Consider the following 112842-nt stretch of genomic DNA (forward strand, 5'->3'; position numbering starts at 1 on the left):
GTCCGCACAGGAAACGATACCGGCAACCACTCGTGCCGCGGCCGTTGGATTGTCCTTTTCGATGAAAGCGCCAACCTGGTCGAGACGACGCACGGCGCGCTGGGTCCAGCGGGTCCGCTTCATCGTTCGGGCTTGACGTATTTCGCTATGACGCGGGCCAAGTCCTTCTCGCGTGCGAATTCTCCTCGATCGGCTTCGTCAAGGCCGGCCTCGATCTCGGCAAGCTGCCATTCTTCCCTGGCGACATAGTCTTCGATCGCTTGAGCGGCGACGTAGGAACGAGAGCGATTCACCTTTTCGGCCAGTTGGTCCAGCTTGGCCACAGTCTCATCCGGAAGCCGCACGGTGAAGGCGCTCATCATCCTGTCTCCATTCTGGTTCATTGTGAATGTGGTAGAACCAAAGTGGTTCGTCAACTCCGCATGCCGTGAGGCGGAGCGGCGACGCAGCGACCTGAAGAAACTCGGCATCGATCCGGCCGCTTTCGACCGAATCGGCCGCTTCTAGAGCGGCTGATTACGACACCTTGGTGCCGTCTATTTCCGGATGAAGGCCAGATAGGCCGGCCGCCGTCCTTCGCGGATGGCCTTGGCCTCGTAGCGGGTGCCTGGCCAGCCGTCATAGGGCTGGTGCCAGCCGGAAGCGTCCTCGGCCTGCCATGCGAAGGCGCCGTGTTCGCGACAGGCAAGCAGCGTCCAGTTCACATAGCTGTCGATGTCGGAAGCGAAGCGGAACCTGCCGCCGGCTTTCAGCACCCGGGCAAAGCGGTCGAGATTGGCGGCGCCGACAAAACGCCGCTTCCAGTGCTTCTTCTTCGGCCACGGATCGGGATAAAGCAAGTCGATGCCGTCGAGTGAGGCTTCCGGCAGCCAGTCGAGCAGGCGCGTGGCGTCGTCGTCATAAACCCTGAGATTGGCAAGCGGCGCCTTGGCAAGCGCCGTCATCATCTTGGCCATGCCGTTGACGAAGGGCTCGACGCCGATGAAACCGGTTGCCGGCGCCTCCGTCGCGCGATGCAGGAGATGCTCGCCGCCACCGAAGCCGATTTCCAGCTGCAGCGTCGAGACCGGTGCCTTGAACAAGGTCCTGAGATCGGCCGGCGCTTGCGCCGTCAGGTCGATCCGGTATCGGCGCAGGCCGCTTTCGAGGGCGATCGCCTGCTGCGGGCGTATAGTCTTGCCGTGCCGGCGACCGAAGAATCCTTCGGTCGCCCGGCTCGGCCTATCCTTTGCGTCCGCTGGCGTCAGGCGGCGACGGCGTCCTTGAGCGCCTTGGCAAGATCGGTCTTTTCCCAGGAGAAGGAGCCGTCGCGACCGGCCTTGCGACCGAAATGGCCGTAGGACGAGGTTTTTGCATAGATCGGCTTGTTGAGGTCGAGATGACGGCGAATGCCCGACGGCGACAGGTCCATTACCTTGCGCAGGGCATCCTCGAGCTTCGCTTCGTCCACCTTGCCGGTGCCGTGCAGGTCGACATAGACCGACAGCGGCTGGGCGACGCCGATGGCGTAGGAGAGTTGGATGGTGCAGCGGTCGGCAAGCTTGGCCGCCACCACGTTCTTGGCAAGATAGCGCGCCGCATAGGCGGCCGAACGGTCGACCTTGGTGGTGTCCTTGCCCGAGAAGGCGCCGCCGCCGTGGGGGGCTGCGCCACCATAGGTGTCGACGATGATCTTGCGGCCGGTGAGGCCGGCATCGCCGTCAGGCCCGCCGATGACGAATTTGCCGGTCGGGTTGATGTACCAGTTGCAGTCCTCGGCGATCTTCAGGTCGCCAAGCGCCTCGCGGATATAGGGCTCGACCACCTTGCGGACCTTCTTGGAGTCCCAGTTCGCATCGAGATGCTGGGTGGAGAGCACGATCTGCGTGACTTCCGCCGCCTTGCCGTCGGCATAGCGCACGGTGACCTGGCTCTTGGCGTCCGGGCCGAGCTTGCCGGCCTCGCCATTGCCTTCATGACGTGCCGCTGCCAGCAGTTCGAGAATCTTGTGGCTGTAATAGATCGGTGCCGGCATCAGGTCGGGCGTCTCGCGGCAGGCGTAGCCGAACATGATGCCCTGGTCGCCGGCCCCTTCCTCGCCCTGGCGGTCGGCGGCATTGTCGACGCCCTGGCCGATGTCGGGCGACTGGCCATGCAGCAGCACGTCGATCTTGGCGGTCTTCCAGTGGAAGCCGGACTGCTCGTAGCCGATCTCGCGGATCGCCTTGCGGGCAACCGACTTGAACTTGGCCGGGTTGACCACAGGGTGGCCGGACGCGTCCTTGAGGACGTTGCCCGCCTTGTCCTTCTTCAAAAGCGTGTCCGGGACGCGGACCTCGCCGGCGATGACGACGCGGTTGGTGGTGGCCAGCGTCTCGCAGGCAACGCGCACCTTCCACGGATCCATGCCCGTCTTCTTGGCTTCGCGATAGACCAGATCGACGATCTCGTCGGAGATACGGTCACAGACTTTGTCGGGATGACCCTCGGAGACGGATTCCGAGGTGAAGAGATAGTTCTGCCGCGTCACGGGTGTCCCCTCTTGAAAAGATCGGCAAGCTGCCGATTTTGGCGCGCCACGTGTTAGCGGTGCCGGGCGCCGCTCGTCAAGCGGCGCGACGGATCTGGCATGAATGTAGGCAAGGTCGGCTATGCCACCGGCGGCATGAAACCGCCGGCGGCATCAGGCAAATCAATCGGCGTCCTCGGCGGAAAGCGCCTTCACCAGATCGATGATCCTGCGGCGCACCTTGACGTCGCCGATCTTGACGAAGGCCCGGTTGAGCTGAAGCCCTTCGGGACTGCCGCAGAATTCAATGGCGAACGCCATCGAGGAGTCTTCGGCAAATCCCCTGGTGCCGCCGGCGGGCTCCTCGCCCGGAGCATCCTCGAAGAAGAAGGCGACAGGAACGCTCAGGATGGAAGCGATCGCCTGCAGGCGGCTGGCGCCAACCCTGTTTGTGCCCTTCTCGTACTTCTGGATCTGCTGAAAGGTGATGCCGAGATTTTCACCCAGCTTTTCCTGGCTCATTCCAAGCATATTGCGACGCAGCCGGATGCGGCTCCCGACATGGATGTCGATCGGATTCGGCTTCTTCTTGTTCTCTTCTGTCATTTTTTCCTCGCCGAATTTTTCCGGCTTTTTCTATTTGTTCCGCCCATATGAAGCCGGAGCCACCTGCCCCAACAGAACCCTCCAACCGACTTCGAGAAAATTTTAGGCGTTACAGTATGAGTTTCTAATGTGCCGACTGTCAATTCACCCGTAGCCGCTGCCTTACATTCAGTGTGAAGGCAATCAGCGCAAACAGCAACATGATCAGCAATCCGTTAATGCGTCGCTGTTCGGCGGGCAGGAGGGAGCGCCCAGAAACGGGCACATGCGCGTCGATAGCGCCGCGCGCGTCGACGGCAAGCGCATCGACAATGCGCCCGCGCGAATCGACGACGGCCGATATGCCATTGTTAGCCGCGCGCAACAGAGGCATTCCATTCTCCGCTGCGCGAATCTGCGCCTGCCTGAAGTGTTGATACGGGCCTGGCGTGTCGCCGAACCATGCGTCGTTGGTGACGTTTACAATCAAGTCGGCGGATGCAGCGTCAGCAGCAACGAGATCGGGAAAGATCACCTCGTAGCAGATGAACGGAGCGGCACGCAGGCCGCCCGGAATGCCGATCGGATGGCGTTCGTTGCCGGCGGCGAAATTCATCGGCCCGGCAACAAGCTGGCCTATGCCCAAGCGTTCGAACAGGTCAGCGAAGGGCAGATATTCGCCGAAGGGCACCAGATGCACCTTGTCGACGGCATCGACGATCTCGCCCTTGTCGTTGATCGCCACGACGGAATTGTAATAGCGGCTGCCGGCATTGGCCGATCCGCCCTCTTCGCGCACGACACCGGCTATCAGCATCTGGCCGTCGGCCAGCATGTCCCCCAGCGCCGTCAGCGCGTCCGGACGCTCGGTGAAGAGGAACGGCACCGATGTCTCCGGCCACAGGATAAGCTGCGGCTTGGCATGGCCCTGTTCCGGCGCTTTCCCCGATATCCCCAGCAAAGTCGCAAAGATGCGGTCGCGCACCGAGGCATCCCATTTCTCGCTGAGATCGACAGCGGGCTGAACGATGCGAACGTCGATCGCGCGGCTCGATTCGACCGGTGCCGCAAGCCTGACATAGCCGAAGCCGACATGGGCGGCGACGAGGAGGACAAACAAGGCGAGGCCGAGCTTGAGATGGCGGCGCGCGGCGATGAGCGCCGGAAGCGAAAAGACAAAGACCGCGAGCGCATTCATGCCGATCATGCCGGTCACCGATACGCTCTGCATCAGGAGCGGCACCGGCATTGCGGCATAGCCGACGGCATTCCACGGGAAGCCGGTGAAGAGGAAATCGCGCAGCCATTCCGCGAGCCCGAAGCCGAAGGCTAACGCCGCGATACGACCGATATCGCTGCTCCAGAACAGCCGCGCCACAACCGTGGCGAAACCATAGAAAAAGGCCAGCGCGAACGGGATGCCGACAACGGCGAAGGGCAAGGCCCAAGCGAACGTATCGGCCTCGACCAGCAATGCCTGGCCGATCCACCAAAGACCGGCCAGGAAATAGCCGAAGCCGAACCACCAGCCAGCGGCGAAGGCCGGCCTCAGGCGCCTCAACCAGCCATCTGACGCCTCGCCGGTGGCGCCGTCGAGCAGCCAGACAAGGACCGGAAACGAAACGAAGCAGACGGCGAAGAAATCGTAAGGCGCCTGGGCAAGCACCGCCAGCGCTCCGGCGGCAAACGCCACCAGCGCCCGCCGCCACCCCCACAGCAGAATTATCCGGCCGGCAAAGCGCTGCATCAAGCTTCCCAAGTCGCGCGAATCAGGGAGCTAGAGGTTTAACAGGCTGCGCCGCCCGATCCAAACCCAGATAAGCGCAGCCTGATGCGCCGTCGCGCTATATCGGTATCCCGCCACAGCTCTTTGCCTTAGCCGCATTTCTGCAACGCCAAGCGATTCCGGTTGGGTGCAAAATGCTCAGTTGTGCCAGCCCTCGATCCGCAGGCCGCTCAGCCGCTCGGCCTCGTCCTTCGGGACAACGCGCACGGTCTGGCTGAATGTCCAGACATGACCCTCGGGATCGCGGGCGCGGTATTGGCGCTCGCCGTAGAAATGATCCGTCGGTCCCTGAAGAATTTCCGCGCCGGCCGCACGTGCCTTTTCGCAATGAGCGTCGAGATCTTGCCGCAGCCGGATATAGACGGCCTGGGTGTTCTTGCCGCCGACCGAGGCCGGTCTGGCGACATGCTCGGCCCATTCGCAATCGACGATGATGTAGCCGTCGCCGAAACGCATTTCGGCGTGGACAAGCCGGCCGTCGGCGTCGCTCACCACCATGCTCGGTTCGAAGCCGAAGGCCGCCTGCAGCCAGGTCAATGCGGCGCGCGGATCTTTATAGAAGACGCCTGAGCCGAGAACGGCATGCTTGAAAGGATCGTCGACGGGCATGTCGCGACGGTGTCAGGCCTGCTCGGTGCGCGCGGCACGGCGGCGACGCTCGCCTTTCTGGCTCTGCACGATGCGCACGCGCTTGACGCGGCGCGGGTCGGCGTCGAGCACGTGGAACTCGAAACCTGGGATGGCCTGCACCACTTCGCCGCGAGCGGGGACGCGGCCGAGCGTGTTGAAGATCATGCCGCCGATGGTGTCGACATATTCGCCATGCTCGCCGGCGGCGAAATCCTCGCCGATCATCTTGGCGACCTCGTCGATCTCGGCTTTGCCGTCGACGACGAAGACGCCGTCGCCGGTCTGCGTGATCATCGGCTCGTCGTCGTCATGCTCGTCCTCGATGTCGCCGACCACCATCTCGACGATATCCTCCAGCGAGGCGAGGCCGTCGGTGCCGCCATACTCGTCGATGACCAGCGCCATCTGCGTGCGGGTCGTCTGCATGCGCCCCATCAGGTCGGAGGCAAGCATCGAGGGCGGCACGAACAGAACCGGACGGATCAGGCTGAGATCGCCGATGGTGCGCGCGAGATCGACCTGCGCGAGGTCGAGCGCCGTCGTCACCGGCGCCTTCGCTCTGCTGCGGCCCTTCTTGACGCGGGCGAGCTTGGTGATGTGGGCGAGCACGTCGCGAATGTGAACCATGCCGCGCGGATCGTCCAATGTCTCGGAATAGACCGGCATGCGCGAATGGCCGGACTGCTCGAACAGCCCAAGCAGATCGCCAAGTGTCGTGTTGATCTCGACCGCCTCGATGTCGGCGCGCGGCACCATGACGTCCTCCACCCGGACTTCGCGCAGGCGCAGGATGTTGTTGAGCATGGCGCGTTCGCCGGGCGAGAAGGCGCCGGCATCGGTCGCCGTTTCGGCAAGCGCGCCGGCGATTTCCTCGCGCAGGCTGGTGCCGTTGCGGTGCCGGAACAGGCCAAGCACGCGGTCGACAAGGGAAGGACCGGCATGCGTCGGCTCAGCGGCCGCGCTGCCGGTCGGAATACTCGGACTTGAGCCCTCTTCCGTCTTTTCGGAAGACTTGGCAGCACTGCCGGCGTCCGGACGGGCGGCAGTTTCTGGTGTGTCGTTCATCGCCATCGGGTCAATTGAGCTTTTTTGTTACGCGTAGGGATCGGGAATGGCAAGTCTCGCAAGCGCCGCGCGCTCGATCGCTTCCATCTCCTCGGCCTCGGCGTCGGTCTCATGATCATGGCCCAAAAGATGCAGCAGGCCATGGATAACAAGATGGGTGATATGGTTCGCAACCGGCTTGTCTTCCAGTGCCGCCTCGCGAGACACCGTCTCGGAAGCCAGCACGATATCGCCCAGCATCGGCGGCAGCTTGCCGCCTTTCGAAAACGAAAACGCCGGGAAAGACAAGACGTTGGTGGGCTTGTCCTTGCCGCGCCATTCGGCATTGAGCGCCTGGATATGGGCATCGTCGGAAAAAACGACGCTGAGCTCGGAAGCGCCGCCCGCGCCGGTCTCGGCAAAAGCGGCCGCAACGGCGCGCTCGACCAGACGCGTCAACTCGGCTTCCGCGGGCCAAGCGCCGGCCTCGACGAAAATATCGATGTCGACCGGGGTTCCGGCAGAGGATTTGTTGTCTGCAGCCATGCGGCCTTTGATCAGCTTTCGGCGCCGAGGCCTCGCGCCAGCTTGCCGTCGCGGTCATAGGCCTTGACGATCTCGGCGACCAGCGGGTGGCGCACCACGTCGCCTTCGTTGAAGCGGACCGTGACGATGCCCGGGACGCCGTCGAGGATGCGCAGCGCCTCGACCAGTCCCGACTTGGTGTTGGGCGGCAGGTCGATCTGGGTCGGATCGCCGGTGACGATCATGCGCGAGTTCTCGCCGAGACGGGTCAGGAACATCTTCATCTGCATCGGCGTGGTGTTCTGCGCCTCGTCGAGGATCACCGCCGCATGCGCCAGCGTGCGGCCGCGCATGAAGGCCAAGGGCGCGATCTCGATGACCTCGGCGGCGATCGCCCGCTCGACCTTGTCGGCCGGCATCATGTCGTAGAGCGCGTCATAGAGGGGCCGCAGATAGGGGTCGACCTTCTCCTTCATGTCGCCGGGCAGGAAGCCCAGCCGCTCGCCGGCCTCGACGGCCGGGCGCGACAGCACGATGCGCTCAACCATGCCGCGTTCGAGCAGCATGGCCGCATGCGCGACCGCCAGATAGGTCTTGCCGGTGCCGGCCGGGCCGATGCCGAAGACCATTTCCGAGCGCTCCAGCGCCCGCATATAGGCGTCTTGCGTCAGCGACCGGGCATAGATCGTCTTCTTGCGCGTCGCGATCTGGGCGGCCGAAACCTTGCCCTTGCGCTCCAAGGTGGGCAGCGTCAGCTGGTCGTCGGCGGCAATCGCCATGCGCACGGCGCCGTCGACATCCGACTGGCCGATGTCGACGCCCTTCTGCAGGATGCCGTAGAGCGTATCCAGCGCCCGGCGCGCCTGCTCGGCGGCCGGAGCCGAGCCTTTGATCGCAAGCTGGTTGCCGCGCGAACGGATATCCACGCCGAGCTTCTGCTCGAGCCGGGCCAGATTCTCGTCGAACTGACCGTAAAGGGCGCTGGCAAGCTTGTTGTTGTCGAAGGTCAGTACGATGTGCGCCATGTCGGAAGCCCCGGACGCCTGGTTCGGGGGCGGATTCTTCAGTTCAGCAGCGCTCAACCGTCTCTCCTCATCTGCCGAGGCCCGTCAGGCCAGTTCGGCGAACAGGCTATTGTAGCCGGTCCTTGTGATTCGTACGTCGATAATGTCACCGATTCCGCCGGCCTTGTCGTCAACAATAACGGGCTGCAGCCAGGGCGAACGGCCAACTTTCTGCCCTGCCTGCCGGCCAGGCTTCTCGATCAGCGTGCCGATGGTCCTGCCGACCAGGCTCAAGCCGAAATCCTGCTGCTGCCTGAGAAGCAGAGCCTGCAGAGCCTGCAGACGCTCGTCCTTCACCGCTTCCGAGACATGGCCATCCATTTCGGCGCCCGGTGTGCCGGGGCGCGGCGAATATTTGAACGAGAAGGCCGAGGCATAGTTCACCTCGCGCACCAATTTCAGTGTCGCTTCGAAATCCTCATCCGTCTCGCCGGGGAAGCCGACGATGAAGTCGCCGGACATGGCAATATCGGCGCGGGCGGCGCGAATGCGCTCGATGAGCGCCAGATAGTGGCGCGCCGTATGGCGCCGGTTCATCGCCTTCAAAATCCGGTCGGAGCCCGACTGTACCGGCAGATGCAGATAGGGCATCAGCGCCGGCAGGTCCCGATGCGCGGCGATCAATTCGTCGTCCATGTCGCGCGGATGGCTGGTGGTGTAGCGCAGCCGCGCCAGGCCGGGGATTTCCGCCAGACGAAACAGCAGGCGGCCAAGGCCCCATTCCTCGCCATTTTCGCCGATGCCGTGCCAGGCATTGACGTTCTGGCCGAGCAGCGTCACCTCGCGCACGCCGGCCTCGGCGAGGCGCTCGGCCTCGGCGACGATCTGCGCCACCGGGCGCGAAACCTCGGAGCCGCGCGTGTAAGGCACCACGCAGAAGGTGCAGAACTTGTCGCAACCTTCCTGCACCGTCAGGAAAGCGGTGACGCCGCGCCTGGCTAGCTCGGCGCGCTTCGGCTGCGGCAGATGCTCGAACTTGTCCTCGACGGCGTATTCGGTCTCGACGATCTTTTCGCCGCCACGGACCCTCGCCAGGACGTCGGGCAGCCGGTGATAGGTCTGCGGGCCGACGACCAGATCGACCGCAGGCGCGCGGCGGATGATCTCGGCGCCCTCGGCTTGCGCCACGCAGCCGGCTACGCCGATCAGCAATTCGCGGCCGGTCTCGGCGCGTTCGGCCTTCATGTCGCGAATACGGCCAAGCTCGGAATAGACCTTTTCCGCCGCCTTTTCGCGGATATGGCAGGTGTTGAGCAGCACAAGATCCGCATCTTCGACGGCGTCGGTGGCGACATAGCCGTCGGCCGCCAGCGCATCGGTCATGCGCTGGGAATCGTAGACATTCATCTGGCAGCCATAGGTCTTGACGAAGACCTTTTTCGCCGTCCGGTCCGTGCCGGCCGAGTGCTCGGCGGCAGCGCCGATGCCGTGGCTTTCAATCGTGTTCAAATCCATCGGGCGGCTTCTAGCGCCTTTCCTTGACAAAAAACAGACGAATCTGCCTGAAGCAGGTCGTCCCGACAGGACGCGCTTCAGGTCTTTTTCTTTATGTATGTCGTTATCCCAAAACCGCTACGCACTTTGGGCGAAATGCATCGGCTACCGGCTCTTGGCCGGGTCGGCGAGGACGGCCTGCATCATCTCGCGCACCCTGGCTTCCATCAGCCGTGCCGTTTCCTTGCGGTTCGAGCCCTTGGAGAACGGCACAGGCTCGCCGAAATGCACCTCGGCATCGATCGCGCCTTCGGCAAGCAGGGTTCTCAGGTGCGGCATCAAATCCTGATCGCCGATCCAGGCGGACATCGGCCGATGGCGGCGGCCCATCGGCATGCCATGCAGGCGCGTATAGGCGATCGCCACGGGCTGGATGAAGACCTGGTCCGCCGCACCTTCCGAAATCGCCATCGAGGCGGCGCCGAAGAGCGTGCTCTTGAACGGCAGCACAAGGTTGCCGTCCCCGGTCGAACCTTCGGCGAACAGCACCATGGCGTCGCCTTTTGCCATCCTTTTGGCGATCTCGCTCGCCTGGTCGCCGGAGGTGCGCTTGCGCTCGCGCTCGATGTAGACGGTGCGCTGCAACTTGGACAGCATGCCGATCAGCGGCCAGCCTTCCATGTCGGCCCTGGCGATGAACTTCACATCGACAAAGGAGCCGAGCACCATGATGTCGGTCCAGGAGATATGGTTGGCCGCGATCAGCAGCGGACGTTCCCTGGCCAGCGCGCCCTTCACATGCACCCGCATGCCCAGCGCCCTCAGGATCATGCGGTGCCAGATTTTCAGGATGAAGATCTCGGGCCAGAGTCCCGTCTTCATCGACAGGATCTGCAGCGGCACCAGCACCAGTGAACAGACGACGACATAGAAGAGCGCCAGGAAAATCCGCAATTTCTTGATCATTCGCTCCGCCCTATCGCGCGGACTGGCTAGCGAAGATCGCGGCGCATGACAAGCGCGCCGGTCGGACCCTGCTCGGTCGAACGGTAATAGTTCGGGCGGTGACCGACCTGGATGAAGCCGAGCCTGCGATAAAGCGCGATCGCCGGCGCATTGGTCTCGTCGACCTCGAGGAAGAGCGCTTCGGCGCGCTGCGCATGAAGCTCGCGCAGCACCGCATCCATCAATTGCCAGCCAAGACCCTGCCGGCGATGCGTGCGGGCGACGGCCACGGTCAGGATCTCACCCTCGCCGGCCGCGAGCCGCGCCAGCACGAAACCGACCGGAGGTTTCGATCCCTGCCCTGTCTCGCGCGCGGCGTAGCCGAACACCGTGTCCTGCTCGAGCAGCGCTGCGAACTCGCCATCGGTCCAGGGCCGCACGAAATCCTCGCGATGCAGCTCCGAGACGGCGGCGCTGTCGGCAACCGTCAGCGGTTCCAAGGCATATTCCCTGCGGCGCGGCTGAAAGAACGGTATGCGCATCAGGCGTCGTTTCCTTTTGGACCACGACTTTTCCGCAAAACCGCCTCCCCCTTTTTGGGATCATGGTCTTCCTTTGGACTGTTGTCCTGTCTTGGAAGAATGAAGCCCGCCTGCGGCTTGGCGTCGGCGCCGCGCAGATAGAGCGGCTTGGGCTTTTCGCCCGGCCCTCTGGCCGACGCCAGCCTGGCATAGGTCGCGATGTCGGCGGTGGCGGCAACCGGGCCGGTGTCGAAGGCCCGTCCCGCCGCTGCGGCAATCTGTGGCGCAGCGCTGCCGACAAGGACGGCATCGGCGCCGTTGGCCATGATCGCCGCCACGGAAAGCGTGGCAGCCGAAGGCCCGTAAGTTTCCGCTAACGCTTTGTCAAAGAGCGCCGCGTGGATTTCGTCGCGGCCGGCATCGAGCGCGGCAAGCACCGCGCGCCCGGGAAAGATTTTCGCCCCCTCCGCCGCCAGGGCTTCCAGCGTCGTCACGCCGATCGCCGGGATTTTCAACGCCAGCGCCAGGCCGCGCGCGGTCGAGACGCCGACGCGCAGGCCGGTGAACGAGCCGGGTCCGATCGAGACGGCGACGGCGTTGAGATCAGGGTAGCCGACGCCGCCGGCTTTCAAGGCCGTCTCGATGACGGCCATCAGATGCTCGGCATGCCCCTTGCCTAGGTCGCGCACTTCGCGGCCAAGCTCCTTCCCCGCGCCCGCGTCATAGACGCAGGCGGCGCAGAGATTGGCGGCGCAGTCGATGGCAAGCAGCTTCATACGGGCAGTTTCATAGGCCGGTTAACGAACTGGATCGAAACACAATTCCCTCTGCCCGGCATAGGCCACCGCCGCAAGGGCCAGGGCGGAGAAATGTTAAGCGGCTTCGCTTCTACGCGCCGCGATCACGCCGTCGCGACAATGCGTAGCATGTGGTTGTCCCAGACATAGTCCGGCTCTGAACGGGTGGCGCCGGCGCCACTGACGATTTCGCCGGCGCCGGTCGTCGCCATGAAGCCGGCGCCGTCGGGCGCGACGCCGCAGACCTCGACCAGCGCTCTTGTCGTGACCACGCGTCCGCTGGCGGCATCGATGACGGCCAGCGAATTGCCCTCCGGCGAGGTGACGGCGACCGTGCCCGTTGCGCCATTGGCGGCGACCGAGCCGATATAATTGCGCAAGCCTGAGAGCACGTCCTGCGGCATTTCCAGGAGCTCGAGCTCCCTGCCGCGCGCGGCGCGGCCGACCAATGCCGGTCGGTCGGTCGCCGGCCCGCGATACTGGCAGCCGAACCAGACGGTGCCCGCCTGGTCGCGATCCATGTGGCGGATCGAAAGCTGATGCAGCGCCGGCGGCAATTCGTGCTTTTCGATAAGGTCGCCGGTGATCCGGTCGACCAGTGTGTAGGAGGGCTTCATCGTCGCGATGTTGAGCTCGGCGCGGCCATAGTCGGGATGGGTTTCGATGCCGCCATTTGCGACGGCTAAAGTGCGGCCATCGCCAAGCAGGAGCAGCTCATGCGGCCCCATGCCGTAGGTCGGGAACTCGCCGACGCGATTGAATTTCGCCCGCGCGTCATAGACGCCCACGACACCTGCCGCGTTGTCGAAGTCGTTCTCTGTCGCATAGAGCAAGGCGCCGTCGGGCGAGAACACGCCGTGGCCGAAGAAATGCCGGCCGGCGATGCTGGCGATGGTCAACGGCTTGTCGCGGCCGGCATGGTCGAAGACCACGGCAAAGGTGCCGGGCTGGCGGGCGAAGACCACCGAGCGCTTCGACACCGGATCGAAAGTGACGTCATGGCCGCGATCGGGCAGACCGATCGTGTGCAGGATTTTCCCCGCCTCGGAGAGCACGGCGGCGCCAAAACTGCCGTCGCGCTTGACGAAGGCCGTGGCGAACACCGCGTCCGCGGCAAGCGTGTCCGCCCATGCGCGCGGCGCCATGGCGGCGGCGAAGCCCACGCCCGCGGCCCGCAGGAAATCGCGGCGGTCGATGAGGGCGGTTCTCACGGCATCAATCCCCATCCAACGACGAGAAGCCGGCGGTCAGGCCGAACTCGGCGGTCATCCTGGTGCCGATCAAGGTCGACAGGCTGGAAGTGATCAGCGCGAAATGCTCGAGCTTGCCGCGCAGCGCGGGGTCGGCGAGCGCCTTGTCGATCGGACCGGCAACGGATTTCGCTGTCGTCACGCCGTTGCTGAGCTGGATGTGGATGGACTCTGCCATCCATTGCGCGTCGGCGGGCAGCGCGTCGCCGAGCCTGGAGGCCTGGAACAGCTGGTCGATGCCGGAGAGATTTCCGGCGAGCGAGGCCGTCGTGTTCTGCGAGCGCCAGTAGATCGCCTGCTTCGGCTTGTCGGCATCGGGTTTCGCGCCGAGAAATCCCTTGAGCCGCACGTCGCGGATCATTTCCAGCTCGTTGATGAAGACGCCGACCAGTTCCGTCACCGCTTCGTTGCCGTCGCGGTAGAGCGGGTTCTCCGGCCCCGGATTGCCCCAGACCGACGCAAAGCCGCCGGGCTTTTGCCAGGCGTCGCGCACCTCGCCCGCCATCGTTTCGATATTGCCGGCAACCGCCGCGCCATAGGCGCAGCGGTAAGGATCGTCTTTCCCGGCAAGGGATTCGGCGCCGTCGCCGTAGAGCACATATTCGAGCGCGCCCAGGCCCTGCATGGCGACGCTCTTTTGCGCCAGTTGCGCCGGATCGGTGGCTGATGGGTCCTTGGATGCGAGCGTGGACTGCACTTGCCTCAGGCCGATGCTCTTGCGGTCCGGCCAATAAAGCATGCGCTCCAGCCGGTTGTTCTCCTTGATCGGCCCGAAGGCGATGACCTCGGCCACCGACCAAGCCTCGACGGTGCCTGAAAATGCCGCGCGAGCCGCTTCGAGCTTCTCCTTGGACGGCGTTTCGCAAAGCTGGTGCATCGCCTCGGTCAGGCCCGCCGCATGCTCATCGAGGCCGGCATAGGCGGGGCGGACGAAGCCGTCGATCGCGCGGCCGATGACATCGGAAGCGTTGACCGCGGCTGATGCCGGCATCAAGGCGGCCAGAAGGAACGGAAGAGCAAGGGCCATGCGTTTCGACATCAGAGCGACGCGTTTCGACATCATAGGGACTCCAGGAATTTGATCAGCGCGTCGCGATTGGCCGCGGCGGCACCGACAAAGCGGTCGCGCGCCTTCTGTCCCTCGCCGCCATGCCACAGGATCGCCTCGGCAAGCGTACGGGCGCGGCCGTCATGCAGGTAAAAGGCATTGCCGTTGACCGTCGCGGTAAGCCCGATGCCCCAGAGCGGCGGGGTGCGCCATTCGCTCCCCGTGGCTTCGCCCACCCGCTGCCCATCGGCAAGATCCTCGCCCATGTCGTGCAGCAGGAAGTCGGAATAGGGCCAGATCAGTTGGAAGGCCTGCGCGTTGTCGGGCGTGCCGCGCATGGTGACGAATTTCGGCGTGTGGCAGGCAATGCAGCCCATCTCGTAGAACTGCTTTTTGCCGGCAAGCACATCAGGCTTGCCGATATCGCGCCGCGCCGGCACGGCTAGGTTCTGCGAATAGAAGGTGACGAGGTCCATCACCGGCGGCGGCGCCTCGGCCGTGCCAAGGCGTTGCTGCACCCCGTTTGGCATGGCCAGGCAATCCGTCTGCGCCTCGGTGCAATCCCCCCAATGCTTCGGCACTTCCGGCGTCGAGATGCCGATATCGCCGGCAAAGGCGTCGGCCGTTTGCTGGCGGATCGAGGCGGTCTGCGCCTTCCAGCCGAAGCGGCCCAAGGTCACCTCGTCGCTCAGCTCGTCGCGCACCATGTTCGGCCTGCCCGAGATCCCGTCACTGTTGCGATCGTCCGGATCGGCATTGGCGAGAATATCGGCCGGCGCGATCTGCTCGATCAGGCCCAGCCCGATCATCGGCGGCGTCAGGCGCGGCGACAGCGTGGTGCGCGGATCGAGCGGACCGTAGCCGAGATTTTCGATCGTATAGCTCGGCTTGCGCAGTGAAACGACGGCACCGTCGCCGAGCGTAACTTTTTGCTCCTGATAATCGACGCGCATCCGGCCTTCGCCCCTGAGCCCGGGAACCGCAAGGTCCTGCAGTTGCGCGCCATAGACGGGATCGGGAAAGTTCAGCAGCTTATGATCGGTGAGCGCGGCCCTTTCCTCGGCGCTGCCGGCATCGCGCGCGAGTCTCAGGAACATCGATGTCGAGCCGGCATCGCCTTCCGGAGGACGCCCGCGGCCATCCTTCAGATGGCAGTTCTGGCAGGCGCGTTCGTTGAACAGCGGTCCGAGCCCGTCCGAAGCCTGGGTCGAGGACGGCGACGACACCCAGTTCTTGCGAAACAGCGCGTTGCCGAGCTTGAAGGTTCCTTCTTCCTCGAAGGTGATATTGGCGGAGGATTGTGAGAAGGCATCGCGGTTGATGTCCTTGCGCGAGGTGCCGGCGCCGCCCTGCATCAGCTCGAACGGCTCCGGTCTGGTGAAATCGGCCGTTGGCCTGGTGACCGCCAGAACCCGCGCCTGGTCCTTCGGCGTCAGGTCGGTGCGGCTTGTCGGCAGAGCGGCGGGCTCACCGGCCAAGGCGGATGCGGAAGGCATGATCGCCAGCAAAAGCCATGCCCCGCGACCAATCCGGTATCGCGGGGTCTTTTGGGACGGCAAGCCGTGAATCCCGGCCCGCCACGCGCGGCGCGAAAAATCTACGGGGCGCCGCATTCCCGCATGTCCTTACTCCGCCTCGTTGGCCGAGTCGGCATTGAGCTGGCCGTATTTTTCCTCGCCGATCGACGCAAGCAGATCGAGCTGCGTTTCCAGGAAGTCGATATGTCCTTCCTCGTCCGCCAAAAGATCCTCGAACAGCTTCATCGAAACGAAATCGCCTTCGTCCTGGCAGATCTCGCGCGAGCGCTTGTAGGCGGTGCGCGCGTCATATTCGCCGGCGAGATCGGATTCGAGCACTTCCTTGACATTCTGGCCGATGCGCAACGGCGCGACGGACTGCAGGTTCGGGTGACCCTCGAGGAAGATGATGCGCGCGATCAGCCGGTCGGCGTGATGCATCTCCTCGATCGATTCCGCCCGCTCCTTCTTTGCCAGCTTGGTGTAGCCCCAGTCCTCGAGCAGACGGTAATGCACCCAGTACTGGTTGACGGCTCCAAGCTCCAGAAACAGAGCTTCATTAAGCCGCTCGATGACCTGCGGTTCGCCTTTCATGGCTTCTGCTCCCGTATTGGCCGCGCAAGCCTCGCACGCGATCCAGGTGTGAAACGATGTCCACGCCCCCCACCTCTGAGCGGGCGTGGTAATTCTCGGTGACCCGAATGATCGTTTCCACCACATTTGGGAAACAGCCGCAACAGCGACCGCGCTTGGCCATCGCGTGGTAGACCTTAGCGGGCACGATCAGCTGCCAGGGATCCTGATCCAGCAGGCCGACGATCGTCTGCTCGATCTCCTTTTCGGTGATGATGTTGCAATGGCAGATCAGCATCTACTTGCTCTGGCTGACGGCGCCGTTCCGGCGCCGCTTGGCTGGTTTCTCAATTGAGCATGATCTTGTCCAAAAACCGGCTTTTGGGATCATGCCCGATCTTACTTGAACACCTTGTCGGGCGCGTCGAGGCTGTCGGAACCCTCGAAAGCGATCTGGTTCAGCTTGAGCGAGCCGACGGCGCGCTCGATCGACTTGGTCTGGTCGATCAGGGCGTCGATCGCCCCCTGCACGGTAGCGTTGCCTTCCGTGTTGCCCTCGGCGATCTGCTGGTCATAAGCCTCGCCGGCAAGAGCACGCGCCTGAATGGCCGCCATCTTGGCGACGGTGGTGTCGAGCTTGCCCGACAGTTCCTTGTCGATCGCCGGATCGGCCGCCTTCACCATGTTCGACACCGACGGGCCCGAAACCACGGAACCGTCGAGCCGCTTGTAGCTGGCATGGTAGGCATCGCGGATGCCGACCGCGTCATAGAGATGCGAGATGTAGGTGTTGTCGGAAAAGCAGTCGTGCTCCTCTTCCGGGTCGTGCAGCAACAGGCCGAGCTTCATGCGCTCGCCGGCGAGCTCGCCATAGGAGAGCGAGCCCATGCCGGTGAAGATGGTGGAGATGGCGGCATTCGCATCGCCCTCGGTGAGGTTCTTGCGCGCGGCGCCGTCTTCCTTCCAGTTGCCGACCATTTCCTGCAGGTCGGACACCAGAAGATCGGTCGCCGATCTCAGATATTCGGCGCGGCGGTCGCAATTGCCGCCTGTGCAGTTCTTGAGGTCGTAGTCGGTAAAGGGCCGCTCGCCGGCGCCCGGCCCGGTGCCATGCAGGTCCTGCCCCCAGAGCAGGAATTCGATGGCGTGATAGCCGGTCGCGACATTGGCTTCGACGCCGCCGGCCTCCTGCAGCGTGCCGGAGAGGAACTCGGGCGTCAGCTTCGAGGCATCGACCTTCTTGCCGTTGATCTCGATTTCCTTGTTGGCGATGACGTTGGCCGTATAGAGCGCGTTTTCGTCCGACTCGGTGCCATAGCTCTTGGCGACATAGTCGATCAGGCCCTCATCCAGCGGCCAGGAATTCACCTTGCCTTCCCAGTCGTCGACGATCTTGTTGCCAAAGCGGTAGACTTCTGTCTGCTGGTAAGGAATGCGCGCCGCCTTCCAGGCCTTGCGCGCGGCGTTCAGCGTGTCGGCCGAGGGACTGGCGACGAGCGCATCCACCGCCTTGTCCAGCGCCTGCGCAGTGGTCAGCGAATCCTCGTATTTGGCCAAAGCGATGTCGGCATAGGTCTTGATCACCGCCTTGGCGTCGGTCTCGGCTTTCGCCGGCAACACGAACACCGCCGCCGTCAGTGCAGCCGTGGCGCAGATCGCGGCCAGCCTGCCGCCATTACGTGCCGTCATCATCCTTCTCCAGTTCCTTGGAAATTCAATAAAAGGCGCCCACCCGCGCCGAGGCATAAGCATGCCGGGAAAAATGGTGGCCGCGCCAATGCGCGGTTCGCGATGAAAAGACACCCACTTGCCTCCAATCGAAAGGGTTCAAGGCCCAGACATCAAAGGAATGCGCTTTGAGCGCAGCTCTCCATAAAGCGATGGAGAGGCCGGGAGTCAACTGGTGAGAGACAAAATATACAATTGAAACAACAGTTTAGAATTATTCTAAACTACAAATGTCAACTTTAAGCTCGGTATTGCCTCGCTGGGCCCGATTGACAGACAGCCATTCTGGGTGCGACCCGATGCGCGGCCCTTGCGGCGGTGACGGACAATCGCCACTTGGCGCAAGGGCCTAAATTTGCTGACCAAAAAGGATTGCGATGACCAACGGGGTTGTGATTGTCGGTGCGGGCCATGCCGGCGTGCAGGCCGCCGCCAGCCTGCGCGAAGAGGCCTATGAAGGGCCGGTTGTCCTGGTCGGCGACGAGCAGGACCTGCCCTATCACAAGCCGCCGTTGTCCAAGACCTTCATCAAGGACGCCGAGGCCAAGCCGCAGCCCTTGCGCGGCGAAGCCTTCTACACTGGCAACAACATCGACTACCGGCCGGGAGTGCGCATCGACAGCATCGATGCTCGCGCGAGCCGGCTGAATGTCGCAGGCGGTGGAACGCTTGCCTTCGACCGGCTGGTGCTCGCGACCGGCTCGCGGCCGCGCCTGCTCAAGCTTGACGGCGCCAGCCTTGCCGGCGTGGTCTCGCTGCGTTCGCTGGCCGATGCGCGGGCGATCCGCGAGCTCAGCGCGCAAAGCGAGGACGTGGTCATTCTCGGCGGCGGCTTCATCGGCCTGGAGATCGCGGCAACGCTGAGAGCGGCCGGCCGCAACGTCACCGTCGTCGAGGCGGTCGATCGGCTGCTCGGCCGCGCCGTGGCGCCAGTCATCGCGGCGCATGTGCGCCAGCGCCTGGAGGCGATCGGCGTGCGCATCCTGACCGGCACCACCATTGCCCGCCTCGAGGGCGAAGGCGGCCGCGTCTCGGCCGCGATCACCTCGGGCGGCGAACGCCTGCCGGCGCAGATGGTGATCATCGGCATCGGCGTGGTGCCCAATGTCGAACTGGCTGAAGCCGCCGGTCTGGCTACCGGCAACGGCATCCGCGTCGACCAGCATATGCAAAGCTCTGTTCCCGAAATCCTCGCCATCGGCGACGCGGCCTCCTACCGGCACTGGTTTACCCGTGGCGACGTGCGGCTGGAATCGGTGCAGAACGCCACCGACCAGGCCAGGCTTGCCGCACGCACCGTTCTCGGCCATGGCGAGCCCTTCTCGGCCGTGCCATGGTTCTGGTCGGATATCGGCGACATGAAGCTGCAGATGGTGGGCCTGACCCAAGGCGGCGATCACCATGTCGTGCTGGGCGATCTCGCCGAGAACAGGTTCTCGATCTACCACTATGCGGGCAACCGGCTGCTCGGTATCGAATCCGTCAACCGCCCGGCCGACCACATGCTTGGCCGCAAGATGCTCGGCGCCGGCTTCTCGCCGACGCCGCAAACGGTGGCAGGCGGGCCGGATGCGCTGAAGGCGGCGCTTGCGGCCTTCAGTCGGGACGAACCGGCAAGGGCGAGCGCGTAGAGATTGCCAATTTTTGCCATAGATCATAAAGTGGCTGAATGAGCACGATGAACATTTCACTGCCGGACAGCTTGAAGAATTTTGTCGATCAGCAAGTGACTGATCGAGGCTATGGCACGAGCAGCGAATATGTGCGTGAATTGATCCGCCAGGATCAGGATCGTCAACTTTTGCGGAGCTTGCTCCTGGAGGGTGCGTCATCCGTGCCGGGCGCGCCCGTTGACGACGACTATTTCGCAGCGTTGAGGAAACGAGCGCAGGGCCAATAAGTTAGTGGCCACCAAGCCAATTATTCCTCGAAGCCTTGCTCTGCGCGATATCGAGGACGCTGTCGATTATTATGCACGTGAAGCTGGTTCGCACGTGGCGTTAGGCTATGTCGAGGACCTTCAGAATGCCTACAAGTTAATAGCCAGCCACCCGGCATCAGGCTCTCTGAGATATAGTTATGAAGTTGGGTTGCCCGGCCTACGCAGCCTGCCGCTCAAGCGTCATCCATATTTGATCTTCTATATTGAACAGGCAGACCACATCGATGTGTGGCGCGTGCTTCACGCCAAGATGGATATCCCATCCTGGTTACAACATCCGGGCTCCTGACGGCTTGCGCGCGCCGGTGCAGACCGTCAGAAGAGCACCGCACCATCCTCAGGCGGCCCGCGCCTCGCGGATCGAGGTTTCCAGGATATCCAGCGCCTCGGTCATGACGCCGTCCTGGATGGTGATCGGGGACAGGAAGCGGATGACGTTGCCATAGACGCCGCAGGTGAGCAGGATGAGGCCCTTGTCCAGCGCCTTCAGCCTGACCGCGTTGGCGAACTCCGCTGACGGAAGCCCCTTCTGCACGTCGTTGAACTCGACGGCGTTCATGAAGCCTGGACCGCGGATGTCGACGATCTCCGGTACGTCCTCGCGGATCGATACCAGCCGCTGCTTCAGCCGCGCGCCCAGCGCATTGGCGCGGTCGCAGAGCTTTTCCTCCTCGATGACGTCGAGCACTGCGTGCGCGGCGGCAACGCCGATCGGGCTGCCGCCATAGGTGCCGCCGAGCCCGCCGGGGCCGGGCGCGTCCATGATCTCGGCGCGGCCGGTGACGGCCGACAGCGGGAAGCCCCCGGCGAGGCTTTTGGCCATGGTGGTGAGGTCGGGCGCCACGTCATGATGATCCATGGCGAACATCTTGCCGGTACGGGCAAAGCCGGTCTGCACTTCGTCGGCGACCAGCAGGATGCCGTGCTGATCGCAGATCTTGCGCAGCGCTGCCATGAAATCGCGCGGCGCCTCGTAGAAGCCGCCCTCGCCCTGAACCGGCTCGACGATGATGGCTGCAACGCGGCCCGGATCGACATCGGCCTTGAACAGCTTGTCGAGCGCGGCAAGCGAATCGGCGACCGAGACACCGTGCAGCGCCACCGGGAACGGGGCGTGGAAGACATCGGCGGGCATGGCGCCGAAGCCGACCTTGTAGGGCACGACCTTGCCGGTCAGCGCCATGCCCATGAAGGTGCGGCCATGAAAGCCGCCTGAAAAGGCGATGACCGCCTGGCGGCTGGTGGCGTTGCGGGCGATCTTGATGGCGTTCTCGACCGCCTCGGCGCCGGTGGTGACGAACACGGTCTTCTTGTCGAACTTGCCCGGCAACAAGCCATTCAACCGCTCGGCGAGATGCACGTAGCTTTCATAGGGTACGACCTGGTGGCAGGTGTGGGTGAAGCGGTCAAGTTGCGCCTTGACCGCCTCGATCACCTTCGGGTGGCGGTGGCCGGTGTTGACGACGGCGATGCCGGACGAGAAGTCGATGTAGCGGCGGCCTTCGACATCCCAGATTTCCGAATTCTCGGCGCGTTCGGCGTAGATCTGTGTCGTCATGCCGACGCCGCGCGAGATCGACTGGTTCTTGCGTTCGGAAATGGCTGAATTCTTCATCTCATCCCTCAATCGGGCCATCCCTCATCGAGACTGGGCCCGTTCTCGTTTGATGCCGTTGAAATCCCTTCTGGCCTTATTTCACGTTTTGCTCAAGTCGGCACGTAGTCCAGTCAATTGGGCCTGCCCCAGATAAAGTCCTCCCCGGTACACCTGGGCAGGGACGCGGCTTGGCAATTGCGGGCTAAACCCTCACAAATCCTTCGCTGGCCCTCAACAGATTGCGCGTATAATCCTCGCTGACGCGATGGCCGATCAGCTGGCTCGCGGTCAGCGTCTCCACGGCCTCGCCGTTCTGCATCACCATCAGCCGCTCGCACATATGGGTGATGATGGCGAGGTCGTGGCTGACCATCAGGAAGGTGAGCTTGCGGCGCCGCCGGACCTCCTCCAGCAGGTTCAGCACCTCCGCCTGCACCGAAGCGTCGAGCGCCGAGGTCGGCTCGTCGAGCAACAGGATCGAAGGTTCGAGGATCAGCGCACGCGCAATGGCGACGCGCTGGCGTTGGCCGCCGGAGAGCTGGTGCGCGTAACGAAAGCGGAAGCCCTTGCCAAGCCCTACCTCGTCCAGCGCGCGCTCGATGCGCTTCTCGCCGTCGGCAATGCCATGGATCGCGAGGGGCTCCTGCAGCAGGCGGTCGACCGTCTGGCGCGGATGCAGCGAGCCGTACGGATCCTGAAAGACCATCTGCACCTCGCGATAAAACGCCTTGTCGCGGGTTTTGCCGAGCGTCTTGCCCCTGACGGTAATGGTGCCCGAGGAAACCGGCGCGAGACCTGTGATGGCTCTCAGCAGCGTCGACTTGCCGGAACCGCTTTCGCCGACCAGCCCGTAAGACTCGCCTTCCCTGACTTCGAGGCTGACGCCCTTCAGCGCGCGAAACCGGTCGAAGACTACTTCCAGCCCTTCGACAGTGATGGAAGCCGTCATGCCGCCCACTCCGGCTTGCGGTCGAGCACCGGCAGCGGATGGCGCTCGAAGCCGATCCTGGGCATGCAGTTGAGCAGGCCGCGCGTGTAAGGATGCTGAGCGTCGCGCAGCTCCGAAGCCTTGATCTGCTCGACCACCTTGCCGGCATACATGACGACGACGCGGTCGCAGAAGGAGGAGACCAGGCGCAGATCGTGCGAGATGAAGATCAGCCCCATGCCGCGCTCGACGACGAGCTTGTCGAGGATATTGAGCACGTCGAGCTGCACGGTGACGTCGAGCGCCGAGGTCGGCTCGTCGGCGATCATCAATTCGGGTCCGGTGACCAGCATCATGGCGATCATGGCGCGTTGGCCCATGCCGCCCGAGACCTCGTGCGGATAGAGATCGAAGACGCGGGCCGGGTCGCGGATCTGCACCGCCTGCAGCATCGCCAGCGCCCGTTCGCGCGCTTCGGTCTTTCCTACCTTCTCATGCGTGCGCAGCGTCTCGACGATCTGGCGGCCGATGGTCATGACCGGATCGAGCGAATATTTCGGGTCCTGAAGGATCATGGCGATGCGGTTTCCCCGCAGCGCCCGGCGCTCACGCGGCGATATGGAAAGCAAGTCCATGCCGTCGAAAGCGAGCTTCTTCGCCGAGACCTCAGCCTGCGGCGGGGTCAGCCCCATGATGGCGCGGCCGGTCTGCGATTTGCCGGAGCCGCTTTCGCCGACGATGCCCAACCGCTCGCGACCGAGCGAGAAGGAGACGCCGCGCACCGCCTGCACGAGGCCGGTGCGGGTCGGGAAGGTGACGCGCAGATCGTCGACCTCGAGAAGCGTGTCGCTCATTGGTCGCCACTCCGGGGATCGAGCGCATCGCGCAGGCCGTCGCCGAGCAGGTTGAAGCCGAGGCTGACGATGAGGATGGCCGCACCTGGGGCTGCGGCCACCCACCACTGGTCGAGGATGAAGCGGCGTCCGGACGCGATCATCGCGCCCCATTCGGGCAACGGCGGCTGCGCGCCGAGACCGAGGAAGCCAAGGCCGGCGGCGGTCAGGATGATGCCGGCCATGTCGAGCGTGACGCGGATGATCAGCGAGGAGATGCAGAGCGGCATGATGTGGCGCAGCACGATGCGGAAGGGCGAGGCGCCCATCAGCTGCACCGCCTTGATGTAGTCGGAATTGCGCACCGTCAGCGTCTCGGCTCGCGCGATGCGCGCGTAAGGTGGCCAGGAGGTGATGGCGATCGCCAGCACGGCGTTCTCGATGCCGGGGCCGAGCGCGGCAACGAAAGCCAGCGCCAGAACCAGCTTGGGAAAGGCGAGGAAGATGTCGGTGATGCGCATCAGGACCGTGTCGGTCCAGCCCCAGGCATAACCGGCGATCGTGCCGACCAGAAGGCCGATAGGCGCGGCGATGATGGCGACGAGGATCACCACATAAAGCGTCCAGCGCGAGCCATACACGATGCGTGAATAGATGTCGCGGCCGAGGTCGTCGGTGCCGAACCAGTGCGCGGCGCCGGGCGCCAGCAGTCGGGCATTTTTCAGATCGCCGACGGTCGGCGAATAGGGCGCCAGCACATCGGCAAGGGCGGCGACCACCAGCAGCGCGATGATAATCAGCATGCCAACCAGCGCCAAGCGATTGGCGGAGAAGCGGCGCCAGGCGACATAGGCGCGGCCGAGCCTCGCCTGCAGGCGCGAGGCCGGTCGGTCGCTCAGCAGCCATGCGCGACGGGAGAAGGCGCCGGCGTCGGCGGCGGTCATGACAATGCCTCCTGAAGTAGTCGGCCCCCACTCCGGTCTGCTTCGCAGACCACCTCTCCCCCGTTCGACGGGCGTGAGGAAAGGCGCCAAGCGTGCGACCGGCTTGTCCTCTCCCCCAGGCACGAGGAGAGGTGGCCCGAAGGGCCGGAGCGGGGGTGGTTGGCCGCGGCCAAGCCCAAAACGGCAATAGCTCCGATCATCCGGTCTTCGTCCTTGGATCGAGCAGCCGGTAGAGCAGATCGGAGAAAAGGTTGATGGCGATGAAGACCGAGCCGATGGCAATGGTGCCGCCGAGCACGGCGTTCATGTCGGCGTTCTGCAGCGAGTTGGTGATGTAGAGGCCGATGCCGGGCCAGGAGAAGACGGTCTCGGTCAGCACCGAGCCTTCGAGGAGGTTGGCGTAGGAAAGCGCGATCACAGTCACCATCGGCACGGCGGCGTTGCGCAGCGCGTGGCCCCAGATGATGCGCGTCTCCGACAGGCCTTTCGCACGGGCCGCGACGATATATTCCTGCGCCAGCTCGTTCAGCATGAAGGAACGCGTCATGCGGCTGATATAGGCAAGCGACAGGTAGCCGAGCAGCGAAGCCGGCAGGACGATGTGGCGCCAGGCGTCGTAGAAGACGTCCCACTGCCCCTGGATCGCGGCGTCGAGCAGATAGAAGCCAGTGATAGGCGTGAAGGTATATTCGTAGACGACATCGAGCCGCGCCGGAAACGCGATCCACTGCAGCTTGGCGTAGAACAGCACCAGCCCGAGCAGACCCAGCCAGAAGATCGGCACGGAATAGCCGATGAGGCCGACGATGCGGGCGATCTGGTCGATGAGGCTGCCGCGCTTGACGGCGGCCAGCACGCCGAGCGGCACGCCGATGACAGCGCCGATGATCGTGCCCAGCGTCGCCAGCTCGATGGTCGCCGGGAAAACGCGGCGGATATCGGTCATCACCGGATTGGTGGTCAGCACCGACGTGCCGAAGTCGCCGCTCAGCGCACTTTTGACATAGAGGTAGAACTGCTCGATCCAGGGCAGGTCGAGACCCATCTCGCGGCGCGTGCGCTCGACGACGGCAATAGGAGCGCGGTCGCCGAGCACGGCCAGAACCGGATCGATCGGGATGACGCGGCCGATGAAGAAGGTCACCGCGAGCAGGCCGAGATAGGTCGTCACCGCGACGACCAGGAAGCGGCCGAGCGACGACAGGACGGCAACAGCGCGGGCGCTGCCGCGCCCCGCTGCCGCCTGGTTTTCGGCTACGCTCACGCGGCGCGCCCGAAGACACTATTGCTTGGAGACCGCACCGACGAAGTTGGTGTCGAAGCTCGGGCCGAGCGCGAAGCCCTTGAGGTTCTTGCGCAGGCCGGCCACTTCCAGCTGCTGATGGATGATGACGAAGGGGCTGGTGTCGAGGATCTTCTTCTGCAGATCCTTGTACATGTCGGCGCGCTTGGCGGCGTCCTTCTCCAGAAGCGCTGCTTCCGTTTCCTTGGTCAGGTCCGGAATGTCCCACGAATTGCGCCAGGCGAGCGTGTGGGACTTGCCGGCATCCGAATTGTCGGGGTTCGAGGCGAAGGTCTGGGCGTTGGAGTTCGGGTCGAAATAGTCCTGGCCCCAGTTGCCGATGTAGATGTCGTGGTTGCGGGCGCGGTATTTGGTCAGCGTCTGCTTACCGTCTCCCGGAATAATCTCCAGCTTGATGCCGGCCTGGCCGAGCGTCTGCTGGATCGATTCCGCCATGCCGGTGGTCGGCTGTCCAGTGCGCACGTCCATGGTCACCTTGAAGCCGTCCGGCAGGCCGGCCTTGGCAAGCAATTCCTTGGCTTTGGCGACGTCGAGCTTGAACGGGTTATCGTCGATGGCGCCGAGATCGCCCTTGGGCAGGAAGGACTGGTGGATTTCGCCGATGCCCTTGAGGATGGTGGTGCTGAGCGCGTCGTAGTCGACCAGATATTTGAACGCCTGGCGCACCTCGGGCTTGGCGAGGTTCGGGTTCTTCTGGTTGAGGCTGATGTAATAGACCGTGCCCTTCGGCGCGCTGGTGGTGGTGAGATCGGCGTTCTTGGCAATGGCATCAAGGTCGTTCGGCTCGAGATTGCGGGCGACGTCGATATCGCCGGCTTCGAGCGCCAGGCGCTGTGCCGAGCTTTCCTTCATGTTGCGGTAGATGACGCGGGCGAGCTTGGCCTTCTCGCCGTTGTAGTTGTCGTTGCGCTCCAGGACGACGGCCTCGTTGGCGCGCCATTCGCGCAGCTTGAACTGACCGGAGCCGGCATAGCCGGTCTTCAGCCAGGCATTGCCGAAATCGTTGTCCCATTTGTAGTCGGCGCTCGGCGTGGCGGCGGCGACATGTTCCTTGACCAGCTTGGCGTCCACGACCGACGCGACGGTGGCCGACAGGCAGTTGAGCACGAAGCTTGGCGCATAGGCCTTGTCGACGACGAACTGGAAGGTGGTGTCGTCGACGGCCTTGGCCTTTTCGGTGACGTTGTCGCCGGTAATGCCGAACTGGTTGATGATGAAGGCCGGGCTCTTGTCGAGCTTGACGGCGCGTTCGAAGGAATAGGCGACGTCGGCGGCGGTGATCGGATTGCCGGAGGCGAATTTCATGCCGGGCTTCAGCTTGAACGTATAGGTCAGGCCATCATCGGAAACGGTCCAGCTCTCGGCGAGGTCGGGCTTGACCTTGGAGGTGTCGTTGAGATCGAGGCGGACCAGAAGATCATAGGTGTTGCCGGTGACCTCGGCCGTCGACAGCTCGAACGCTTCGCCCGGATCCATCGAGATGATGTCGTCGATGGCAAAGCCCTCGACCAGCGTATCGGCGGGCGTGACCGCGAAAGCGGGCGCGACGAGCAGCGCGGACAGCGCGGCGCCGGCAAGCAAGGCGCGCGAGCGGAGAGCAAACTTTTCCAGCATCATAGTGATCGTTCCCTGTTTTGTTGACCTGAGTTCCCGGCTCAGGGCTGTATTGTTCTTTGCAAGGCCGGCTGCGGCTTTGACCCCTTACCGTCGTGTTTTTTGTCCAGTTGGTCAACACCCTATTCAGCGGTTCTCGAACCGGCAACGGACATTTTGCGAGACGCTATATCGGGGGACCAGACGAGCCGTATGAGTCGACCCATGCGCCGGCTAATTAAAGCCGCCAATCCGCAAAAAATTATCAGCTCCGTCCCTTGCGAGGCAGACGCTATTTCAACTGCGCGACTAGGCCCGCATCGGGAAAGCAGGTGGCGGGCTTGCCGTTCTTTGCCTGCCAGATGCCGATGGAGCGACGGGTCTTGAAGCCGGGCAGGCCGTCGGCGCTGCCGACATCGTAGCCCTTGGCCTCCAGCGCCCGCTGCAGGGCGGCGATATCGGAGCGGTGGAGATCGCCGACCGCGCCCCAGCCGCCGACAAAGGCGGCGTCGCCCTTGGCGATGCGATCGGCGGCATGACCGATGAACAGGCCGTAGAGATCGCTGTTGTTGTATTGCTTCAGCACATAGAAGTTCGGCGTCACGACGAAGGCCGGACCGCTGCGCCCGGCCGGCATCAGCAGCAAGCCCTCGGCCTTCAATTCGCTCGCCGCAAATGCCTTGCCGTCGACGCGCCTGATGCCCATCGCCACCCAATCGGAGATCCTCTTGCCCCGGTCGGGTCCTTCGAGCGAGCACGACACATTTGCCGGCACCGTCACCTCGGCCCCCCAGCCGCGCTCCCTCACCCAGCCATAATGGACGAGATAGTTGGCGATCGAGGCGAGCACATCGGGCGTCGAATTCCAGATGTCGGGCCGGCCGTCGCCGTCGAAATCGACGGCGTGCTTCAAGAAGGAGGTCGGCATGAATTGCGGCTGGCCGAGCGCACCAGCCCAGGACGATTTCATCGCATTGACCGGCGCCAGCCCGCGCTCGACGATTTCGAGCGCCGCCAGCACCTCGGTGCGGAAGAAATCCTTCTTGGTCGACATGAACGCCTTGGTGCCCAGCACCTCGAAGGCGTCGTAAGGCATCTTGGCCGCGCCGAATCCGGTCTCGCGGCCCCAGATCGCCAGCACGATCTCGCCCGGAACGCCATAGCGCTTCTCGATCAGCCCGAGCGTCCGGGCATTGGCGCTCTCGCGCGTCCTTCCGCCCGAGGTGACGGCCCGAACGACCTTCTCGGCGAAGTAGCTGGCCGGCGGGCCGAACTCGGCCTGATGCTGCTTCTCAGGCGTCGTCGGCTTCTCGCCGGGCAGGACGAGATCGGGCAGTTTCAGGTTCGGCTTCACGCCGAGGAAGGCGGCGTCGAAGGTCTTCTTGGAGATGCCTTTGGACTTGGCTTCGGGCCAGAGGTCGGTCTGCAGCCAGGCCTGGAACTGGTCGTCGATGGGGGCGGCATGGGTGGGGGTGGTGAGGAGAAGAGCGAGAAACGTCGCTAGGAAGGAAAGAATAGCCAGCCTGAAATGCTGGCGTTCCTTCACACCCCCCTCTGTCCTGCCGGACATCTCCCCCGCAAGGAGGGAGATCAGATGTCGCGCAGGCTTTCGCCAATCGCCGACGTGGGGATAAAAGCGCCGGCAAAGAAACTGCCAATCTCCCCCCTTGCGGGGGAGATGCCCGGCAGGGCAGAGGGGGGTGTGACGGAGCGCAGCATCTCGAGGAATAACATCTGTCACGCGCGCCCTCTCCAGTCCCCTCAAAACGCCGTCCTCGACCGCAACGCCGCGGCCAGCGTGCCTTCGTCGAGGTAATCGAGCTCGCCGCCCACCGGCACGCCATGCGCGAGCCGCGTCACCTTGACCTCGAATCCCGACAGTTGGTCGGTCAAATAATGCGCCGTCGTCTGCCCCTCGACCGTGGCGTTGACGGCAAGGATGACTTCCTTCACCTCGCCGCCGGCGATCCGGTCGACCAGCGAGCGGATGTTGAGCTGGTCGGGACCGATACCGTCGAGCGGCGACAGCGTGCCGCCGAGCACGTGATAGCGCACGTTCATCGCCGCCGCGCGCTCCAGCGCCCAAAGGTCCGAGACGTCTTCAACGACGATCAGCGTGCCGGCGTCGCGGCGTGGGTCGGTGCAGATCATGCAAGGATCGGCGGTATCGACATTGCCGCAGGTCGAGCAGATGCGCACCTTGTCGACCGCTTCGCTCATGGCGGCAGCCAGGGGCTCGAGCAGCTGTTCCTTCTTCTTGATGAGATGAAGCGCTGCGCGCCTGGCCGAGCGCGGCCCTAGCCCCGGTACCTTGGCCAGGAGCTGGATCAGGCGTTCGATTTCCGGACCGGCGATTCTCTTCGACATCGCCCTGATCTAGAGCAATTCCAGGAAAAGTGCGAAGCGGTTTTCCGTCCGGAATTGCGTGCAAGGGAAAAGATGGATCAGTTCGCCGCTTCTTAAAACGGTGGACTGATCCAGGATTTTTCAGAGCGGTTTGGAACAGCCAGCAAGGGCACAGGCCCCGCCATGCTGCCATGGCGGAGCCTGTATTGGATGAAATCGGGTTCAGTTGGTTTCGAGCGGCCGATCCTGGCTGGCGATCATCGCGCCGATGGCGTCGGTGTTCTCAGGCGTCGACTGGAAGCCCATCGACGCTTCCTGCGGCGCGCTGGGCACCGAAGAGACGTAACGGCCCTTGAGCGTGCCGCCGAAACGCGAGGCGTCCGGCTCGGCCATCGGCTCCTGCATCGCCACGACCGTCGGCTTCTGCGCGAGGCGGCCGGACTTGGCAGAAGATGGAACGGAAGCCGTCACATAGGTCTGTTCGGCGGAAGCGTCTTCGGTCCGCGCGGCCGCAGCCAAGGCCGCCTGCTTCGCCGGGTCCGGACGGACGATCGTCCTGACGATCGGCTCGGCGGAAGCCACGAGCACCGGAGCGGCGGCCGTGGGCTGCTGCCGGCCAGACTTCTGCTGGTCGCCCACGTTCATGGCGACCATCGGCTCATCCGGCAGCGGCTGCCAATTGCGGCCGCGCTTCTCATAGAAGGCGTTGCCGCCGGCAACCATGGTGTAATGCATGTTCTTGTAGGGAAAACGCAGGCCGGCGGTGTGGAAATACATCGTGTTCTTGAGCTTGGCCTTGCGTTCGCCTCTCAGCACAGCATCGGCCGCCTCCTCGACATCCGGCAGGGCCCTTGAATTCATCGGCCGAGTCATGACGCCCGGAGCAAACTGGCCCGGCTCGCCGACAACTTGACAGATGGTGTTGCCGTGCTGGCCCGAGCGAAGACGGTTCATGACGACCGTGCCCACCGCGATCATGCCGTCGCGGCTCGACCTGTTGGATTCGAAGAACATTGCCCTTTGCAAGCATTCCTTGTCCTTCAGCGAGTGGCCGGAGGAACGCGTGAGGAAGCTCGGCGTAAGGGCATCGGTCAGACCCGACACCGACATGCCATGGGAGGAAGTGGTCTGGCTGCAACCGGCCAGGAGCAAGGGGGAAGTGACGATGCCGATAAGCAGCAGCGGCGTCTTCCATCGCGTCGCGATCACCAAAAAAGCCTCATGTCCAGATGCCAGCCCGCCCCGAGATGTGGCAAGAATGAGACTCTTTCGGGCAAAAAGATGGCTAGAGGGTTAGCAACTTCTGGACTTGGGTAAAACTTTATGAATGCCGCGAAATGAGCCCGTGAGCATTGCCGGCAAAATGGTTAATATTGCAGGCTGGACTCAATTTCCGTTCATAATCAATTAACTGGCGGACACCGCCTCAGAAAGGCAATTTCATTCCGGGCGGGATCGGCAAGCCTGCCGTCAACGCCTTGGTCTTCTCCTGCATGATCTGCTCAACCTTATTTTTGGCGTCATTGTGGGCGGCCAGGATGAGGTCCTCCAGTATTTCGGCTTCGTCCGCCTTGATCAAAGACGGATCGATCTTCAGCGTCTTCATTTCGAACTTGCCGGTCAGCGTGATGCTGACCAGACCGCCGCCGGCCTGGCCGGTGGCTTCAAGCGTGGCGATCTCGTCCTGCATGGCCTGGAACTTGGCCTGCATTTCCTTCGCCTTGCCCATCAGGCCGAGAAGATCTTTCATCGGTTGGTCCTCTAAAAATGTTTCAGGTCTCGTCGTCATCGGCCGCCGGCTCGACCGGCAGGTCCGCCTCGGCTTCATCCACTTCCGGCACGTCCGGGATGCGCACATCGATAATCTTGGCGCCAGGGAAACGGGCGAGAATGGCCGCGACGGTCGGGTCGCTCTTGGCATCGGAGAAAGCGTTCTCGCGCTTCGTCGTCTCCATCTCGGCCAGTGTCTGGCCGCCCTCTTCCTTCGACAGCGACACCAGCCAGTTGCGCCCGGTCCAGGCGCGCAGCTTGGCGGTGAGGTCGTTGAGCAGCATCTTCGGCGCGTCGTTAGTCAAGGCAACGTCGAGCCGGCCGGGCTCGATGCGAACCGGCCGCACGCAGCGTTTCAGCAGCACCTTGAAGGCCATGTCGCGATTGGCGTCGGCAAGCGCAACGATGTCGGCCAGCGATTTCACTGGAACGACAGGCGCCTCGGCGACCGGCTCCGGCGCGGGAACGAAGGTCTCCGGCACAGGCTGCGCCTCGACCAGGCGCATCGTCTGCGCGCCGCCGGGGGAAGCTGGCACCCGGGTCTGCGCGACAGCACTTGCGCTGCCATTGCCGGACCCCGCGGGTGCTCCGTTGGCGCGCGGCGCGGCATTCGACTGCGGGGCCGCACCTTCCAGCGATTTCAGCGCCTCGTCCAGCGTCGGCAGGTCGGCGGCATGCGCCAGGCGGATCAACACCATTTCGCCGGCGCTGACCGGGCGGTTAGAGGACTGCACCTCAGGAATACCCTTGAGCAGCATCTGCCAGGTCCGCGACAACACGCGCACGGAAAGCGTGCCGGCGAATTCGGCGCCGCGCCGGCGCTCATCCTCGGAAAGCGAAGCATCGTCGGCTGCCGCCGGCACGAAGCGCAGGCGGGTGACGAGGTGGTTGAACTCGGCAAGATCGGTAAGCACGGCGGCCGGATCGGCGCCGGTGTCGTATTGCGCGCGGAATTCGGCCAAGGCCGCTGCGGCATCGCCCTTCATGACATGCTCGAACAGGTCGATGATGCGGGCGCGGTCGGCAAGGCCGAGCATGGCTCGCACCGCCTCGGCGCTGACCGTGCCGCTGCCATGGGCGATCGCCTGGTCGAGGATGGAGAGCGAATCGCGCGCCGAGCCTTCGGCGGCCCGCGCGATCATCGCCAGCGCCTCGTCGTCGACGGTAATACCTTCCTTGGCCGCGATCGAAGACAGATGCCCGACAAGCGCGCCGGCATCGATGCGGCGGAGATCGAAGCGCTGGCAACGCGACAGGACCGTTATCGGAACCTTGCGTATCTCGGTGGTGGCGAAGATGAATTTGACGTGCGGCGGCGGCTCTTCCAGCGTCTTCAGCAGGCCGTTGAAGGCCTGGGTGGAGAGCATGTGCACTTCGTCGATGATGTAGACCTTATAGCGCGCCGAGACCGGTGCGTAGCGCACCCGGTCGATGATGTCCCTGATGTCGTCGATGCCGGTATGTGAGGCGGCGTCCATCTCGATGACGTCGACATGGCGGCCTTCCATGATCGCCTGGCAATGCTCGCCGAGAATCGAAAGATCGACGGAGGGCTGGTCGACGGTCGGGGTTTTGTAGTTCAGGGCCCGCGCCAGGATGCGCGCGGTCGTCGTCTTGCCGACACCGCGCACGCCGGTCAGCATCCAGGCCTGGGCGATGCGGCCGGTGGCAAAGGCGTTGGTCAGCGTGCGAACCATCGGCTCCTGGCCGATCAACTCGGAGAAATTCGAAGGGCGGTATTTGCGCGCCAGGACGCGATAAGCGGCGGCCTTGCCAGTCTCCAGGCTTTGTGGCCCCAAATTTCCGGCTTCGCTCATTCGCCGTCAAAAGCTCCCAGGACCGCGACGGAAGGCGGCCGATTCCTGCGCATAGTCTCACCCGCACGGCTTGGCGCCGTCAATGTCGGGGGAGAAAGGCGAAGAGGTGGGAGGCTGGAACAATGACCCGTTCCGGGCTCGTTAGGGCTGCTTCCTTCCGGACCTGACCCGGTTGGCGAGTGGATCGTCCACCACCAACCTCCCGCGCTCCATATCGGCAATTCGGCAGCGAAATGCAAGGGCCGAGCCGGAACCCGCAACCGCATCGAAGGCGGAAAGTCCTTCAAATCGATAATGGCGGTCAATGAATCGCTTGCAGCCACCCTGCCGCCGCTCTAGCGTTCCTGGTTTGGAAAATGCTTGCAACAAAAGCGAAGGAAACGCTCATGCTGCCGGGCCTCGAGGCCGGATTCACGCTGGACGCCCGGCTGGAGGCGGACAGCGAGCAGCTTATGTGGCTTGGCCTTTGCGAGCTCAGGCTGATGAACGACCGCCGCTGGCCATGGCTGGTTCTGGTGCCGCAGCGGCCGGGCGTGGAGGAAATTCACGACCTGACGCCGCTCGACCAGGCGATGCTGACCTTCGAGACCAATATGGTGGCGCAGGCGCTGAAGCGGGTGACCGGATGCACCAAGATCAACACCGGCGCGCTCGGAAACATCGTGCGTCAGCTGCATGTCCACGTCGTCGCCCGCTCGGAGGGCGATCCCGGCTGGCCGGGACCGGTCTGGGGCTATGGCATACGCGAGCCCTACCAGCGCTCCGATATCAGGCGGTTTGCCGAAACGATCAAGGCGGCGCTATAAGCTGACCAGTGTCCATTCCGCACATCGAGCCCACCCGAGTCTCCATGAGCTTTCACCTGTTCGACGCGCCCTTGCGCGAGCCCAGCCAATTCGTCGGTTTCGCCGGCAACCGGATCGATCGGCAGTCCGAGAACCGCGCCGACGATGCGGTCGAAAAAGCGCTGGCCGACCAGGCCGCGCGGCTGATGCTGATGCATGCCGGCCGGCTCTATCTCAAACTTGAGGATGGCACGTTCGACCCCTGGTTCAGGACGGATGAGAGTGGAGCTTTCGAGGCCGCACTCGATCGCGGCGTGCTGCTCGGCTTCTCTGACAGCGGGCCGGTGCTGGCCGTGCCCGCCGGCATCGAGCCGGAAAAGCTGCCCGAGACGATCAAGGCGATCGACTATCGTTCCGTCTATATGCAAGGGCTGGTCGACGAGGCGGCGGCCGGCGCGCTGGCGCAAGGCGCGGCGCTGCTTGCCTGGCACGTAAGCCATGCCTTCTGTTCCAAATGCGGCAACCGCTCGGAGATGCGCGCCGGCGGCTACCGGCGCCATTGCCCTGCCTGCGGCACCGACCATTTCCCGCGCACCGATCCGGTGGCAATCATGCTGACGGTGACGCGCGAGAAATGCCTATTGGGGCGCGGCAGGCATTTCGCGCCGGGCATGTATTCGGCGCTTGCAGGCTTCATCGAGCCGGGCGAGACAATCGAGGCGGCGGTACGGCGCGAGACGCTCGAAGAGGCCGGCATCCGGCTCGGCCGCGTCGTCTACCACGCCAGCCAACCCTGGCCGTTCCCCTATTCGCTGATGATTGGTTGTTTCGGCGAGCCCCTTAACGAGGATATCCAGGCCGACCTCAACGAGCTGGAGGACTGCCGCTGGTTCTTCCGCGACGAGGTGCGCTCCATGCTCGACAGGCAGCATGCCGACGGCTTGATTACACCGCCGAAAGGGGCGATCGCCCATCACCTCATCCGCGCCTGGGTCGACAGCGAATAGGAGCCGAGACATGATCCGCCACACCGTCGTGTTCACGCTGAAGCATCCGCTGCAATCGCTGGAGACGAAGCGCTTCCTCCACGATGCGAAGAAGATCCTGACCGGGATCAAGGGCGTCACGCATTTCGAGCAGTTGCGGCAGGTGAGCCCGAAGAACGACTACCAGTTCGGCTTCTCGATGGAATTCGCCGACCAGGCGGCCTACACGCGCTACAACGAGCACCCCGACCATGTCGCCTTCGTGCGCGACCGCTGGGTGCCCGAGGTCGAGAAGTTCATGGAGATTGACTACGTGCCGCTGGGGTTCGGCTGAAAATTCAGGTGAGGCCGGCCTGCAAATGGCGGCCCCCTGCGCTTCCGGTGCTCACGTACTTCAAGTACGCTCCGCTCCGGTTCTCGGAGGCCACCATTTTCAGCTCGGCCTGACCTGAATTGGGCTGGCGCTAATCCGCGACCTTCCACTGCTCGCGCGAGGCGCTGGCCGGATAGACGCCGAGGATGCGCATCTCGCGCGAGAAGAAGCGCAGCTCGTCCAGCGCCAGCTTGACCAGCGGATCGTCCGGGTGGCCCTCGATGTCGGCGTAGAACAGCGTCGCGGTGAAGGCACCAAGCTGGTAGCTCTCCAACTTGGTCATGTTGATGCCGTTGGTGGCGAAGCCGCCCATGGCCTTATAGAGCGCGGCCGGGACGTTGCGGACACGGAAGATGAAGGTCGTCATCATCTTTGCGTCCGGCGCGGGGCGCTCCACCCATTGCTTGTTCTTGGTCAGCACGACGAAGCGGGTGACGTTGGAATCGGTGTCCTCGACATTCTTCTCAATGATGTTGAGCCCATAGAGCTCGGCCGCCAGAGCCGGCGCCAGCGCGGCCATGGTGCGGTCCTTCACCTCCGACACCATCTTGGCCGAACCCGCCGTGTCGCCGGCGACCACCGGCTTCCAGCCGTTCTTGCGGATATATTTGCGGCACTGGCCGAGCGCGTGGATATGGCTGTGGACGGTCCTGATCTCTTCGCGCTTCACGCCCGGCAGCACCATGAGCTGGAAGTGGATCGGCAGGAAGTATTCGCCGACGATGTGCAGCTTCGATTCCGGCAAGAGGTGGTGGATGTCGGCAACGCGCCCGGCGATCGTGTTCTCGATCGGGATCATGGCGAGCTCGGCCTTGCCGGTCTCGACCGCATTGAAGGCATCCTCGAAGGTCGGGCAAGGCAACGGCTCCATCGACGGGAACATGTTGCGGCAGGCCGTGTCGGAATTGGCGCCGGGCTCGCCCTGGAAGGAAATTCTGTTGGTCTTGTCAGCCATGCCGATATCTCAATTTGAAAGGATCTGTCTTGCCCGCTCGAGATCATGCGGCGTATCGACGCCGAGCGGCACGGAATGGACGATCTCGACGTCGATGCGCATGCCGGCTTCCAGCGCGCGCAGCTGCTCCAGCCGCTCGCGACGCTCCAGCGGCGACGGCTTCAGCGCGACGAAACGTTCCAGCGCGGCGCGCCGATAGGCATAGAGGCCGATGTGGTGGTAGAGCGGCCCCTCGCCCCAGGGCGCGGTGGCGCGGGTGAAGTAGAGCGCTTTCAGCCGTGTCGACGACAGCGGCGAGCCGACGATCTTGACGACATTGGGATTGGTCTTCTCCTCGTCGCGCACGATCTCGACGCCGAGCGTGGCGATATCGACCGATTTGTCCTCAAACGGCCGCAGCGACGCGCCGATGATTTCGGGGGCGATGGTCGGCAGATCGCCCTGGACGTTGACGATCGTTTCCACCTGCTTTTCGGGGTCGAGCGCCGTCAGCGCCTCGAAGATGCGGTCGGAGCCCGATTCGTGATCCGCGCGGGTCATGACAGCCTCGAAACCATGCGCCCGCACTGCCTGTGCGACCGCTTCCGTGTCGGTCGCCACCACCACGCGACCAAGCCCGGCCTCGGCTCCGCGCCGGGCGACATGGACGATCATCGGTACGCCCGCAATGTCGGCCAGCGGCTTGCCCGGCAGGCGCGTCGAGGCCATGCGGGCGGGGATCAGGATCAAGGTCGACATCGGATTTCAGGGCAGCCGAAAAAAGCGGATGGAAAAGTGGCAAAAGGTCTCACTGGAAGCGCCCTTATAGGTGTTGCAACGCCAGAGCAAAAGACCTAGTTTCCGCGCGGTTTGACTGGCCTTTCAGGGCAGTTCGCGATACCGACGGACGGAGTGGACGGGACGGTCCGCCGGAAAAGGGAGCAAGGGGCGTATGGATTCCAACGAAGTCAACAAGCTGCTCGGCGGATTTCTTGGAACCTGCTTCATCGTCTTTTCCATAGGCCTCGTCTCGGACGGGCTGTTCGCCTCGCCGACGCCCGAAAAGCCCGGCTTCGCCATCGAAGCGCAGGAACCGACCGAAGGCGGTCCGGCTGCTCCCGCGGCGGAAGCCAAGCCGATCGCCGACCTGCTCGCCACCGCCAACGCAGAGGCGGGCGCCGCGATCTTCAAGAAGTGCCAGGCCTGCCATTCCGGCGAAAAGGGCGGTCCGAACAAGGTCGGTCCGGATCTTTGGGACATCGTCGACCGCCCCGTCGCCGAGCATGAAGGCTTCGCCTATTCGGCCGGCATGAAGGATTTCTCCAAGGGCGGCCAGGAGCACTGGACGTACGACAATCTCAACCACTTCATCACCTCGCCGAAGAAGTTCGTGAAGGGCACGGCGATGGGCTTCGCCGGCCTGCCGAAGGATGAAGACCGCGCCAATGTGATCGCCTATCTGCGCACGCTGTCGGACAATCCGAAGCCGCTGCCGCAGCCGGGTGCTTCGGCGGAAGCCAAGCCGGCGGAAGGTGCCGCACCCGCGAAGCCCGCCGAAGGCGCCGCGCCGGCCAAGCCGGCCGAGGGAACCGCTCCGGCCAAGCCCGCCGCGCCCGCTCAATAAACAATTTGTCATAGAGACTTCCTTGGAAAAGCCGGGTTCGTCCCGGCTTTTCTGTTAGGAAAGCTGCATGGAGCGCGACAAAGGCGGCACTTGCGGTTTCCACCCGCGTCAAATGATCTAGATTGCGGGTGGACAGAGCAATTCCACGAAAGCGGGAACCGGGTTTCCGTCCGGAATTGCGTCGAAACAAAGCGATAGAGCGGTTGTCGTTTCCGGGAAACGATGAACCGCTCTGGAGTTCGCGACGAGGAGAACGCATGAAGGTTGGCCGCTTCCGCACGCTTTTCGCATCGGCATTCGCGCTTGCCTTCGCCGCCAGCCTGCAGGCCGGCTTCGCCGATGAATGGCGCACGACATCGTCGCTGATCGGACCTTCAAAGTATGGCGAGAATTTTCAGCATTACGACTACGTCAATCCGGATGCGCCGAAGGGCGGCACCTACAATGCCGTCGCTGCAGGGACCTTCGACAGCTTCAATCCCTTCATAGTGCAAGGGTCACCCGCTGCTGGCTTCGCCGATTTTGGTGGCAGCCTGCTTTACGACACGCTGATGGAACAGGCTACTGATGAAGGCAGTGTGAGCCACCCCCTGATCGCAGACGCCTTCAAGTATCCTGCCGATTTTTCCTCAGCCACCTACCGACTCGATCCTCGTGCAAAATGGCATGACGGCAAGCCGATCACCGTCGACGACGTGGTCTGGTCATTCCAGGTGCTGAAGGCCAACAGCCCCAGATACAATCGCTATTTCGAGAACGTGACCGAGGCGGTCGCGGTCTCGGACCGCGAGGTCGAGTTCCATTTCAACCAGAAGGGCAACCGCGAGCTGCCCAAGATCCTCGGCGATCTCGTCGTCTTGCCGAAGCACTGGTGGGAAGGCACGGACGCCAGCGGCAAGAAGCGCGACATCACAAGGCCGACGCTCGAGCCGCCACTGGGCTCCGCGGCCTACAAGATCGCCAGCTTCAAGCCAGGCTCGGAAATCGTCTGGCAGCGCGTGCCGGACTATTGGGGCGCCAAGCTGCCGGTGAAGATCGGCCGCGAGAATTTCGACACCCAGCGCTTCACCTACATCCTTGACGACAACGCTGCCTGGCAGGCCTTCACAAAAGGTGGGCTGGACGACATCCACCGCGAAATGAGTTCGCGCAAATGGGCAACGGCCTATGACTTTCCGGCCTTCAAGGGCGGCGATGTGATCAAGAAGACCTTCGAAAGCGAACATGCGCAGCCCATGCAGGGCTTCGTGTTCAACCAGCGGCGAGCACTTTTCCAAGATCGTCGGGTGCGTGAGGCGCTGACCCAGCCCTTCGATTTCGAGACGATGAACAGGACGCTGTTTTTTGGCTTCAACACCAGAACGTCGAGCTATTTCCAAGGCACCGAACTGGCGTCGAGCGGCCTGCCGCAAGGCAAGGAACTGGAAATCCTGGAAAAATATCGCGACAAGCTGCCGCCCGAATTGTTCACTCAGGAGTTCAAGCTACCTGTGTATGACTCACCGCAAGCGGAGCGGAAACATCTTAAGCGGGCCGTTGATCTCCTTGCTCAGGCCGGCTGGCAGATCAAGGGCGGCAAGATGATCAACACAAAGTCCGGCGAGCCGCTTAAGTTCGAGATACTCGGTTCGAACGACACCGACCAAGTCATCTCCAGCCCTTACATCGCTAACCTGCGCAAAATAGGGATCGACGCGACCCTACGCATCATCGACCAGACCCAGTACATCAACCGGATCAACCACTTCGACTTCGATATGGTAACGACGGTGCTTCAGCAATCTGAATCGCCCGGCAACGAGCAACGCGAATTCTGGAGTTCGAAGGCAGCAGACGCCCCAGGCTCGCGTAACCTGATGGGCATTAAGGACCCGGTCGTAGACGCCCTGATAGATCGGATCGTTTTTGCCAGCGACCGCGCCGATCTTATCGCCGCCACCCACGCCCTTGACCGGGTGCTCTTGTGGAACTTCTACGTCCTGCCGCAGTACCATCGCACCGCTGTCTGGTACGCCTACTGGAACAAATTCGGCATGCCGGATAAGCAGCCCAGCTACCGCGGCGCCGATATCGATTCCTGGTGGATCGACACGGCCAGGGAAAAGGCACTGGCCGCCAAGTACAAAGGCCTCAATTGATGGAGCGGCGGACTTTGCTTCCTCGCCGCGACTTCCTGGCGCTCGGCGCCGCGGCCACGGCGGCCGCGTTGCTGCCGGGCCGGGCCTTTGCCGATACCCCGACCGGCGTCAAGCTGCATGGCCTGTCGGCCTTCGGCGACCTGAAATACAAGCCCGACTTCGCCCATTTCGACTATGTCAATGTCGATGCGCCGCAAGGCGGCACCTTCAACTTCTCGCCGCCCAACTGGGGCGCCAACCAGAGCCCGCAGACCTTCAACACGCTGAATTCGTTCGTCCCCAAGGGCGATTCCCCGCAACGCATGGAAATGTGCTTCGATTCCCTGATGGTGCGGGCGCTTGACGAGCCGGATGCGGCCTATGGATTGATCGCCGAAAGTGTCACGATCTCGGACGACCGCAACACCTTCACCTTCTCGCTGCGCCCGCAGGCGCGCTTCCATGACGGGACGCCGCTCACCGCCGACGATGTTGCCTTCACCTTCAAGCTGCTGAAAGACAAAGGGCATCCGGACTACGCGCTGTCACTGACGCATCTGGAAGATGCCGTGGCGAAGGACACCCACACGGTCGAGCTCAAATTCTCGGGCAAGCAGTCGGCCCGCACCATCCTCAACGTCGTCGGATTCCCTATCCTTTCGAAGGCCTTCTTTACGGCCAACCCGTTCGATTCCTCGCAGCTCAATCCGCCGCTCGGCTCAAGCGCCTACAAGGTCGGGCGCTGGTCGGCGGGCGCCTGGATCGAATATGAGCGGGTGGCCGACTATTGGGGCAACGACCTGCCGGTCAATCGCGGCCTGAACAATTTCGGGCGCATCCGCATCGAATTCTACCAGGATCGCACCGCCGGGTTCGAGGCCTTCAAGAAGGGCGAGATCCTCTACCGCGAGGAATTCACGTCGCGCGTCTGGGCGACGGCTTACGATTTTCCGGCCTTTACCGCCGGCAAGGTGATCAAGCATGAGTTCCCGGCTGAAACCACGCCATCCATGCAGGCCACCGCGGTCAACCAGCGGCGTGAGCAGTTCAAGGATCCACGCGTGCGGCAAGCGATCGCGCTCTGCTTCGATTTCGAATGGACACGGCGCAACTTCTTTTATGGTTCCTATGAGCGCTCGCAATCCTGCTTCGAAAAATCCGACTTCCGGGCCGCGGGCATGCCGACGCCGCAGGAACTGGCGCTGCTTGAGCCGCTGCGCGACCAGCTGCCGGCGGAGACATTCGGCGAAGCGGTGACGCAACCGCCGTCGGACGGCTCAGGGCGGGACCGGAAGCAACTGAGCGCGGCATTGAAGTTGCTCGCTCAGGCCGGCTGGAAACGCTCCGGTGATTTCGTGGTCAACGACAAGGGCGGGCGGCTGGCCGCCGAATTCCTGGTCGACGACGAGACTTTTGTGCAGGTCTATTCGCCCTGGGTCGCCAACATGAAGGCCATCGGCATCGATGCCTCGATCCGCCTGGTGGATTCGGCGCAGTACCAGCTCAGGCAATCGACATTCGATTTCGACCTGCTCTCGGCCGCCTTCAATTTCAGCGCCACGCCGACCCGCGACGATCTGGAAATTTTCTTCCACTCGCGCAGCGCCACCGTATCGGGCTCGCGCAACCTGTCGGGCGTTGCAAGCCCCGCAGTCGATGCGCTGATCGATGCCGTCGGCGCGGCCAAGGATCGTGAAAGCCTGACCACCGCCATGCGCGCGTTGGACCGGGCCTTGCGCGCGCGGCGCGATTGGATTCCAAGTTGGTATCTGGCGAATCACCGAAGCGCCTATTGGGACATGTTCGGCTTCCCCGAACAGAAACCCGATTTCGGCTTTCCGGTCGAGGCGCTGTGGTGGTTCGACAAGGGCAAGGCGGCAAAGATTGGCAAAGCCTGACATCACTGTTCGCGCGGGGCCCGTCGCCTGATGGGCGCCTATATCCTGCGCCGCATTCTCCTGATGATCCCGACGCTGTTCGGCATCATGGCGATCTCCTTCGCGGTCATCCAGTTCGCCCCGGGCGGGCCGGTCGAGCAGGTGATCGCCCGGCTGACCAACCAGGGCGGCAACGACCGCCTCGGCAGCGGTGGCGGCGACGCCGGCGGCGGCAATTTCGACGTGGCCGGCGATGTCGGCTCGAAATATCGCGGCGCGCAGGGGCTCGATCCCGAATTCATCAAGAAGCTGGAAAAGCAGTTCGGCTTCGACAAGCCGCCGCTCGAGCGCTTCGGCATGATGCTGTGGAACTATATCCGCTTCGATTTCGGCGACAGCTATTTCCGCGATATCTCGGTGCTGAACCTGATCCTGGAGAAGATGCCCGTCTCCATCTCCATCGGCCTCTGGATCACGCTTTTATCCTACCTGATCTCGATCCCGCTCGGCATCCGCAAGGCGGTGAAGGACGGCTCGACCTTCGACGTTTGGACCAGCGGTGTCGTCATCGTCGGCTATGCCATTCCAGGCTTCCTGTTCGGCATCATGCTCATGGTGCTGTTCGCGGGCGGTTCGTTCTGGGACTGGTTTCCGCTGCGCGGCATCGTCTCTGACAATTGGGATCAGCTGTCTTGGCCCGCCAAGATCGCAGACTATTTCTGGCACATGACGCTGCCGCTGACGGCGCTCGTGCTCTCGGCTTTCGCGACGACCACCCTGCTCACCAAGAACTCCTTCCTCGAAGAAATCCGCAAGCAATATGTGGTGACGGCGCGCGCCAAGGGGCTGTCGGAGCACAAGGTGCTCTACGGCCACGTGTTCCGCAACGCCATGCTGATCGTCATCGCTGGTTTTCCCGGCGCCTTTATCTCGGCCTTCTTCACCGGCTCGCTGCTGATCGAGAACATCTTCTCGCTCGACGGCCTCGGCCTGCTCGGCTTCAAGTCGGTGATCGACCGCGACTATCCGGTGGTGTTCGCCACCCTCTACATCTTCTCGCTGCTCGGCCTGTTCGTCGGCCTTCTGTCCGACCTGATCTACACCTGGGTCGATCCGCGCATCGACTTCGAGCGGAGAGACATCTGATGGCCGAGGCCGCGATCGAAAGCGCGCAGGCCCGGCCCCGCAGGCCATTTCTGTCGCCGCTCAACCAGCGGCGGTTGCAGAATTTCAAGGCCAACCGGCGCGGCTACTGGTCGCTCTGGATCTTCCTGTTGCTGTTCGTGCTGTCGCTGTTTTCCGAGCTGATCGCCAACGACAAGCCGATCGTCGCCTCCTACAAGGGCGAGATCCTGTTTCCGGTCCTGGTCGCCTATCCGGAGGAGAAGTTCGGCGGTTTCTATGCCGTCACCGACTATCGCGATCCGGTGATCCAGGACGAGATCAACTCCAATGGCTGGATGATCTGGCCACCGGTCCGCTACTCCTATCAGACGGTCAACAACGCCATTCCGGAACCGGCGCCGGCAAAGCCGTCCTGGCTTTACGACAAGAAGACGCGCTGCAGCCAGTACCCGCAAGGCGAGGCCGACGCCAACTGCACCGTCGGCAACTGGAACTGGCTGGGCACGGACGACCAGGCCCGCGACGTGCTGGCGCGGGTACTCTATGGCTTCCGCATCTCGGTTCTGTTCGGCCTGATCCTGACGCTCGGGTCATCGCTGATCGGCGTCGCGGCCGGCGCGGTGCAAGGCTATTTCGGCGGCTGGACCGACCTTCTCTTCCAGCGTTTCATCGAGATCTGGTCGGCGATCCCGGTTCTCTATCTGCTGCTCATCATCTCGGCCATCCTGCCGCCCGGCTTCTTCATCCTGCTCGGCCTGATGCTGTTGTTTTCATGGGTGGCGCTGGTCGGCGTGGTGCGGGCAGAATTCCTGCGCGCGCGCAACTTCGAATATGTCAACGCGGCGCGCGCGCTGGGCGTGCCGAACCTCACCATCATGTTCCGCCACCTGTTGCCGAACGCCATGGTGGCGACGCTGACCTTCCTGCCCTTCCTGCTCTCGGGCTCGATCTCGACGCTGACCTCGCTCGACTATCTCGGCTTCGGCCTGCCGCCGGGCTCGGCCTCGCTCGGCGAATTGCTGAAACAGGCGCAGCGCAACCTCAACGCCCCCTGGCTCGGCATCTCCGGCTTCATCGTGATCTCGCTGATGCTGTCGCTGCTGGTCTTCATCGGCGAGGCGACGCGTGACGCCTTCGATCCGCGCAAGACGTTCAAATGAGCCAAGCCCTGCTTTCCGTCCAAGACCTGAGCGTCGCCTTCGCGCAAGGCGGCAAGCAGGCGATCGCTGTCGACCATATCTCATTCGACATCGCCAAGGGCGAGACGCTGGCCCTGGTGGGCGAATCCGGCTCGGGCAAATCGGTTTCGGCGCTGTCGGTGCTGAAGCTCCTGCCCTATCCCGCCGCCAGCCATCCGTCGGGCAGGATCCTGTTCAGTGGGGCCAACCTGCTTGCCATGGACGAGAAGGCGTTGCGCGGCGTGCGCGGCAACAAGATCACCATGATCTTCCAGGAGCCGATGACCTCGCTCAACCCGCTGCACACGATCGAGCAGCAGATCGTCGAGGTGCTGCAATTGCATCAGGGCCTGCGCGACGCCCCGGCGCGCGCCCGCACGCTGGAACTGCTGACCGAGGTCGGCATCCGCGATCCGCAGAAACGCCTCGACGCCTATCCGCACCAGCTCTCCGGCGGCCAGCGCCAGCGCGTCATGATCGCCATGGCTCTGGCCAACGAGCCGGAGCTTCTGATCGCCGACGAGCCGACGACCGCGCTCGACGTCACCGTGCAGGCGCAGATCCTGGAACTGCTGGCGGAGCTCAAAGCCCGCAAGGGCATGTCGCTCCTGTTCATCACGCATGATCTCGGCATCGTGCGCAGGATCGCCGACCGCGTCTGCGTCATGACCAAGGGCAAGATCGTGGAGAGCGGCCCGACCAGGGAAATCTTCGCCAATCCGCGACATGACTATACAAAGCATCTGCTCGCAGCCGAGCCGAAGGGCAAGCCGCCCACAACCGACCCGGGCGCCAAATCCGTCATGACCGGCAAGGACATCAAGGTCTGGTTCCCGATCAAGAAGGGCTTCTTCCGGACCACGGTCGACCATGTGAAGGCCGTGGACGGCATCGACGTCACAGTGCGGGCCGGCCAGACCCTTGGCGTCGTCGGCGAATCCGGCTCGGGCAAGACGACGCTGGGGCTGGCGCTCGCGCGGATGATCTCCTCGACCGGTACGATCAATTTCAACGGACGCGACATCAACCAGCTGTCCTTCGGCGCCATGCGGCCGCTGCGGCGCGAATTGCAGATCGTCTTCCAGGATCCGTTCGGATCGCTCAGCCCGCGCCTGTCGGTTTCGGAGATCATCGAGGAAGGACTGAAGATCCACGAGCCGAAGCTCTCGGCCGACCAGCGCGACGACAAGGTGGTCGCCGTGCTGAAAGAGGTCGGCCTCGATCCCGAAACGCGCCACCGCTATCCGCATGAATTCTCCGGCGGCCAGCGCCAGCGCGTCGCCATAGGCCGCGCCATGGTGCTCAACCCGCGCTTCGTCATGCTCGACGAGCCGACCTCCGCGCTCGACATGAGCGTGCAGGCGCAGGTGGTCGACCTTTTGCGCAGCCTGCAGGCCAAGCACAATCTCGCTTACCTCTTCATCAGCCACGACCTCAAGGTCGTCCGCGCCCTTGCCAATGATGTCATCGTCATGCGCAATGGCCGGATCGTCGAGGCGGGACCTTCCGAGCAGATTTTCAGCAGCCCGCAAACCGATCATACGCGGGCGCTGATGGCGGCGGCCTTCAAGATCGAGACCGCGCCGACCGGCGTGGTCAGCGAGTAGCCGGACCCGCACCGGCGAAACAGGGAAGAAAAATCCGAGAATGGAAAAAGGCAAAATCCTGCTTGCCCTCACGGGCATCCACCCGCAGCGCTGGCACGAGCTGCTCTCGGCCGAGCGCGAGGTCGTGCTGGAGCCGAACGGCGCCGACGATCCTTCGATCACCTATGCGGTGGTGTGGAAGCAGAAGCCCAACCTTCTCAAGTCGCTGCCCAATCTGCGCGCCATCTTCTCGATCGGCGCCGGTGTCGACCATGTCTTTGCCGATCCAGGCCTGCCCGACGTGCCGATCGTCAAGATCGTCGCCGACAATCTTACCCAGCACATGGTCGAATATGTTGTCTGGCGCGTGCTCGACCACCATCGCCAGGCCTCGCTTTACCGGGCCCAGCAGCAAAAGAAGATCTGGCACGAGCCGTCGCAACGGGTGGCGGGCGACGTCTCCGTCGGCAGCATGGGGCTTGGCAGTCTTGGCCGCGCCGCGGCTTCGGCGTTGTTGTCGCTCGGTTTCGCCGTCAACGGATGGTCGCGCAGCGAGCGGGGGATGAAGGGCGTTTCGACCTATGCCGGCGAGGCGGGGCTGATCCCCTTCCTCAATGCCACTGACATCCTGGTTGTGCTCTTGCCGCTCACGCCGCAGACCCAGGGCATCGTCAATTACGGACTGCTCAAGGAACTGCGCCGGCGCAACGGGCTCGGCGGCGCCGTGCTGATCAATGCCGGGCGCGGACGGCTGCAGAAGGACGCCGACATTTTGCGCGCGCTGGACGACGGCACGCTGAAGGAAGCGAGCCTCGACGTGTTCGAGGTCGAACCGCTGCCGAAGACCAGCCCGCTGTGGAGCCATCCGAAAGTGTTCGTCACGCCGCATGCGGCGGCAACGTCGGACCCGGCGCACCTGGTGCCGATCATGCTTCGCCAGATGGCCGCCTTCGAGCGCGGCGAGAAGCTCGAGAACCTGGTTGACCGCGAGGCGGGGTATTAATCGGGAGTCAGACCCCAGTCGCGGAAGCGCTGCTTGATCGCCCGCAGCGAAGACAGCTGCAGCTTCGGCAGATCGAGCGCTTCGAACATCGCCCGGTATTTCCTGCGGTTTCGCGGCGTGGTGACGGCGATGTGGTGGATCATGTCCCATTTGATGCTGTCGCGCCCGCCTTCCAGAGCGCCGAGCCTGTCCTTCTCGAACAGCGTTCGCCTTAAATAGCGCAGAAGACTCGCGGCCGTGGAGATATCCAGCAGAATCAAGCCTGTCGCCCGCCGAAGTCGCTGCGGCATGCAAACCGAATAGTTCCCGTCCATCACCCAGCGCTCGCCGGCTATCGCGGCATCGTGCAGGGCAATGAATTCGGCCCTCGGACGCTGCTCCCAATCCGTATTGGGCAGATGAAAGAGCTGATCGAGGTGAACGGCTTCCAGGCCGCGCTTGCGCGCTATCGCGTCGGCAAGGGTGGACTTGCCGCTATTGGACGGGCCCAGGATGCAGATGCGGTCGCCGAGGTCTGAGAGGTTCATCGGGCGGTCTTTCAAGCGCGATCAAACGCTCGCCGGTCCATCCGAGCGTCAAACGGGGCTCAGGAAGGTTTCGAGCCGGGCAGCCCGAGCGTCTCCTTCTTCTTCGGCTTGCCGCAGTCGCGGCGTTCGATCGAGCGGTTCATGGCGTCGATCTCGCCGCTCGCCTTGTTGCTGGCGCGCTGCGCCTTGGAGCGCATATCCGGCATGAACGGGCCGAAGCCCATGGCCGGATTGGAGAAGCCCGGCTTGGCAGTGACGGGCAGATTGTTCTGCCGCGCCAGTTGATTGCGCTGCGCCAGCAACTGATCGCAAGGCACATCGTCATATTGCAATGAGGATTGGACATCCTCGTCCTGACGCTCGGCCATCGACGTGCCGCCGACACAGCCGGAGACCGTCAGGCAAGACGCCAACGCAACCATGGTCCAGCGCATGGATATCTCCCTAGGGCAATTCCAGGAAAAGTGCCTCGTGGTTTTCCGTCCGGAATTGCGCAAAAACAAAGACTCGGTATCCGCCCCGCGCAACCGGGACCATGCCATTCGGGCTTTTTCGCAGCAAGGTCGACCTCATGCCGTTGCCGGATTCCCCAGCTCGGCGGCTGCAGCGGGAAACCCAGCCACAATGGCCAGGCCCTCGACCGGATCCCGCCGGTCGTGCCGGATAACCGTGCTTTCCAGCGACAGGACTGCAAGCCCGTTGGCGCGAAGCACGCGCCGCGCATAGGCCTCGGAATGGGCATAGCGCCGTGACGGCAAAAGGGCGAAATCGCCGCCACCGGCAAGCGTCTCGAGCGAAAAGGCGAACAGGCCGCCATCGGCAAGCATGTTCGCGACCGCGCCGACAAAGCGTTCGAGCGCGCCCAGATAGATAAACACGTCGGCCGCGACCACGAGGTCGGCCTTGGCGCCTGTGTAAGAGAAATGCTGGAGGTCGGCCTTGGCCAGCCGGTCGTAGATGCCCTTGGCCTTCGCCTTCCTCAGCATGCCGGCCGAGATGTCGTAGCCCTCCAGCCGGTCGGCGAACGGGCGCAGCCTCTCGCCCATCAGGCCGGTGCCGCAGCCGAAGTCGAGGGCCAGCCGGAACCGGCCGGGCCGTGCCTTGCTTATGGCGCGCCAGAGAAAATCCGGCAGCCCATAACCGAGCTTCCCGACAAGCGAGTCCTCGAAACTGTCGGCGTAGTGATCGAACAAGGTCTCGACAAAGGCGCTGGGCGGCGCCTCGGCGGCGGGCGCCTTGCCGATCAGTTGAAGCTTCAGCGCGGCGCCAAGGCGGTCCGCGGGCTCGAGCTTCAGCGCCATGGCCCAGGCCTGCGCGGCTTGGTCGAGCAGGCCTGCCGCCTCCTGCATCTCGCCGAGGCGAAACCAGCCCGCCGCCCATTGCGGCGCCAGTTCCAGCGCGCCAAGCAGAAGCTCGGCCGCCTGCGCCAGCTCGCCCGAGGCGAGCAGCGTCTCGGCGAAATCGGCGCGACGATCGGCGTTCAAATCGCCCGAGGAGGCCTGGAGCGGTTTCATCTTTTGAAAAATCCCACCGGCGAGGCGGAGCCGGCAAGGGGCTGTAGGACGAGTCAGCAGTCTCTTGCAACAGGCTTCCCGAGGCAAATTTAGCCACTATGTTCAAAGCCATGCGCGCCAGCGACCTGCTCAAGCCCCGGCCGGAGGGCCTCTACTGCCCGCCCGGCGATTTCTTCATCGATCCGGTACGGCCGGTCGGGCGGGCGCTGATCACGCATGGCCATTCCGACCATGCGCGCTCCGGCCACCGCTCGGTGCTGGCCACGCAAGAGACGCTCGACATCATGGGGCTGCGTTATGGCGAGGATTTCGCCGAAACCACGCAGGCGGCCGCTTTCGGCCAGACAATCGACATCAACGGCGTCGCCGTCACCTTCCATCCGGCCGGGCATGTGCTGGGCTCGGCGCAGATCTGCGTCGAGCACGGGGGCATGCGCATCGTCGCCTCCGGCGACTACAAGCGGCAGAAGGACGCCACCTGCCTGCCGTTCGAGCCTATCCCATGCGATGTCTTCATCACCGAAGCAACCTTCGGCCTGCCGGTGTTTCGCCATCCGCCGGACCAGGACGAGATCGCGCGCGTGCTCAAATCGGCGGCGCAATTTCCCGAACGCTCGCATCTGATCGGCGCCTATGCGCTCGGCAAGGCGCAGCGCGTGATGCGGCTGTTGCGCGACGCCGGCTACGACAGGCCGATCTATATCCATGGCGCGCTGGCCAAGCTCAGCGAATATTATCAGAGCCAAGGCATCGATCTCGGCAAGCTCGAGCCGGGGACGGTGGAAAGCCGCGGCAAGGCCGATTTCGCCGGCGCGATCGTCATCGGCCCGCCATCGGCCTTCGCCGATCGCTGGGCGCGGCGTTTCCCGGATCCGATCTCCTGCTTCGCCTCGGGCTGGATGCGCATCCGCCAGCGCGCCAAGCAAGGCGGCGTCGAGCTGCCGCTGATCATCTCCGACCACGCCGATTGGGACGAGCTGATCATCACGATCAAGGAAACCGGCGCGGAGGAAATTTGGGTCACGCATGGCCGCGAGGAGGCGCTGGTGCGCTGGTGCGAGCTGGAGGGCATCGCGGCGCGGCCGCTGCATCTCGTAGGGTATGAGGATGAGGGCGATTGATGGTGTACGCGCACAGGAAAATCGCCACCGCCGCGCTCTACGGCGCCCCCCTCTGTCCTGCCGGAGATCTCCCCCTCAAGGGGGGAGATTGGCAGCTTGAACGCCGGCGCATCTCTACCGGCGCCGAAGATTCGCGAAAGCGGACGCGACGTCCAATCTCCCCCCTTGCGGGGGAGATCTCCGGCAGGACAGAGGGGGGTGCCTCGCGCCGGCTTTCGAAATTTGCGCGGCGCAAACGCCCATGAACCGCTTCGCCGAGCTCCTCGACCGCCTTGTGCTGACGCCGTCGCGCAACGGCAAGCTGACGCTGCTGACTGATTATTTCCGCAGCGTCGAGGATCCCGATCGCGGGCTGGCGCTGGCGGCGATCACCGGCGATCTCTCGATCGCGGCGGTGAAGCCGGCAATGCTGCGCGCGCTGGTGGTCGAGCGCATGGATCCGGTGCTGTTCGGCTATTCCTACGACTATGTCGGCGATCTCGCCGAGACGGTGTCGCTGGTCTGGCCGCAACCACAAGGCCACATCCCCAATCATGTGCCGACGCTTGCCGAAGTGGTCGGCAGACTGCAGGCGGCGAGCCGCTCCGACGGGCCGAAGGTTCTGTCACGGCTGCTCGACGACGCCAGCATCTCGGCGCGCTTCGCCATCATCAAGCTGGTCACCGGCGGCTTGCGCATCGGCGTGTCGGCGCGGCTCGCCAAGCAGGCGCTGGCCGACCTTGGCCAAGTCGACGTCGCTGAGATCGAGGAGCTCTGGCACGGGCTGGCGCCACCTTACACCGAGCTGTTCGCTTGGCTGGAGGGCCGGGCGGAAAAGCCGACGAGCGCCGCGCTGGCGCTGTTCCGTCCGGTGATGCTGTCCAATGCCGTCGACGACGGCGACCTCGAAAAGCTCGACCCGGCCGATTATGCGGCGGAATGGAAGTGGGACGGCATCCGCGTGCAGGCGGTGTGCGAAGGCGGTGTGCGCCGGCTCTATTCGCGCACCGGCGACGACGTGTCCGGCGCCTTCCCGGACCTTGCCGCGGCCATGAATTTCGAGGCGGCGCTCGATGGCGAGCTTCTGGTCGGCGACCCGCGCGAGGCGACCGGAACCTTCTCCGACCTGCAGCAGCGGCTGAACCGCAAAAGCGTGTCGCCAAAGATCCAGCAGCAATATCCGGCCTTCATGCGCTGCTACGACGCGCTGCAGATCGACGGCGAGGACCTGCGCGCGCTGCCCTTCGCCGAGCGCCGCAAGCGACTCGAGGCTTTCGTCAAAACCCTCGACCCGAGCCGCTTCGATCTCTCGCCGCTGGTCGCGTTTTCCGACTGGGAGATGCTGGAGCGGCTGCGCCAGGCGCCGCCGCATCCGATCATCGAAGGGGTGATGCTGAAGCGCTGGGATTCGCCCTATCTTGCCGGCCGGCCGAAGGGCCCGTGGTTCAAGTGGAAGCGCGACCCGCACACCATCGACGCGGTGCTGATGTATGCGCAGCGCGGCCACGGTAAGCGCTCGAGCTTTTATTCCGACTACACGTTCGGCGTCTGGTCCGGTCCGGAGGGCTCGGAAGAGCTGGTGCCGGTCGGCAAGGCCTATTTCGGCTTTACCGACGAGGAGCTGAGAGAAATCGACAAATATGTGCGCGACAACACGATCGAGCGTTTCGGGCCCGTGCGCTCGGTGCGCGCCGACCGCAGGAACGGCCTGGTGCTGGAGGTGGCGTTCGAAGGCCTCAACCGCTCGACCCGCCACAAATCTGGCGTCGCAATGCGCTTTCCCCGCATCTCACGGCTGCGCTGGGACAAGCCGGCGGCGGAAGCCGACCGCATCGAGACGCTGCAGGCGCTGCTGGATAGCTAAAGATCGAGCGCCGGGCGCTCCACCCCACCCGTCGCTGCGCACCGACCTTCCCCATCAAGGGGAGGTCGCGCCGACGGCGCGGGTGAGGTGCAGCGCCTGCGTTGGCGGATAGAGCGACGCGATCACTGCGCTATCGAGACGCGTATCTCGTAAATATCCACCGACTTGCCCTTCTGGTCGAAATCGGAATTGACGGCGATAGTGCCGGCGGCGCCCGGATGCTTGTTCGGGAACTGCACGTCGAACAGATATTCGTTGCGCTCGTGGCCGACCGCGTAGCGCTTGCGGCCGCAATCGCCGAGATCGCCGAAATTGCAATCGATCGAGATCTGCGTCTCCTTGCCTTCTTCCGAACGCGCGACGATGTCGAACATGGCATGCTTGCCGGCAAGCTTCTCCAGCACGCCCTGGCCGACATCGAAGGCAATGGCCGAACCCGACGCGCCCGAGCGGATGCGCAGGAACTGGCCGGTGTCGTCCTTCATCACCTCGGCGGCGGCGTCGGACGGGGCGCTGACATGGGTCGGGTCGGCGGGCGAGAAGACGTTGATCCAGTTCTTCGACTGGTCGGCCTCGCCCGGTTTCTGCGGCGAGCCTGGCTCGGTCGGCTGCGAGGAGTCCTCGTCGTCCAGCGCCGGCGCCGGCTCCGGCGGGCCGGTGTTGAGCTCGGCCGCCGTCTTGAAGACACCGGTCTGCTTGGCGAAATAGAGGCCGATGCCGGCGGCCGCGAGCAATGTCGCGACGACGAAGACCGCGGTGAGCGGCAAGCGCCGGCCCCTGATGCGCCGCTCGTCGCGGTCGGGCGCGACCTGGGCGCCATTGCCGACCGGAGCGCCCGGCGAATCATCGAGCGAGGGCGCATCGGGAAGCCCCGTCTCGTCGGGCATGATGTCGGGCACGCGCGGCAGCACACGCGCACGCGGCCGGTCCGACGCATCGGGCTGGACCGGGCCGTCGACGGTGATCGAGGGCGAGGGCGCGGTTTGCGACGGCGGCAGCGGCGCGTCGACAGACGGCGCGGCCGATTCGGACGGCGCTTCGACGCCGGGGTCCGGTGCGCCATTGCCGGCGGGCGCGACGTTTTCCGGCGGCAGCGTCACCTCTGGCACGGCCGGCAGGAACTCCGATTCGATCTCGGTGATCTTGGCCTGGACTGCCTTGCGGCGGCTGATGGCGGCCTCGACCGTGACGTTCGGATTGGCCTGCAGGACGCGGTCGAGCGCGGCAAAGGCGGATCGATAGACCCTCTCGCGGAACGCCCGGTCCTCGGCATTGCCTTTCTCGAAGGCATTGCGGATCGCTTTCTCGATAGGGTCCAAGCGAGCTCCCTCTGCGCGTTCGCTCCCGGTTGTCTGGTCGTCAGCCGCAGACGACCGATCGATCAACGGCGAGCGGCTGCCTTGCCGGCCAAAGCCATTTCGGCATTTTTTGTTGAAGAATCAACATTTTTCGTCACCGCGGCTGCAGCCGCGCCGGCCAGCCGGATGCGAAGGACCGCTTACCCGCACGCCGCCGCGGGCCGCTCCGGCGCCCGTCGCGTGATAACCGTAGATCGGAATTGCCGCCGGCGAGGCCGGAATTCACCGCTGCCCATCTTGAATTAGGGAGCGGTTGAGTCTATCACCCAGCCCATTCTGGAAGCTCAGCGCTTCCCGGGCCGCTTTAGCTCAGTTGGTAGAGCACATCATTCGTAATGATGGGGTCGCGTGTTCGAGTCACGCAAGCGGCACCAAAATTCCAATAACTTAGCCGATCGCCTCGCCGGATTTGTACAGAAACCGCACAGAAACACCTGATGCCGAAGCTGTAGACCTGAGCGACCGCGAACTTCACCGTCTGATCAGCTAACTTTCTCCCTGCTCGCCTAGACCGTGCTTCGGAATTTCCTTTAGTTCTAACATTTGTAGGCGCGACCAGTTCGGCCGTGTGCACATGATAGGGCGCTCGGTCCTGGCGGGGCCGAGCCCAACCACCTTCACCCGCTGGCTTCGGCCGGCGGGTTTTTTCATTCTGTCACAGCTCGGCGACAGCCGTCTGGGCATTCCAGTCAATGGACTTCGGTCGTATGTACTTTAAGACTGTGGCCCGAGTGCGGAACAAATACCACAAAGTTCTCTTTTCTTCCGAGTGAGAACTCAAGAAAAGGAGAAAAGCCATGTCTGACGGCCCTACAGTCGTAAACTCTGGTGGTGGCGGAACAGCCGTTGCGATAATCCTTGGCATCATCGCAGTTGTTGCCCTACTATTCTTCACGGGGGTGATAAACATAAATGGGGGCGGAGGTAAGGATGTGAACGTTAGCGTGAACACGCCCAAGGTTGAGGCGCCGTCCGCACCGTCCGTCTCCAAGCCCGCCGCTCCCGCCAAACCGGCACCGGCACCTGCTAACGGGGGCTAGGGCGGATCTTCCTCACAGGCTCCGGCGAAATGCTGGGCCTGTGAGGTCCAGCGGTTCACGTCCCGCGATTCGCCGGTCGCCGCCATCTCTGCCCAGGCGCATTAGCGGAGGCCGAGCGCTTGAGCGGTCTGCCGTGAACCATGGGCCATCGGCGGATGACAAAAAGTCACCGGCGGGGGCAACCTGCCCCAACGGAATAAGGGGCTATATCTTTGGTCCTTTCGGACCAATGCGTTCGGCAGGATGGACCTCGGTCGATTGTGGGCTGGCGGGCAAATCAGACAGTCTCGCGATCGCACCGGCTGATAACCCCAAGCCCCCCGCCCTATCGGTCGGTGCATGCCCGGCTTGCGGACCTCAAAATCCTAACCACAAAAGCGAGCCGGGCTTCCATCCGCGTGTCCACGCCGAGACGCAATTTTTGTCGGAATTCAATGAGGAGTTGGACGGTCTATCACGTCGGTTTCAGAGCAGGGGGCGGCAGACCGCTTCTAACTGAAATCGGAAGCGTTGAAGCAGACGATCTTTTGGCAGCGGTGACGAAGGCACAAGCGTTGTGGCCCAATGAAAGGTCTATGACCGTCCGCCCAGCCGAAGACAACCAATCGGCACAGCCGCCGGGTCCACAGCGCGACACCGATTGAATCCGAGGAGCGATCGGGCCGCTCGCTTCGGCTCCAAAGCCTCGACATGATCTGGCCACGCCTACGGTGCTACCTGGCGTGTTTCACAAGCGGCATCATTCTCACGCCTTCCCCCTGCACCCCGTGATCGGCGCATCTCGGCCATTGTCGGGAACAGCTGTTGGTGGGAAACTCCCTTTATCAGCATGGGAGGTCGAAATGCCCAATAGTTTCAAGACCGGAGACGTCGTCAGGCTGAAGTCCGGAGGCCCCGAAATGACTGTCAGCGACGGGGCGGCTTCCGGCACGTATCTGTGCCACTGGTTCAACCGCGAGGGCGACGTCTGGACGCCGCAACATGCAGGTTTCAAGCAGGACCAGTTGGTGGCGGTCGACCAGCCGAGATAGCCGTCGCCTCCTGTCCTTAGCAATCCTTCGATCCGGCTGCGCCGGATCCGGTAGGTTGGTGTCCGGTCGAAAAAGACCGACGGATTTTGCTCTGTCTCGCGTTCAATGGTTGAAGCGTGGCCGAAATGGCCGCGCCCAACCGGAGACGAGAGCATGATCCGCCCCACCATATTCGTCGTTGCCCTTGGCCTGCAGACCGCGGCCGCGGTCGCCCAGTCAACGACGCCTGCCCCGGCCCAGACGGCGCCGAGCAGCCCGGCTCCGGCCGCCAAGTCTGACCAACCCAAATCCGGCCTGACGCTGGAAAAGTTCGAGGCGCGCCGGGAAAGGGCGTTCATGCGGGCCGACACAGACAATGACGGCAAGGTCAGCCTCACCGAATGGACCGCTTTCCAGACCGCGCGCAAGGCCAAGGGCGATCCGGCCAAATCCTTCGCGCGCATGGACACCAACAAGGACGGCTTCGTTGACAAGGGCGAGCTCGACGCCTTCGTCGCCAAGCGCTTCGCCAGGCTCGACAAGAATAGCGACGGCGTGCTCGGCGCCGACGAGAGGCCGGGCCATAAAACCGCTCCCAATCAGGAGCAATGACCAAGAGGCTATGCCGCACAATGACAGCTGCGAGCGCCCGACGTGATGGGCGCCGATCCGGACGAGGAACTGGTACGCCGCATCGGCACCGGCGACACCGCCGCGGTGCAGGCGATGGTGGCGCGCAAGCTGCCGCGCATCCTGGCCCTGGCCGCCAGGATGCTTGGCGACCCGGCGGAAGCAGAGGACGTCGCCCAGGAGACTTTCGTGCGCATCTGGCGCCATGCCTCGGGCTGGCGCCAGGGGCACGCACGCTTCGACACCTGGGTCCACCGCGTCGCGCTCAACCTCTGCTACGACCGGCTGCGGCGCCGGCGCGAATGGACGACGGACGAGCTGCCGGAGGTGGCCGATGACACGCCGCTTCCCGATGCAATGCCTGACGACGACGAGCGCAGGGTCAACCAAGCGCTGCAGCGCATCGCGCCGCGCCAGCGCGAGGCGATCGTCTTGGTGTATTATCAGGAGCTGTCCAACATCGAAGCCGCCAGCGCCATGCAGGTCAGCGTCGATGCGCTGGAAAGCCTGCTCGCGCGCGGCCGGCGCGCTTTGCAGGCCATGCTCATTGGAGATGGCGATGATTGAGACCGTGAGGGGACTGCGAATCCCGAGGACTGTGGCGTGGGGGGCCACGCCGGAACGGCGGAAGGGGGAACGACATGGCTGAGAAAACTTCGGACGGGCCAATGGACGCCGGGCGTTTCGCCGCGCTGGCGGATGCCTATGGCAGCGCCTTGCACCGCTGGCCGCCGGCCGAACAGGCGACCGCGGTGCGGTTTGCCGAGACCAAGGAAGGCCGCGCCATCCTGGCGCGCGCCAGGAAGCTCGACGCCATGCTCGACCGGCATCGGGTCGAAGCACCCAGTCCGGCGCTGCATCGCATGATCGTCGCCCGCGCCGCGACCGAGGTCAGGCAGGAGCGCCGCCGCCGGTTCTGGTGGCTGGGCTTCGGGCTTGCGGGTATCGGGCTGGCCGGCGCCGTGGCCGGCCTGGCGCTGGTGGCCGTCGTCAGCCCGGATATGCAGCCCGACCATTATGTGATGGACGCCAACGCGACGTCGTTCGGCGATGCCGGTCCCGACGCCGATCCTTACGAGGAAAACCTATGAGCCCCCGTCTTGTCGCGGCATCGCTGGTGCTGAATGTTTTTCTGATCGGCGCCGTGGCCGGCGGCGCCGGCTGGCTGATCGGCAAGTCCAATCCGGGCTATTCGCTGGAATCGGCCGGCGGTAGGTTGCCGGCCGCCGACCGCAAGGTCTTCCGCCAGGCGTTGCGCGAGGTGCGCCGGGAGTCGCGGGACGTGATCCTCGACGGACAGGCCGCGCGGCGCGAGGCGGCAAACCTTCTGCAACAGCCGGCTCTCGACACCAATGCGCTCGCCGCCGCCCTGGAGCGCGCGCGCAATGCCGATGTCACCGTGCGCACCCGGATCGAGCAACGCATCATCGAATTCGCCGCATCGGGCTCGCCGGAAGACCGCCGGCTGCTGGCGGATGCCTTGTTGCGACGCGCTGGCCGACAGCCGCCGCCTGCAAAAAAATTGCCATAGGCGGCGACGGAAAGGGCAAGCGCGCTCCGTTCAAGGGAAAGAGGGACAGGCCTGTGACCGCCCTGGCAGCGGGCAGGTTCTCTTCAACCTCGAAACTTTCGGGAGTATCGCATGAACCGTCTGACAAGATATTCGATCGCGGCTGCCCTCGCCCTCGGCGGAACGGCCGCCGCAAGCGCCGTCTCGGCGATGCCGATCGCACCGGTTGCGCCCTCGCCGGCGCTTGTCGAGCACGTCGCCTGGGGCTGCGGCCCGGGCTGGCATCCCAACTATTGGGGCCGCTGCGTCCCCAACCGCCGCGCGGTCTATCCCGGCTATTACTACTGGGGCGGACCGCGCGTCTATATCGGCCCGGTCTGGCATCCCTACCATCGCTGGCACCACTGGCGCCGCTGGTAACAACCCTTCACGATGCCGGTGCTGCGGCCGGCATCGTGAGGATCCCCGATGATCCATGAAACCGACGCGATCTGCGCCGGGTTCAACGGAGGCTTCGTTGGCCGCACCGTTTGCAAATTCCGTCTCGCCGGACCCCGCCCTGGTGGCGCTCCACCGCTTCGGCCTCGGCGCAAGGCCCGGCGACGAGTTCGGCAAGATCGCCGCCGATCCACGCGGCTATCTCGAGGCCGAGCTCAAGCAGCAGGACATCGCGCTCATTTCCCCCGACGACCCCCGGAATGCCGGGTTGCTGGACAGCACTGCGGCGATCCAGGCCAGCATGGCGGCAGCCATGGAGCGCAAGGCGGCGCGCGCCGAGACGGCGGCCGCCGCTATGCAGCCGATGGCAACGGATGATCCAGCCGGCCCGGCCGTGGCAAAAGCCAAACCCATGGTGCCGCGTGTCGAGGCCGATATCTATCGCGACGAAGCGCAGGCCCGGTTCGACAAGGCGCTCACTGCGACGCCCGGCTTCGTGGAGCGCCTGGTCGGCTTCTGGTCGAACCATTTCTGCGTTTCCGCCGCGAAGGCACCGGTCGTGCGGGCATGCGCCGGCGCCTTCGAGCGCGAGGCGATCCGCCCCTTCGTGCTCGGCCGCTTCGCCGACATGCTTTTGGCCGTCGAGCACCATCCGGCCATGCTGTTCTATCTCGACAACCGGCAGTCCATCGGCCCCGATTCCCGCGCCGGCAAGCGACGCGGACGCGGCCTCAACGAGAACCTCGCCCGCGAGATCCTGGAATTGCACACGATGGGCGTCGGCAGCGGCTATGCCCAGGCCGACGTCACCAGCTTCGCGACCATGCTGACCGGCTGGACGATGGCCGGCCGCGAGGGGCGGCTGGGCGAGCCGGGAAGCTTCGTCTTCAACGCCAATGCGCATCAGCCGGGCAAGGCGGTGCTGCTCGGCAAGACCTATCCCGATGGCGGCATGGGCCAGGCGGAGGCCGCGCTCAACGACATTGCCCGTCACCCGGCCACCGCGCGGCATATCGCCACCAAGCTTGCCCGCCATTTCATCGCGGACGATCCGCCCCCGGCGGCGGTCGCTCGCCTGGGCACGGTCTTCACCAAGACCGACGGCGACCTGCGCTCGATCGCGTTGACGCTGATCGACATGTCGGAAGCCTGGTCGACGCCGCTCACGAAGCTGCGCTCGCCGTTGGACTATGTCGTGGCGCTGCGGCGGGCGGTCGGCGCTACCGCCGGCAACGAACCGCAACGATCGCTTCGCTGGCTGAGCGTGCTCGGCGAGCCGCTGTGGCGACCGCCGGGGCCGAACGGCTTTCCCGACCGGACGGACGCATGGGTTTCCGCCGAGGGCCTCAAGACGCGGCTGGACATTGCGTGGCAGGCGGCGAAGCAGGCGGACGATATCGGCGATCCCGACGAGATGCTCGCGTCGCTGATCGGCACATCCGTCTCGGCCGAGACGCGGCAGGCGATTTCGCGCGCGGAGTCCCGGCAGCAGGGCCTGGCGCTGCTGTTGATGGCGCCGGAATTCCAGCGCCGGTAATTCCAGCGCCGGTAGCAGAAGTGGAGATGCAGCCATGAGCCTTCTTTGCGAAACCCCCAGCCTGTCCCGCCGCGCGGTGCTGATGAGCGGCGGCGCGCTGTTTGCCTGGGCCTATCTGCCGCGCTTCGCGCGCGCAGCCGACAAGCGCGACCCGCGCCTGATCGTCATCGTGCTGCGCGGCGCGCTGGACGGGCTGTCGACGGTCGGGCCGGTCGGCGATCCAAACTATGCCGGCCTGCATGGCGACATCGCGCTTTCGCTCTCAGGCGCCAACCCGGCATTGCCGCTTGACGGTTTCTTCGCCGTCAATCCGGCAATGCCGGTGTTTGCGCGCCTGTTCAAGGCGGGCCAGGCGGCGGTCGTGCATGCGGCGGCGACCGGCTACCGCGACCGCTCGCATTTCGATGGCCAGGACGTGCTGGAAAGCGGCCTGCCCGGCCCTGGCAACGCCACCACCGGCTGGCTCAACCGGGCGTTGGCCAGCCTGCCGGCGGGCGACAGGACTGCGAAAGCCGGCGGGCTGGCGGTCGGGCCCTCGACGCCGCTGGTGATCCGTGGCGCCGCGCCCGTGCTCGGCTGGGCACCGCAGGCGCTGCCGACGCCCGGCGATGCGCTGGCGGAGCGTGTGCTCGATCTCTACAACCATCGCGATCCGGTGCTGGCGGCCGCGCTTCAGAAAGGGCTCGATGCCGATCGGATGGCGCTGGGCGACCAACTCGACGGCACGACGATGAAGCCTAAGGGCGGCCTCGACAACGCCGCCGGCATGCGGCAATCGGCGCAAGGCGCGGCGCGGCTGATGGCCGCCGACGACGGGCCGCGCATCGCGGCGCTCGCCTTCGACGGCTGGGACACCCATGTCAACGAAGGCGGCGCCACAGGGCGGCTCGCCAATCTGCTCGGCGGCCTCGACGGAGCGTTCGAGGAGTTCGAGAAGGGGCTTGGCGAGCGTTGGCAGGACACGGCGGTCGTCGCGATCACAGAATTCGGCCGCACGGCTCGCATCAACGGCACTGTCGGCACCGACCACGGCACCGGCACGGTGGTGCTGCTCGCCGGCGGCGCGATCAAGGGCGGCCGCGTCATCGCCGACTGGCCGGGGCTGAAACCGGCGCAGCTCTACGAAGGCCGCGACCTGGCGCCGACCAGCGATGTGCGCGCGGTGCTGAAGGGGCTGCTTGCCGACCAGTTCGGGCTGTCTGCTGCGGTGCTTGGCGGCACGGTGTTTCCAGAGTCGGCTGCGGTGAAGCCGATGCGGGACCTGGTGGCGTGAGTCGTGAGTTTGCCGGTCAGCGATAGGCTGGCGGCGCCAGTCGGGGCGGAGCGGGAGCGAAGCGGACGCGGAGACCCGAGGATCCATTCCGTGACTTTGATCGTGGGTGCTGCGGAGCAGAATTCTGAACCGTGGCAACGCCTGAACGTCACGGAATGGATCCTCGGGTCTGCGCTGCGTCGCTTCGCTCCTTGCTCCGCCCGTGGATGACGAGGCTGAGGAGCCTCGGCCAATCACCAACGCTGGCGCGGAGGTTTCGAACCTGTGCGTGGGACCTTAGCCAAACCGCCCGCGCCGTTGCCAGCGCGGGCATCAACGGCGATCCGAGAGCGATCACCAGCTCCAATAACCGGGGTGCCAGCGGTGGTGGTACCAGAAGCCGGGATGCCAATGGCGCGCCGGCCGTATGATCACGCGGCGGTTCGGCACGCATCTGCCCCTACGGTTCACGTGCCAGCCGGGACCGCAGCGCCAGCCGACGGTTTCGATGGGCAGCGGCGAAGCACCTGGCTTGGCCATCGGCATGGCCTGCGAGCCGACACTGGACAGCATCAACGTGCCGGCAGCCATGGCGAGAGGCAGAACGTATTTTGCGAACATGCGTTGTCTCCGTAAATTTGTCCCTACCTCCGTGAAACGGAGGACAGGGCCGAATTCCGTCGGAGCGGTGCGGATCACGTCTTCGTTAACGGGCGGCGCCGTCGTTGAGCGTCGCCACCGTCTTCAGCGCGCCGTCCAGCATGTCGCCCTTTTCGTCCTTCAGCGCCGCCTCGCGCAGGCGGCGGATCCAGTCGGCAGCGTCCTCCCTGCCCTTGAGCATCGGCAGCGCCGACAGCACGCGATCGAATTTCGACTGGGCGCGGGCGTGGGTGTCGCTGTAGCCCTTGATCAGGCGGCGGCAGTTCAGGATTTCGGTGGCAAGCGCATAATCCTGCCGCACATAGCCGAGCGCCAGGCCGTACCAGCGTTCGAGATGCGAGACCTCTATCCTGTGGCGCAGCAGGCGGCGGCGCCAGCGGCGCAGGCCGCCGATGAACCACAGCATGGCGAAGCCGGTGAAACTGTCGGTGCGGATGTGGCGGCCGCGATTGATGCGGCGGTCGAGGAAGGCGGCGAGTTTTGGGCGGTTCTCGATGTAGCTGCCGAGCCCCGCCGGCAGGGTGCCGCAGAACTCCTCGATGCGCGGATGGAAATATTCGGTGACCTGCAGGACCGAGCCTTGCTTGACACCGACTTCTTTGCGCACCCGCTTGTCTCGCGCCGAGCGGGTCTTCAAATCGGCGACGCGGATCATGTCGTCATAGCACATGGCGTTGGCGAGATGCTTTGCCGCGGCGATCGACAGCGCATAGCCGCGCTCCGCATTGTCCAGCGCCACCGCTCTGTCCAGCCGGTCGAGATACTCGCCGCCATAGGCGATGTCCTGGTAGTCGACGACCTTCTTCAGCCCGAGCTCGGCCATGTCGCGCACGGGCTCGGGAAGCGACGCGACGCGAGCGGCAAGCGCCTGCCAGCCCTTGAGCAGGGTTTCCGGTCCGCTGACCCTCGCCGTTGGCCTGGGCTGGGCAACGGCGGGTTCCGCCGCCGCCTTTTCCCCGGCCGGCGCTGCCGCGATCCCGCGTGCGCGCTCGTAGGCCGCGCCGAAGGCGGCGAGGCTCGGCTTGACGCCACGGCCGCCGGCGCCGATCGCCTGCTCGTAAGTTTCGCGGGTGAAGGGCAGCGCGTCGGAGCCGGCCAGCGCGCCAAGCAGGCTGGCCGAGATCATGGTGCCGTTGTCGGCGGCGATCTTTTCCATGTCGAAGGCGATGAAGCGCCTGGCCGCCGCTTGCGCCGTCGCGTGGACCTTTTCCGACAAGGCGCGGCCGTCGCCCGGCTCGATCTTTTCCGAGACGGCGGCGATGCGGTGCGAGGACGTGATCAGCGTCGTGCGTTCGGGCGTGACGAAACCGCGGATGATGGCGCGGCCGGCTTCCATCAGCTCGGCGGCGATCAATATGTCGACATCGCCCTGCGAGGGCGACAGCGCGAAAACCGGCAGCCGGCCGGTGTCGCGGGCCATCTCGATGTAGTAGATCGTGGCGCCGGTGCGCTGCGCGACGCCGGCCACGGAGGTCGATTGGGCGATATAGCCGTTGCGCTCGGCGACGTCGGTGATCCAGTCGGCGAGCACACCGCCGCCCTGGCCGCCGACCGCGAGCACGGCGAGTTTTATCACCCGCTCGTCGTCAGAGGCGCCCGCCTTGGGGCGCAGGGGAGAAGCCTGATCAAGCATCGGCGAACGTCAATCTGCGGCTCTCGCGGCGACGCTGCAGAAGGCCGATCGCGGCGCGGCGCGCGCCTTCCAGGAAACGGTCCCATCGGCCTGGATTGTGGACGACGTCGGCGCGGTAGAAGGACGGGCAAAGCACGGCCGCATCCGCCACCTCGCCGCAATTGCCGCAACCGACACAGTTCTGGTCGATCGAGGCGACCGGATCGTCGCGCAGCGGATCGTCGAGCGACTTCACCGACAGCGACGGGCAGCCGGACAGCCGCATGCAGGCGTGGTCGCCCGTGCAGATGTCCTCGTCGACGCCGAATTTCGGCTTGACCACGCGCTCGCCGCCCTTGATCGCCTTGTCGACCAGCGGCTTCTCGCGGCGCTGGCGGTTGAGCATGCATTCGGACGAGGCGACGATGACCTTCGGACCCTTCTCCTCGGTGGTCAGCGCCTCGCGCAGCGCGGCTTGCATCTTGCCGACATCATAGGTGCGGTCGATGTGGCGCAGCCATTTGACGCCCATGCCCTTCACCGCTTCATCGATCGGATGCTTGGTCGATTTGGTGCGGTTGTTGGCGCGCGAGGACAGGATATCCTGGCCGCCGGTAGCCGCCGAGTAGAAATTGTCGACGATGACGATGACGCCGTCATTCTTGTTGAACACGGCGTTGCCGATCGAGGAGGTCAGCCCGTTGTGCCAGAAGCCGCCATCGCCGACGAAGGAGATCGAGCGGCGTTTTGCCTCCGGCGAGTTGAAGGCGGAGGCCGAGGCCGGCCCCAGCCCATAGCCCATGGTGGTGGCGCCGAGCTCGAAAGGCGGCATGATCGAGAACAGATGGCAGCCGATGTCGGAGGCGATGTGGTGCTTGCCGAGCTCTTGCTCGACAAGCTTGGTCGCGGCGAAAATCGGCCGCTCAGGACAGCCGACGCAGAAGCCCGGAGGCCGTCCGGGAACGACATTGATGAGGTCGGCCGTATCGACGCCTTCACCCGCCTTGTTCGGAGCCCGGACCTCGCCCGGCAGCAGATGCGGGGCATTGGCGCGCAGGAAGGAGCCGATGCCGTCGAGCATCACCTGGCCGGTATATTCGCCGGCCATCGGCAGATGCTCCTTGCCGACCAGTTTAGTGCCGCGCCCGGCCTTGTGCAGCATCGCGGCAAAGGCCTGCTCGATATAATTGGGCTGGCCTTCCTCGACGACCAGCACCGCCTGCTTGCCCTCGCAGAAGGCGAGGAACTCATCGTCGACCAGCGGGTAGACGGCGTTCAGCACGTAAAGCGGCACGTCGGTCTCGCCATAGGTGTCGGCAAGGCCGAGCCGCTGCAGCGCGCGGATGACGGAATTATACATGCCGCCCTGCATGACGATGCCGACCGAGCCGTGATCCGGCCCGAACATCTCGTTGATCTTGCGGCTCTTGATGAAATCCACCGCCGCCGGCCAGCGCTTGGCGACCTTCTCCTTCTCATGCAGGAAGGAGGCGGGCGGCAGCACGATGCGGCCGGTGTCGCGGCGCGGCGCGGACAGCGCATCGGCGACCGACATCGGCGGGCGCTTGTTGTCCTTGGCGATGAAGTGGCCATGGACGTGACAGCAGCGGATGCGCACCTGCAGCATCACCGGCGTGTTCGACACCTCCGACAGCTCGAATCCGTCCTCGACCGCCTTGACGATCGATGGCAGGTTCGGGCGCGGGTCGAGCAGCCAGACCTGGCTCTTCATGGCGAAGGCATGGCTGCGCTCCTGCATGATCGAGGAGCCCTCGCCATAGTCCTCGCCGACGATGATCAGCGCGCCGCCGGTGACGCCGCCGGAGGCCAGGTTCGCCAGCGCGTCGGAAGCGACGTTGGTGCCGACCGTCGACTTGAAGGTGGCGGCGCCCCGGATTGGATAATGCACGGAGGCGGCCAGCATGGCGGTGGCGGTCGCTTCGGAAGCGCTCGCCTCGAAATGCACGCCGAGCTCGCCCAGGATGTCCTGCGCGTCGGCCAGCACATCCATTAGATGGCTGATCGGCGCGCCCTGGTAGCCGCCGACATAGCCTACGCCGCACTGCAGGAGCGCCTTGGTGATGGCGAGGATGCCCTCGCCGGCGAATTCCTCGCCGGCGCCAAGCCTCAGCTTTTCGACTTCCTTGGCAAAAGACCGTTCGGCCATCTCCGCCTCCTTCCGTTGCCGCCTTCCATGGGGCGTCGCGTGCATCTAGATCTCGTGCTTGCGGATGTTCTTCAGCATTTTTTGCAACGTCGCGATCAGCGCGGCGTATTCGGCATCGTCGATACCGTCGAACATGGCTTCGAAAGCGTCATGCATTGCGGGCCAGGCGCGGGTGAACAGCGCTCGCCCATCATCGGTAAGAAAAACATGGCGGATGCGGCTGTCGGTGACGCCCTGCTCGCGCCGCACCAGGCCCTGGCCTTCCAGCGTATCGAGCGTGCGGCTCAAGGTCGACTGCTCGATCACCGTGTAGACCGAGAGATCGTTGACGGTGACGCCGTCAGCGACCGACAGCACGGCGAGCGTTCGCACCTGCGGGATGGTCAGGCCCTGCTTGCGGAAGTTGTCGCGAAGCGTGGCATTGTAGCGGCCCATGATACGGTTCATCAGATAGGGCGCGAATTGCTGCAGGCCGATCTGGCCGAGGGTGGAGATACGCTGGCGCCTTTCCGGAAGCTTCTGTTCCATCACAGCCTCCCCGCCAGAAGGAAGCCAGAACCGCCGCCAAGGCCGGCGCCTGGATGGGTCGAGGCGCCGATATGATAGAGGCCCTTGATGCCGGTCTCGTGGTTGCGGCTCGCCTTGAATGGCCGCCACAGGAAGGACTGGTCGATGGTCGACGAGCCACCATAGGGATCGCCGCCAACAAGGTTGATGTTCATGGCTTCGAGGTCGGCCGGCGAATAGGCGCGACGCGCAATGACCGTCTCGCGGAAACCGTCGATGTGGTTGGCGAGGATCGCTTCGACCCGGTCGGCATAGGCCTCGCGCAGCGCTTCGGTCCAGCGGCCGTCGGCGGGCGTTTCGAGCTTGCCGGCAGCATCACCCCTGATGTGGCGCGGCGCCTCCGGCAGTTGCAGCCAGAGGATCGCCTTGCCCTCGGGGCAGCGCGACGGGTCGAGCACATGCGGCTGGCCGACGCAGATGGTCGGCACTTCCGGCAGCAGGCCGCGCACCGCCTCGTTGCAGGCCTTCGACACGCCATCCAAACCCGGCGTCAAATGCAGCAGCGCCACCTTGTCCAGGCCCTCGCCGCGCCATGCGGGCGGCTTGTCCAGCGCATAGTGGACCTGGAAATTGCCCTTGCCATAGCGATAAACGCGCGTCGCTTCGACGTCGCGCTTCGGAGCCGCGTCGCCGAGCAGGCGGCTATAGAGCTGCGTCGGCGTGACCGAGCAGATGACGCTTTTCGCCGGTGTCAGCACCTCGCCGGAGGCGAGCCGGACGCCGCTGGCGCGGCCGCCGGTCTGGACGATCGAGGCGACGTCGGCGTTGACGCGGATCTCGCCGCCGCGTTCCCTGATCAGCGCCTCGAACGCCGCGAGCAGGTTCTTGGCGCCGCCCTTGACGATCGGCGCCCCGGCGGCCTCCAGCGCGAAGGCGATGACCTTGGCGATCTGGCCGGAGAAGGCGTCTTCCGGGCTGAGCCCGGCATGCAGCACCCAAGGCGCCCAGAGCGCGCGGACGAGGTCGGAACTGTAAGTCGTTTCCAGCCAGCCGCGCGCGGGAACCAGCGCCTCGCCCATGAAGGCGGCGAGGTCGCGCGGACCGCGCCGCCAGGCTTCGCCAGCCAACAGCTTCGTCGTTGGATAGGACCAGAGCGCACCGCCGAGCAGGCCGAACAGCAGCCCGGCATTGCGCTCGATGCCACCGACATCGTCGCCATGGCGATCGCCATCACCGGGCGCAATCCGGTTCAGCGCCGCGTCATTGGCGGCGCGGTCGGTGGTGAGCACGGCATGGCTGCCGTCGGGCCGAAGCACGCCGGTCGGCATAGCGGTGTGGCAGAATTCCAGCCCGTGCCGCGCGAGGTCCTTGCCGAGCGCGGCGAAGGCCGGAGACGTGATGAACAGCACGAAGGTCGTGGCCATCACGTCATGGACAAAGCCTGGCGCCGTGATCTCCTCGGTGCGCATGCAGCCGCCGATGCGGTCGTTGCGCTCAAGCACGAGCACCTTGGCGCCGTTGGCGCCAAGCATCGCCGCACAGACGAGGGCGTTGATGCCGCTACCGACGATGATGTGATCGGGGGCGTTCATTGGAGGCTCGCGGGTACGAGGGCGTCAATCGCGCGAAGCCGAGTTCCTTCGCGCCCCCCTCTGTCCTGCCGGACATCTCCCCCTCTAGGGGGGAGATCAGCAGTTTTGGCGCCCCACATCGTGCTGCGACATGGGAGATTGGCAGTTTTGGCGCCCCACATCGTGCTGCGACGTGGGAGATTGGCGAAAGCGGGGGTGACATCCAATCTCCCCCCTGGAGGGGGAGATGTCCGGCAGGACAGAGGGGGGCGCCGTAGAGCGCTAGCGCTACAGAACGGTCGTCCCAACGTCCCGATCACTCCATCGCCCGCAAGCATGATCTTCTCCCGAAGACCGTCGCCTCGCCTATTTGCCCGGCACCAGCGCCAATGCCCGGATCGGGCTGCCGGTGCCGTGCTCGATCTTGAGCGGGGCGGCGATCAGGATCGCGCCCTTCGGCGGCAGCTGGTCGAGGTTGCAGAGGCTGGCCAGGCCATAACGGTTGGCCTTGTGCATCAGCGTGTGGGCCGGGAATGGCGGCTCCATGCCGCCGGCCTTGCCGGCGTCGGTACCGATCGTTTCCGAGCCCCAGCCCTTGATGTCTTTGGCGATCAGGAACTGGATGGCCTCGGCCGTCGGGCCCGGCGTGTGCGGGCCGGTCTCGTTGGCGTTGAGGAACTCCGCTTCCGAGCCGTTGCGCTTGTACCAGTCGGTGCGCATCACCACCCACTCGCCGGGGTTGATGGCGCCGTGCTTGGCCTCCCAGGCCTTGATGTGGTCGACGGTGAGCAGGAAGTCGTGATCTGCGGCCGCTTCCTTCGAGCAGTCGATGACGTTGACCGGGCCGATGAAATTCTGCGCCGGAATGGTGTCGGTGGCACCGTCCGGATAGTCCTTGCCGGTGATCCAGTGCTGCGGCGCATCGAAATGCGTGCCCGAATGCTCGCCGAGCTTCAGCCAGTTCCAGGCCCACCACGGGCCGTTCTTGTCGTATTTGGAGATGGCGTGGATCTCGACCTTCGGCGTGTCGACGGCGAGTTCCGGCGGCAGCTTGATCAGCGGCGTGTTCGGCCCGAGCGGCGCCGTCAGATCGACCACCTTGATGGCGCCCGAAAGCAGCTGGCCGGCGACCTCGCCGAGGAGTTTCTGCGTGTCCATGGTCTTTTGTTCCCTCTTGTTCGTGACCTTCAAGGCTCGTTGCGGCCCTTAATATACCTACTAGACGAAAACATATGCATCTGCAATTATCTTTAAGCATAAAGCATTTTTGGGGCGGGGCGTGAGCGAGTTCGACGCCATCTTTGTCGGGGCGGGCCACAACAGTCTGGCATGCGCCGCGCATCTGGCGCTCAAAGGCTGGAAAATCGCGGTTTTCGAACGCAGCGAGGCAATCGGCGGCGCCGTACGGACCGCCGAGTACACGCTTCCCGGTTTCCGGCACGATTTCGGGGCGATGAATTTGAGCCTCTTCGCCGGCTCGGCCTTCCATCGGAAATATGCAAATGAATTGAAAAGCCACGGACTGGAATTCGCGCCCGTGGCCGATTGTTTCGCCAGCGCCTTCCCGGACGGGACATGGTTCGGCGTCAGCAACGACCTGGAAAAGACGGCCTCGCGGCTGGCCGCCTTCTCGGCGGCGGATGCAGACACGTGGCGCCGGCTGGTCGGTGCTTTTCCGGGGGAAGCCGAGCATCTGTTCCGCCTGCTGGGCTCGCCGATGAGCGCAAGGGCGCTGGCCGGCAGCGCGTGGAACATCTGGCGCAAGAAGGGCCTGGCCGGCGCGCTCGATACGGCTCGATTGCTGTTGTCATCGCCGCGCGCGTGGCTCGAGGAGAATTTCGAAACGCCGCATGTGCGCACGACACTCGCGGCCTGGGGCATGCATCTCGATTTCGCTCCCGACATCGCCGGGGGTGCTGTGTTCCCCTATCTGGAATCGATGGCCAACCAGAGTTTCGGCATGGTGCTCGGCAAAGGCGGCGCCGATACCATTATCCGGGCGCTTGCGGGCATGCTCAAGGCGGCCGGCGGCAAGATCGTAACAGGCGCGGAGGTGTCGGAGATCACGATGGCCGGCGGCCGAGCGACGGGGGTGCGGCTGGCATCCGGCGAAACGCATGTCGCGGCCAAGGCCGTCATCGCCGGCGTCGCGCCCAAGGCGCTGGCAGGCGGGCTGCTGCCCAATGGTTCCGGTGACGCCGGTTTCGATGCGGCGATGAAAAAATTCCGCCACGCGCCAGGCACGATGATGATCCATCTGGCGCTGGACGACCTGCCGGACTGGAGCGCCGGCGCCGAGCTTCGCCAATTCGCCTATGTGCATCTGCCGCCCTCGCTCGACGCCATGTCGCGCACCTACCAGCAGGCGATCGCCGGCCTGCTGCCTGAACAGCCGGTGCTGGTCGTCGGCCAGCCGACGGCCGTCGATCCGTCGCGCGCACCGCCAGGCAAGCATGTGCTGTGGGTGCAGGTGCGCATGCTGCCGGCGGAGATCCTCGGCGATGCCGAGGGCAAGATCGCGCCGGCGCACTGGGATGCGGTAAAGGATGCCTATGCCGAGCGCGTGCTCGACATCATCGAGAGCTATGCGCCGGGATTGCGCAAAAAGATTCTCGGCCGTGCGATCTTCTCGCCGCTCGACCTCGAGCGCGAAAACCCGAACCTCGTCGGCGGCGACCAGATCTGCGGCAGCCATCACCTGGCGCAGAATTTCCTCTTCCGCCCGGCGCGGGGCTTCGCGCGCTGGAACACGCCGGTCTCGAACCTTTACCTCACCGGCGCCGCGACATGGCCCGGCGCCGGCACGGGCGCAGGCTCGGGCTACATGCTCGCCCAACAGCTGGGAGGAAGTTGAGCCTAAGAAATCCGGGATGGACAAGGCGCGGTTGCCCACCACCGAATGAAAACGCCGCGCAGACAAATGACAACCAACAAGGGGAACGACCATGACCATCAACAGACGTGACTTGCTTGGATATGGCGCAGCGGCGCTCAGTGCCGCCACGTTTGGCCTGCCGAGGGCAGCAAAGGCGGCGGACGAACTCACCATCGCCTACAACGTCAATCTGCCTTCCTGGGACCCGACGACCGGCCCCTCGGCCGTCAACCCGACCATCCAGGGCCTTTATCAATCGGTGTTCGACCAGATCATCGGGCAGAAGCCGGACCTTTCCTTCACGCCCGGACTGCTCACCGAATGGGGCTGGAACGACGACCGCACCAAGGTGACGATGACGGTGCGCGACGGCGTGAAATGGCATGACGGCTCGCCCTTTACGGCCGAGGACGTGGTGTGGTCGCTGCAGCGGGCCGGCGACGAGAAGACCGGCAATCCGATCCAGTTCGTCTGGAAGAACGTCAACAACTTCAAGATCGACGGCAACAAGATCACCGGCGATGTCGTGCAGTTCGACCCGGTCTATTTCAAGTGGATGTCGTTCCTGACCGGCTACATCCTGCCGAAGGCCTATTACGAGAAGGTCGGCGCGGAAGGCTTCGAGAAGGCGCCGATCGGCACCGGCCCCTATATGGTCGACAAGTTCGAGCGCAACGCCTTCCTGCGGCTGAAGGCCAATCCGCACTACTGGGGCACGAAGCCCGCCTTCGAGAACTTGACGATCAAATTCGTGACCGACGCGGCGAGCCGCGTCGCCGAGATCGAGTCCGGCTCCTCGCAGGTGACGCTCGAAATCCCCTATGAGGAATATGACCGGCTGATTGCCAAGGACGGGCTTGCCGGCTCGATCAAGAATGTTTCCGACATCGGCATGATCTTCTTCAACGACATCGAGGCGATGCTGGACAAGAATGTCCGCCAGGCCGCCGTGATGGCGGTGGACAAGGAGCTTTTGGTCAAGCGGCTGCTGCGCGGCTACGGCCAGCCGATCGCCACGCTGGAGACGCCGGAATACACGGCCTTTGATCCGTCGATCAAGGTCGAGCACAATCCGGAGAAGGCCAAGGAGCTGCTCGCCGCCTCCGGCTATTCGCCCAAGAAGCCGGTCAAGTTTACCATCCAGACCACTAAGGGCTTCAAGCCCAAGGACTATGAGATGATCCAGGCGATCGTCGGCATGTGGCGCAAGGTCGGCATCGAGGCCAATATCGAGGTCTACGAGATCGCCAAGCATTACGAGCTGCGCGCCGCCGACAAGCTGGCTCCGGCCGCTTTCTACAACTGGGGCAACTCGATTGGCGATCCGACCACCTCGACCGGTTTCGCCATGTATGGCCCGAGCCCGCATTCGGTTTGGGACAGCCAGGACCTGATCGACATGATCAACCCGCTGTGGGGCGAGAAGGACGAAGCCAAGCGCATCGCTGGCTGGAAGGTCGTCGACAAATACATCGCCGAGCAGGCCTATGTGCTGCCGCTGATCCAATATGCGCAACCGATCGTGCATTCGAAGAAGGTGAATGTCGTGCAGCATGTGTCCGGCGCGCTGCTGCCAGCGCTGATGAGCCCGGCCGCCTGATCGTCGGTTCTGGATTACCGCGCGCCGTCCGCAAGACGGCGCGCATTTTCATCCGGACATATGGGCGCATGCTGCTGCAAAGATTCCTCGTTCGTCTGTTGACGATGCTGGTGACGCTGTTCGGCGTCGCCGTCGTCGTCTTCGTCGTCATCCGCGTCGCGCCCGGCGACCCGATCGCGATGATGCTGCCGCCCGGCGCCAGCGATGACGACATCTCCCGGCTGCGCGCGCTCTACGGGCTCGACAAGAGCATCGTGCAGCAATTCTTCATCTGGCTCGGCGGCGTGCTGCATGGGAATTTCGGCACGTCCATATCATTGCGTCAGGATGTGCTCGGCCTCGTCTTCAACCGGCTGCCGGCGACGCTGGAGCTTGCGACGGTCGCGCTGCTGATGGCGATCGCGATCGGCACGACCGCCGCGATCCTCGGCGCGCGCTCGCGCGGAACGGCGGTCGAAGCCGGCATCGACATTGTGAGCGGCGCGACGCTTTCCATCCCCGATTTCCTCTGGGGCCTAGTGCTGATCCTGCTGTTCGGCGTGCTGGTGCCGGTGTTCGACATTTCGGGCCGGGTGTCGCCGCAGCTTGATCTGCCCTTCGCCACCCAGTTCTACTTGGTCGAGAGCATCCTCAGGCTTCGTTTCGACCTGACATGGGACCTGTTGAAACACATGCTGATGCCGGCCGTCGCGCTGGCGCTGCCGCTGGCGGCGATCATCGCTCAATTGCTCAAACAGTCGCTGAAGGAAGTGCTCGACCTCGACTATGTGGTGCTGGCGCGCGTGAAAGGTTTTTCGGAGACACAGGTGATCCTGCGCGAGGCGCTCAAGAATGCGGCGCTGCCGACGCTGACGCTGGTCGGCGTGCAGTTCACCTTCCTTATCGGCGGCACCGTCATCGTCGAGCGGTTGTTTTCCTACGAAGGCCTCGGCAACATGGCGATCGACGCCGTCATCAACCGCGACCTGCCGCTGATCCAGGGCATCGTGCTGGTGTTCGCGCTGCTCTTCGTGCTGATCAACCTCGCCGTCGACATGACGTATGCGCTGCTCAATCCGAGGCTGCGCCATGGATGAGGCGCGCATCGCTCGACGCGGCCCGAGCCCGCGGCTGTGGCTGGCCGGGGTCTGGCTGCTGCTGGCGCTGCTGGCGGCCATCTTCGCGCCATTGATCGCGCCGCAGGACCCGCTGGCGCAGGATTTGATGCTGGAGCGCCTGCCGCCCTTCTGGCTGGACGGCGCCGAGCCCGGCTATTGGCTGGGCACCGACAGCCTGGGACGCGATCTGTTGTCGCGGCTGATCTTCGGCGGCCGCATCGCCTTCATCGTCGCCTTTGCGGCGGCGACGTCCGCCTGCCTGCTCGGCTCCGCGCTAGGGTTGATCGCCGGCTATTTCGGCGGCTGGCCCGACCGCATCATCTCGCGCATCGTCGATGTCTGGATGGCCTTCCCGCCGGTGCTGTTCGCGATCCTGCTGGTGGCCGTGCTGGGCACCGGCCTGAGCTCCGTCATCCTCGCCATCGCGATCATCGACTGGACGCGCTTCTGCCGGGTGATCCGCGCCGAGGCGATGAGCCAGGCGCGCATGGATTATGTCGAGAGCGCGCGCATTGCCGGCTATGGCCGTATCGGCATCATGCTGCGCGAAGTGCTGCCCAATGTGCTGCCGTCGGTGGTGGCGCTGCTGTCGCTCGAAATGGGCATCGCCGTGATCGTCGAGGCGATTCTGTCCTTCGTCAATCTGTCGATCTCGACCGACGACCCGACCTGGGGCAGCATCATCGCCGAGGGTCGGCTGTCGATCCACCAGGCTTGGTGGGTGCTGGTGTTCCCGCTGATCACGCTGATCCTCACCGTTCTTTCCTTCAGTCAGTTCGGCGAGGCGCTGAAGGCGCGCTTCGATCCGGTGCTGCGATGAGCGCGTGCCTCGACATCCGCGACTTGAGCGCCGTGCTGCCCAACGGCCAGCGCGTGCTGCGCTCGGTATCGCTTGCCGTGCAGCCGGGCGAGGTGCGCGCGCTTGTCGGCGAAAGCGGCGCCGGCAAGACGATGATCGGCAAGGCGGTGCTCGGCGTGCTGCCGAAAAGCGTGCGCATCGTCGAAGGCGAGATGCTGATCGAGGGCGAGGACCTCGGCCGCCTCGATCCGAAGGCTCGGCGGACCCTGATCGGCGCGCGCACGGCGCTGATCCCGCAGGATCCGCTCACCGCGCTCAACCCGTCGCGCCGCATCGGCCCGCAGATGACCGACCGGCTGGTGCGCATCCTCGGCTGGAGCGGCGAGAGGGCGGACCAGCGCATATGGCAGTTGCTCGACGAGGTGCAAATCCGCGACCCCGAGCGCGTGCTGAAGAGCTATCCGCATGAATTGTCCGGCGGTATGCGTCAGCGTGTGCTGATCGCGGCGGCTTTCGCGGCGGAGCCCCGATTGATTGTCGCGGACGAGCCGACGACGGCGCTGGACGTAACGGTGCAAAAACAGATCCTGCGGCTCATCGCGCAACTGCAGCGCGATCATGGCACGGCGATCCTGTTCGTCACCCATGACCTCGGCGTGGTTGCCAAGATCAGCCAGAAAGTGTCGGTGCTCTATGCCGGCAAGGTGGTCGAAGAGGCCGAGACCGAGGCGCTGTTTGCGGCACCGCAGCACCCCTATACGCGCGCGCTGATGGCGGCGACACCGCGCTACACCGACCCGTTTGCTTCGCTGAAGCCGGTGGACGAAAGCGTGCTTGCCGGATTGGCCGCAGAGATCGCCGCCGCCGACCAGGCCTGGAGGCCCGGCCATGGCTGAGGCGCTGTTTTCCGTACGGGGGCTGAAGGTGGCGCTGCCCGACATGACGCGCAAGCCGCTGATCGGCCGCGCGCCGCTGGCCGAAATCCTGAAAGGGCTCGACTTCGACCTGCCAAAGGGATCTGTCACCGGCATCGTCGGCGAATCCGGCTCCGGCAAGTCGACGCTCGGCCGCGCGCTGGTAAGGCTGCTCGAACCGAGTGCCGGCTCCATCGGCTTCGAGGGGCGCGACATCAGCTATCTTTCGGAAGCGGAGCTGAGACCGCTGCGCCGCGACCTGCAGATGATCTTCCAGGACCCGATGTCGTCGCTCAATCCGCGGCATACGATCTTCAACATCATCGCCGCACCCTTGCGGCAGAACGGCCTTCGCGACCGGCTGAAGGAACGCGTCGCGGAAGCGCTGCAGCGCGTCGGCCTGCCGCAGAATTTTGCCAGCCGCTACCGCCACGAATTGTCGGGCGGCCAGCGGCAGCGTGTCGGTATCGCACGGGCGCTCGCGCTGTCGCCGAAATTCGTGCTGGCCGACGAGATCGTCTCTGGCCTCGACGTCTCGACGCAGGCGCAGATCCTGACGCTGCTGGAAAAGCTAGCGGCCGAGATGGGGCTGACGGTGGCCTTCATCAGCCACGATTTGTCGGTGATCCGGCGGCTTTGCCAGCAGGTCATCGTGATGCGCGAAGGCAGGATCGTCGAGGCCAGCGCCACGGACGCGCTGTTCGAGAACCCGAAGGAGACTTACACGCGCGACCTGCTCGCCGCCATTCCGCTGCCGGAAATCGACCCGGACTGGCTGCGGCCCAAGGCGTCGGCATGACGTGAGTTTTGATCCGCACGCCGACCAGCGGGCCTCGGATGTGCGCAAGGACAAGTCAGCCCGCCAACGGAGGGTGACATGAAATACGTAATCCAGGCAGCGGCCTTCGCGGCCTCTTTGTTCGGCGCAATAGGAGCAGCTTCCGCGGATTCAATCCCCGGCATGCGCGGGCACGACCACACCGGCATCACCGTGCCCGACATGAAGCAGGCCGTCGACTTCTTCACCAATGTCGTCGGCTGCAAGAAGGCGATGTCCTTCGGGCCGTTCGCGGACGACAAGGGCACCTTCATGCAGGACCTGCTTGGCGTCGATCCGAAGGCGGTGATCGAGGAGATCACCTTGGTGCGCTGCGGGTATGGATCGAACATCGAACTGTTCAAATACACGGCGCCCGACCAGAAGGATTTGACGCCGAAGAACAGCGATATCGGCGGCTTCCACATCGCCTTCTATGTCGACGACGTTGCCGCCGCGAAAACCTATCTCGAGGCCAAGGGCGTGAAGACCCGGATGGGACCGCTGCCGGTGAAGGAAGGGCCGGCTGCAGGCCAGACCATCCTCTATTTCCAGGCGCCGTGGGGGCTGCAGCTGGAGGCGATCAGCTACCCCGAAGGCATGGCGTATGAAAAGGACGCCGAGACGGTGCTGTGGAGCCCGAAGAATCCGACCAAGTGACGACCAAACAGCCGGCGTCGATCATTCAATTATAAAACTTTAAGCTTGAAATAATGGCCGGCCAGCGCGATACTGACAGTTGGGTCGCCGCCTTGCCGGCGTTCCCGATGCCTTAGAGCGTTTCATGCAATTCTGGACGGAAAACCGCTACGCATTTTTCCTGGAATTGCTCTAGAGGAGATCGCAAGACATGAAGGTTGCGGTTCTCGGCGGCGGACCAGCCGGCCTCTACTTTGCCATCTCGCTCAAGCTGCGCGATGCCGTGCATGAGGTGACGGTCTATGAGCGCAACCGACCGGACGACACGTTCGGATGGGGCGTGGTGCTGTCGGCGGAGACGCTTGAGAACCTGACCAGGAACGACCCGGTCAGCGCCGTCTGGATCAAGAAACATTTCGCCTATTGGGACGACATTGCGGTCATCCATGACGGCGTGCGCACCGTGTCTTCAGGTCATGGCTTTTGCGGCATCGGCCGCAAGCGGCTCCTGATCCTCTTGCAGCGGCGCGCCCGCGAGCTCGGCATCAAGATGATGTTCGAGACCGATATTTCCGACCCGAAACCCTTTATGGAAACGCATGACCTGGTGGTCGCCGCCGACGGGTTGAACTCGAAGTCACGCGCGGCCTTCGCCGATGTCTTCAAGCCCGACATCGACACCCGCAAATGCAAGTTCGTCTGGCTCGGCACCACGCAGAAATTCGACGATGCCTTCACCTTCATCTTCGAGAAGACCGAGCATGGCTGGGTATGGGCGCATGCCTACCAGTTCGACAGCGAGACCGCGACCTTCATCGTCGAATGCAGCGAAGCGACCTGGGCTGCGTTCGGCTTCGGCCAGATGACGCAGCAGGAATCGATCGCGGTCTGCGAACGCATTTTTGCAAAGCATCTCGGCGGCCACCCGCTGATGACCAACGCCAACCACATTCGAGGTTCGGCGTGGATCAACTTCCCGCGGGTGCTGTGCGAGCGCTGGTCGTACAAGAACCTGGCGCTTATGGGGGATGCGGCGGCTTCAGCGCATTTCTCCATCGGCTCCGGCACCAAGCTGGCGCTGGAAAGCGCGGTGGCGCTCGCCGATTATGTCGAGTCCGAGCCGGACCTTGAGGCGGCCTTCCGAAAATATGAGGATGCGCGGCGCACCGAGGTGTTGAAGCTGCAATCGGCGGCGCGCAATTCGTTGGAATGGTTCGAAGAAGTCGAACGATATCTCGGTTTAGATCCAGTTCAATTCAACTATTCGCTGCTCACCCGCTCGCAGCGCATCAGCCACGAGAACCTTCGGCTGCGCGATGCCGAATGGCTGGCGGGCGCCGAAGAATGGTTCCAGCGCAAGGCCGGCGCCGGCGGCAACAGCTTACGCCGCGCGCCGATGTTCGCGCCGTTCAAGCTGCGCGACATGACGCTCAGCAACCGCATCGTCGTCTCGCCGATGGCGCAGTACAAGGCCGTCGACGGCTGTCCGACCGACTGGCATTTTTCGCATTATGCCGAGCGCGCCAAGGGCGGCGCCGGCCTGCTCTATATCGAGATGACCTGCGTCAGCCCGGAAGGGCGCATCACGCCCGGATGTCCTGGCTTCTACAGACCGGAGCATGAGGTCGCGTGGAAGCGGCTGGTCGATTTCGTCCATGCCGAGACCGAAGCAAAGATCTGCGCCCAGATCGGCCATTCCGGCGCCAAGGGCTCGACCCGGGTGGGCTGGGAAGGAACCGACGTGCCGCTGCCGGACGGCAACTGGCCGGTGATGGCGCCTTCGGCCGTGCCATGGTCGCCGAAAAACCAGGTGCCGAAGGCGATGGACCGCGCCGACATGGATGTGGTTCGCGACCAGTTCGTCGCCTCGGCCGAGATGGCCGCGCGCTGCGGCTTCGACATGCTGGAGATCCATGCCGCGCATGGCTACCTGCTCTCGGCCTTCATCACGCCGCTGACCAATCGCCGCACTGACGACTATGGCGGCTCGCTGGAAAACCGCATGCGCTATCCGCTGGAAGTCTTCCATGCGGTGCGCGCCGTGTGGCCGGCTGAAAAGCCGATCTCGATGCGCATCTCGGCCAATGACTGGGTGGGCATCGAAGGCGTCACGCCTTCGGATGCGGTCGAGATTGCCAGACTTCTGCACGGAGCGGGCGTCGACCTTTGCGACGTGTCGGCCGGGCAAACCACCATCGCCGCCAAGCCGGTCTATGGCCGCATGTTCCAGACGCCGTTTTCCGACCGCATCCGCAACGAGGTCGGCATGGCGACGATGGCGGTCGGCAATATCTATGAGCCCGACCACGCCAATTCGATCCTGATGGCCGGCCGCGCCGATCTGGTGGCGCTGGCCAGGCCGCATCTTGCCGATCCCTACTGGACGCTGCACGCGGCGGTGACGCTCGGCGACCGCGGCGTCAAATGGCCCGATCCCTATCTGCCGGGACGCGACCAGATCTACCGGCTGGCCGAGCGCGAAGCGGCTGCGGGGCTCAAAGTATGAGCGCCGTGCGCGAAATTGCCGGCAAGCACGCGCTGGTCACCGGCGGCGGCTCAGGTGTCGGCAAGGCCATTGCGGAAGCGCTGGCGGCAGAAGGTGTGGCCGTCACCATATGCGGGCGGCGCGAAGCGGCGCTGGCCGAGGTGGCGAAGGAAAGCGACCGCATCTTTGCCGTCACCGCCGACGTCACGAACGAGGCCGCAATGGCGGACGTGTACCAGAAGGCGGAAGCCGCACGCGGACCCTTCGACATCGTCGTGGCCAACGCCGGCATGGCGGGCAGCGTGGCGGCGCACAAGACCGCGCTGGCCGACTGGCAGCGCACGCTCGACGTCAATCTCACCGGCGCCTTCCTGACCGTGAAGCCGGGGCTCGCCGGAATGCTCGCGCGAAAGACCGGCCGGATCATTTTCATTGCCTCGACCGCGGGCCTCAAGGGTTATGCCTATGTCGCACCTTACGTCGCGGCCAAGCACGGCGTTGTCGGCCTGATGCGGGCCTTGGCTGCCGAGACCGCCAAATCCGGTGTCACCGTGAATGCCGTGTGCCCGGGCTTCGTCGAAACCGAGATGCTAGAGGAGTCCGTCCAGCGCATCGTCGAGAAGACCGGGCGTTCCACCGACGAGGCGCGCGCGAGCCTTGCGGCGACGAACCCGCAGGGGCATTTCATCCAGCCGGAAGAAGTCGCGGCGGCGGTGCTTTGGCTGTGCAGCGACGCCGCGCGGTCGATCACCGGGCAGGCCATTTCGATTTCGGGAGGCGAGACATGGTAGCGGGACCGACTTCCGCCGGACCGGGCAAGGACAGGCTGCGGCTGTGGATACGCCTGCTACGCGCCTCGCGCACCATCGAGGCGGAGCTGCGCGAGCGTTTGAAGAAGGAGTTCGACACCACGCTGCCGCGCTTCGACGTGATGGCGGCGCTCTACCGCTCGCCGGAAGGCATGCTGATGAGCGACCTGTCGCGCTTCCTGCTGGTGTCGAACGGCAATGTGACGGGCATCGTCGACCGACTGGTGTCCGAAGGGCTGGTGATGCGGGCGCGCCGTAACGGCGACCGCCGCACCTCGATGGTGCGGCTGACCGAGGAAGGCTCGAAATCCTTCGCCGCGATCGCCGCCGCGCATGAGAATTGGGTCGGCGAGCTGCTCGGCAATGTCAGCGAGGACGAGGCGCGGCAGCTGACCGGCATGTTGAAATCGTTCCGCAGCAATTGGGAGGGACGCGAATGAGCGCCATGGCCAAGCTCAAGCCGAAGCACTTCCTCTGGCGGGTCGAAGGCAAGATCGCGAAGATCCGGCTCGACCGGCCGGAGCGCAAGAACCCGCTGACCTTCGACAGCTATGCCGAGCTGCGCGACACGTTTCGCGAGCTCGTCTATGCCGACGACGTCGATGCCGTGGTGTTCCTGCCCAATGGCGGCAATTTCTGCTCGGGCGGCGATGTCCACGACATTATCGGGCCGCTGGTCCAGATGGACATGAAGGCGCTGCTCGCCTTCACCCGCATGACCGGCGATTTCGTCAAGGCGATGCTCAACTGCGGCAAGCCGATCATCGCGGCCGTCGACGGCGTCGCGGTCGGCGCCGGCGCGATCATCGCCATGGCCTCTGACATCCGCATCGCCACGCCGGAGGCAAAGACCGCCTTCCTGTTTACGCGCGTCGGCCTCGCCGGCTGCGACATGGGCGCCTGCGCGATCCTGCCGCGCATCATCGGCCAGGGCCGCGCCGCCGAACTGCTCTACACCGGCCGCACCATGAGCGCCGCCGAAGGCGAGCGCTGGGGTTTTTACAACCGCCTGGTCGAACCCAATGCGCTCGAGGGCGACGCGCTCGACATGGCGGCGCGCATCGTCTCCGGCCCGACCTTCGCGCACGGCATCACCAAGACGCAGCTCAACCAGGAATGGTCGATGGGCCTCGAGCAAGCGATCGAGGCGGAAGCGCAGGCGCAGGCGATCTGCATGCAGACCGGCGATTTCGAGCGGGCGTACAAGGCGTTCGCCGCGAAGGAAAAGCCGGTGTTCGAGGGGAGTTGAGGATGGGTGTGTTCTTGGAGAGGTTGGCGGGACAGCGCCCCCCTCTGGCCTGCCGGCCATCTCCCCCTCTAGGGGGGAGATCGGATGTCGCCCTCGCTTTCGCCAACCACCAACGCCGCAGGATTGAGCGGGACGCCAAAACTGCCAATCTCCCCCCTAGAGGGGGAGATGGCCGGCAGGACAGAGGGGGGCGCCGTAGAGCGCAACGCCCTAAGCACTGCGGAGGTGCAAATGCCTGACCGCACCTTCCTCTCGTGGCCCTTCTTCGAAGATCGCCACCGCCAGCTCGCCGAGCGTCTCGAAGCCTGGTGCCAACAAAACCTTCCCGTCGACCACCACGACGTCGACGCCGCCTGCCGCGCGCTCGTGGCGATGCTCGGCCGCGACGGGTGGCTGAAGCCGACGGCGCTCGACCCGGCCAAACCCGGACCGCTCGATGTGCGCACGCTCTGCATCACGCGCGAGACGCTTGCCCGCCACGACGGACTCGCCGATTTCGCCTTCGCCATGCAGGGGCTGGGCACTGGCGCGATCACGCTGTTCGGCACGCCGGACCAGCAGCGCTGGCTGGAGAAGACGCGGGCCGGCCAAGCGATCTCCGCCTTTGCGCTCTCCGAGCCACGCTCGGGGTCGGATGTCGCCAATATGGAAATGACCGCTGTCCGCGAAGGCGGCGACTATGTGCTTTGCGGCGAAAAGACCTGGATCTCCAATGGCGGCATCGCCGACCTCTATGTCGTGTTTGCCCGCACCGGCGAGGCGCCTGGCGCGAAAGGAATTTCCGCTTTCGTCGTGCCGGCGGAGACGAAGGGGCTCAGCGTCGCCGAGCGGCTCGAGGTCATCGCCCCTCACCCTCTGGCGCGGCTCTCCTTCAATAATGTCCGCATTCCGGCTTCCGCGCTGATCGGCAAGCCGGGCGACGGTTTCCGCGTCGCCATGTCGGTGCTCGACGTGTTCCGCTCGACGGTCGGCGCGGCGGCCCTCGGCTTTGCGCGGCGCGCGCTGGACGAAAGCGTCAAACGCGCGGCCGAGCGCAAGCTGTTCGGCGCGCCGATGGCGGAGCTGCAGATGGTGCAGGGTCACCTCGCCGACATGGCGCTGGATGTGGATGCGGCCGCGCTCCTCATCTACCGCGCCGCCTGGACCAAGGACATGGGCGCCGCGCGGGTGACGCGCGAGGCCGCCATGGCCAAGCTCTTCGCCACCGACAAGGCGCAGGACGTGATCGACAAGGCGGTGCAACTGCATGGTGGCGACGGCGTCCGCAAGGGACACATCATCGAGAGCCTCTATCGCGAGATCCGGGCGTTGCGCATCTATGAGGGCGCCTCGGACGTGCAGAAGGTGGTCATCGCCAGGCAGGTGATGGGCGGGGCGTGACAACGAGTTTGAACCAGGGGGAACTGGACATGCACACGATCCTGCAGCCGGAAGGCTGGGCCAAACCGATCGGCTACGCCAATGGTGTGGCCGCGCATGGCCGGCTCGTCTTTATCGGCGGCCAGGTCGGATGGAATGCCGAATGCCGGTTCGAGACCGACGACTTCGTCGGCCAGGTGCGCCAGACGCTCGCCAACATCGTTGCCGTGCTCGCCGAAGCCGGCGGCGAGCCGCGGCACATCACCTCGATGACCTGGTACTTTACCGACAAGGCCGAATATGTCGGCAACCTCAAAGGCATCGGCGAGGCCTATCGCGACGTGATCGGCCGGCATTTTCCGGCGATGGCGGCGATGCAAGTGGTGGCGCTGGTCGAGGACCGGGCCAAGGTGGAGATTCAGGCGACAGCTGTTATCCCGGAATAAGCGCCCCATCGCTTCGTCATCCACGGGCGGAGCAAGGAGCGATAGCGACGCAGCGCAGACCCGAGGATCCATTCCGTGACTTCGACGCGCCGCATCGGTGCAGAATTCTGCTCCGCTGCGCCCTGCGTCCGAGGTAACGGAATGGATTCCAGGGTCTCCGCGACGGAGCTTCGCTCCTGCTCCGCCCTGGAATGACGAAGTAGCGAAAGCCCCCGCCAGCAGGTACCGAACGGACCTTATCGTCGCAGTCCCGCCTGTCTCAAAATCGGCAGAACATGGTCGCAGAAATAGGGCAGTTCCTGGGTGTAGTTGACGAAGGACAATGCGATGCCCTGGTAGCCATGCCCGGCAATGGCGACCATATCGGCGGCAATCTTTTCAGGGGTTCCGATCAATGGATACGTGCCGGCGCCGCCGGCAAAGCGCTGCCGGTAGAGATCATAGGCATGCGGATCGTGCGACTGGGAGAATTCCTTCTTGCCGGCCATATGGGCATCGACGGCTTCGTGATCGGCCATCGTGACGGCGTAGCGCGTGTAATAGGCCTGCGCCTCTTCCACCGTCGGGCGGCAGACGACATGCGCAACCGTATAGACGCCGACATGGCGGCCCGCCTTGTCGGCGCGCTCGCTGATGTCGGCGACATGCTTGCCGGCATCGTTCATCTCGGAAAAGGTCGTGAACAGATAGTCGCATCTGGCAGCGGCGAAATCCCGGCCCGGGCCGCCGAAAGCGGCATTCATCGTCACCGGCCGCGGAACCTGGAGACTGGTCGGCCGGCTCACCGCCTCCTTGAGCCAATAATAAGTGCCTTCGTAGTCGAGAGGCTCGCTCGATGCATAGAGCCGCTCGAGGATTTCAATCCATTCCGCCGCCTGGTCATAGCCCTTCTCGACCAGCGGCGTGCCGAACATGCCGAATTCCTTCGGGTTCCAGCCGCAAACGATGTTGAGCCCGGCGCGGCCCTGGCTGATGTGGTCGACCGTCGCCAGCGCCTTGGCGGCGTAGAGTGGATGCACCAGCGGCACATGCACCGTCATGAACAGGCCGATCTGCTCGGTCACGGCCGCGAGCGCCGCCGCCCAGGTGAAGGTCTCGAAGGAGAATTCGCGGACCTTGTTGCGGCCGCCGAAACCGCGCCAGCGCGCGATCGGCAACATGAATTCGAGGCCGGCGCGGTCGGCTATCTGCGCCGCCGTCAGGTTATCCTGCCAGCTCGCGGTCCAGCGTTCCGGCACGTCGGTGATGGCAAGCCCGCCATCGGCGTTGGTCGAGAAGACGCCGAGCTTCAGTCTGTTCGGGCCGTGCAGGGGATGGGCTTTGATCATCTCGGAAACTCGCGGCGGGACGCCACACGCTAGGCCGGCGTGAAAATATTTCAAGCCTGAAACAGCTTCGCCTCGCCGTCATTTGCGGGTATGCATTGGGCAACTCAAAAAGGGGATGGCATGAGCGAGTTCCGCCAGAAGTGCATCGGCAAGACGAACCTCGTCGGGTCATTCGCCGCCATTCCCCATCCGGTCGCCGTCGAGGTGATGGCGCTGTCCGGCCTCGATTTCCTATGCATCGACTGGGAGCACGCGCAGATCTCGCGCGACATGATCGAGGCCATGGTGCGAGCAGCCGACGTGCATCGCGTGCCGGCGATGGTCCGGGTTCCCGGCCATGCGCCGGAAGCCATTCAGGCTGCGCTGGACAGCGGCGCGCAAGGCGTGCTCGTGCCGCGCGTCTCGACAGCGGAGCAGGCCGCGATTGCGGTGAAGGCCTCGCGCTATCCGCCGCAAGGCGCGCGCGGTGTCGGTCCCGGCCGGGCCGCGGGCTATGGCTATCGTATTCCCGAATATCTTGCCTCCGCCAACAACCGAACGATCGTCGCGGTCCAGGTTGAGACATCGGAGGGACTGGTCAATATCGAAGCGATCGCGGCGGTCGACGGCGTCGACGTAGTCTTCGTCGGCCCTGGCGATCTCTCGGTGTCGATCGACGCGGTCGGCCCGGCAGGCGCGGACAAGCTCTCCGAGGCGATCGGAACAATCATTCGCGTAACGATCGCACATGGCAGGACTGCCGGCATATTTTGCGCCAGCCCCCAGACCGTCAGCCGATGGGCAGCAATCGGCGCGAGTTTCTTCGTGCTGGCCAGCGACACGATGTTTCTCGGTGCCGGGGCCGCGGCCAACGGCACCGCCGCCCGCGCTGAACTGGCGCAAGGGGCCGGCTAGGCGAGAGCATATCGGCAAGGCAGAGGGTCGCCAAACTTTAAGCTTAAAACTTTCGCCTTGAAAAGCGCCGTACTTTGGATAGCATCAAGATCGCGACTGTCCGGCTGGAGGGGCTTTTCCGGTCCATCGCAGTGTTCCGGGTGAGAGGGGTTCGGTCCTTGTCGTTCATACTGCCCCATTCATCGTCCAGCGCGCGCTATGCTTTCGATGGCGTGCGCGCCCAGATTCGCGATCTGCACACCGAAAACATCGCCAACCTCGCGGTTCGCGCGCGGGAACTCGGCGATGTCATCGCGCTCTGGTACGGCGAAGGCGATATGGTGACGCCAGCCTTCATCCGCGACGCGGCGAAGGCCGCCTTCGACGAAGGCCTGACCTTCTACGTTCCCAACATGCGTGGGCACGGCCCGCTGAACGAGGCGCTTTCAGAATACCAGACGCGCATCCACGGCCGCTCGATCCCGATCGCGCGGACCACGGTGACGCCGGGCGGCATGCAGGCGCTCTATCTGGGGCTGGAACTGCTGGTCGATACCGGCACCAACGTCGTCTATGTCGCGCCGCAATGGCCCAACATCCACAACGCCATCCATCTGATCGGCGGCGAGCCGCGCCCGTTCTCGCTCGACTTCAAGGGCGACTGGCAACTCGATCTCGACCGATTGTTTGCAAGCTGCGATGCGCGCACCCGCGCGATCTTCCTGTCGACGCCGTCCAATCCGACCGGCTGGACCGCGACGCGCGAGGAGATGCAGGCGCTGCTCGACTTCAGCCGGCGCACCGGCATCTGGATCATCTCCGACGAGGTCTACGGCCGGCTCTATCTCGAGGGCGACGTCGCTCCTTCCATCCTGCAGATCGCCGAGGACGGCGACAGGGTGCTGTCGGTCAACAGCTTCTCGAAGGCTTGGGCGATGACCGGTTGGCGCATCGGCTGGCTGACCCATCCGTCAGGCGTTGCCGACCAGCTCGGCGCGATGACGCAATATGTCAACAGCGGCACCGCCGCGCCGATCCAGGCCGGCGCCGTCGCGGCGATCCGCCAGGGCGAGCCGCTGGTCGAGGAAATCAGGCAGCGGATCAGGATAGGCCTCGACCTCGCCTATGACCGGCTGGCGCAAATCCCAGGCACCATCCTGCCGACCAAGCCGCGCGGCGGCATGTATGCGTTCTTCGCCCTGGAGGGCGAGAACGACGCGCGCCGCGCCTGCGCCCGCATTCTGGAGACGGCGCGGGTCGGGCTTGCGCCCGGTCACCTGTTCGGAAATTCGGCTGCGGCGTTCCTGCGCATGTGCGTGTGCCGCGACAGCAACCAGATAGAAACGGCGCTTCAACGCATGACCGCCGCAATGAATTGACGCCCTGCCGGAAGCGGGGCGGCAAAAAGCCGTGCGGGTCGAACCCGCCCGTTCAACAACAGAGGGAACAGAAATGAGCTTTACTCGTCGCAACCTGCTTCTCATGGCCGCCGCCATCGGCATCGCCGCCGGCCCCGCCACCGCTTACGCCGCGGATGTGCTCAATGTCGGCGCTTACCCGACCAATCCGCCTTTCGAATACAAGAACGAGAGCGGCACCTTCGAGGGTTTCGAGGTCGACATCGTCAACGAGGCGGCCAAGCGCATCGGCATGACCACCGACATCGCCGATCTCGGGTTCCAGGCGCTGTTCGCCGCTACCACCTCCAAGCGCATTGACGTCGCCATCTCCTCGATCACCATCACGCAGGAGCGGCTGAAGTCGCAGTCCTTCACGCAGCCCTATTATGACTCCGACATGGGCATCGCCACCAAGGCCGACAGCCCGATCAGCACCGAGGCGGACCTCAAGGGCAAGGTCGTCGGCGTGCTTTCCGGTTCCACCGGCGAAACCTGGGTCAAGGACCATCAGCAAGCCGACGGCTTCAGCGACGTGAAGGGCTACGACACGCAGCAGAACCTGTTGCTCGACCTTAGCGCCGGCCGCGTCGACGCCGCCGTCAGCGATATCCCCGGCATGCAATACTCCTTCAAGAAGATGAAGGACCTCGTCGTCAAGCAGCGCATCAAGACCGGCGAGCAATACGGCCTGATGATGACCAAGGACCACCCGCTGCTCGGCAAGCTGAACGACGCGATGACGGCGATGAAGAAGGACGGGACGCTGGCCGCGATCCACAAGAAGTGGTTCGACAGCGATGCTCCGGCGGACTCCTCCACGGTCAAGGAAATGCCGCTGCCCAAGGCCTGAGCGGCGACGAACGCAACAGGACGTGCCGGCGCGAGAGGCCGGCACGTCCGTTTTTTCACGGATGAGCCCTGCCATCGCCGAAGCCGGTGCGGCAAAATCGGTGTCGGTGCTTGGCTCTGGCGTCTGTCTCCTTGATTTGATGCAATTGCGGATGAAAAGCCGTTTCGCACTTTTCGTGGAATTGCTCTGGACGCAAAACGGTTCGGGAACGCTCCCATGTCGCTGATCGACACCTTCTTCAATCCCGGCGTTATTGCAGCCAGCCTGCCGGCGCTGCTGCGCGGCTTTCTCAACACGCTGCTGCTTGGGGTGATGAGCATCGTCATCGGCATCGCGGCGGGGCTGGCGATCAGCCTCGTGCGGCTCTATGCGCCGAAGCCGCTGCGGCTGCTCGCAGTCGGCTACACCGACATCTTTCGCGCTTTGCCGGTGCTGGTGGTTTTGATCCTGATCTACTACGCGCTGCCCTTCCTCGGCATACGCCTGTCGTCCTGGGCGTCCGCCGTGACGGCTTTCGCCATCATCATGTCGGCTTACTCGGCCGAGGTATTTCGCTCCGGCATCGAAAGCATTCCGCGCGGCCAGTTTGAGGCGGCGCAGGCGCTTGGCCTGCCGTTCATGCTGACCCTGCGCAAGGTCGTGTTGCCGCAAGCGATCCGCGTGGTCATCCCGCCGATGACCAGCAACTGCGTCTCGATGTTCAAGGATACCTCGCTCGCCTCGACCGTGGCACTGCCGGAGCTGCTCAAGGAAGCGACCAATGCGCAGTCGCTCTACGCCAATCCCTCGCCGCTGATCGGCGCGGCGCTTGTCTACCTCATCTTCCTCTGGCCGATGGTGCGCCTCGTCAGCCTGCTCGAGCGCCGCTTCCAGACCGAGAAGACGCGCTGAACCCCGTCCACCGATCGTCCAAGTCCCCCGCAGGAGCCTGCCCGTGAACAAGCACCAGTCCGACAATACCAACGCCGCCGCGTTCCCGGTCGAGAAGATCCGCGCCATGTTTCCGGCGCTTCAACAGGCCGGCGACTTCATCTTCCTGGACAATGCCGCCGGCGCGCAGATCCCGCAAAGCGTGCTCGACGCCGTGACCAATCATCTGGTTTCACACAATGTGCAGCGCGGCGGCCGCTATGGCCGCAGCGTCACCGTCGATCAGTCGGTCGCCGACGCACGCGAGAGTGTGGCGCTGTTGATCAATGCCTACAGTCCGTCCGAAATCTGCTTCGGCATGAACGCCACCTCGTTCATCCGCCTGGTCAGCCTCGGCATCGGCCAGATGCTCTCGAAAGATCCTGGGGGGCGCGACGAGATCGTCGTTACCGACATGGATCACGACGCCAACATCGCCACTTGGCTGGCGCTGGAATCCGCCGGTGCCAAGTTCAAATGGTGGCGCATGCGCGAGAACGGCAATCTGCATGTCGACGACCTCAAGCCGCTGGTGTCGGAGCGCACGCGCCTCGTCGCCTGCACGGTGACGGCGCATTCGATCGGCTCGATCGTCGACGTCGCTTCGGTGGCCAGGATCGCGCATGCGGCCGGCGCCGAAGTGTTCCTGGATTGCGTGCATTACGGGCCGCACGGGCTGATCGACGTGCAGGCCTGGGACTGCGACTATCTCGTCTGCTCCGGCTACAAGAATTTCTCGCCGCATATGGGCTTCCTATGGGGCCGCTTCGACACGCTGAAGCGGCTGCCGACCTTCCGCGAGGACTTCATTCCCGACGAGCCGCCCTACAAAGTCGAAGCCGGCACCTTCATCTACGAGAATGTCTCCGGCATGGACGCGGCGGTGCGCTATCTGGAATCGATCGGCCGCAACTTCCTTCCCGAAAACAACCGCTCGCGCCGCGACAACATCGTCGCCGGCATGAACGCCATCCGCAATTATGAGCTGATGCTGGCGCGCGCAATGCTGAAGGTGCTGAAGGATTGCAATGCCACGATCTACGGCGTCGCTGACGAGGCGCGCATCACCGAGCGCGTGCCGACCTTCTGCTTCAACATCGGCAAGCTGTCGCCGCAGCGGATCGTCGAGGAGATGGCCGCCATGCAGATCGGCATACGCGACGGCCACATGTATGCGCCGCGGTTGATGAAGCGGCTGAACCTGTCGATGGACAGCGGCGCCATTCGTGCCTCGCTGGTGCATTACAACACGGTGGAAGAGGTGTACCGTTTTGGAGAAGCGCTGCGGGCGATTATTGCGAAGTTGGGGTGATCCCGACCACCTCCGCGTCGTCATCCACGGGCGAAGCAAGGAGCGAAGCGACGCGCGCAGACCCGAGGATCCATTCCGTGACGTGAGAGCGCCGCTCACGGTGCAGAAATTCTACTCCGCTGCATTCTTCGGCTGAGGTACCGGCATGGATTCTAGGGTCTTCGCGCCGCTTCGCGGCGCTCCGCCCTAGAATGACGAAGCAGGAGGCCTACGCCGCCTTCTTCGCCAGCCGCGCCTTGATGCTGGCGATGTCGGCGCGCGGCGTCGCGGCGAAGAGCGTCTTGGTATAGGCGTGCTTGGGGTTGGAGAAGACCTCGTCGCGCGGGCCGTATTCTACGGCTTCGCCGAAATACATGACCATCACGTCGTCGGCGATATAGCGGACCACCGAGAGGTCGTGGCTGATGAAGACATAGGTCAGCTGGAACTCGTCCTGCAGGTCGGCAAGCAGGTTCAGCACCTGCGCCTGCACGGAGAGGTCGAGCGCCGAGACCGGCTCGTCCAGAACCAGCAGGCTCGGGTTCAGCATCAGCGCCCGGGCAATGGCGATGCGCTGGCGCTGGCCGCCCGAGAACATATGCGGGTAGCGGTTGTAGTGCTCGGGTCCGAGACCGACCTTCTTCAGCATTTTCATCGACAGGTCGCGCCGCTCTTCGGCCGGCTTGTCGGTGTTGATGAGCAACGGCTCGCCCAGCACATCGCCGATCTTCTGGCGGGGATTGAGCGAGCCATAAGGATTCTGGAACACGATCTGCACCTTGCGGCGCATTTCCTTAGTGAGCCCGTCCCTGGCGATATCGACCTTGTTGCCGTCGATGAAGAGCTCGCCTGAGGTGGCCGGATCGATCAGCGTGATGATGCGGGCGAGCGTGGACTTGCCGCAGCCGCTCTCGCCGACGACGGCAAGCGTCTTGCCCTTCTCGACGCTGAAGGACACGCCCTTCACCGCATGGACGGTGCGCGCGCCGCGGAACAGGCCGCCGCCGACATGGTAGTCGCGCTTGATGTCCTTGCCTTCGACGACCTTGGTCATGCGCCGGCTCCTGAAGGTGCGGGCTCGAACAGCATGTCGGAGACGGTCGGCAGCCGGTCGCCGACGGCGTTCTCCGGCAGCGCCGAGAGCAGCGCGCGCGTATAGTTGCTCTTCGGCGATTCGAAGAGCGACAGCACGTCGGCCTCCTCCATCTTGCGGCCCTTGTACTGGACGATAACGCGGTCGGCGGTTTCGGCGACCACGCCCATATTGTGGGTGATCATGATCAGGCCCATGCCGTATTTGGCCTGCAGCGAGACCAGCAGGTCGAGGATCTGCTTCTGGATGGTGACGTCGAGCGCGGTGGTCGGCTCGTCGGCGATCAACAGCTTCGGATTGCAGGCGATCGCCATGGCGATCATGACGCGCTGGCACTGGCCGCCCGACATCTGGTGCGGGAAGGAATTCAGCCGCTCCTCCGGTTCCGGAATGCCGACCTGCTTGAAAAGCTCGATGGCGCGCGCCCGCCGCTCGGCCTTGTCCATGCCCATATGGAAACGCAGCACTTCCTCGATCTGGAAGCCGACGGTGAAGCAGGGATTGAGGCTGGCGACCGGCTCCTGAAAAATCATGGCAATGTCCTTGCCGATGATCTTGCGGCGGTCGGCCGGGTCGATTTTCAACAGATCGCGGCCGTTGAAGGCCATGCGGTCGGCGGTGACGGTCGCCGTCCATGGCAGCAGGCCCATCACCGCCAGCATCGACACCGACTTGCCGGAGCCGGATTCGCCGACGATGGCGAGCACCTCGCGCTCGTCGACATGGAGCGAGACGCCGTCGACGGCGCGGAACGGACCGGACGCGGTCTGGAATTCGACGACGAGGTTCTGGATGTCGAGCAGCGCCATCACGACCTCCTGAGCTTGGGATCGAGGGCATCGCGCAGGCCGTCGCCGACAAGATTGATGGCAAGCACGGTGATGAGGATGGCGAGACCCGGGAAGGTCACCACCCACCAGGCGCGCAGGATGAATTCGCGCGCCGTGGCCAGCATGGTACCCCACTCCGGCGTCGGCGGCTGGGCGCCGAGGCCAAGGAAGCCGAGCGCCGCGGCTTCCAGGATAGCATTGGAGAAGGACAGCGTGCCCTGGACAATCAAAGGCGCAAGGCAGTTGGGCAGGATGGTGGCGAGCATCAGCCTGAGATGACCGGCGCCGGCGACCTTCGCCGCCACGACATATTCGCGGCTCTTCTCGGCCATCACGGCGGCACGCACCAGGCGGGCGAAATGCGGCTGCAGGACCAATGCGATCGCCAGCATGGCGTTGAACAGGCCCGGGCCGAGGATGGTGACAAGCACCAGCGCCAGGAGCAGTGACGGAAAGGCCAGGATCAGGTCCATGACGCGCATGATCGCAACGTCGACCCAGCCGCGGAAATAGCCGGCCAGCAGGCCGAGCGTGATGCCGCCGGTGAGCGCCAGCGTGACCACCACCGCGCCGATCAGCAGCGAGAAGCGCGCGCCGTAGAGCAGGCGCGAGAGGATGTCGCGGCCGACCGGATCGGTGCCGAGCAGATATTGCGTGCTGCCACCGGCCTGCCAGGCCGGTGGCCTGAGAAATGCGGTCTTATCCTGGACGTCGGGTGCATAAGGCGCAAGCAGCGGCGCGAAAAGCGCGGCGAGCACCAAAAGGATGAACACGAACAGGCCGATCACGGCGCCGCGGTTCACCGAGAAATAGTGCCAGAAGGTCTTGAGGCCGGTGAGACGATCCGGGCTGCCGGCGGCCATCGGGGCGATTTCGGTCTGGGTCATTTATGCCGCCCTGATGCGTGGGTTGATGACGGCATAAAGCACATCGACGATGAGGTTCACCGCCATGACGATGAGCGCGATCAAAAGCAGACCCGACTGCACGACGACATAGTCGCGCTTGAAGATGGAATCGACCATCCACTTGCCGATGCCTGGCCAGGCGAAGATGGTCTCGGTGAGGATGGCGCCCGCAAGCAGCGTGCCGACCTGCAGGCCGATGGTGGTGACGACCGGGATAAGCGCGTTGCGAAGCGCATGCACGCCGATGACGCGCGCTGCCGAAAGGCCCTTGGCGCGCGCGGTGCGGACATAGTCCTCGCCCAGCACCTCGAGCATGGCCGAGCGCGTCTGGCGCGCGATCACTGCCAGCGGAATGGTGCCGAGCACGATCGCCGGCAGGACGAGATGGCTAAGCGCGGAGCGGAATGCATCCCACTTGCCATAGAGGAGGCTGTCGACGGTCATGAAGCCGGTGATCGGCTTGAAGAAGAACTGCAGGCCGATGCGGCCCGAGACCGGCGTCCAGCCGAGATAGCCCGAGAAGAAGATGATGAGCAGCAGGCCCCACCAGAAGATCGGCATCGAATAGCCGACAAGGGCCGTGCCCATCAGCGACTGGTCGAACCATGAGCCGCGCTTGACGGCGGCAAAAATGCCGGCGGGAATGCCGATCACCATGGCGAAGATCATGGCGAAGAAGGACAATTCCAGCGTCGCCGGGAAGAGCGTCTTGAATTCCTCGAGGACCGGCCGCTTGGACGAGATGGAAACGCCGAAATCGCCGGTGGCGACCTCACCGACATAGCGCGCATACTGCTCCCAGATCGGCAGATTGTAGCCGAACTGTTGCTTGAGCTCTTCGTAGCGGGCGGGGGCGACGCCATGCTCGCCGGCCATGGCGAGGATCGGATCGCCCGGCAGCAGCCGGACAAAGGCGAAGGCACAGATGGTGATGCCGACCAGGGTCGGAATCAGGAGGGCGATTTTGTTGAGAAGATATCGGAGCATCATCAAATGGAACGGGGCGGCGCTGGAAGTTGCGCCGCCCCGTTCGCAATATTACTCGGACTTGTCAACGCCGTCGAAACGGTGAATGCCGAGCGGGTCCATCTTGAAGCCGGTGACATTATTGCGAACGACCGCGTAAACCTGGCTGTGAGCGAGCAGGAAAGCAGGCGCTTGCTTGGCGAAGATCACCTGCGCCTGCTCATAGAGCTTGGTGCGCTCGGCCTGGTCGCTGGTCTTTTTGGCCTTCTGGATCAGGTCCTCGAAATCCTTGTCGCACCAGCTGGAGTAGTTCGAGACGCCGATGGCGGAGCAGGCGAAGAGAGTGGCGAAGAAATTGTCCGGATCGCCATTGTCGCCGGTCCAGCCGATCTGGAAGGCGCCGGGACGGTCCTTCTTCTTGCCTTCCTCGCGATACTTCGTCCACTCGTAGTTGACGATGTTCGCCTTGACGCCGACCTTGGCCCAGTCGGCCTGGATCAGCTCAGCCGCGCGCTGGAAGTTCGGGTTGTAGGGACGAACGCGATCGGCAGCCCAGAGCTGGATTTCCTTCAAGCCGGCATCGGCGAGAACCTTCTTGGCCGCTTCCGGATTGTAGGTATCGGTCTTCACGTCCTTGTTCCACGACCACATGGTCGGCGGGATGAGGTTCTCGGCGGGCGTCGCGCCGGCATCCTGGAACAGCGACTTTATCAGGGCCTCCCGGTCGATTGCCTGGTTGAGCGCATGGCGCACTTCCGGCTTGTCGAGCGGCGGGATCGTGGTGTTGTAGCTCATATAGCCGATGTTCAGGCCGGCCTGATCCATCAGCGTCACGTCCTTGTTGGTCTTGATGGTGGCGATGTCGGCCGGGTTCGGATAGGGCGCGACGTCGCATTCGCCGGCGAGCACCTTCTGGATGCGGGCGGTCGCGTCAGGCGTGATGGCGAAGACGAGATCGTCGATTTTTTCCTTGCCCTTGAAGTAGTCGGGATTGGCAGCATAGCGGATGACCGAATCCAGCTGGTAGTCGACGAACTGGAACGGGCCGGTGCCGACCGGCTTGGTCGAGAAGTCGGCCATCTTGCCGTTCTTCTGGAGCTGGTCGGCATATTCCTTCGACACGATCGAGGCGAAATCCATGCCGAGATTGGCCAGCATCGGCGCGTTCGGCTCGGTCAGCGTCAGTTTGACGGTGAGGTCATCGACCTTCTCCCACTTGGCGACGTATTTCGGCATGTCCATGCCGGTGTAATAGTCCCAGGTGAGGTTCGGCAGATACTTGTCGCCGTTCCACGGGTTCTGCTTGTTGAACTGGCGATCGAAGGAGAAGACGACGTCATCGGCGTTGAGGTCGCGCGTCGGCTTGAAATAGTCGGTGGTCTGGAACTTCACGCCCGGATGCAGATGGAAAGTATAGACCAGGCCATCGTCAGAGATTTCCCACTTGTCTGCCAGGCCGGGCTCGATCTCGGTGCCACCATGCTTGAATTCGACCAGGCGGGAATAGACGGTGCGCGAAGACGCGTCGAAGTCGTTGCCGCCGGTCGTCGTACCCGGATCGAAATTGGCCGGCGACGCTTCCGAGCAATAAACGAGCGTCTTAGCACTGGCCATGCCGCTGAGGACGCTTGCAGCCAGCAACGCGGCTGCAAAAGTCATTGTCTTTTTCATTGACCACTCCCTGATGTTCTCTCAAGCCCCTCTATCAGGCTCGCGAAGGGCGCATATAAGCACCGTTTCTTCGCCTTTGGAACACCTCGTTTGCGTACCCCATGGGAAGCAGGAAAAGAATCTAGCGTTTGCTCAAACCGCAGAAAAAATGAGTAGTTTTTTCTGCTCACAACATTATTAACGACGGCATTTTTTTATTGATCGCCCGCCTGTTAAAACGAGCCGACAGGCCCCGACTGCCGGAGATCTGCCCGCCGCCGGACATGCTGCGGAAGTGTCCGGATCATCAGATTTCGACGGCAAATCTTTCCCCACCCTGCCGCTAGGGCAAGGCTTGCACCGTCGCCGATAGAGGCAATACATAGACTATGGGCGGGATTTCCCGAAAATCCGCGACGGCGTGGAGGACGCTTCCCTGGAAGCGGGCGCCGAGATCGAAGGCGACAGGGAGAGACAGGTGGCAAAAGCAGCCAAGACGACAGCCCCGGTGAACGCAAAGGCCAAGGGCGCCGCCGCAAGCGATGCGCCCAAGACTGCCAAGGCCGCAGCCGCACCGAAGGCGAAGACGACCGCAAAGTCAGCCCTAAAGCCGGCCGCTGCCAAGCCCGCGGCGGCAAAAGCCGGAAAAGCGGCCGCGAAGTCGCCCGCCGCGAAGACGGCGCCAGCGACGGACAACGCGAAGCCTGCCTCGAAGAGCCTGCCGAAGGCGATCACCGAGCTCACCGTCGGCCTGCCGGAAAAGCCGTGGCTGAAAAGCTATCCCAAGAACATGCCGGCCGAGATCGGCGCCCTGCCCTACAAGTCCATCGGCGAGTTCCTCGTCGGCGCCTGCAAGCAATTCGCCGGGCGGCCGGCTTTCGTATGCATGGGCAAGTCGATCACCTATGCCGAGGTCGAACGGCTGTCGGCCGCGTTCGGCGCCTATCTGCAGGCGAGAGGCCTGGAGAAGGGCGCGCGCGTGGCGCTGATGATGCCGAACGTGCTGCAATATCCGGTGGCGATGATGGGCATACTGCGCGCCGGCTACACCGTAGTGAACGTCAACCCGCTCTACACGCCGCGCGAGCTGGAACACCAGCTGAAGGATTCCGGCGCGCAGGCGATCGTTATCCTCGAGAACTTCGCCAGCACGCTACAGGCGGTGATCGCCAGGACGCCGGTCAAGCATGTCATCGTCGCCGCCATGGGCGACATGCTGGGCGGCCTCAAGGGCGCCATCGTCAACCTCGTGGTGCGACGCGTTAAGAAGATGGTTCCGGCATGGTCGCTGCCTGGCCATGTCAAATTCAACGCCGTGCTCAAGACCGGCGCGAGCATCGCCTTCAAGCCGCCGACGGTCTCCGGCGACGACATCGCCTTCCTGCAATATACGGGCGGCACTACCGGCGTCTCGAAGGGTGCGGTGCTGCTGCATCGCAACGTGCTTTCGAACGTCGCGCAGAATTCGCTGTGGGTGGAGGACGCCTATACGGTCAAGCCGAAGCCGGCGCATCTCAACTTCATCTGCGCGCTGCCGCTCTATCACATTTTCGCGCTGACGGTGAACGCGCTGATGGGCATGCAGCAGGGCGCGCAGAACGTGCTGATCCCCAACCCGCGCGACATCCGGGGCTTCGTCAAGGAACTGGCGAAATACCCGATGCACATCTTCCCCGGCCTCAACACGCTGTTCAACGCGCTGCTCAACAATGAGGAGTTCCGCAAGCTGGACTTCAAGCCGCTGATCCTGACGCTGGGCGGCGGCATGGCGGTGCAGAAGGGCGTGGCGGAGCGCTGGAAGGCGCTGACCGGCTGTCCGGTGAGCGAAGGCTATGGGCTCTCTGAAACCTCGCCGGTGGCGACCGCCAACAAGTTCAGCTCGGCCGATTTCACCGGCACGATCGGCCTGCCGCTGCCTTCGACCGAGATCGCCATTCGGGACGACGACGGCAACAACGTGCCGCTCGGCGAAGTGGGCGAGATCTGCATCCGCGGCCCGCAGGTTATGGCCGGCTACTGGAACCGGCCCGACGAGACCGCCAAGGCAATGACCAAGGACGGCTTCTTCAAATCCGGCGACATGGGCTTCATGGACGAGCGCGGCTACACCAAGATCGTCGACCGCAAGAAGGACATGATCCTGGTCTCCGGCTTCAACGTTTATCCCAACGAACTGGAAGAGGTGGTGGCGCATCACCCCGGCGTGCTCGAAGTGGCGGCCATCGGCGTGCCGGACGAGCATTCCGGCGAGGTGCCTAAATTGTTCGTGGTGAAGAAGGATCCGGCGCTCACCGTCGAGACGTTGATGGCCTATTGCCGCGAGAACCTGACCGGCTACAAGCGGCCGAGATTCATCGAATTCCGCACCGAGTTGCCGAAGACACCGGTCGGCAAGATCCTGCGGCGGGCGCTGCGGGACCAGGTTTGAGCGATTGTTCCGCCGGCAAGGCACGGGAGCGAGACAAGCGGCTCGATCCGGCGGAATTCATCAAGGCGAACATGCGGCTGGCGCCGGTGCCGTCAGTGCCGGAGGTGCTACTCTATCAGGCGCATCCCGGCAGCGGACTGCGGCGGCTGCTCGAACCGGAAGACGAGAGCGACGAGATCGCGGCCGAGCCACAGCCGCCTTACTGGGCCTATGCCTGGGCCGGCGGCACCGTGCTGGCGCGCTATATCCTCGACCGTCCGTCAATCGTAGCCGGCAAACGCGTGCTCGACCTCGGCGCCGGCTCGGGGTTGGTCGGAATTGCCGCGGCAAAAGCCGGAGCGCGCGCGGTGATCGCGGCGGAGATCGACCGCAACGGCATCGTGGCGCTCCGCCTCAATGCGCAAGCCAACGGCGTCGCCATCGAGATACACGACAAGGACCTCACCGACGGCCCCCCGCCGGTGGTCGACCTGGTGCTCGCCGGCGACGTCTTCTACGCGCAGGATGTCGGGCAGCGGATGATGCCGTTCCTCGACCGCTGCCTCGCCGCCGGCATCGATGTGCTGGTCGGCGATCCCGGCCGCGCCTGGCTGCCCAGGCCACGGCTTTGCCTGCTCGGCGAATATCACGTGCCGGATGTCGGCGGAAACGGCGGCAGCGAACCCAGGCCCAGCGCGGTGTTCGCCTTTGTCCGATAAAGGGCGACTAAGGAGTCCAGCAATCGCCCCTCGCCTCACCTCGGGCGCCACCGGTCACACAGCACTTTCTTATTGATGGTTCCGAGAGCAAAGCTCGGAACAGGGACCAGCTAAACCCGTTTTACCAGTTCTAACGAAGAGACGGAGCAGTCATGGAAATCCACGACGCAAATCACCGTCGATCAAAGATCGGCGGCCACACGATATTTCTGCGGGAAGCAGGGCCGCCCGATGCTCCCGTTCTTCTTTTGCCGCATGGCTACCCGTGCTCGTCTTACCAGTTCAGACGCCTGATGCCGGGCTTGGCCGACCGCTGGCGAACAGTAGCATTCGACTGGCCTGGATTCGGCTACAGCGACACACCGGACCCCGCCGAGTTCGACTATGATTTCAACGCCTATGCCGGCGTTCTCGCTGACGTTGCCGATGCGCTGCATTTGGAGCGTTATGCGCTCTGGCTCCACGATTACGGTTCTCAGATCGGCCTCCGTCACGCGATAGCGCATCCTGACAGGATCGCGGCGCTGGTCATCCAGAACGGCGACATCTACGAGGATGTGCTCGGGCCGAAATACGACACGATCAAAGCCTGGTGGGCAGACAAATCGGTCGAGAGGCACCGTCCGCTTGAGGAGGCGGTCAGCGAGGAGGGATTCCGCAAGGAGTTCATTGGCGAGGTCTCCGAAGACGTCGCCAGCCGCGTCCCTCCCGATCTGTGGAAGCTGCATTGGCCGCTCATGAACACACCGATCCGGAAGGCGGTGTCGGTCCGGCTGATGGAAAAGCTCGAGCAGAACATCGAATGGTTCCCGCGATATCAATCCTATCTGCGCGAGCACCGACCGCCGACGCTGATCGTCTGGGGACCGCAGGACGGCTACATGCCCGAGCAGTCGGCGCTCGCCTATCGGCGCGACCTCCCGAATGCGGAACTCCATATCCTCGACGAGGCCGGCCATTGGCTGTTGGAAACACATTTCGAGGAAGCCCTGCGGCTGGTGCGCGACTTCCTCTCGCGAACGTTGCCGTAGGCACGGCTCTCTGCGAAACCCGGAACCCAAGGAGACAAACATGGCGACGAAACCAACCATCGCACGCGTCTGGCGCGGCCGCACCCATCGCGATGTCGCGAACAGCTACGAAAGCTATTTGAAGGCAGAGGGCATTCCTTCGCTTCGGCAGACTGCGCTCGGCGTCCAGCTCTTTCGCGAGGACCGGGAAGACGAGACCTGGTTCACGACCATCTCCTACTGGCCCGACATTGAGGCGATGACCGCTTTCACCAAAGGCGATCCGATCAAAGTCCATCATCTGGACCGCGACGCCGAATTTCTGATCGAACTGCCCGAGCGCATCGAAATCCACCGCATCCTCGTTGACGATCAGAATCTGCGCTGACGACGCCATGAGCAACCTCGCCCTGTTCGGCCTCATGGCGCTGATCTGGGGGCTGACCTGGGCGGCAGTCAAGATCGGCCTGGAGGCCGGCGTTCCCCCGATCCTTCTGGCGGGGCTGCGCTATCTGCTGACCGCGGGAATCCTGGCATTTTGGACACAGGGAGCCTTATCGGCCTTCGCGGAAGGCCGGTCGATGCGAGTCATCATATCGGCCCTGCTGACGAATGCCGGAACCTACGGACTGCTGTTCTGGGGCATGCAAACGGTCCCGTCCGGCCTATCCGGCTTGGTCAATCTCGCGCTGGTTCCGGTGCTTCTGTTTGGCTTGGCAGTCCTGCTCAGAGAAGAGCGGCCCACTTGGCGGCACGGCCTGGCGCTGGCGCTCGGCTGCACAGGTCTCCTTGGCCTCTTCTGGACGCGTCTTGTCGAGCAGGAATCCGGAAACGGATTGGGCCTTGCCGCTATCGTGACCGGCACGGCGTGCTACTGCGCGGGGAGCGTCATTGCGCGGCCGCTGATCGGCCCGATCAAGCCCCTGACGCTCACCGCGATCCACGCCGTTCTCGGCGGCGCGGCGCTGATCGTCGTCTCGTTCCTTCTGGGCGAGGTTTCGGCGACGCTGCCAGGAAAAATCGACGTCGCTCCGGCTGCGGCAAGCCTGTTGTTCCTCTCCCTCCTCGGAACCATCGTAGCCTACACGATCTATCTGCGTCTGCTTGAACAATGGGGCACCGCCCGCGCCGGGCTCTATGCCTTCATCTCGCCCATCGTTGCACTGGCCGTAGGCGTTTGGCTGTTCGGCGAAAAGGTCGGAGCGGCCGAGATCGGCGGCGCCGCACTGTTGTTGGTAGCCGCAGGATTGGCGTTGTTTGGGCGCAACCGCGCCAACGCAGCGAGGAAATGAAAGCCGTCACCAATGTCATTTCCCCATCGTATCGCCGGCAACCTGGCCCTTGACCTCGCCAACACCATCAGTCGGCGCGGCACCGACCGGGAAATCGACCATCTCGCGACGGCGGCGGACATCCTGGCGTGGTCAAGGCAAACGGGCCTGATCGACGATGATTTCGCCCTTCCTTCGGCCGACCACAAAGCTTTGGTCAAAGACGTTCTCGCCCTTCGCCGCGCCGTAAGCGACGCCGGCTCGGCAATCGCTCACGGCGACGAACCTCCCGCTGCCGCGCTCGATACCATCCGAAGATACGCGGCCGAAGCGCTCAGAACCGCCGCGCTCGCTGGATCGCCGGTGTCGTTGCATTTCCGAGGCGCCAATCGCATCACCGGGGCAATCGCGTGGTCGGCTCTCGACCTGCTTCGCGGCGACGAACTATCGCGTCTCAAACAATGCCCGCCGCACGACTGCCGCTGGCTTTTCATAGATCGCACGAAGAACGGTTCGCGACGGTGGTGCGAGATGAACAGCTGCGGCAATCGGGCCAAGAAGCAGTCGCATCGGAGAATGGCTGATTGAGGCGTCTTCCTGGGACGGCGCCCGGTCTAACCCGCCGGCACGTTCACCCGCGCAGTCAGAAAATCCGGCAGGTCGGCGACCGAGTCCAGAACGACGTCCGCCATCGGCGCCAGCGAGTCGCGCGTGCCGGTGCCGGAGAGCACGCCCACCGCCAGGCCGCAGCCGCCGGCGCGGGCCATTTCGAGATCGTGTCGGTTGTCGCCGACCATGGCGATCTCGCCGGGCCTCAACCCGGTCAGGTCGCAGAAAGCGACGACCGTGTCGGGCGCCGGCTTGGAGTTAGCAACGGCGTCATAGCCGAAGGCGGCATCGAAGAGCTGCGCGATGCCCAGCGTAGCCAGCGTCTTTTCGGCGCCGCTGGTCGAATCGTTGGTGGCGACGCCCATGCGATAGGATCGTTTGTGCAAGGCCCGCAACGAGTCGACGACGCCCGGCAGTGCGACCGCCATAGCCGAACCTTGCGCCGAGGTGATCTCGTTGAAGCGGGAAACGGCGTGCATCTGATCTTCCTCGGACAGACGCGGGAACCAGAGCTCGACGACGTCCATGTTCGAGCCGGAGGCGAAGATCGAATCCGGCTTGAAGCGCTTTGTGACGAAGTCGAAGCCGGCGGCGGCGAGCAACCGATCGGCTTTCCAGCGATCGCCCTCGGCGGCATCCATCGCCATGAAGTCGGCGACGCCGAGCCAGGTCGCGTTGAAGTCGACAAGCGTGCCGTCCTTGTCGAACAATATTCCCTTGATATCCGCCAATCCCGTTTACTCCGCGCCGCGCAATTGGTGGATATGTCCCACCAGCCCGGCAGTCGAGGCGTCGCGTTTTGCGGCAGTCTCCTTGCCTTCCACGACAGGCAGCAGGCCTGTCGCCAGTTCCTTGCCGAGCTCGACGCCCCATTGGTCGAAGGAATTGATATTGAACAGCGTGCCTTCGACGAAGACGCGGTGCTCGTAAAGCGCGATGAGCCGGCCGAGCGTGCGCGGGTCGAGCTTTCTGTAGAGAATGGTCAGCGAGGGGCGATCGCCCGAGAAGACGCGGTGCGGCGCGATGCGGTCGACGTCGGCCGGCTTCATGCCCTTGGCCAGCATCTGGGCGCGCGCCTCTTCCAGCGTGCGCCCCTTCATGAGGGCCTCCGACTGCGCCAGGCAGTTGGCGAGCAAAAGATCATGCTGGTGTTTCAATTCGGGCTCGTGACCGACGGCGGCGGCGAGGAATTCGACCGGGATAAAGTCGGTGCCCTGATGCAGGAGCTGGAAGAAGGCATGCTGGCCGTTGGTGCCGGGCTCGCCCCAGACCAGCGGGCCGGTCGGCGTGGCGACCGCAGTGCCGTCCAGCGTGACGCTCTTGCCGTTCGATTCCATGTCGAGCTGCTGCAGATAGGCCGGCAGGCGCGACAGGCGCTGGTCGTAAGGGATGACGGCGCGGGCCGGATATTTGCAGACGACGCGATGCCACCAGCCGATCAGCCCCAGAAGCACCGGAAGGTTCTTTTGCATCGGCGCCGAGCGGAAATGCTCGTCCATCTCATGCGCGCCGTCGAGGAAGGCGCGGAAATTGCGCGGGCCGACGGAAATCATCACCGGCAGGCCGATGGCGCTCCAGACGGAATAGCGGCCGCCGACCCAGTCCCAGAAGCCGAAGACACGGTCCTGCTCGATGCCGAACTTCGCCACTAGGTCGAGGGCGGTCGAGACGGCGGCGAAATGCTTGCCGACCGCTTCCTTGCCCAACGCCTTCTGAACCCAATCGCGCGCCGTCTGCGCATTGGTCATCGTCTCGACCGTGGTGAAGGTCTTGGAGGCGATGATGAACAAAGTCGTCTCGGCAGACAGACCCTTCAGCGTGTCATGGATATGGGCGCCGTCGACATTGGAGACGTAATGCGCGCGCGGTCCGTCATGATAGGGCGCGAGCGCCAGCGTCACCATCGCCGGGCCGAGGTCCGAGCCGCCGATGCCGATATTGACGATGTCGGTGATCTTCTTGCCGGTGGCGCCGGCCGCCTTGCCGGAGCGGATGGCGTCGGCGAAGGCGCCCATGGCGTCGAGCACGGCGATCACATCGGCCTTGGTGTCCTGGCCGTCGACGATCACGCTCTTGCCGGTCAGGTTGCGCAGCGCGGTGTGCAGCACGGCGCGGTTCTCGGTGATGTTGATCTTCTCGCCCTCAAACATGGCGGCGCGGCGCCCGGCGAGATCGGCGGCGGCGGCGAGCTTTTCCAGCATCGTCATCGTATTTGCGTCGACGGCGCATTTCGACCAGTCGAGCAGAAGGTCGCCATCGGTGACGGAGAATGCCTCGAAGCGCTTGGGATCGGCGGCGAAGGCCTCGCGCATTGTGCCCTTGGCCGCCGCACGCTGCTCACGCAGAGCGGTGACCTGCTTGTCGAAGGCTGACTGATCCACTGGCGGGCTCCTGGCGGGTTTTTAGACCATTTTAACAGGCTGGATGTTTCCGGCGCGTGTCGGCGCGTCATTCTATCGAGCCGATTTCCATTTCGTTCAAGCGCGGCTTTGCCGCACCGCATTCACGCTTTGATGAGGGGCGGTGTTGGATGGTGAGGTGCGGGGCTTTCGCGGCGGGGCGCTGGGCGGAGGGCGACGATGCTGTCGCATCGCGCCTTGGGACAGTGCCGCGACGATGCTGCGCATCGCGCCTCGGCTGGGCCGCGACGATGCTGCGCATCGCGCTTGGATGCTGCGCATCGCGCTTGGATGCTGCGCATCGCGCTTGGATGCTGCGCATCGCGCCTGAACGTGCGGCGACGACGCTTCGCGTCGCGCTTGATAGATCACTGGCATAAATCCCAGCGATCAGAAAAATTGATTGGCGCAACCCCTTATGCCACCCATACACTCCACTGGTCCAGCCAAGTGAAAACAGCTGGCCGTCCGAGGAAGATTTCCCATGCCACAGCGCAATGACACGGCCATATGGTCCGGCCTGTTCCGGATTTCGGCTGAATCCGGCCAAACCCTCCAGGCGCAGATCCGCCAGGCGATCGTCGCGGCCATTCTCGACCGACAGATCGCCGCCTCGATGCCGTTGCCGTCGTGCCGAATTCTCGCGGAAAAACTCGGGGTTGCCCGCGGCACAGTGGTGCTCGCCTTCCAGCAGCTGGTCGACCAGGGCTTCCTGGTGGCGCGCGAACGGCGCGGCCATTTCGTTAATCCGGACGTGCTGGCCACCCCCGCCAAGCCGCACCAGAAAGCGCCCGACCAGCAGAATGAGATCGACTGGAAGGCGCGCCGGCAGATCGCCGCGAGCGACATGCCGCCGCCGGCCAAGCACGACAACTGGATCAAGTCCTCCTATCCGTTCGTCTACGGCCAGTTCGATCCGGCGCTGTTTCCGACCGCCGAATGGCGCGAGTGCAACCGCATGGCGCTGGCGGTGCTCGAGATCCGCAACTGGGCGTCCGACATGGTGGATCGCGACGATCCGCTGCTGATCGAACAGATCCAGGCCAGGCTTCTGCCGCGGCGCGGTATCTTCGCCAATCCGGACGAGATCATCGTGACGCTGGGCGCGCAGAACGCGCTTTATATGCTCGCCACGCTGCTGATGACCAAGGGCTCGAAAGTGGCCATGGAAGACCCGGGCTATCCTGACGCCCGCTCGATCTTCCGGCTGGCCGGCGCCGATATCCAGCCGGTTCCGGTCGACCAGTCGGGCATCGTGACCTCGGCGATCCCCAGCGATTCCGGCTTCGTCTTCGTCACGCCCAGCCACCACTGCCCGACCATGGTGCCGTTGTCGGCGGAACGGCGGCAGGATCTCCTGGCACGCGCCAACCGCAACAACCAGATCATCATCGAGGACGGCTATGACAGCCAGTTGCTCGATGAGGCGCCGCAGCAGGCGCTGAAGAGCCTCGATCGTTCCGGCCGCGTGATCTATGTCGGCTCGATGTCGAAGACGCTGGCTCCGGGTCTCAGGCTTGGCTACATCGTGGCCTCGGCCGGGCTGATCGCCGAGCTTCGCGCACTGCGCCGCTTCATGCTCAGGCACCCGCCGGCGAACAATCAGCGCGCCGTTGCGCTGTTCCTGTCGCTCGGCCATCACGAGGCGCTGGTGCGCAGGCTTTCCACCGCCTTCGACGAACGGCGCAAGCGTCTGGTCCATGCGATTTCCGCCTTCTTGCCAGAGTGGCGTTCGACCGACTCGGCGGGCGGCACATCGCTGTGGCTGGAAGGGCCGCGCGGCACTGATTCACGCGGCCTTGCGGAAGCGGCCGCTTCGCGCAGCGTCATCATCGAACCCGGCGACCGGTTCTTCGATCGCAGCGAAAAGCCCTCTCGTTTCATGCGCTTGGGCATCTCCTCGATCTCGCTGCAGCATATCGAGCCGGGCATCCGCGAACTTGCCACCGCCGCCGGGCGCAGGCCCGCCGCCGCCTGATCGCCACGGACCTCCTGAAAAAGAGCCGGCACCGCGCCGGCTCTTTTTGTTTGGGCGCATGTTTGCCGCTTTAGCACTCTGGCATATTCGACGGGATTGCTTGGCCCATAGGCTGTGCCAATGCCGGCGGCATAGTCGGAGCCAGAAGGGGACGAGGCAGCCGATGGTGGACCAACCGCCGCGTTCGCCGCGCAGAAAAAGACAAAAGGTGGAGTGCTTCCATGTCAGTGGCTCTCGAGAAGCAGGAATCGTCGTCGGACCAGCGTTCGCGGCGTTCCGGCGGGCGCGAAGCGCGCCGCGCGATGCGGGCAGCGCCCTTGGCCGACGACATCCGTCCGGTGCGGCCGGGGCTTGAAGGCGGCAGCTATGGCCCATTGAGCCAGAACGACCGCGAGCGCATCCACGAAGCGGTGCTGACGCTGCTGGAAACGGTCGGCTTCGCCAATGCCATACCGTCCTGCATCGAGGCGCTGACCCGGGTCGGCGCCACCCACGGCGATGACGGCCGCGTTCGGCTGCCGCGCGCCTTGGTGCTGGACACGATCAAAAAGGCGGCGCGCAACTTCACCCTCCATGGCCAGGATCCGAAGCACGACATGCTGATCCAGGGCAAACGCGTGCATTACGGCACGGCGGGCGCGGCGGTGCATCTGGTCGATGTCGAGAAGCGCGAATATCGCGAATCGCTGCTGCAGGACCTCTACGACGCCGCCCGTCTGGTCGATGGGTTGGACAACATCCACTTCTTCCAGCGCACCATGGTGCCGCGCGACATTCCCGACCCGCTCGATATGGATTTCAACACGCTCTATGCCTGCGTGATGGGGACGTCCAAGCATGTCGGCACCTCGTTCACCGTGCGCGAGAACGTCAAGCCAGCGCTGGAAATGCTTTATGCAATCGCCGGCGGGGAGGAGAATTTCCGGGCGCGGCCGTTCGTGTCGAACTCGAACTGCTTCGTCGTGCCGCCGATGAAGTTCGCCGAGGACGCCTGCGGCGTGCTGGAGGCCTGCGTCGAAGGCGGCATTCCGATCCTGCTTCTGTCGGCCGGCCAGGCCGGCGCCACCGCACCTGCCGCCATTGCCGGCGCCGTCGTGCAAGCGGTCGCGGAAGTGCTGATGGGCCTGGTCTATGTCAATGCCGTCAAGCCTGGACATCCGGCGATCTTCGGCACTTGGCCGTTCGTTTCCGACCTCAGGACCGGCGCCATGTCGGGCGGCTCGGCGGAGCAAGCAGTGCTGACCGCGGCCTGCGCACAGATGGCGCAATATTATGACCTGCCCGGGGGCTCGGCCGCCGGCATGTCGGACTCGAAGCTGCCTGACATCCAGGCCGGCTACGAGAAGGGCATCACCAATGTCATGGCGGGCTTGTCCGGCCTGAACCTGGTCTATGAATCGGCCGGCATGCATGCCTCGCTGCTCGGCTTCTGCCTCGAAAGCCTGATCATCGACAACGATATGCTCGGACATTGCCTGCGCTGCGTGCGCGGCATCGAGGTGACCGACGATGCGCTGTCGATCGATACCATCGCCGATGTCTGCCTCAAGGGCCCCGGCCATTATCTCGGCAACGATCAGACGCTGAAGCTGATGCAGACGGAATATTTCTATCCCGCCGTCGGCGACCGTTTCTCGCCCAAGGAATGGAACGAAAAGGGCCGGCCCGACATCCTGTCGCGGGCGATCGCGGAGAAGAAGCGCGTGCTTGCCGAGCGCTTCCCGCGCCATGTCTCGCGCCTGCTGGACGACAAATTGCGCGCCCGCTTCGGCGAGATGATCAAATTGCCGCGCAGCAAGATGGGCGGCTAATATTCAGGTGAGGCCGGCCTGCAAACGATGCCTTCCTGCGCTTCCGCCTTCGCCGGCCGAAGCACTCATGGGCGGCGGCGCGGAAGTTAAGGCTACGGCCGGCGTAGGCCGGTTCTCGGAACCCGCCATTTTCGACTCGGCCTGACCGAAATCTCAACGCATCCTGTTCGTTTGATCATTCCGCGCTCAGCCCGTAGCGCTCGACGACCTCGGCGTTGATCAGCTTAGCGTGCAGCGTCATCAGCACGATCTGCGCGTCGAAACTGTCGCCGGCCTCCAGCGCCGCCTCGATGCGGCGCTCGACCTGCAATGTCGGCTCGCGGCCGTTGGCCTGCTCGAACACATGGCGCCCGGCGACGCAATAGCCGCAGAGCTGCGCCACGGATGCATAGGCGTCCGCCGGCGGCTCGTCGGGCCAGCGGTCGTTCATCAGGTTGACGATGGTGAGTTTCACGCCCTCTGGTACCAGCGCCGGATGCAGGTCGGCCGCACGCAACGCGTCGTCGAGCTGGCGCAGATCGCCGGAGCGGCCGAACATGCCGAGAAAGCCGAGGGAAGAGCGCCGTTTCGCCACGATGATCTGTCCCTTCCTGAGCTGCCGAGGTCGAGCTTATCTGTGGGTTCCTTGGAGATGAAACAAGGGCAACAGGAAAGGGCGGCTCGCCGTCGGCAAGCCGCCCCTTTGATCGGCCGAATAAATAGGCTTAGTGATTGTCGCGCGGCACGCCGCTGGTATGGGCGACGTCCTGGTATTTCACCGCCGGTTTCAGCACCATGCCGGCCGAGAACTGGTCGACCATGCCGCGCTGGATCTCCTGCCATGGCGTCTGGTGCTGGGGATAGTGATAGCCGCCATTGGCCTGCAGCGCGGCGCGCCGCTTGGCGATCTCCTCGTCGCTGACGAGGATATTGGCCGTGGCCTTTTTCAGGTCGATGCGGACGCGGTCGCCGCTCTTGAGCAGCGCCAGCCCGCCGCCGATCGCGGCTTCAGGCGAGGCATTGAGGATCGACGGGGAGCCCGACGTGCCGGACTGGCGGCCGTCACCGATGCAGGCAAGGGCGTGGATGCCCTTCTTGATCAGGTAGGCCGGCGGCTGCATGTTGACCACCTCGGCGCCGCCCGGATAGCCGACCGGACCGGCGCCGCGCATGAACAGGATCGTGTGCTCGTCGATGCCCTGCGCCGGATCGTCGATGCGGGCGTGGTAATCCTCCGGCCCGTCGAAGACCATGGCGTTGCCTTCGAAGGCCTCGGGATCGTTCGGGTTTGAGAGGTAGCGCTCACGAAATTCGGGCGAGATGCCGCTGGTCTTCATGATGGCGGAATCGAACAGATTGCCCTTGAGGTTGATGAAGCCTGCATTGGCCTTGAGCGGCTTGTCGGCGCTGCGGATGACGTCGTAGTTCTCGTTAACGGCATCCCTGCAATTGTCGGCCATCGTCCTGCCGTTGGCGGTGATCGCACCGGGATGCGGCAGCAGCCCGGCCTTCATCAGTTCGGCGACGACCGCCGGCACGCCGCCGGCATGATGATAATCCTCGCCGAGATACTCGCCCGTCGGCTGCAGGTTGACCAGCAGCGGGATGTCGAGGCCGATCCTCTGCCAGTCGTCATTGTCGAGCGGCACGCCGAGATGGCGGGCGATGGCGTTGAGGTGGATCGGCGCGTTGGTGGAGCCGCCGATGGCCGAGTTGACGACGATGGCGTTCTCGAAGGCCTCCCGCGTCATGATGTCGGAGGGCTTCAGATCCTCATGCACCATGTCGACGATGCGCTTGCCGGTCTCGTAGGCGATCTGACCGCGCTCGCGGTACGGCGCGGGAATGGCGGCAGAGCCCGGCAGTTGCATGCCGAGCGCCTCGGCCAGCGAGTTCATCGTGGTGGCGGTGCCCATGGTGTTGCAATAGCCGGTCGACGGCGCCGAGGAGGCGACGATGTCCATGAACTCGTCATAGTTGATCTCGCCGGCAGACAGGCGCTGGCGCGATTCCCAGACGATGGTGCCGGACCCGGTGCGCTTGCCCTTGTGCCAGCCATTGAGCATCGGGCCGACCGACAGGGCGATCGCCGGAATGTTGACGGTGGCCGCCGCCATCAGCAGCGCCGGCGTGGTCTTGTCGCAACCGATGGTCAGCACGACGCCGTCGAGCGGGTAGCCGTAGAGCACCTCGACCAGGCTGAGATAGGCAAGATTGCGGTCGAGCGCGGCGGTGGGGCGCTTGCCGGTCTCCTGGATCGGATGGCAGGGGAACTCGAAGGGGATGCCGCCCATCGAGACGATGCCCTCGCGCACGCGCTTGGCGAGCTCGAGGTGGTGCCGGTTGCAGGGCGAAAGATCGGAACCGGTCTGCGCGATGCCGATCAGCGGCTTGCCCGACATCAGCTCGGCGCGCGTCAGGCCGTAATTGAGGTAGCGTTCGAGATAGAGCGCCGTCATGCCCGGATTGTCGGGATTGTCGAACCACTCCTGCGAGCGAAATTTCTTTTTCTTGGTGGGGGCGCCTGCCATGGTGGTCTCCGTATTTGTATGACAAATCGATAGGACAATGCGTCCATGCAGGCAAGAGGCAGGCGCAGCCGGAACCCGGACTTTGGTGCGATAGACTTGTTTCGGGCCGCGCGCTACGACCAACCGGCATCAGCAATGCGGGAGGTCTTGATGGCTTTGGTGATCGAAGGCGAGGAGCGGATCGCCGCACCCATCGGGAAAGTGTGGGAAGCCCTTAACGACCCGGAGATCCTGAGGGTGGCGATTCCCGGCTGCCAGAGTCTCGAGAAGAATTCGGACACCGCCATGGCTGCGACCGTGGTGCTCAAGATCGGCCCGATCAAGGCGACCTTTAACGGCGAAGTCACGCTGAAAAACCTCAAGCCACCGCATTCCTACACCATCCAGGGCGAAGGCAAGGGCGGCGTTGCCGGTTTCGCCAAGGGCGGCGCCGACGTGACGCTGACCGCCGACGGGGCAGACTCGACAGTGCTCAAATACGCCGCCAAGGCCGAGGTCGGCGGCAAGATCGCGCAACTCGGCAGCCGGCTGATCGAATCGACATCGAAGAAATTGGCAGGGCAGTTCTTCTCGACGTTCGGCGAGAAGGTCGGCGCCTGACCCTCAAAGGAAAGGGGAGTTATTCGAACACGATGCTTGGCACGGCGGCTTCGGCGGCGCCGCGCTCTTCCTGGACCCTTTCCCAGACCTTGCTGGCGATATCGCGGTAGATCTTTGCTTCCGCGCCCTCCGGCTTGGAGGCGACGACCGGGGCGCCGGCGTCCGAGCTTTCGCGGATGCCCATTTCCAGAGGCACCTCGCCGAGGAAGGTGACGCCCAGGCGCTCGGCCTCGCGGCGCGCGCCGCCATGGCCGAAAATGTCGTAGCGCTTGCCGGTGTCGGGAGCGAGGAAGTAGCTCATATTCTCGACGATGCCGAGCAGCGGCACGTCGACCTTCTTGAACATGTTGAGGCCCTTGCGGGCGTCGATCAGCGCCAGATCCTGCGGCGTCGAGACGATGACGGCGCCGGCGAGCGGCACCTGCTGGGCCATGGTGAGTTGGGCATCGCCGGTGCCGGGCGGCATGTCGACCACCAGCACGTCGAGCGGACCCCATTCGACCTCGCGCAGCATTTGCGTCAGCGCCGACATCACCATCGGGCCGCGCCAGATCATCGGCGTCTCCTCATCGACGAGGAAGCCCATCGACATCACCTTGAGACCGTAATTCTGCATCGGCTTCAGCACCTTGCCGTCGACGGTCTGCGGCCGGCCGTGGATGTTGAGCAGCCTGGGCATGGACGGGCCGTAGATATCGGCATCGAGCACGCCGACCTTCAGCCCGTTGGCAGCAAGGCCGAGCGCCAGGTTGACGGCGGTGGTCGACTTGCCGACGCCGCCCTTGCCGGAGGCGACGGCGATGATGGCGTCGATGCCGGGCACGCCGCGCCTGCCATGGCTCTGCGAGGTGGGCGCATGCGGCGCAGGGCGCTGCGGCGCCGGCTGCGGAGTCGGCCGCTGCGGTGCAGCCTGCGAAGGTTGACGCGGCGGAACCGGCGCTTCCATGCCGCCGCCCTTTTTCTCCGCCGTCAGCGCGACGACCGCGCTGGCGACGCCGGGGATAGCCTTCACCGCGCGCTCGGCCGCGGCACGCAGCGGCTCCAGCTCCTGGGCGCGGGCGGCGGGCACGGTGATCGAGAAGAAGACCTTGGAATCGGCGATGAAAATCTCGGAAACCATGCCGAGATCGACGATGTTGCCGGTGAAGTCCGGCCCGTTCACCGTCTTCAGGCGCTCGATGACGGATTCCTTGGTAACGGTCATGATCTTTCCTCGGCGTTTGGCGTCCAGATAGTGCAGTTTGCCGGCAGAACCAAGCCGTGGCGCAACGGCTCGCCCGGCGTGCCCCGGAAAGCGACGGATGGTGTCGGCTTTGGCCATGGCCGTTGCGCAGGTTCGGGCCCGGTCATAGCCAAACGGTGCGCCCGCGCTATCTCCATCGCCATCACGACAACCGGGGAAGGAAGACGGTCATGCTTGAAAACAGCAATGTGACAGCCAATCTCGCGGTGAAGGACATCGCCAAGGCAAGGGCGTTCTACGAGGGCACGCTGGGCCTCAGCCAAGTGGACGACATGGATGGCGAGCTGATCGTCTACAAAAGCGGTGACACGCTCCTCAATGTCTATCGCTCGCAATTCGCCGGCACCAACAAGGCGACGGCCGCAACCTGGGCGGTCGGCGACCGGATCGAGACGATCGTCAAATCGCTGCGGTCGAAGGGCATAACCTTCGAGCACTATGATATGCCCGGCCTGTCGCTCGAAGGCGACATCCATGTCGGCTCGGGCATGAAGGTGGCCTGGTTCAAGGATCCCGACGGCAACATCCTGAACCTGGTGGGCAAATAGCGCCCACTCTCAGGCGGGGCCGGAACCCGTCATCCGGCCAGCCTTGTGGCGAGATAGGTCAACGCCGAAATCGCCGCCGTCGCCGGCAAGGTGATCACCCAGGCGACGACGATATTGCCGGCGATGCCCCAGCGCACGGCGGAGACGCGGCGGGCGGCACCCACGCCGATGATGGCGCCCGTGATGGTATGCGTCGTCGAAACCGGGACACCGAGCCAGGTGGCGGCGAAAAGCGTTACGGCGCCGCCGGTCTCGGCGCAAAAACCCTGCATCGGATTCAGCCGCGTGATCTTCGATCCCATGGTGTGGACGATGCGCCAGCCGCCGAGCAGCGTGCCCAACGCCAGTGCCGACTGACAGGTGAGCACCACCCACAGCGGCACATGGAAAGTCGGGCCGAGCGCGCCCTGCGAAAAGAGCAGCACGGCGATGATGCCCATGGTCTTCTGCGCGTCGTTGCCGCCATGTCCCAGCGAATAGAGCGAGGCGGAAAAGAACTGCAGCACGCGAAAGCTGTTGTCGACCGCGAATGGCGTCTGGCGCACGAACAGCCAGGAGACGATGAGTACCAGGACGAGCGCCAGCACGAATCCCGTCGCCGGTGAGAGCACGATGGCCGCGACAGTCTTGCCGAGCCCCGACCAAACGATGGCGCCCAGGCCTGCCTTGGCGACGCCGGCGCCGACCAGCCCGCCGATCAGCGCGTGCGAGCTGCTCGACGGAATGCCGGCGACCCAGGTGACGATATTCCAGACGATGGCGCCGACGAGTGCGGCAAAAATCACCGCCGGCGTGACGATGCTGGCGTCGATGATGCCTTTTCCCACCGTCTCAGCGACATGCAAGCCGAAGAACAGGAAGGCGATGAAATTGAAGAAAGCCGCCCACAGCACCGCGTAATGCGGCCTGAGCACCCGGGTGGAGACGATGGTCGCGATCGAGTTGGCGGCATCGTGCAGGCCGTTGAGGAAATCGAAGAACAGCGCCACGGCAACGAGGCCGACCAGCAGGGGAAAGGCGATCGTGGCGTCCATCGCCTAAACGTTCTCGATGACGATGCCGCTGATCTCGTTGGCGACATCCTCGAAACGGTCGACCACTTTCTCCAGCTGGCCATAAATCTCCGAACCGATCAGATAGGCCATGGCTTCGCTGCGGCCATGACGCTTGAACAGATCCTTCAGGCCATGCTCGTGCAGATCGTCGGCGCGGCCCTCGACGCGCATTACCTCCTCGGCGATGGCGTTGAGGCGCGCTGCGTTGGCGCCGACCTTGCCGAGCAGCGGGATCGCCTCGGCGACCAACCGGGCGGCCTGGACGATGACGCCGCCCATTTCCCGCATCAGCGGATCGAATTCCCTCACTTCGAACAGTTTCACCGTCTTGACGGTCTTGTGCATCATGTCGATGGCGTCATCCATCGACTGGATCAGATCCTTGATGTCGCCGCGGTCGAAGGGTGTGATGAAGGAGCGCCTGACGGCAAGCAGGACCTCGGCGGTGATGCCGTCAGCCTCGTTCTCGAGATCGATGATCTCTTGGCACCAGCGGTCGATGTCCTTGCCCTGGAGAAGTTGCTCAAGGGCTTCGGCGCCGCCGACCACGGTGCGCGAATGCCGCTCGAACAGGTCGAAGAAGCGATCCTCGCGCGGCAACA

Annotated in this window: 107 protein-coding genes, 1 tRNA gene, 1 other RNA gene and 1 pseudogene (1 of these 110 only partly in view); 53 read left to right on the forward strand and 57 right to left on the reverse strand. The window is 64.3% G+C overall.

The annotated features are described in order from the left end of the window. Nucleotides 1-123, reverse strand: a pseudogene (locus FJ423_RS34220) (type II toxin-antitoxin system RelE/ParE family toxin); the annotation flags it as partial. Then, nucleotides 120-362: a CopG family ribbon-helix-helix protein gene (locus tag FJ423_RS18455; RefSeq protein WP_181174832.1), complete on the reverse strand. Its 243-nt coding sequence runs from the start codon at nucleotides 360-362 to the stop codon at nucleotides 120-122. The gene FJ423_RS18455 and the pseudogene FJ423_RS34220, both read right to left, overlap by 4 nt. On the opposite strand from FJ423_RS18455, the gene FJ423_RS33595 reads away from it, so the two are divergent. Continuing rightward, a complete protein-coding gene (locus tag FJ423_RS33595) occupies nucleotides 346-507 on the forward strand; it encodes a hypothetical protein (RefSeq protein ID WP_181174833.1) in 162 nt (53 codons plus the stop codon). The two genes, FJ423_RS18455 and FJ423_RS33595, sit on opposite strands and share 17 nt — an antisense overlap. 29 nt (nucleotides 508-536) lie before the next feature. Here FJ423_RS33595 and FJ423_RS18460 read toward each other — a convergent pair whose 3' ends face one another. From FJ423_RS18460 to FJ423_RS18545, 18 genes are all read right to left on the reverse strand, one after another. Beyond that, the gene (locus FJ423_RS18460; RefSeq protein ID WP_140843724.1) at nucleotides 537-1247 is read right to left on the reverse strand and encodes a tRNA (guanosine(46)-N(7))-methyltransferase TrmB; all 711 of its coding nucleotides are present in this window, start codon (nucleotides 1245-1247) and stop codon (nucleotides 537-539) included. Continuing rightward, the gene (gene metK, locus FJ423_RS18465) at nucleotides 1244-2509 is read right to left on the reverse strand and encodes a methionine adenosyltransferase (protein ID WP_095765968.1); all 1266 of its coding nucleotides are present in this window, start codon (nucleotides 2507-2509) and stop codon (nucleotides 1244-1246) included. The genes FJ423_RS18460 and metK overlap by 4 nt, the downstream gene beginning before the upstream one ends. Before the next feature lie 162 nt (nucleotides 2510-2671). Beyond that, a complete protein-coding gene (locus FJ423_RS18470; protein WP_140545192.1) occupies nucleotides 2672-3094 on the reverse strand; it encodes a helix-turn-helix transcriptional regulator in 423 nt (140 codons plus the stop codon). Nucleotides 3095-3233: 139 nt separating this feature from the next. After that, on the reverse strand, nucleotides 3234-4820 hold the full coding sequence (lnt, locus tag FJ423_RS18475; protein ID WP_140843726.1) for an apolipoprotein N-acyltransferase: 1587 nt from the start codon (nucleotides 4818-4820) through the stop codon (nucleotides 3234-3236). Nucleotides 4821-4997: 177 nt separating this feature from the next. Then, the gene (locus FJ423_RS18480; protein ID WP_140843728.1) at nucleotides 4998-5468 is read right to left on the reverse strand and encodes a VOC family protein; all 471 of its coding nucleotides are present in this window, start codon (nucleotides 5466-5468) and stop codon (nucleotides 4998-5000) included. Nucleotides 5469-5480: 12 nt separating this feature from the next. Then, nucleotides 5481-6554: a hemolysin family protein gene (locus FJ423_RS18485; protein WP_140843730.1), complete on the reverse strand. Its 1074-nt coding sequence runs from the start codon at nucleotides 6552-6554 to the stop codon at nucleotides 5481-5483. Between the two features lie 27 nt (nucleotides 6555-6581). Then, the gene (gene ybeY, locus FJ423_RS18490) at nucleotides 6582-7079 is read right to left on the reverse strand and encodes an rRNA maturation RNase YbeY (protein WP_095765972.1); all 498 of its coding nucleotides are present in this window, start codon (nucleotides 7077-7079) and stop codon (nucleotides 6582-6584) included. Nucleotides 7080-7090: 11 nt separating this feature from the next. Further along, entirely contained in the window at nucleotides 7091-8140 is a 1050-nt protein-coding gene (locus FJ423_RS18495) for a PhoH family protein (protein WP_095765973.1), read from the reverse strand. A gap of 27 nt (nucleotides 8141-8167) precedes the next feature. Then, entirely contained in the window at nucleotides 8168-9577 is a 1410-nt protein-coding gene (gene miaB, locus FJ423_RS18500; RefSeq protein WP_140843732.1) for a tRNA (N6-isopentenyl adenosine(37)-C2)-methylthiotransferase MiaB, read from the reverse strand. Nucleotides 9578-9721: 144 nt separating this feature from the next. Next, the gene (locus FJ423_RS18505; RefSeq protein WP_140843733.1) at nucleotides 9722-10522 is read right to left on the reverse strand and encodes a lysophospholipid acyltransferase family protein; all 801 of its coding nucleotides are present in this window, start codon (nucleotides 10520-10522) and stop codon (nucleotides 9722-9724) included. A 26-nt stretch (nucleotides 10523-10548) separates the two neighbouring features. Next, nucleotides 10549-11043 (reverse strand): ribosomal protein S18-alanine N-acetyltransferase, encoded by a 495-nt coding sequence (gene rimI / locus FJ423_RS18510; RefSeq protein ID WP_140843736.1) that lies wholly within the window; start codon nucleotides 11041-11043, stop codon nucleotides 10549-10551. After that, the gene (gene tsaB, locus FJ423_RS18515; protein WP_140843738.1) at nucleotides 11043-11798 is read right to left on the reverse strand and encodes a tRNA (adenosine(37)-N6)-threonylcarbamoyltransferase complex dimerization subunit type 1 TsaB; all 756 of its coding nucleotides are present in this window, start codon (nucleotides 11796-11798) and stop codon (nucleotides 11043-11045) included. The genes rimI and tsaB overlap by 1 nt, the downstream gene beginning before the upstream one ends. Nucleotides 11799-11923: 125 nt before the next feature. Then, nucleotides 11924-13030, reverse strand: a complete 1107-nt coding sequence (locus FJ423_RS18520) for a DUF1513 domain-containing protein (RefSeq protein WP_140843740.1) — start codon at nucleotides 13028-13030, stop codon at nucleotides 11924-11926. Nucleotides 13031-13034: 4 nt separating this feature from the next. Next, entirely contained in the window at nucleotides 13035-14108 is a 1074-nt protein-coding gene (locus FJ423_RS18525; RefSeq protein WP_140843960.1) for an imelysin family protein, read from the reverse strand. Nucleotides 14109-14128: 20 nt separating this feature from the next. After that, a complete protein-coding gene (locus tag FJ423_RS18530) occupies nucleotides 14129-15730 on the reverse strand; it encodes a di-heme oxidoredictase family protein (protein WP_140843742.1) in 1602 nt (533 codons plus the stop codon). A 12-nt stretch (nucleotides 15731-15742) separates the two neighbouring features. Continuing rightward, nucleotides 15743-16228: a bacterioferritin gene (gene bfr, locus FJ423_RS18535; RefSeq protein WP_095765979.1), complete on the reverse strand. Its 486-nt coding sequence runs from the start codon at nucleotides 16226-16228 to the stop codon at nucleotides 15743-15745. Then, entirely contained in the window at nucleotides 16194-16505 is a 312-nt protein-coding gene (locus tag FJ423_RS18540) for a (2Fe-2S)-binding protein (protein ID WP_140843744.1), read from the reverse strand. The genes bfr and FJ423_RS18540 overlap by 35 nt, the downstream gene beginning before the upstream one ends. Before the next feature lie 101 nt (nucleotides 16506-16606). Continuing rightward, nucleotides 16607-17896 (reverse strand): imelysin family protein, encoded by a 1290-nt coding sequence (locus FJ423_RS18545; RefSeq protein WP_140843746.1) that lies wholly within the window; start codon nucleotides 17894-17896, stop codon nucleotides 16607-16609. 416 nt (nucleotides 17897-18312) lie between these two features. On the opposite strand from FJ423_RS18545, the gene FJ423_RS18550 reads away from it, so the two are divergent. Genes FJ423_RS18550 through FJ423_RS18560 form a run of 3 tightly spaced genes read left to right on the forward strand, consistent with a single transcriptional unit; the run spans nucleotide 18313 to nucleotide 20166 of the window. Beyond that, nucleotides 18313-19566, forward strand: a complete 1254-nt coding sequence (locus tag FJ423_RS18550; RefSeq protein ID WP_140843748.1) for an FAD-dependent oxidoreductase — start codon at nucleotides 18313-18315, stop codon at nucleotides 19564-19566. A gap of 38 nt (nucleotides 19567-19604) precedes the next feature. Further along, the gene (locus tag FJ423_RS18555; RefSeq protein ID WP_095765982.1) at nucleotides 19605-19835 is read left to right on the forward strand and encodes a type II toxin-antitoxin system ParD family antitoxin; all 231 of its coding nucleotides are present in this window, start codon (nucleotides 19605-19607) and stop codon (nucleotides 19833-19835) included. 4 nt (nucleotides 19836-19839) lie between these two features. After that, a complete protein-coding gene (locus FJ423_RS18560) occupies nucleotides 19840-20166 on the forward strand; it encodes a type II toxin-antitoxin system RelE/ParE family toxin (protein WP_095765983.1) in 327 nt (108 codons plus the stop codon). Between the two features lie 48 nt (nucleotides 20167-20214). Here FJ423_RS18560 and FJ423_RS18565 read toward each other — a convergent pair whose 3' ends face one another. The 12 genes from FJ423_RS18565 to ffs form a co-directional block, all read right to left on the reverse strand. Next, on the reverse strand, nucleotides 20215-21492 hold the full coding sequence (locus tag FJ423_RS18565) for a 4-aminobutyrate--2-oxoglutarate transaminase (protein ID WP_140843750.1): 1278 nt from the start codon (nucleotides 21490-21492) through the stop codon (nucleotides 20215-20217). A 184-nt stretch (nucleotides 21493-21676) separates the two neighbouring features. Further along, nucleotides 21677-22423 (reverse strand): ABC transporter ATP-binding protein, encoded by a 747-nt coding sequence (locus FJ423_RS18570; RefSeq protein ID WP_140843752.1) that lies wholly within the window; start codon nucleotides 22421-22423, stop codon nucleotides 21677-21679. Continuing rightward, nucleotides 22420-23256 carry an ABC transporter ATP-binding protein gene (locus tag FJ423_RS18575; protein ID WP_140843754.1) on the reverse strand — a complete coding sequence of 279 codons (837 nt, stop codon included), beginning with the start codon at nucleotides 23254-23256 and terminating at the stop codon, nucleotides 22420-22422. Before FJ423_RS18575 ends, FJ423_RS18570 begins: the two co-directional genes overlap by 4 nt. Further along, nucleotides 23253-24179, reverse strand: coding sequence for a nickel transporter permease (nikC, locus tag FJ423_RS18580; protein ID WP_140843756.1), 927 nt, complete (start codon nucleotides 24177-24179; stop codon nucleotides 23253-23255). The genes FJ423_RS18575 and nikC overlap by 4 nt, the downstream gene beginning before the upstream one ends. A gap of 196 nt (nucleotides 24180-24375) precedes the next feature. Next, entirely contained in the window at nucleotides 24376-25443 is a 1068-nt protein-coding gene (locus tag FJ423_RS18585; protein ID WP_140843758.1) for an ABC transporter permease, read from the reverse strand. An 18-nt stretch (nucleotides 25444-25461) separates the two neighbouring features. After that, nucleotides 25462-27096 (reverse strand): ABC transporter substrate-binding protein, encoded by a 1635-nt coding sequence (locus FJ423_RS18590; protein ID WP_181174836.1) that lies wholly within the window; start codon nucleotides 27094-27096, stop codon nucleotides 25462-25464. Nucleotides 27097-27367: 271 nt separating this feature from the next. Continuing rightward, entirely contained in the window at nucleotides 27368-28645 is a 1278-nt protein-coding gene (locus FJ423_RS18595; protein ID WP_140843762.1) for a lytic murein transglycosylase, read from the reverse strand. Nucleotides 28646-28836: 191 nt separating this feature from the next. Beyond that, nucleotides 28837-29442: a recombination mediator RecR gene (gene recR / locus FJ423_RS18605; RefSeq protein WP_140843764.1), complete on the reverse strand. Its 606-nt coding sequence runs from the start codon at nucleotides 29440-29442 to the stop codon at nucleotides 28837-28839. A gap of 201 nt (nucleotides 29443-29643) precedes the next feature. Continuing rightward, nucleotides 29644-30630 (reverse strand): cell wall hydrolase, encoded by a 987-nt coding sequence (locus FJ423_RS18610; protein ID WP_140843766.1) that lies wholly within the window; start codon nucleotides 30628-30630, stop codon nucleotides 29644-29646. A 217-nt stretch (nucleotides 30631-30847) separates the two neighbouring features. Continuing rightward, nucleotides 30848-31171: a YbaB/EbfC family nucleoid-associated protein gene (locus FJ423_RS18615; RefSeq protein ID WP_095765991.1), complete on the reverse strand. Its 324-nt coding sequence runs from the start codon at nucleotides 31169-31171 to the stop codon at nucleotides 30848-30850. A 22-nt stretch (nucleotides 31172-31193) separates the two neighbouring features. Continuing rightward, complete coding sequence (locus tag FJ423_RS18620; protein ID WP_140843768.1) at nucleotides 31194-33008, reverse strand: DNA polymerase III subunit gamma/tau; 1815 nt, start codon at nucleotides 33006-33008, stop codon at nucleotides 31194-31196. Nucleotides 33009-33114: 106 nt separating this feature from the next. Next, an RNA gene (gene ffs / locus FJ423_RS18625) (signal recognition particle sRNA small type) lies at nucleotides 33115-33211 on the reverse strand. 183 nt (nucleotides 33212-33394) lie between these two features. On the opposite strand from ffs, the gene FJ423_RS18630 reads away from it, so the two are divergent. From FJ423_RS18630 to FJ423_RS18640, 3 genes are read left to right on the forward strand one after another with little or no spacing between them, the layout of a single operon-like run. After that, nucleotides 33395-33814, forward strand: coding sequence for an HIT family protein (locus FJ423_RS18630; RefSeq protein ID WP_140629353.1), 420 nt, complete (start codon nucleotides 33395-33397; stop codon nucleotides 33812-33814). A 44-nt stretch (nucleotides 33815-33858) separates the two neighbouring features. Beyond that, nucleotides 33859-34800 (forward strand): NAD(+) diphosphatase, encoded by a 942-nt coding sequence (gene nudC, locus FJ423_RS18635; protein ID WP_140843770.1) that lies wholly within the window; start codon nucleotides 33859-33861, stop codon nucleotides 34798-34800. Between the two features lie 10 nt (nucleotides 34801-34810). Further along, nucleotides 34811-35113, forward strand: coding sequence for a Dabb family protein (locus FJ423_RS18640; RefSeq protein WP_140843772.1), 303 nt, complete (start codon nucleotides 34811-34813; stop codon nucleotides 35111-35113). Nucleotides 35114-35243: 130 nt separating this feature from the next. Here the strand turns inward: FJ423_RS18640 and FJ423_RS18645 are convergent, their stop codons facing one another. Together FJ423_RS18645 and FJ423_RS18650 are read right to left on the reverse strand one after the other, a co-directional pair. Next, nucleotides 35244-36107, reverse strand: a complete 864-nt coding sequence (locus FJ423_RS18645) for a prephenate dehydratase (RefSeq protein ID WP_140843774.1) — start codon at nucleotides 36105-36107, stop codon at nucleotides 35244-35246. A 9-nt stretch (nucleotides 36108-36116) separates the two neighbouring features. Beyond that, nucleotides 36117-36845 carry a 3-deoxy-manno-octulosonate cytidylyltransferase gene (locus FJ423_RS18650; protein ID WP_140843776.1) on the reverse strand — a complete coding sequence of 243 codons (729 nt, stop codon included), beginning with the start codon at nucleotides 36843-36845 and terminating at the stop codon, nucleotides 36117-36119. Nucleotides 36846-37038: 193 nt separating this feature from the next. Here FJ423_RS18650 and FJ423_RS18655 point away from each other — a divergent pair, with 193 nt between their 5' ends. From FJ423_RS18655 to FJ423_RS18685, 7 genes are all read left to right on the forward strand, one after another. Continuing rightward, nucleotides 37039-37710: a cytochrome c family protein gene (locus tag FJ423_RS18655; protein ID WP_140687576.1), complete on the forward strand. Its 672-nt coding sequence runs from the start codon at nucleotides 37039-37041 to the stop codon at nucleotides 37708-37710. Nucleotides 37711-37967: 257 nt separating this feature from the next. Next, on the forward strand, nucleotides 37968-39848 hold the full coding sequence (locus FJ423_RS18660; protein WP_140843778.1) for an extracellular solute-binding protein: 1881 nt from the start codon (nucleotides 37968-37970) through the stop codon (nucleotides 39846-39848). Further along, nucleotides 39848-41725: an extracellular solute-binding protein gene (locus tag FJ423_RS18665; protein WP_140843780.1), complete on the forward strand. Its 1878-nt coding sequence runs from the start codon at nucleotides 39848-39850 to the stop codon at nucleotides 41723-41725. The genes FJ423_RS18660 and FJ423_RS18665 overlap by 1 nt, the downstream gene beginning before the upstream one ends. Nucleotides 41726-41755: 30 nt before the next feature. Beyond that, nucleotides 41756-42850, forward strand: coding sequence for a microcin C ABC transporter permease YejB (locus FJ423_RS18670; RefSeq protein ID WP_095766000.1), 1095 nt, complete (start codon nucleotides 41756-41758; stop codon nucleotides 42848-42850). Further along, nucleotides 42850-43989, forward strand: coding sequence for an ABC transporter permease (locus FJ423_RS18675; RefSeq protein ID WP_140843782.1), 1140 nt, complete (start codon nucleotides 42850-42852; stop codon nucleotides 43987-43989). Before FJ423_RS18670 ends, FJ423_RS18675 begins: the two co-directional genes overlap by 1 nt. Beyond that, a complete protein-coding gene (locus tag FJ423_RS18680) occupies nucleotides 43986-45614 on the forward strand; it encodes an ABC transporter ATP-binding protein (RefSeq protein ID WP_140843784.1) in 1629 nt (542 codons plus the stop codon). The genes FJ423_RS18675 and FJ423_RS18680 overlap by 4 nt, the downstream gene beginning before the upstream one ends. Nucleotides 45615-45654: 40 nt before the next feature. Further along, entirely contained in the window at nucleotides 45655-46596 is a 942-nt protein-coding gene (locus FJ423_RS18685) for a glyoxylate/hydroxypyruvate reductase A (RefSeq protein ID WP_140843786.1), read from the forward strand. Here the strand turns inward: FJ423_RS18685 and FJ423_RS18690 are convergent. From FJ423_RS18690 to FJ423_RS18700, 3 genes are all read right to left on the reverse strand, one after another. Next, a complete protein-coding gene (locus FJ423_RS18690) occupies nucleotides 46593-47123 on the reverse strand; it encodes an AAA family ATPase (protein ID WP_140843788.1) in 531 nt (176 codons plus the stop codon). The two genes, FJ423_RS18685 and FJ423_RS18690, sit on opposite strands and share 4 nt — an antisense overlap. A gap of 59 nt (nucleotides 47124-47182) precedes the next feature. Beyond that, nucleotides 47183-47557, reverse strand: coding sequence for a hypothetical protein (locus tag FJ423_RS18695; protein WP_140843790.1), 375 nt, complete (start codon nucleotides 47555-47557; stop codon nucleotides 47183-47185). Nucleotides 47558-47692: 135 nt separating this feature from the next. Continuing rightward, a complete protein-coding gene (locus tag FJ423_RS18700; RefSeq protein ID WP_140843792.1) occupies nucleotides 47693-48637 on the reverse strand; it encodes a methyltransferase domain-containing protein in 945 nt (314 codons plus the stop codon). A 110-nt stretch (nucleotides 48638-48747) separates the two neighbouring features. Between FJ423_RS18700 and FJ423_RS18705 the strand changes: the two genes are divergently transcribed. Beyond that, nucleotides 48748-49758 carry a ligase-associated DNA damage response exonuclease gene (locus tag FJ423_RS18705; protein WP_140843961.1) on the forward strand — a complete coding sequence of 337 codons (1011 nt, stop codon included), beginning with the start codon at nucleotides 48748-48750 and terminating at the stop codon, nucleotides 49756-49758. 241 nt (nucleotides 49759-49999) lie between these two features. Continuing rightward, nucleotides 50000-51601, forward strand: a complete 1602-nt coding sequence (locus FJ423_RS18715) for a cisplatin damage response ATP-dependent DNA ligase (RefSeq protein ID WP_140843794.1) — start codon at nucleotides 50000-50002, stop codon at nucleotides 51599-51601. A 122-nt stretch (nucleotides 51602-51723) separates the two neighbouring features. Here the strand turns inward: FJ423_RS18715 and FJ423_RS18720 are convergent, their stop codons facing one another. Continuing rightward, a complete protein-coding gene (locus tag FJ423_RS18720; protein ID WP_140843796.1) occupies nucleotides 51724-52920 on the reverse strand; it encodes a hypothetical protein in 1197 nt (398 codons plus the stop codon). A gap of 337 nt (nucleotides 52921-53257) precedes the next feature. Between FJ423_RS18720 and FJ423_RS18725 the strand changes: the two genes are divergently transcribed. The 9 genes from FJ423_RS18725 (at nucleotide 53258) to FJ423_RS18770 (ending at nucleotide 60397) form a co-directional block, all read left to right on the forward strand. Continuing rightward, nucleotides 53258-53333, forward strand: a tRNA-Thr gene (locus tag FJ423_RS18725). A 1508-nt stretch (nucleotides 53334-54841) separates the two neighbouring features. Next, the gene (locus FJ423_RS18735; RefSeq protein WP_095766010.1) at nucleotides 54842-55030 is read left to right on the forward strand and encodes a DUF2158 domain-containing protein; all 189 of its coding nucleotides are present in this window, start codon (nucleotides 54842-54844) and stop codon (nucleotides 55028-55030) included. Between the two features lie 153 nt (nucleotides 55031-55183). Continuing rightward, nucleotides 55184-55621: an acid-shock protein gene (locus FJ423_RS18740; RefSeq protein WP_140843798.1), complete on the forward strand. Its 438-nt coding sequence runs from the start codon at nucleotides 55184-55186 to the stop codon at nucleotides 55619-55621. 45 nt (nucleotides 55622-55666) lie between these two features. Next, the gene (locus tag FJ423_RS18745; protein ID WP_140843800.1) at nucleotides 55667-56206 is read left to right on the forward strand and encodes an RNA polymerase sigma factor; all 540 of its coding nucleotides are present in this window, start codon (nucleotides 55667-55669) and stop codon (nucleotides 56204-56206) included. Between the two features lie 74 nt (nucleotides 56207-56280). Next, on the forward strand, nucleotides 56281-56730 hold the full coding sequence (locus FJ423_RS18750) for a hypothetical protein (protein WP_140843802.1): 450 nt from the start codon (nucleotides 56281-56283) through the stop codon (nucleotides 56728-56730). Further along, nucleotides 56727-57170 carry a periplasmic heavy metal sensor gene (locus FJ423_RS18755; RefSeq protein ID WP_140843804.1) on the forward strand — a complete coding sequence of 148 codons (444 nt, stop codon included), beginning with the start codon at nucleotides 56727-56729 and terminating at the stop codon, nucleotides 57168-57170. The genes FJ423_RS18750 and FJ423_RS18755 overlap by 4 nt, the downstream gene beginning before the upstream one ends. Nucleotides 57171-57281: 111 nt before the next feature. Continuing rightward, the gene (locus FJ423_RS18760) at nucleotides 57282-57569 is read left to right on the forward strand and encodes a hypothetical protein (protein WP_140843806.1); all 288 of its coding nucleotides are present in this window, start codon (nucleotides 57282-57284) and stop codon (nucleotides 57567-57569) included. 97 nt (nucleotides 57570-57666) lie between these two features. Beyond that, nucleotides 57667-59124 carry a DUF1800 family protein gene (locus FJ423_RS18765; RefSeq protein WP_246680196.1) on the forward strand — a complete coding sequence of 486 codons (1458 nt, stop codon included), beginning with the start codon at nucleotides 57667-57669 and terminating at the stop codon, nucleotides 59122-59124. 34 nt (nucleotides 59125-59158) lie between these two features. Beyond that, on the forward strand, nucleotides 59159-60397 hold the full coding sequence (locus tag FJ423_RS18770) for a DUF1501 domain-containing protein (RefSeq protein ID WP_140843810.1): 1239 nt from the start codon (nucleotides 59159-59161) through the stop codon (nucleotides 60395-60397). Nucleotides 60398-60730: 333 nt separating this feature from the next. Here FJ423_RS18770 and FJ423_RS18775 read toward each other — a convergent pair whose 3' ends face one another. The 6 genes from FJ423_RS18775 to FJ423_RS18805 all read right to left on the reverse strand — a co-directional run bounded on the left by FJ423_RS18775 (nucleotide 60731) and on the right by FJ423_RS18805 (nucleotide 68051). Continuing rightward, nucleotides 60731-60997, reverse strand: a complete 267-nt coding sequence (locus FJ423_RS18775) for a hypothetical protein (RefSeq protein ID WP_140843812.1) — start codon at nucleotides 60995-60997, stop codon at nucleotides 60731-60733. An 85-nt stretch (nucleotides 60998-61082) separates the two neighbouring features. Next, nucleotides 61083-62669, reverse strand: coding sequence for an indolepyruvate oxidoreductase subunit beta family protein (locus tag FJ423_RS18780; RefSeq protein ID WP_140843814.1), 1587 nt, complete (start codon nucleotides 62667-62669; stop codon nucleotides 61083-61085). Continuing rightward, nucleotides 62662-64815 (reverse strand): indolepyruvate ferredoxin oxidoreductase subunit alpha, encoded by a 2154-nt coding sequence (locus FJ423_RS18785; RefSeq protein WP_140843816.1) that lies wholly within the window; start codon nucleotides 64813-64815, stop codon nucleotides 62662-62664. The genes FJ423_RS18780 and FJ423_RS18785 overlap by 8 nt, the downstream gene beginning before the upstream one ends. Before the next feature lie 45 nt (nucleotides 64816-64860). Next, nucleotides 64861-65343 carry a MarR family transcriptional regulator gene (locus FJ423_RS18790; RefSeq protein ID WP_140843818.1) on the reverse strand — a complete coding sequence of 161 codons (483 nt, stop codon included), beginning with the start codon at nucleotides 65341-65343 and terminating at the stop codon, nucleotides 64861-64863. After that, nucleotides 65343-66914, reverse strand: coding sequence for an NAD(P)/FAD-dependent oxidoreductase (locus tag FJ423_RS18795; RefSeq protein ID WP_140843820.1), 1572 nt, complete (start codon nucleotides 66912-66914; stop codon nucleotides 65343-65345). The genes FJ423_RS18790 and FJ423_RS18795 overlap by 1 nt, the downstream gene beginning before the upstream one ends. 345 nt (nucleotides 66915-67259) lie before the next feature. After that, complete coding sequence (locus FJ423_RS18805) at nucleotides 67260-68051, reverse strand: cyclase family protein (RefSeq protein WP_140843822.1); 792 nt, start codon at nucleotides 68049-68051, stop codon at nucleotides 67260-67262. Between the two features lie 121 nt (nucleotides 68052-68172). Here FJ423_RS18805 and FJ423_RS18810 point away from each other — a divergent pair, with 121 nt between their 5' ends. From FJ423_RS18810 to FJ423_RS18875, 13 genes are all read left to right on the forward strand, one after another. After that, nucleotides 68173-69747, forward strand: a complete 1575-nt coding sequence (locus FJ423_RS18810; protein ID WP_140843824.1) for an NAD(P)/FAD-dependent oxidoreductase — start codon at nucleotides 68173-68175, stop codon at nucleotides 69745-69747. A gap of 91 nt (nucleotides 69748-69838) precedes the next feature. Beyond that, nucleotides 69839-71368: an ABC transporter substrate-binding protein gene (locus FJ423_RS18815; protein ID WP_140843826.1), complete on the forward strand. Its 1530-nt coding sequence runs from the start codon at nucleotides 69839-69841 to the stop codon at nucleotides 71366-71368. A gap of 68 nt (nucleotides 71369-71436) precedes the next feature. Beyond that, nucleotides 71437-72444 (forward strand): ABC transporter permease, encoded by a 1008-nt coding sequence (locus FJ423_RS18820; RefSeq protein WP_140843828.1) that lies wholly within the window; start codon nucleotides 71437-71439, stop codon nucleotides 72442-72444. Then, complete coding sequence (locus FJ423_RS18825; protein WP_140843830.1) at nucleotides 72437-73285, forward strand: ABC transporter permease; 849 nt, start codon at nucleotides 72437-72439, stop codon at nucleotides 73283-73285. The genes FJ423_RS18820 and FJ423_RS18825 overlap by 8 nt, the downstream gene beginning before the upstream one ends. Continuing rightward, the gene (locus FJ423_RS18830; RefSeq protein ID WP_140843832.1) at nucleotides 73282-74160 is read left to right on the forward strand and encodes an ABC transporter ATP-binding protein; all 879 of its coding nucleotides are present in this window, start codon (nucleotides 73282-73284) and stop codon (nucleotides 74158-74160) included. Before FJ423_RS18825 ends, FJ423_RS18830 begins: the two co-directional genes overlap by 4 nt. Beyond that, entirely contained in the window at nucleotides 74153-74977 is an 825-nt protein-coding gene (locus tag FJ423_RS18835; protein ID WP_140843834.1) for an ATP-binding cassette domain-containing protein, read from the forward strand. The genes FJ423_RS18830 and FJ423_RS18835 overlap by 8 nt, the downstream gene beginning before the upstream one ends. A gap of 78 nt (nucleotides 74978-75055) precedes the next feature. Continuing rightward, complete coding sequence (locus tag FJ423_RS18840) at nucleotides 75056-75655, forward strand: VOC family protein (protein ID WP_140843836.1); 600 nt, start codon at nucleotides 75056-75058, stop codon at nucleotides 75653-75655. Nucleotides 75656-75845: 190 nt separating this feature from the next. Beyond that, entirely contained in the window at nucleotides 75846-78140 is a 2295-nt protein-coding gene (locus FJ423_RS18845) for a bifunctional salicylyl-CoA 5-hydroxylase/oxidoreductase (RefSeq protein ID WP_140843838.1), read from the forward strand. Continuing rightward, complete coding sequence (locus FJ423_RS18850; protein ID WP_140843840.1) at nucleotides 78137-78910, forward strand: SDR family NAD(P)-dependent oxidoreductase; 774 nt, start codon at nucleotides 78137-78139, stop codon at nucleotides 78908-78910. The genes FJ423_RS18845 and FJ423_RS18850 overlap by 4 nt, the downstream gene beginning before the upstream one ends. Then, entirely contained in the window at nucleotides 78904-79368 is a 465-nt protein-coding gene (locus FJ423_RS18855) for a MarR family transcriptional regulator (RefSeq protein ID WP_140629264.1), read from the forward strand. The genes FJ423_RS18850 and FJ423_RS18855 overlap by 7 nt, the downstream gene beginning before the upstream one ends. Then, nucleotides 79365-80177 (forward strand): enoyl-CoA hydratase family protein, encoded by an 813-nt coding sequence (locus FJ423_RS18860; protein ID WP_140843842.1) that lies wholly within the window; start codon nucleotides 79365-79367, stop codon nucleotides 80175-80177. The genes FJ423_RS18855 and FJ423_RS18860 overlap by 4 nt, the downstream gene beginning before the upstream one ends. Before the next feature lie 231 nt (nucleotides 80178-80408). Continuing rightward, complete coding sequence (locus FJ423_RS18870; protein WP_140843963.1) at nucleotides 80409-81557, forward strand: acyl-CoA dehydrogenase family protein; 1149 nt, start codon at nucleotides 80409-80411, stop codon at nucleotides 81555-81557. A 29-nt stretch (nucleotides 81558-81586) separates the two neighbouring features. After that, nucleotides 81587-81982 (forward strand): RidA family protein, encoded by a 396-nt coding sequence (locus FJ423_RS18875; RefSeq protein ID WP_095766033.1) that lies wholly within the window; start codon nucleotides 81587-81589, stop codon nucleotides 81980-81982. 236 nt (nucleotides 81983-82218) lie between these two features. Here the strand turns inward: FJ423_RS18875 and FJ423_RS18880 are convergent, their stop codons facing one another. Further along, nucleotides 82219-83310 (reverse strand): LLM class flavin-dependent oxidoreductase, encoded by a 1092-nt coding sequence (locus FJ423_RS18880; RefSeq protein WP_140843844.1) that lies wholly within the window; start codon nucleotides 83308-83310, stop codon nucleotides 82219-82221. 120 nt (nucleotides 83311-83430) lie between these two features. On the opposite strand from FJ423_RS18880, the gene FJ423_RS18885 reads away from it, so the two are divergent. The 5 genes from FJ423_RS18885 to FJ423_RS18905 all read left to right on the forward strand — a co-directional run bounded on the left by FJ423_RS18885 (nucleotide 83431) and on the right by FJ423_RS18905 (nucleotide 88654). Further along, nucleotides 83431-84204: an aldolase/citrate lyase family protein gene (locus FJ423_RS18885; RefSeq protein ID WP_140843846.1), complete on the forward strand. Its 774-nt coding sequence runs from the start codon at nucleotides 83431-83433 to the stop codon at nucleotides 84202-84204. A 158-nt stretch (nucleotides 84205-84362) separates the two neighbouring features. Then, nucleotides 84363-85562, forward strand: coding sequence for a pyridoxal phosphate-dependent aminotransferase (locus FJ423_RS18890; RefSeq protein WP_140843848.1), 1200 nt, complete (start codon nucleotides 84363-84365; stop codon nucleotides 85560-85562). Nucleotides 85563-85635: 73 nt separating this feature from the next. Further along, entirely contained in the window at nucleotides 85636-86433 is a 798-nt protein-coding gene (locus FJ423_RS18895; protein WP_140843850.1) for an ABC transporter substrate-binding protein, read from the forward strand. Nucleotides 86434-86649: 216 nt separating this feature from the next. Next, complete coding sequence (locus FJ423_RS18900; RefSeq protein ID WP_095766038.1) at nucleotides 86650-87324, forward strand: amino acid ABC transporter permease; 675 nt, start codon at nucleotides 86650-86652, stop codon at nucleotides 87322-87324. Nucleotides 87325-87367: 43 nt separating this feature from the next. Further along, entirely contained in the window at nucleotides 87368-88654 is a 1287-nt protein-coding gene (locus FJ423_RS18905; RefSeq protein WP_140843852.1) for a cysteine desulfurase-like protein, read from the forward strand. 208 nt (nucleotides 88655-88862) lie between these two features. Here the strand turns inward: FJ423_RS18905 and FJ423_RS18910 are convergent, their stop codons facing one another. The 5 genes from FJ423_RS18910 to FJ423_RS18930 are packed head-to-tail and all read right to left on the reverse strand — an operon-like array spanning nucleotide 88863 to nucleotide 94101. Next, the gene (locus FJ423_RS18910) at nucleotides 88863-89687 is read right to left on the reverse strand and encodes a dipeptide ABC transporter ATP-binding protein (RefSeq protein WP_140843854.1); all 825 of its coding nucleotides are present in this window, start codon (nucleotides 89685-89687) and stop codon (nucleotides 88863-88865) included. Next, nucleotides 89684-90535, reverse strand: coding sequence for an ABC transporter ATP-binding protein (locus tag FJ423_RS18915; RefSeq protein WP_095766041.1), 852 nt, complete (start codon nucleotides 90533-90535; stop codon nucleotides 89684-89686). Before FJ423_RS18915 ends, FJ423_RS18910 begins: the two co-directional genes overlap by 4 nt. Further along, on the reverse strand, nucleotides 90535-91443 hold the full coding sequence (locus tag FJ423_RS18920; protein ID WP_140843856.1) for an ABC transporter permease subunit: 909 nt from the start codon (nucleotides 91441-91443) through the stop codon (nucleotides 90535-90537). Before FJ423_RS18920 ends, FJ423_RS18915 begins: the two co-directional genes overlap by 1 nt. Continuing rightward, a complete protein-coding gene (locus FJ423_RS18925; protein ID WP_140629740.1) occupies nucleotides 91444-92451 on the reverse strand; it encodes an ABC transporter permease subunit in 1008 nt (335 codons plus the stop codon). A gap of 51 nt (nucleotides 92452-92502) precedes the next feature. Further along, on the reverse strand, nucleotides 92503-94101 hold the full coding sequence (locus tag FJ423_RS18930) for an ABC transporter substrate-binding protein (protein ID WP_140843858.1): 1599 nt from the start codon (nucleotides 94099-94101) through the stop codon (nucleotides 92503-92505). Between the two features lie 457 nt (nucleotides 94102-94558). Here FJ423_RS18930 and FJ423_RS18935 point away from each other — a divergent pair, with 457 nt between their 5' ends. The 6 genes from FJ423_RS18935 to FJ423_RS18960 all read left to right on the forward strand — a co-directional run bounded on the left by FJ423_RS18935 (nucleotide 94559) and on the right by FJ423_RS18960 (nucleotide 100075). Then, nucleotides 94559-96508: a long-chain fatty acid--CoA ligase gene (locus tag FJ423_RS18935; protein ID WP_140843864.1), complete on the forward strand. Its 1950-nt coding sequence runs from the start codon at nucleotides 94559-94561 to the stop codon at nucleotides 96506-96508. Continuing rightward, on the forward strand, nucleotides 96505-97206 hold the full coding sequence (locus FJ423_RS18940) for a 50S ribosomal protein L11 methyltransferase (protein WP_246680197.1): 702 nt from the start codon (nucleotides 96505-96507) through the stop codon (nucleotides 97204-97206). Before FJ423_RS18935 ends, FJ423_RS18940 begins: the two co-directional genes overlap by 4 nt. Before the next feature lie 152 nt (nucleotides 97207-97358). Continuing rightward, nucleotides 97359-98237, forward strand: coding sequence for an alpha/beta hydrolase (locus FJ423_RS18945; RefSeq protein WP_140843866.1), 879 nt, complete (start codon nucleotides 97359-97361; stop codon nucleotides 98235-98237). Nucleotides 98238-98277: 40 nt separating this feature from the next. Then, nucleotides 98278-98604, forward strand: coding sequence for a hypothetical protein (locus FJ423_RS18950; protein ID WP_140843868.1), 327 nt, complete (start codon nucleotides 98278-98280; stop codon nucleotides 98602-98604). A gap of 7 nt (nucleotides 98605-98611) precedes the next feature. Continuing rightward, entirely contained in the window at nucleotides 98612-99508 is an 897-nt protein-coding gene (locus tag FJ423_RS18955; RefSeq protein WP_140843870.1) for an EamA family transporter, read from the forward strand. Between the two features lie 12 nt (nucleotides 99509-99520). Then, nucleotides 99521-100075, forward strand: coding sequence for an ABATE domain-containing protein (locus FJ423_RS18960; protein WP_140843872.1), 555 nt, complete (start codon nucleotides 99521-99523; stop codon nucleotides 100073-100075). Between the two features lie 26 nt (nucleotides 100076-100101). On the opposite strand, the gene FJ423_RS18965 is transcribed toward FJ423_RS18960, so the two are convergent. Then, nucleotides 100102-100827 carry an HAD family hydrolase gene (locus FJ423_RS18965; RefSeq protein WP_095766047.1) on the reverse strand — a complete coding sequence of 242 codons (726 nt, stop codon included), beginning with the start codon at nucleotides 100825-100827 and terminating at the stop codon, nucleotides 100102-100104. A 6-nt stretch (nucleotides 100828-100833) separates the two neighbouring features. Continuing rightward, on the reverse strand, nucleotides 100834-102477 hold the full coding sequence (gene pgi, locus FJ423_RS18970; protein WP_140843874.1) for a glucose-6-phosphate isomerase: 1644 nt from the start codon (nucleotides 102475-102477) through the stop codon (nucleotides 100834-100836). A gap of 502 nt (nucleotides 102478-102979) precedes the next feature. Here pgi and FJ423_RS18975 point away from each other — a divergent pair. Beyond that, nucleotides 102980-104473, forward strand: coding sequence for a PLP-dependent aminotransferase family protein (locus tag FJ423_RS18975; protein WP_140724443.1), 1494 nt, complete (start codon nucleotides 102980-102982; stop codon nucleotides 104471-104473). A gap of 221 nt (nucleotides 104474-104694) precedes the next feature. Further along, nucleotides 104695-106284 (forward strand): trimethylamine methyltransferase family protein, encoded by a 1590-nt coding sequence (locus FJ423_RS18980; RefSeq protein ID WP_140843876.1) that lies wholly within the window; start codon nucleotides 104695-104697, stop codon nucleotides 106282-106284. 175 nt (nucleotides 106285-106459) lie between these two features. On the opposite strand, the gene FJ423_RS18985 is transcribed toward FJ423_RS18980, so the two are convergent. Continuing rightward, on the reverse strand, nucleotides 106460-106858 hold the full coding sequence (locus tag FJ423_RS18985) for a hypothetical protein (RefSeq protein WP_095766051.1): 399 nt from the start codon (nucleotides 106856-106858) through the stop codon (nucleotides 106460-106462). A 130-nt stretch (nucleotides 106859-106988) separates the two neighbouring features. Next, nucleotides 106989-108794: an IlvD/Edd family dehydratase gene (locus tag FJ423_RS18990; RefSeq protein WP_140843878.1), complete on the reverse strand. Its 1806-nt coding sequence runs from the start codon at nucleotides 108792-108794 to the stop codon at nucleotides 106989-106991. A gap of 150 nt (nucleotides 108795-108944) precedes the next feature. Between FJ423_RS18990 and FJ423_RS18995 the strand changes: the two genes are divergently transcribed. After that, on the forward strand, nucleotides 108945-109394 hold the full coding sequence (locus FJ423_RS18995) for a carbon monoxide dehydrogenase subunit G (RefSeq protein ID WP_140843880.1): 450 nt from the start codon (nucleotides 108945-108947) through the stop codon (nucleotides 109392-109394). A 19-nt stretch (nucleotides 109395-109413) separates the two neighbouring features. Here FJ423_RS18995 and FJ423_RS19000 read toward each other — a convergent pair whose 3' ends face one another. Continuing rightward, a complete protein-coding gene (locus FJ423_RS19000; RefSeq protein WP_246680200.1) occupies nucleotides 109414-110601 on the reverse strand; it encodes an Mrp/NBP35 family ATP-binding protein in 1188 nt (395 codons plus the stop codon). Between the two features lie 206 nt (nucleotides 110602-110807). On the opposite strand from FJ423_RS19000, the gene FJ423_RS19005 reads away from it, so the two are divergent. After that, nucleotides 110808-111185, forward strand: coding sequence for a VOC family protein (locus FJ423_RS19005; protein WP_140843884.1), 378 nt, complete (start codon nucleotides 110808-110810; stop codon nucleotides 111183-111185). A 29-nt stretch (nucleotides 111186-111214) separates the two neighbouring features. On the opposite strand, the gene FJ423_RS19010 is transcribed toward FJ423_RS19005, so the two are convergent. Both FJ423_RS19010 and FJ423_RS19015 read right to left on the reverse strand, forming a co-directional pair. Beyond that, nucleotides 111215-112219 (reverse strand): inorganic phosphate transporter, encoded by a 1005-nt coding sequence (locus tag FJ423_RS19010; protein ID WP_140843886.1) that lies wholly within the window; start codon nucleotides 112217-112219, stop codon nucleotides 111215-111217. A gap of 3 nt (nucleotides 112220-112222) precedes the next feature. Further along, a protein-coding gene (locus FJ423_RS19015; RefSeq protein ID WP_140843888.1) for a DUF47 domain-containing protein crosses the window boundary here: on the reverse strand, nucleotides 112223-112842 show its 3' portion. The gene runs 22 nt beyond the window's last position; 620 of the gene's 642 nt are visible here — the last part of the coding sequence; the start codon falls outside the window, past its right edge; the stop codon is at nucleotides 112223-112225.

Source organism: Mesorhizobium sp. B2-8-9, assembly GCF_006439475.1.
Taxonomy (GTDB): domain Bacteria; phylum Pseudomonadota; class Alphaproteobacteria; order Rhizobiales; family Rhizobiaceae; genus Mesorhizobium.

What these genes read in the sequence shown, in the direction of transcription:
- bfr (WP_095765979.1), bottom strand. Translation starts at nt 16,228, where the DNA reads ATGAAAGGCGAACCGCAGGTCATCGAGCGGCTTAATGAAGCTCTGTTT.
- FJ423_RS19005 (WP_140843884.1), top strand. Translation starts at nt 110,808, where the DNA reads ATGCTTGAAAACAGCAATGTGACAGCCAATCTCGCGGTGAAGGACATC.
- tsaB (WP_140843738.1), bottom strand. Translation starts at nt 11,798, where the DNA reads ATGAAGCTGCTTGCCATCGACTGCGCCGCCAATCTCTGCGCCGCCTGC.
- FJ423_RS18690 (WP_140843788.1), bottom strand. Translation starts at nt 47,123, where the DNA reads ATGAACCTCTCAGACCTCGGCGACCGCATCTGCATCCTGGGCCCGTCC.
- FJ423_RS18900 (WP_095766038.1), top strand. Translation starts at nt 86,650, where the DNA reads ATGTCGCTGATCGACACCTTCTTCAATCCCGGCGTTATTGCAGCCAGC.
- FJ423_RS18630 (WP_140629353.1), top strand. Translation starts at nt 33,395, where the DNA reads ATGCTGCCGGGCCTCGAGGCCGGATTCACGCTGGACGCCCGGCTGGAG.
- FJ423_RS18540 (WP_140843744.1), bottom strand. Translation starts at nt 16,505, where the DNA reads ATGCTGATCTGCCATTGCAACATCATCACCGAAAAGGAGATCGAGCAG.
- FJ423_RS18975 (WP_140724443.1), top strand. Translation starts at nt 102,980, where the DNA reads ATGCCACAGCGCAATGACACGGCCATATGGTCCGGCCTGTTCCGGATT.
- FJ423_RS18485 (WP_140843730.1), bottom strand. Translation starts at nt 6,554, where the DNA reads ATGAACGACACACCAGAAACTGCCGCCCGTCCGGACGCCGGCAGTGCT.
- FJ423_RS18870 (WP_140843963.1), top strand. Translation starts at nt 80,409, where the DNA reads ATGCCTGACCGCACCTTCCTCTCGTGGCCCTTCTTCGAAGATCGCCAC.
- FJ423_RS18925 (WP_140629740.1), bottom strand. Translation starts at nt 92,451, where the DNA reads ATGCTCCGATATCTTCTCAACAAAATCGCCCTCCTGATTCCGACCCTG.
- FJ423_RS18855 (WP_140629264.1), top strand. Translation starts at nt 78,904, where the DNA reads ATGGTAGCGGGACCGACTTCCGCCGGACCGGGCAAGGACAGGCTGCGG.
- FJ423_RS18590 (WP_181174836.1), bottom strand. Translation starts at nt 27,096, where the DNA reads ATGCTGGAAAAGTTTGCTCTCCGCTCGCGCGCCTTGCTTGCCGGCGCC.
- FJ423_RS18980 (WP_140843876.1), top strand. Translation starts at nt 104,695, where the DNA reads ATGTCAGTGGCTCTCGAGAAGCAGGAATCGTCGTCGGACCAGCGTTCG.
- FJ423_RS18895 (WP_140843850.1), top strand. Translation starts at nt 85,636, where the DNA reads ATGAGCTTTACTCGTCGCAACCTGCTTCTCATGGCCGCCGCCATCGGC.
- FJ423_RS18805 (WP_140843822.1), bottom strand. Translation starts at nt 68,051, where the DNA reads ATGGACACGCAGAAACTCCTCGGCGAGGTCGCCGGCCAGCTGCTTTCG.
- FJ423_RS18910 (WP_140843854.1), bottom strand. Translation starts at nt 89,687, where the DNA reads ATGACCAAGGTCGTCGAAGGCAAGGACATCAAGCGCGACTACCATGTC.
- FJ423_RS18555 (WP_095765982.1), top strand. Translation starts at nt 19,605, where the DNA reads ATGAGCACGATGAACATTTCACTGCCGGACAGCTTGAAGAATTTTGTC.
- ybeY (WP_095765972.1), bottom strand. Translation starts at nt 7,079, where the DNA reads ATGGCTGCAGACAACAAATCCTCTGCCGGAACCCCGGTCGACATCGAT.
- FJ423_RS18640 (WP_140843772.1), top strand. Translation starts at nt 34,811, where the DNA reads ATGATCCGCCACACCGTCGTGTTCACGCTGAAGCATCCGCTGCAATCG.
- FJ423_RS18945 (WP_140843866.1), top strand. Translation starts at nt 97,359, where the DNA reads ATGGAAATCCACGACGCAAATCACCGTCGATCAAAGATCGGCGGCCAC.
- FJ423_RS18770 (WP_140843810.1), top strand. Translation starts at nt 59,159, where the DNA reads ATGAGCCTTCTTTGCGAAACCCCCAGCCTGTCCCGCCGCGCGGTGCTG.
- FJ423_RS18785 (WP_140843816.1), bottom strand. Translation starts at nt 64,815, where the DNA reads ATGGCCGAACGGTCTTTTGCCAAGGAAGTCGAAAAGCTGAGGCTTGGC.
- FJ423_RS18840 (WP_140843836.1), top strand. Translation starts at nt 75,056, where the DNA reads ATGAAATACGTAATCCAGGCAGCGGCCTTCGCGGCCTCTTTGTTCGGC.
- FJ423_RS18685 (WP_140843786.1), top strand. Translation starts at nt 45,655, where the DNA reads ATGGAAAAAGGCAAAATCCTGCTTGCCCTCACGGGCATCCACCCGCAG.
- FJ423_RS18930 (WP_140843858.1), bottom strand. Translation starts at nt 94,101, where the DNA reads ATGAAAAAGACAATGACTTTTGCAGCCGCGTTGCTGGCTGCAAGCGTC.
- nudC (WP_140843770.1), top strand. Translation starts at nt 33,859, where the DNA reads ATGAGCTTTCACCTGTTCGACGCGCCCTTGCGCGAGCCCAGCCAATTC.
- FJ423_RS18505 (WP_140843733.1), bottom strand. Translation starts at nt 10,522, where the DNA reads ATGATCAAGAAATTGCGGATTTTCCTGGCGCTCTTCTATGTCGTCGTC.
- FJ423_RS18780 (WP_140843814.1), bottom strand. Translation starts at nt 62,669, where the DNA reads ATGCTTGATCAGGCTTCTCCCCTGCGCCCCAAGGCGGGCGCCTCTGAC.
- FJ423_RS18660 (WP_140843778.1), top strand. Translation starts at nt 37,968, where the DNA reads ATGAAGGTTGGCCGCTTCCGCACGCTTTTCGCATCGGCATTCGCGCTT.
- FJ423_RS18455 (WP_181174832.1), bottom strand. Translation starts at nt 362, where the DNA reads ATGATGAGCGCCTTCACCGTGCGGCTTCCGGATGAGACTGTGGCCAAG.
- recR (WP_140843764.1), bottom strand. Translation starts at nt 29,442, where the DNA reads ATGTCGAAGAGAATCGCCGGTCCGGAAATCGAACGCCTGATCCAGCTC.
- FJ423_RS18670 (WP_095766000.1), top strand. Translation starts at nt 41,756, where the DNA reads ATGGGCGCCTATATCCTGCGCCGCATTCTCCTGATGATCCCGACGCTG.
- FJ423_RS18530 (WP_140843742.1), bottom strand. Translation starts at nt 15,730, where the DNA reads ATGCGGCGCCCCGTAGATTTTTCGCGCCGCGCGTGGCGGGCCGGGATT.
- lnt (WP_140843726.1), bottom strand. Translation starts at nt 4,820, where the DNA reads ATGCAGCGCTTTGCCGGCCGGATAATTCTGCTGTGGGGGTGGCGGCGG.
- FJ423_RS18715 (WP_140843794.1), top strand. Translation starts at nt 50,000, where the DNA reads ATGAACCGCTTCGCCGAGCTCCTCGACCGCCTTGTGCTGACGCCGTCG.
- FJ423_RS18755 (WP_140843804.1), top strand. Translation starts at nt 56,727, where the DNA reads ATGAGCCCCCGTCTTGTCGCGGCATCGCTGGTGCTGAATGTTTTTCTG.
- FJ423_RS18990 (WP_140843878.1), bottom strand. Translation starts at nt 108,794, where the DNA reads ATGGCAGGCGCCCCCACCAAGAAAAAGAAATTTCGCTCGCAGGAGTGG.
- FJ423_RS18960 (WP_140843872.1), top strand. Translation starts at nt 99,521, where the DNA reads ATGTCATTTCCCCATCGTATCGCCGGCAACCTGGCCCTTGACCTCGCC.
- FJ423_RS18545 (WP_140843746.1), bottom strand. Translation starts at nt 17,896, where the DNA reads ATGACGGCACGTAATGGCGGCAGGCTGGCCGCGATCTGCGCCACGGCT.
- FJ423_RS18995 (WP_140843880.1), top strand. Translation starts at nt 108,945, where the DNA reads ATGGCTTTGGTGATCGAAGGCGAGGAGCGGATCGCCGCACCCATCGGG.
- FJ423_RS18650 (WP_140843776.1), bottom strand. Translation starts at nt 36,845, where the DNA reads ATGTCGACCTTGATCCTGATCCCCGCCCGCATGGCCTCGACGCGCCTG.
- FJ423_RS18915 (WP_095766041.1), bottom strand. Translation starts at nt 90,535, where the DNA reads ATGGCGCTGCTCGACATCCAGAACCTCGTCGTCGAATTCCAGACCGCG.
- FJ423_RS18735 (WP_095766010.1), top strand. Translation starts at nt 54,842, where the DNA reads ATGCCCAATAGTTTCAAGACCGGAGACGTCGTCAGGCTGAAGTCCGGA.
- FJ423_RS18740 (WP_140843798.1), top strand. Translation starts at nt 55,184, where the DNA reads ATGATCCGCCCCACCATATTCGTCGTTGCCCTTGGCCTGCAGACCGCG.
- FJ423_RS18550 (WP_140843748.1), top strand. Translation starts at nt 18,313, where the DNA reads ATGACCAACGGGGTTGTGATTGTCGGTGCGGGCCATGCCGGCGTGCAG.
- FJ423_RS18795 (WP_140843820.1), bottom strand. Translation starts at nt 66,914, where the DNA reads ATGAACGCCCCCGATCACATCATCGTCGGTAGCGGCATCAACGCCCTC.
- FJ423_RS18820 (WP_140843828.1), top strand. Translation starts at nt 71,437, where the DNA reads ATGCTGCTGCAAAGATTCCTCGTTCGTCTGTTGACGATGCTGGTGACG.
- rimI (WP_140843736.1), bottom strand. Translation starts at nt 11,043, where the DNA reads ATGCGCATACCGTTCTTTCAGCCGCGCCGCAGGGAATATGCCTTGGAA.
- FJ423_RS18830 (WP_140843832.1), top strand. Translation starts at nt 73,282, where the DNA reads ATGAGCGCGTGCCTCGACATCCGCGACTTGAGCGCCGTGCTGCCCAAC.
- FJ423_RS18845 (WP_140843838.1), top strand. Translation starts at nt 75,846, where the DNA reads ATGAAGGTTGCGGTTCTCGGCGGCGGACCAGCCGGCCTCTACTTTGCC.
- FJ423_RS18680 (WP_140843784.1), top strand. Translation starts at nt 43,986, where the DNA reads ATGAGCCAAGCCCTGCTTTCCGTCCAAGACCTGAGCGTCGCCTTCGCG.
- FJ423_RS18760 (WP_140843806.1), top strand. Translation starts at nt 57,282, where the DNA reads ATGAACCGTCTGACAAGATATTCGATCGCGGCTGCCCTCGCCCTCGGC.
- FJ423_RS18880 (WP_140843844.1), bottom strand. Translation starts at nt 83,310, where the DNA reads ATGATCAAAGCCCATCCCCTGCACGGCCCGAACAGACTGAAGCTCGGC.
- FJ423_RS18620 (WP_140843768.1), bottom strand. Translation starts at nt 33,008, where the DNA reads ATGAGCGAAGCCGGAAATTTGGGGCCACAAAGCCTGGAGACTGGCAAG.
- FJ423_RS18750 (WP_140843802.1), top strand. Translation starts at nt 56,281, where the DNA reads ATGGCTGAGAAAACTTCGGACGGGCCAATGGACGCCGGGCGTTTCGCC.
- FJ423_RS18575 (WP_140843754.1), bottom strand. Translation starts at nt 23,256, where the DNA reads ATGAGCGACACGCTTCTCGAGGTCGACGATCTGCGCGTCACCTTCCCG.
- FJ423_RS18645 (WP_140843774.1), bottom strand. Translation starts at nt 36,107, where the DNA reads ATGGCTGACAAGACCAACAGAATTTCCTTCCAGGGCGAGCCCGGCGCC.
- FJ423_RS18825 (WP_140843830.1), top strand. Translation starts at nt 72,437, where the DNA reads ATGGATGAGGCGCGCATCGCTCGACGCGGCCCGAGCCCGCGGCTGTGG.
- FJ423_RS18700 (WP_140843792.1), bottom strand. Translation starts at nt 48,637, where the DNA reads ATGAAACCGCTCCAGGCCTCCTCGGGCGATTTGAACGCCGATCGTCGC.
- FJ423_RS18775 (WP_140843812.1), bottom strand. Translation starts at nt 60,997, where the DNA reads ATGTTCGCAAAATACGTTCTGCCTCTCGCCATGGCTGCCGGCACGTTG.
- FJ423_RS18815 (WP_140843826.1), top strand. Translation starts at nt 69,839, where the DNA reads ATGACCATCAACAGACGTGACTTGCTTGGATATGGCGCAGCGGCGCTC.
- FJ423_RS18835 (WP_140843834.1), top strand. Translation starts at nt 74,153, where the DNA reads ATGGCTGAGGCGCTGTTTTCCGTACGGGGGCTGAAGGTGGCGCTGCCC.
- FJ423_RS18655 (WP_140687576.1), top strand. Translation starts at nt 37,039, where the DNA reads ATGGATTCCAACGAAGTCAACAAGCTGCTCGGCGGATTTCTTGGAACC.
- FJ423_RS18885 (WP_140843846.1), top strand. Translation starts at nt 83,431, where the DNA reads ATGAGCGAGTTCCGCCAGAAGTGCATCGGCAAGACGAACCTCGTCGGG.
- FJ423_RS18595 (WP_140843762.1), bottom strand. Translation starts at nt 28,645, where the DNA reads ATGTCCGGCAGGACAGAGGGGGGTGTGAAGGAACGCCAGCATTTCAGG.
- nikC (WP_140843756.1), bottom strand. Translation starts at nt 24,179, where the DNA reads ATGACCGCCGCCGACGCCGGCGCCTTCTCCCGTCGCGCATGGCTGCTG.
- FJ423_RS18860 (WP_140843842.1), top strand. Translation starts at nt 79,365, where the DNA reads ATGAGCGCCATGGCCAAGCTCAAGCCGAAGCACTTCCTCTGGCGGGTC.
- FJ423_RS18525 (WP_140843960.1), bottom strand. Translation starts at nt 14,108, where the DNA reads ATGTCGAAACGCATGGCCCTTGCTCTTCCGTTCCTTCTGGCCGCCTTG.
- miaB (WP_140843732.1), bottom strand. Translation starts at nt 9,577, where the DNA reads ATGGATTTGAACACGATTGAAAGCCACGGCATCGGCGCTGCCGCCGAG.
- FJ423_RS19010 (WP_140843886.1), bottom strand. Translation starts at nt 112,219, where the DNA reads ATGGACGCCACGATCGCCTTTCCCCTGCTGGTCGGCCTCGTTGCCGTG.
- FJ423_RS18665 (WP_140843780.1), top strand. Translation starts at nt 39,848, where the DNA reads ATGGAGCGGCGGACTTTGCTTCCTCGCCGCGACTTCCTGGCGCTCGGC.
- FJ423_RS18615 (WP_095765991.1), bottom strand. Translation starts at nt 31,171, where the DNA reads ATGAAAGATCTTCTCGGCCTGATGGGCAAGGCGAAGGAAATGCAGGCC.
- FJ423_RS18745 (WP_140843800.1), top strand. Translation starts at nt 55,667, where the DNA reads ATGGGCGCCGATCCGGACGAGGAACTGGTACGCCGCATCGGCACCGGC.
- FJ423_RS18565 (WP_140843750.1), bottom strand. Translation starts at nt 21,492, where the DNA reads ATGAAGAATTCAGCCATTTCCGAACGCAAGAACCAGTCGATCTCGCGC.
- FJ423_RS18920 (WP_140843856.1), bottom strand. Translation starts at nt 91,443, where the DNA reads ATGACCCAGACCGAAATCGCCCCGATGGCCGCCGGCAGCCCGGATCGT.
- FJ423_RS18705 (WP_140843961.1), top strand. Translation starts at nt 48,748, where the DNA reads ATGCGCGCCAGCGACCTGCTCAAGCCCCGGCCGGAGGGCCTCTACTGC.
- FJ423_RS18875 (WP_095766033.1), top strand. Translation starts at nt 81,587, where the DNA reads ATGCACACGATCCTGCAGCCGGAAGGCTGGGCCAAACCGATCGGCTAC.
- FJ423_RS18675 (WP_140843782.1), top strand. Translation starts at nt 42,850, where the DNA reads ATGGCCGAGGCCGCGATCGAAAGCGCGCAGGCCCGGCCCCGCAGGCCA.
- FJ423_RS18850 (WP_140843840.1), top strand. Translation starts at nt 78,137, where the DNA reads ATGAGCGCCGTGCGCGAAATTGCCGGCAAGCACGCGCTGGTCACCGGC.
- FJ423_RS18480 (WP_140843728.1), bottom strand. Translation starts at nt 5,468, where the DNA reads ATGCCCGTCGACGATCCTTTCAAGCATGCCGTTCTCGGCTCAGGCGTC.
- FJ423_RS18570 (WP_140843752.1), bottom strand. Translation starts at nt 22,423, where the DNA reads ATGACGGCTTCCATCACTGTCGAAGGGCTGGAAGTAGTCTTCGACCGG.
- FJ423_RS18950 (WP_140843868.1), top strand. Translation starts at nt 98,278, where the DNA reads ATGGCGACGAAACCAACCATCGCACGCGTCTGGCGCGGCCGCACCCAT.
- FJ423_RS18470 (WP_140545192.1), bottom strand. Translation starts at nt 3,094, where the DNA reads ATGACAGAAGAGAACAAGAAGAAGCCGAATCCGATCGACATCCATGTC.
- FJ423_RS18695 (WP_140843790.1), bottom strand. Translation starts at nt 47,557, where the DNA reads ATGCGCTGGACCATGGTTGCGTTGGCGTCTTGCCTGACGGTCTCCGGC.
- FJ423_RS18955 (WP_140843870.1), top strand. Translation starts at nt 98,612, where the DNA reads ATGAGCAACCTCGCCCTGTTCGGCCTCATGGCGCTGATCTGGGGGCTG.
- FJ423_RS18790 (WP_140843818.1), bottom strand. Translation starts at nt 65,343, where the DNA reads ATGGAACAGAAGCTTCCGGAAAGGCGCCAGCGTATCTCCACCCTCGGC.